Source organism: Haemophilus sp. HMSC061E01 (assembly GCF_001810345.1).
Lineage (GTDB): Bacteria > Pseudomonadota > Gammaproteobacteria > Enterobacterales > Pasteurellaceae > Haemophilus_D.
Map to the genome: position 1 here is coordinate 1 of NZ_KV800999.1, position 115,343 is coordinate 115,343.

Here is a 115,343-nt window from a genome sequence, read left to right on the forward strand (position 1 = left end):
CAGATTGTCTGATATATTGTTAAAGAGCAAAAAAATAATTGGTCGGCGAGATAGGATTTGAACCTACGACCCACTGGTCCCAAACCAGTTGCGCTACCAAGCTGCGCTACTCGCCGTCAGATTTCTCAATTAAGAGAAGATGGGGTGGCTAATGGGATTCGAACCCACGACAACTGGAATCACAATCCAGGGCTCTACCAACTGAGCTATAGCCACCATTGATTAGTTGTTCATCGCATTGACTTCTGGCGCGCTCGACAAGATTCGAACTTGCGACCTTTGGCTCCGGAGGCCAACGCTCTATCCAACTGAGCTACGAACGCGTTACTGCGTCGTTGCAGGGGCGTATATTAATGATTTCCAAATACCTTGTCTAGCACTTTTTTGAAAAAAAAATATCAAAAGATAAATTTTTGTTCAATTTGTATAGAATTTATTATGTATTCGTTTATTTTTAGTGCTAAAACGTAAAAAAGGATAGCAAATTGCTATCCTCTTTATTTCATTTATTGCTTGTTACGACGTGCGCGACGTTTCATTCTTCGTACCCATCGGGTGATTTTCCATGCTTTTGTAATTGAATAAGCATAAAGGAAGAATAATACAATAAACGCAATAAACATTGCCCATTCATTAATATAGAAGACTTCGCCTAAGATACCGATTGTGGCACAAATTGCCGCAAAGAAGGTAATTAATAAAAAGGCTTGGCGAGAGGTTAATCCAGCACGAACCATTAAGTGGTGTACGTGTAAGCGATCTGGACGGAATGGACTTTTCCCTTTGCGTAAACGGCGATAAATAATAGCCACCATATCAATTAAAGGCACTGCAATAATCCAAAGTGCGGTCACTGGATTCATCGGATGTCCTTTTCCTTGCGTACTTAAAAGTAAAATCCAAATAATAGTAAAGCCGATTAAAGTACTTCCAGCATCGCCCATGAACACTTTATATTTTGGCCCGAACGGAATCCCTAAGTTTAATAATAGATAAGGTAAAATCGCTACAATTAAGCCAAAACTCCAATATGCCATATCCATTTGTCCATCACGGAACATCAAGATACCAATAGCAGCAAATGAAACAATAGACAACCCACCTAACAATCCATCAATACCATCAATCATATTAAAGGCATTAATAATCGCGATTGTGGCAAATACGGTAATAATCAATCCGATAGAACCAAGCGTTAATTGGAATGGTCCGAGGATTTGGCCTAAATGATCTAAATAAACATTACCCAAATCGATCATTAAAATCGCAAGCACCGCTTGAATTCCTGCACGCAAGAAAGGGCTAATATCAAAGCGGTCATCTAAGATACCGATTGCGAGTAGAATAAAGATACTGAATATATAAAGATAAGGTAAACGAAGTTGATCCCACTCCATTAAATAATAGCAAAGATTTCCCATAAAAAGAGAAACACCGCCAATAAGTGGAATCGCACCTTGGTGACGCTTACGATAATTTGGTTTATCAACCAAACCAATTTTATTCGCAATTGGTCGCATCACAATCAAGGTTAAAAATGCCCCTAAGAAAGTTACAATAAGACTTAGCATAGTTTGTATCCTAAAAATTTTTTGCAAAGGATAACATAAAGAAAAATCAGCACACAAAGGTTTTTCTCAAATTCAGTTTTTTAGTACAATATGCCCACTTTTAATATAAGGATTAAAAATCATGACAAAATCAACCGCACTTTTCTCTCGTGCACAAGAAGTTATTCCTGGTGGTGTAAACTCCCCTGTTCGTGCTTTTAAAGGCGTAGGTGGCACACCCGTATTTATTCAAAAAGCCAAAGGTGCTTACATTTACGATACCGAAGGCAAACAATATATCGATTATGTGGGTTCTTGGGGGCCAATGATTTTAGGTCACAATCACCCTGCTATTTTAGATGCTGTATTAAAAGCAGCGGAGAATGGTTTAAGCTTTGGTGCGCCAACACCATCTGAAATTGATTTAGCAGAATTAGTCTGTGAAATTGTGCCATCTATTGAAATGGTTCGTATGGTGAGTTCAGGTACTGAAGCAACCATGACTGCTATTCGTCTTGCGCGTGGTTATACAAATAGAAGCAAAATCTTAAAATTTGAAGGTTGTTACCACGGTCACTCTGATTCACTTTTAGTCAAAGCAGGTTCGGGGGCGTTAACACTTGGTCAACCAAGCTCTCCAGGTGTGCCTGAAGATTTTGCAAAACACACTTTAACTGCAGAATATAACAATCTTGATTCTGTTAAAAAATTATTTGAAGAATTCCCTAACGATATCGCTTGTGTGATTATTGAACCAGTTGCAGGTAATATGAACTGTGTTCCACCAAAAGAAGGATTCTTACAAGGCATTCGTGAAATTTGTGATCAATATGGTGCACTTTTCATTATTGACGAAGTCATGACAGGTTTCCGTGTTTCACTTGCGGGTGCACAAGCTTACTATGGTGTAACACCTGATCTTACCACATTAGGTAAAGTCATTGGTGGCGGTATGCCTGTGGGTGCTGTTGGCGGTAAAAAAGTGATTATGCAACACCTCGCACCAACCGGCCCTGTTTATCAAGCAGGTACTCTTTCTGGTAACCCGATTGCAATGGCTGCTGGTTTAGCCTGTTTAACCGAATTGAAAAAAGCAGGTAACGAGCAACACCTTGCAGAATTAACCACAAAACTTTGCGATGGCTTAAAAGCATTAGCTCAAAAACACAATGTGCCATTTGTGATTAATCATGTAGGCGGCATGTTTGGTATTTTCTTCACTGACCAAAAACAAGTTACCTCTTATGCAGAAGTCATGAAATGTGATACCGAAAAATTCAAAGTGTTCTTCCATAAAATGCTCGATCAAGGCATTTATCTTGCGCCTTCTGCTTTTGAAGCAGGCTTTATGTCTTTAGCTCATACAAATGAAGACATTGAAAAAACGCTTGCTGCCGCTGATACTGCATTTGCCGCAGTGGCTTAAAATATAAAAAGTGCGGTTAATTTTAACCGCACTTTTTTTATTTCATATTACAAACGTTCATAGAGCACGGTTTCTAACAATCCCCTTTCCTCTTCAGTTAATGCGATTCCTTTTTCATTTGTCAAAATGAAGAAGTCTTCGGCTTTTTCCCCTACTGTCGTAATTTTTGCATTACAAAGATTGAGTTTTAACTCGGTAAAAATTTGACTGATTTGAGCCAATAAACCGGGTTTGTCTAAAGCAACGATTTCTAACTCCGTATGCTCTTTTTTGGTTTCTTTCAAAAAACGTACATCAGTTTTTACGGTAAAATGTTGCAACTGTCGATTATTTGCAAAAGACACAGATGGCAATTTTTCGCCTAATAAAACAGAGGTTAATACTGCTTCTAATTCTCGGCGACGTTCTGAACGAACCAACTCACCATTTAATTCTGTGATGATAAAGCTGTCGAATACATACCCATCATCGGATGTTAAAATTTGGGCATCATGAATACTGAATTTTTTCGCACCAATGGTTGAAACCACTTTATTAAATAAGTTAGCTTGATCAGGGCAATAAACGAAAATTTCAGTCCCACCGCTAGAAAAACGATTACTAATTTTAACCAGTACTTCACCATCAAATTCAGTTAATAACTCGGTATGCCATGCAATTTGTTTTGGGCTATTTCGTAAAAAATAATCATCAGGACAACGTTGCCAGAGTGCTAAGATTTTTTCTTCCGATAATTCTGGTTGATCTTCGGATAAAATTGCCAGCGCCAATTGGCGATTTTCAAGGATCTTTTCTTTATTATCTAATAATAAATTCATCCCTTGTCGGAATTGTTGCGACGTATAATCGTATAAAGAGGCAAAAAGAGAACGTTTCCAGCTATTCCACAAGGTACCGTTTGTTGCACAAATATCGGCAACCGTCAAACAAGTGAGATAATCTAAACGCACATGATTTTGTACACTTTCCGCAAAGCTCATCACAACTTCTGGATCATGAATATCTCGACGCTGTGCGGTAATTGACATGAGCAGATGTTCTTTCACCAACCAGATCATTGTTTCAATTTCTCGACGATCAAAACCATGCAAACGAGCAAAGTCAGCGATATCTTCAGCCCCTAACTCTGCATGATCCCCTCCTCGACCTTTCGCTATATCATGAAAAAGTGCGGCAACATAAAGCAAAGTGCGGTCAGAAATTTGGCTAAATATTTGATGGCAAATGGGATGGGATTCGGCTTCCTCTTCAGCTAAGAAACTTTCTAATTTCAACATCACTCGCAAGGTGTGCTCATCCACGGTGTAAATATGGAAGAGATCAAATTGCATCAAACCTTCAATTCCCTGCCATTGTGGCAAATAAGCCGTTAACACACCATATTGGTGCATTGGGAGAAATGCTCGCTGAATGGCTTTCGGTTGATTAAATAACCGAATAAATTTCTCTCTTGCTTCAGGAATATCACATAATTTCTGCGTCAAGCTTTCCAACGCAATCTGAAGTTGGCGTAATGTTGAAGAATGAATTTCAGCTTGTTCATGCTGCGTTAGATATAAAAATAGATCCAAAATACGATCTGGATAACGTAAAAACAGATCATTTTTACGTAAACACAAACTTTGATTTACTAGCTCAAAATTATCATCCAAAGGATGAATAGAAACCTCGCCATCCGTTGATAAAAAATGTTCTTTATAATGCTTAATCAGGATATCGGTTAAACGAGAAATCGTGCGTAAAGCTTGGAAAAAACGTTTCATCATTTTTTCGACACCACGGTTTCCGTCGCCTTCAAAACCAAGCATCTCGCTCACTTTGATTTGACGATCAAACAACAAACGGTTGTCATAACGTTTTAAAATCAAGTGTAAAGCGAACCGCACTTTAAATAAAAATTCTTGGCTTTCTAATAATTGTTGGTGTTCTGATGGATAAATAAAGCCACTTTTCAAAATGCCATCAAGGGTCATTTCCCCAGTGTGTCGTAATGCGATCCAATATAAAAGATGAAGATCCCGCAAACCACCTGGGCTGTATTTTAAATCGGGCTCTAAATTGTAACTGGTGTTATGATAGCGCTGATAACGTTCAATTTGCTCTTGAACTTTAGCATCAAAGAATGGTTTTACCGCCCAAAAATCTGGCTTTTTCAGTATTTCCTCTAAAGCATTAAAAAGGGATAAATCACCCGATAAATAACGAGATTCAAGCAAATTAGTGGCAATAGTAATGTCCTGTTTGCCTTCCTTTTCACATTCTTCTAAAGAACGAACACTATGCCCTACGTCAAATCCACAATCCCACAAGAACTGCACAAATTGAGCAATTTTTTCTTCCGTTTCAGACTCTCTTTCTTCTTTTGAAAGAATAAGAACATCTAGGTCAGATAAAGGAAAGATTTCTTGTCTGCCATAACCGCCTACTGCAATTAAGGTGAGATGAGCTTTATTTAATTCAAATTGCTGCCAAAGCTGTTTTAACAAATCATCACAAAATTGTGTACGGTTAGCGATCAGCTCAAAAACAGAATAATCAGCAAAATGCTGACGTTCCAATTCCTTTAAATTTTCACGCTGAATTTTGACCGCACTTGGCGTAAGTGGAGAGTCGAAATGATAAGGAAAAAGCATAGGTATTCCACAAACAAAACAATTATAAAAAAAAGCCCACTATCGTAGGCTTTTAGCTGAACTTAAAGGTTATTCATTATACGTTGAATTCGACCTTCCGCAATTTCTTCATCACGAATAGTCATCACTTCACAACCAGTTTCTGTCACAACAATTTGGTGTTCATATTGCGCTGAATGGCTACGGTCTTTGGTTTTTACCGTCCAACCATCACCCATAATGCGTACTTCTTTTTTACCCGCATTAATCATTGGCTCAATGGTGAATACCATACCCGGTTTTAAAACCACACCGCCGTCATCAGCATAATAGTGTAATACTTGCGGTTCACAGTGGAATTCAGTTCCTACACCGTGGCCACAGTACTCTCGTACTACGCTAAAGCCTTGGCTTTCAGTATATTTTTGTACCGCTTTACCAATTTCATTTAAACGAATACCCGGCTTAACCGTACGTAATCCCACATAAAGCGCTTCTTGTGCCGCTTCAACCAATTTTTGGCTACGAATATTGGTTTCACCCACAACATACATCTTAGAGTTGTCTCCGAAATAACCGTCTTTAATCACAGTCACATCAATATTGACAATATCACCACGTTTTAATTTTTTATCGTCGCTTGGAATACCATGGCAAACCACTTCATTTATAGAAATACAGGTTGCTTTAGGAAAACCATGATAATTTAAGCATGCAGGAATCACTTTTTGTACATTCACCATGTAATCGTGACAAATGCGATCCAATTCACCTGTGGTCACACCTTCTTTGACATAAGGTTCGATCATAACCAAGACATCAGACGCTAATTTACACGCTTCACGTAACTTAACAATTTCTTTTTCAGTTCTTAATGGAATGCCCATTATTTCTCCTTATTTAATTCAGATTTATTCGCATATAATAGCACTAATTCCGTGAAAAATCTTGAATGAATTAACAGGTTATTAGATAATACAAGGATTATTTTTAGGAAAGTGGGGATAGAGATATGTCAGATTTAGATATGGCCGTACCGCTAACTTTTACTGATGCGGCAGCCAATAAAGTAAAAAGTTTAATTAGCGAAGAAGAAAACAACGAATTAAAATTACGCGTTTATATTACCGGTGGCGGTTGCAGTGGTTTCCAATACGGGTTCACCTTTGACGACAAAGTCAATGAAGGCGACCTAACCATTGAAAAAGCCGGTGTGCAATTAGTGATTGACCCAATGAGTTTACAATACTTAATTGGCGGCACCGTGGATTACACTGAAGGCTTGGAAGGTTCTCGTTTTGTGGTGAACAATCCAAATGCAACCAGTACCTGTGGTTGCGGTTCGTCATTCAGCATCTAATATGGATTTTCAATTTACCCATTATCTAGGCAATGTGCATGCCAAATGTTCGATGGAACACATTGCTCTAGCCAATTGGTTTAATTCAGAAGTGCGGTCAAATCCTCAAGCGTTTTTGACCGCACTTTCTGCCTGTGAGCAGATTAAAAATAATGATGAAGTCACGCTGATTGGTTCCGAATACACGCTTTTTATCAATACCGATGAAGTGATGATTCGCGCCAACAACCTTGCAATTGAAACAGATGAAATTTTAGAAGACGACTTCCATTATTATGATGAAGAAAGTATCGCCTTCTGTGGTACAACAGACTTCATCCACTTTCTTAATGCCTATTTTGAATTTATTGCTTAACCTCATTCTCTGAAGCTAACTATTATGTCGGAAACGGAAAACACCTCATCAGAACAACAAGAAACACAAGCGCCAGATAAGCGCCGTTCTTGTAAAATCTTTTTAGCTAAAGCGACCTTTACTTTAGGGACGCTTGCCGTATTTTATGGTGGCTATTTAGACTGGCAAATTCGCTCAAAAATGGATGGCCAGATTTGGCGTTTACCGGCTGAAGTGTATAGTCGCTTAGAAAGTGTAAAACTGTCTGATAACCTTTCTTTTGACGAAGTGATTCAAATCTTATTGGATAACGAATACCGTCAAACTACTATGATTGCAGCACCGGGCGATTTTAAACTCGAAGAGGATACCATCGTATTACTTCGTCGAGCATTCCCTTATCCTGACAAGCCTGAACCTCAACGTGTATTGCGTTTACGTTTTACAGATAACAAACTTTCTCGTATTGAAGATTTAGTCAACGTCAAAGCGGTTGATGAATTCCGTCTTGCGCCTAAATTAATTGCCATGTTGGAATCAGATAATGAAGATCGCTTAGCGATTCCATTACAGCACTACCCTCGCTTACTCATTGATGCCTTATTACTCACTGAGGATCGCCGTTTTTATGATCATAACGGGATTAACCCTATCGGTATTATGCGTGCAATGATTGCTAATATTAGAGCGGGTCAAACGGTTCAAGGCGGCAGTACACTGACTCAGCAATTAGTGAAAAACTTGTTCTTATCTAGCGAACGTTCTATTACACGTAAAGCCAATGAAGCGTTGATGTCATTAGTATTAGATTGGCGATATGATAAAAACCGTATCTTAGAAACCTATCTTAACGAAATTTACCTTGGTCAAAATGGTGATATCCAAATTCACGGTTTTGCATTGGCAAGCCAATTCTATTTTGGTCGTTCTATCCGTGAAATTAGCCTTGACCAAATTGCCCTTTTAGTCGGCATGGTAAAAGGACCATCCCTTTATAATCCATGGCGAAATCCACAATATGCACTCGATCGCCGAAATGTGGTGTTAAAACTGATGCTTGATCACCAAATGATTGGGGATGAGTTGTATGAGATGTTGAGTAAACGTCCATTAGGCGTGCAAGCTAAAGGTCAAATTTCTCGTAAATACCCTGCTTTCATTCAAACATTGCAAGCCGATCTTCGCCGTCAATTAGGGGAAAATAAAACCTCTGCGCTACTTGGTGCGCGTATTTTCTCCACTATGGATTTAAAACAACAGGAACAAGCTGAAAATGCTGTGGTGAATACGGTTAATCAATTACAAATACAAACTAAAAATCCACATTTAGAAGGCGCAATGATTGTCGCGGATTATCACTCGGGTGAAATACGTGCTGTTGTCGGTGGATTACAAACAGAATATGCCGGATTTAACCGAGCCTTAATGTCAAAACGTCAAATTGGTTCTTTGGTAAAACCATCCATTTATTTGACCGCACTGATGAATCCGGAACAATTTCGTTTAAATACGCCAATTCAAAACCAGCCAATCACGATTTATGTTAAAGGTAGCCAACCTTGGCAACCTCGTAACTACGATCGCAAATACAGCGGTTCGGTGATGTTGATGGATGCCCTTGCTCGCTCGCTGAATATTCCAACGGTAAACATTGGGATGAAAGTCGGTTTAAGCAAAGTGATCGATACGCAAAAAGCCATGGGCTGGGATAATGTAGCCATTCCAAAAGTGCCTGCAACCTTGCTTGGTTCTTATAGTATTTCACCTTATGATGTGACCAAACTCTATCAAACCATTGCAAATCAAGGTGGCAAAATTGAGTTAAGTACCATTCAAAGCATTGCTGATCGCCAAGGGAATATTATTTACGAACACAATACCGTGCCGGATCAAGTGGTGCCGAGAGAGGCTGCTTATCAAACCTTATATGCGATGCAACAAACCGTAGAACGAGGTACCGCGCGTAGTTTACAAAATGATTACGCGGATCTTCGTCTTGCAGGTAAAACAGGCACCACCAATGATGCCCGTGATACTTGGTTTGTGGGGATTGATGGTAAAAATGTTAGCACCATTTGGCTAGGTCGCGATGATAACGGTGAAACTAAATTAACGGGTGCCTCTGGTGCACTACAAATCTATAAAGATTATTTAAACCGTGTGGTTATTGAAAAACTGAAACTCGGTCAACCTTCTACCATTAAATGGGTTGGCATCAATGCTTACGGCAGTTGGAGTTGTGGTAGCAGTCGGACGATCCCTGTATGGATAAATAAAGATCAAAACTTCTGCGCTTCTGCACCAACGACGAGTACGGCAACAGCTACCGCAGCGCAGACTACGCAATCGCCACAACCTGAGCAACCAGAATCCGCAAAACAAGAAAGTGTATGGGATGTGTTAGATAATAAAGCGCCTGTTGAAGAAGTTGCACCCGCTCAATAAACTCGCTTATTTTTGACCACACTTTTATATCTCCATAAAGCGCCTAACAAAGACGCTTTATTCTTTTAAGCATACAATAACCCTCTAGACATTTCCGACTCTTGTGAATTTTTTGATCTCCATCACAAAAATTAAAATTATTTATTGTCATTTCACTGATATCAAAAGATAATTATAAATAGGAATTAATTTCATTTTAGGTAATGAGGTAAATAGACGATGCTATTCCGTTCTATTCGATTTTTCTTTTTAATTTTTTCACTCGCCTTTTCTTCTTCTTCACTCTTTGCACAAGATAACTATCAACAATGGGTTGATGATATTACGGCTCGCTTAGATAAAAAGTCTCAACTGCTCCAACAAGGCAATAAAGATGACGCCCGTACTGAAGTGCAAATGGCTTATTTTGAAGTCTTTGAAAATCTAGAAGGCCCAATTCGTATCAATTTCTCCGCACAAAAAAGTTACCAAATGGAAGCGACTTTTGGCGAGATCCGTAAAATGATTGGTGAAGGCAGTTCACAAAAAGAGATTCAGGCTAAAATCGATCAACTCAAAAAAGAATTACAAGAAGTGCTGCCATCATTGGTTGAAGGTCATCAACTCAATGCTGACGGACAACATGGCGTTTATGATAATCAAGCGATTGCCCCTTATTGGCAACAAAGTTTTAAAACCATTGATGATTTAATCGCTCAAGGGATCGATGCTTATCAAAATGGTGATCTTGCCAATGCCAAAAAATTGTTCCAACAAGCACAATATGATGGCTATAAAAACTCAGAAATGGAAATGTCCATTCGCCAAAATCGCTCTGCAGAAATCTCAGCTGCGATTAACCAACAGTTTTACAACATCATTCGTTTAAGCGAACAAGCCGATCAAATCACAGAGATTGGTTATCAAAGCACTCAATTATTACAAGATATTGAAGAAAACTTGCCTAACCTGCCAACGACACGTGAAGAACAAAATGTTCAATCCAATGCAGCACAGCAAGCAACTGATAACCAACAAGAGCAAGATTGGAATAAGATTAAACAAGAGATCAACCAACGTATCCAACAAGCGATTACCCTCTATCAACAAGGTGAAAGCAAAAAAGCGATTCTTTCCGTACAAGACACCTATTTCGACGTGTTTGAAAGCACTGGAATGGAAAACAAAGTAGGTTCTCGTGATAGTAACTTTAAAGCTGAACTTGAAGGCTACTTTACTCGTCTCGTGAGTTTAATGAAAGCTGAACAAGGTGATAAGTTACAAGCTCAAGCTGATGGCCTAAACCAGAATTTAACTAAAGCGGTTGAAATGTTACAGGGCGAAGAGCAAAGCGATTGGTCTATGTTCTTATATAGCCTTTTAATCATTCTTCGTGAAGGTTTAGAAGCCTTATTAATTGTTGCGGCTATCGTGACTTACTTAATTAAAAATAATCACCAAGATAAACTGCCGGTTATTCGTCAGTCTGTTTATGTGGCGCTAATTGCCAGTGTGGTTACCGCATTTATCTTCCAACTTATCTTTGAAAACTCGGGTCAAAACCGCGAATTACTCGAAGGCTTTACGATGATTTTTGCCGTCGTCATGCTCTTTATGATGAGTTACTGGTTATTGTCGAAAGTCGAAGCACAAAACTGGAAACGTTATTTAGAAGGTAAACTGTCTACTGCTCTTACTACTGGCTCACTCATTGGCCTATGGCTTACCAGCTTCTTAGCCGTATATCGTGAAGGGGCGGAAACGGTATTGTTCTATTATGCCCTTGTAGGTGATGCGAAAAGTGCGGTCAGTTTCATCTACCTTTTCGCAGGTATCATTGTCGGCGCAATTATTCTCACCATTTGCTACTTCGTGATGCGTTATACCGTGGTGAAATTACCGCTTAAACCATTCTTTATGTTTACGGGTTCATTTATGTACTTAATGGCCTTTGTATTCGCCGGTAAATCTGTTTTAGAACTCATTGAAGGCAAACTTTTCGAGCCAACGCTGATTAGCGGTATGCCTGAAATTTCGTGGTTAGGTATTTATCCTTATATGGAAACCTTGATTCCACAAGCAATCTTACTCGTCGCAGCCGTATTTGCTCTGTTTATTATGAAATATCAAAGCAAAAAAGCCGCGTAATACCCAACAATCCTTTAGGAGAAAAACAATGAAAAAAGCACTTTTAGCAACAGCATTATTTGCGGGTATTTTCACCGCATCTACTGCTAACGCATTCCAAGAATATCCAATCGGTGAAGCGGTAACCATGAATGAAATGGAAATTGCGGCGGTTTATCTCAAACCAATCGATATGGAACCACGTGGTATGGGTTTACCTGCTGCGAAATCAGATATCCACTTAGAAGCGGACATCCACGCAGTAAAAGGTAATAAAAATGGCTTTGGTGATGGTGAATGGATGCCTTACTTAACCATCAACTATACTTTAGTAAATGCTGATACGGGTGAAAAACAAGAAGGTACCTTCATGCCAATGGTAGCGGGTGACGGTCCTCACTACGGTGCTAACGTGAAAATGATGGGCGTGGGTAACTATAAATTAACTTACCACATCGACCCACCATCAAAAGCGGGTATGCACCGTCATACCGACTCTGAAACAGGTGTTGGTCGTTGGTGGAAACCATTTGATGTTAACTATGAATTCAAATTCACTGGCATCAAATAATCTAAGGTAAATCTCATTTTACCGACTTGCCTTCCCTTGTTTGTCAGGGGAAGGCAATAGCATTTCATTTAACCTTAAAATATCGTCTGTTTTATCCTATTAAATGGTCAAACTATGAATTATTTTTTTACTTTCCTGCTTCAAGCACTTTTACCTTTTTCATTATTGCTCGGTGTTTATCACAGTAAACAATCCACTGTAAGTGCGAAAAAAATAATTTGGCTTAGCCTATTCGGTTTTATTGCCGGTATCGTACTGCGCCTTAGTTTACCTGCGGGACAAATCACCAATTTAATCGTCAATGCGGTGATATTGGTGCTCTTGACTATCTTTGCCTTATGTTTAATTTTCGGCAAAGGTCGCTTACCTGCCTTTTGGCAAACCATATTAATGCTCATCGCGGGAAGCTTCTGGGCAAAAGATCCTAATATTACTGCCCTCGTTTCTACTGATGTTATCAATACCGATTCGATCTTACATATAAGTGCGGTCATTTTTGCCTTTGTTTTTTGTCTATGCTTACAAGGCTGGATCTATTTACTTCTAAAACAAGCGGTAAAAACACAACAAAAATCAACCGCACTTTTAAAAGGTGCAATTAGCCTTCTCTTAATTAGCTTACTTGTTCCACTTATTGGCGAACTCTTATTAATTTTAATGAAACTCCAAGTGCTTGAACTCACCAAACTACGTTTAAGCTTTGTTGCGAAATCAGGCGAAATCACTCACTGGTTAAATTACATCTGTGCTGCCTTACTCTTCGTTGTACTTGCCATCTTCTACGGCAAAATTCATTTATCACGCAAGCAACAAGTTAATGCCACACAAGAACCCATTGAAAAACGCCAAAAATTAGCCGCATTGCGTACCTCCTCTCGATTACTTGGTTGGGGATATTTGGCTTTAGCGATTATTTTTACTACCCAGCTTTATTGGGAGCAAATTGCCTCTCGTCCACCACAACTTTCAGAAGCAATTCCTCTGACCTTAGATGAAAAGCAACAAGTCCATATTCCAATTGAACAAGTAAAAGACGGTAAATTACACCGTTTTGTCTGGATTGCTGATGACGGTAAAGCTGTGCGTTTCTTTGTCATTAATCGTCAACCAGATAAATTGAGTCTAGCTGCGGTATTTGATGCCTGCTTGCTTTGTGGTGACCAAGGCTATGTAATGGAAGGTAACCAAGTCGTTTGTGTAGGCTGCGGCGTACATATGTTTATTCCATCTATTGGTAAACCGGGTGGCTGTAATCCTGTTCCAATTGAAGATTGGCAACAAACTGAGACTGAAATTCTCATTAATCGAACCAGCTTAGAAGAAGGGTTAAATTTATTTAGCACGATTGTTGAAATAGATGTAAAAGATCCAATTAGTGGCGCCCAAATGAAAAACACTAAAACAGAGCACAAATATAATTACGAAGGTAAAACTTACTTCTTTGAAAGTGAGAAAAATCTTGATTTATTCCGTGATAACCCTGAAAAGTATTTAGGTAAGGGGGAATAATGCTAGCAAGAATGTTATTTCAATCTTGGCGCTTCAGCATTAAACGTAAACTGTTGGCCGTTATCACTATTTTCTTAGCGGCTGGCTTAGTCTCTGCGCTCTTGGCGGTATCCATTGATATTGGCGATAAAATGGCAAAAGAGCTCAAATCTTACGGAGCCAATATTTTAGTTGAACCTGCAAGTAATGCAGCCTTGCCTGATGAACTCAGTCATAACGCAGATTTAAGTAGCCAAGATTTTCTCGATGAAAAAGAGCTGCCGAATATTAAAGATATTTTCTGGCGAAATAATATCGTAGGTTTTGCACCGTTATTAAGTGCAGATGTAAAAGCGGAAACGCTTTCCACAAACACTCACGATAAATCAACCGCACTTGGACAAATTAATGTGTTAGGTACGTTTTTCGATCACAACATCCCTGTACCAGATGAAGATGATTACCACACAGGACAAAAAATCATTAGTCCTTATTGGCATGTGCAAGGGGAATGGGTCAACGACCTTGAAACACCAGAGGGAGAATTTATCCCTGCATTGATTGGTGAGCAATTGGCTCAACGAACTGGCCTAAAACAAGGCGATAAAATCCAGCTTCGCTATCAAACTAATGAGCTAGATAATCAAAGTGCGGTTGAAATTACCGGTATTTTATCCACGGGTGGGGCTGAAGATAATCAATTAGTCATGCCCCTCAACGCTGTGCAAAAATTACTGGGCTTAGAAGGAAAAATTCAATCAGTTAAAGTCTCTGCGCTTACCGTACCTGAAAATGACCTTTCTCGTAAAGCCCGTGCTAATACCGATGCATTGGATGCGGAAGAGTACGATCGTTGGTATTGTACGGCTTATGTCTCGTCTATTTCACACCAATTAGAAGAAGCTATTTCTGGTGCTATTGTTCGACCAATTTGGCAAGTCGCCGCATCAGAAGGTGTCGTCATTGGTAAAATCCAGTTATTGCTTGCTGTCGTGACTCTCGCGGCCTTAATCGCCGCTGCTATGGGCATAGCCTCATTAATGAGTACAGGGATCATTGAGCGTTCAAAAGAAATTGGTTTAATGAAAGCGTTAGGCGCATACCAATGGCAAATCGCGTTATTGTTTTATTGCGAAGCCATTATCAGTGCCTTAATTGGTGGTTCGCTTGGTTGTATTACTGGTTGGGGCTTAGCAAGATTTATTGGATCTGCGCTATTTGGCGTTCCGCTCAGTTTTGCTTGGATTGTAATCCCTTGCGTATTGATGCTGTCTATTTTAATTGCTGTAGTGGGTACTTGGTTCCCTGCTCATCGTATTGCCAAACTTTACCCTGTGGAGGTGCTCTATGGCCGCCAATAAAAGTATGTTTTGGCGTTTGATCTTCCAAGCATTACGCCTACGTTTACAACGAGTATTTATTATCTTCTCTGCACTGACTGTTGGTGCGTCCATTGTGACGGCAATGGCTGCGGTGTATTTCGATATTAATACCAAAATGAGCCAAGAGCTCCGTACTTTCGGGGCAAACTTTTACATCGGTGCAGCCAATGGTGGATTGATGAAAGAACGCCAATTAAAGCAAATTCTGCACAATGCACCGGATAATTTCATCACCGCTGCCAGTCCTTATTTATATGGTGTTGCGCGAAGTGATTTAGAAAAAATTGTGATTATGGGCGTGTGGTTTGAAGATATGCGTGTGCTTGCACCTTATTGGCAAATTACCGGCTCAGCCATTAATGTGAATTTTGATGATCGCAATGCCATGATTGGGAAAACCTTAGCAGAACGCCTTAATTTAGGTGTTGGAAGTAAATTAACGCTGTCTAAAAATGCGGTTGAAAAACATGAATTCACGATAAAAGGTATTGTTGAGGCAGGTGATGCCACAGACAACATGCTAATCGTGAATTTAGAGTTTGCCCAAAATTGGTTGGATAAAGAAGGATTAGCAAATAACGCCTTACTCAATGTAAAAAATGAACAAGGTAATGTCGCACAATTTGCCCAGGACATTATGCAACATCAACCTGATCTGACTGCTCGACCAATTCGAAAAGTCTCTGCTTCTGAAGGGCAGATTTTAGATAAAATCAAAGGATTGATGGGCTTAATCTCATTGGTCATTTTGATTCTCGCCACCCTTTGTGTTAACACCACATTGATTGCGATTGTTGGTGAGCGAGCAAAAGAATTTGCACTACAAAAAGCCTTAGGTGCCAAACAAAGTGACATCATTAAACAGATTAGTACCGAGATTCTGATCATTGCACTTTGTGCAATTGTCGCGGGCCTGATTTTCGGCTACATCTTGGCTCAATTACTTGGATTAACCGTATTTAAATCTTATATTGATATGCGTCTACCGGTTATTCCAATTACTATCGTCTTATCGTTATTGGTTGCCTTTATTGCGGTGATTGTACCAACCAAACGAGCTTTAAATATCCAAACCGCAAATGTATTAAAAGGGGAATAAAATGAGTGAATTTGTAATTGAAACGCAACATTTATATAAACGATTCGGGCAAGTCACCGCTTTAGAAGATATTAATATTAAAATTCGCCAAGGTGAATTTATTGCGATAATGGGTGCATCAGGTTCCGGTAAAACCACGCTGATGAATATTCTAACCGGCTTAGATACGGCTAGTGAAGGTAAAGTCATTCTAGATGGTGTCGATGCGGCACAATTGGATGAAATCGGTCGTCAGCGTTTCCGTGCAGAAAAAATTGGTCTAGTCTTCCAGCAATTCCATTTAATTCCTTATTTGACCGCACTTGAAAATGTGATGCTGGCTCAGCACTATCACAGTGTGATTGATGAAGCAGCGGCTAAAGCGGTACTCGAACAAGTAGGATTGGGTCATCGTATAGATCACCGTCCAAGCCAACTTTCTGGGGGGGAACAACAACGGGTATGTATTGCTCGCGCATTAGTGAACCAACCACCCGTTATTTTTGCCGATGAACCTACGGGTAATCTCGACGAAAAAAATGAATCGCTTGTACTGGATTTACTACAAGAATTAAATCGCCAAGGTAGAACCATTGTGATGGTGACGCACAATCCAGAATTGGGTGAGTTAACCGATCGTGTTATTTATCTCCATCACGGAAAATTTGTAAAAGAGGAAATTCATGAAAAATAAATTCGTCAAACTACTAGCCATAAGTGCGGTCATTTTTGGCAGTGTTTCTTGTAAAGACGAAGTTGCTGCGATTGGTCAAAAAGCACCAGATATCGCAGCCTATGATTTACAAGGTAAAGAAGTGAAACTTGATGATTGGAAAGGCACTCGCTTACTGACATTCTGGTCTGAAACCTGTGGGCGATGTGTTGCCGAATTAAAAGAATTCGAAAAATTGGCCGAAGCGAATCCAGATAAAGTTCAACTTATCGCCATTAATGTAGATGGCGATAAAGTGGATACCAAAGCCGTGGTCGCCAAACGTCAGCTTACGTTGCCGGTTATCAAAGACCAATTAAAAATCACAGCAGAACGTTATCAACTTATCGGTACGCCAACAAGTTTTGTGATTACACCTGAAGGTAATATTCAGGCTAAATATGAAGGCGCAATTCCCGCAGAAGATTTAGATAAATTATTTAAAGGCTAGCCAAAATGAAAAAACGAATTTACTTACTCTCTACACTTTTACCCGTTTTAGGCTTTTTATTTGCCCCTCCTGCCCTTTCTGCCGAAGCTGACTTAGTGAAAGCGGAAAAGGTATATAAACGCTCTTGTGCAACTTGTCATGGGAAACAAGGCGAAAAACCAGCAATGGGTGAGTCAAAAATTATTAATCAACTAAAACCAGAAGAAATTTCAACCGCACTTTCAGAACGAAAAGCGGGAAATATTACTGGTGCAGGAAGCCCTGCAAAACAACGTTTAAGTGAGCAAGATATTCATGATTTAAGTGAATATATTCAAACACTAAAATAGTTTTTGAATTTTTTTTAAACTAATTCTAAAATGTACGGTCTTAGAAGGGGCTTAGTTTTTATAAGCTAAGAAATTTTTTATATATCAATAAAGGATTGTTTATGAACAAATTTACTAAAATCAGTGCAACTGCATTATTTGCATTATTCTTAACTGCTTGTGATAAACCAGCAGATAAACCAGCTCCAGCGAAACCTGAAACTACTCAGCCTGCGCCAGAAGCTAAACAAGAAGCAGCAAAACCAGCTGAAGCGGCTAAACCTGCTGAAGCTACACCAGCTCAAGAACAAGCTGACTACAACAAATTACTTGAATGGAATGCAAGCCAAGCGCAAGCTCAAATGGCTGCACAACAAAAACTTCAATCTGATTTAACTGCTGCGGTTCAAGCAAAAGATGAGAAGAAAATTGAAGAAGCAATCAAAACGTTCAACAAAACTGTTGAAGATACAATTGCAAGCTTAGATAAATTAGATATTACAGCACCTTCAGTGAAAAGCATTAAAGATCAAAATAAAGAAGTACTTGCATTATCAAGTGAATTATTAGTTGATCAATTAAACTTAGCAACTAAAGCACCAACTGAAGAACAAACTAAAGCTTATCAAGCTAAAGTTGAAAAACTACAAGCTGCAGTAGCTAAATTACAAAAAGACGGTGCTGATTTAGCACAAAAATTTGCACCTGCAGCACCAGCTGCTCCAGCCGCTCCAGCTGCAAAATAATTAATCGGTTAAGATGAAAAAAACCTTACTGTAAAAAGTAAGGTTTTTTTATGAGGTAAATTTGCAATATCTTAGCACTTTAAATAATAAACTGTAGCTATTTACCTGGTTTATTATATTTACTTTCAATAGTTATATATATTTCTTCAAAGGTCTTATTCTCTTTTTCATTTCCATCATGGTAAAGATCCCAGTCAAACCCATACAATTCTGTCGGTTGGATAGTTATACATAGCCCATTACTTTCAATTTTTTTCTCCCAATCTAAAATATCACTAGAATTTATCACATTAAATTTAGATAGCTCCTCTAACACTGGAGTTAAATCTGATGGACGTCTGATAAGCACATAAATTTTATTTAGATGTAAATTGATAAATAATCCGAATCCAAAATATATATCACCATTCTTGTATTCAAAATCTGTGTTTTTAGCTTCTAGCATCATTTTTATTTTCTCTACTTTAAGTTATTCATCCTTTTGCTTTGCAACTCTTTATCACATACCTAAGTATTTAGAGTTTTTATATCGTTATTCTTGTTTTTAAAACATCCACAAATCGCTCTGTCACCCCTTCCCAACGATCTAAATATAACGCAGGCTCAATCAACTCCAATTCATTTAATAAAAATGTACTGTCAATAATCGTTCCATCTACGCGTGCATAGACAGGCATCTCTGGCAATTTATGTAAAACATGGCGAGCGGTTTCAATAATATGACGATCAACCTCAACAGGGATAATTTCAACTTTATATTGTGAATTCGCTCGCCATTCATTTTGAGGTGGCTGTCTGCGAATAGCATGACTAAATACACCATTGAAAAAAATCAAACTGGTTTCACCATTTGTAGCCACTTCAGGAATAAACGGCTGTAACACAACTTGCTCACCATACCCAGAAAGATCGGGTAATGCTTCACCTTGTGTTAGTTTTGTTACCAAATTACCACTCTGTCCTACAGCAGGTTTAATAACAAACTCTGGCCAATCTTGGCGTTCAAGTGCGATCAAAATTTCAGATGTTTTTGTTGAGCAAATAAGAGTGGGAATGACATTGATGCCCCAATTCTGCAAATCACATAGATAGCCTTTATGACTATTCCATAACATTAATTCTGCAGGATTGATGAACGCATTCTTATGCTGTTTAATCCATTGAATAAATTCATTGTAGAAATTCGCATAATCCCATGCTGCTAAAGGCAGAATAAAATGACTCTGTAATGTTTCTTGCCAAGGCAAAAATTGAGTAGGAATACCTTGATTAGAAAGTTGTGTTTGAACAGGAATAAGATTTTGAGGGACCGAAGGATACGTTTTACAAGTGGTAATCGTAAGCATAGTAAATAATAACGGATTTAAACATAAAGAAGATGCGCCAATTATTTAACTGGCGCATCGATTTCAAAGATTATTTTACTTGAGCAAAATATTTTTCAAGACGACCTTTATTCGTCATTGATTTCTTCTCAAGATCTTTCACTACTTTCTCTGCTTGTTCTTTGTTTGGTAGATTATCACCCACTTGAATCACACCATTCATATTCATTGAACGATGTACTGGGCAGGTATAAACATAAACACCTTCTTTATCTAAAGTGATTGTGAGTTCCTGATCTTCTTCAGATTGGAATTTTTGTGCGCCTTCAGGAATCGCTTTACTGTGTACAAAGTGGCTTTTATTTTCTGCACGAAATGTCACCGTATCACCTGGTTGTACTTTTAAATAACCCGGTTCAAAAACCATTGAGCCTTCACTGTTTGAATTCAACATTTTGATGTCATAATGTGCGGCTTGAGCAGCAAAACTTAATCCTAATAATGCTGCAAGTGCGATTTTTTTCATTTTCATTTCCTTCTTAAGAATGCGCTGATTTACGTTGTGGACGAACCACCGGCAAACCGGCACTACATTGTAATAATTCAACGTTTACACAATATAAACGATTAATGGTTTCTACTTGTAAAACATGATGAGCGTCGCCCACGCCTTGCACTTTACCTTCACCAAGTAAAATCAACTCATCTGAAAATTGAGCAGCAAGACTTAAATCATGTAATACCATTATAGTAATCAGATTTTTCTGTTTCGTATAGGTGTAAACTTCTTCTAATAGATTAAGCTGATGATGCATATCTAACGCACTCACCGGCTCGTCCAACATTAAAATCTGTGGCTCACGTAATAAAACCTGGGCAAACATCACCATTTGACGCTGTCCCCCACTGAGATTCAGAATATCACGATGGGCTAAATGACCAATACCTAATTGAGCCATAATGCTTGCTGCTTCAGTAAGAAGTTCATCGCTTACTCGCATCGTTAGACTATCCATTCGCCCCAAAAGGACAACTTCAAGTGCGGTCAAACTTGCATCTACTCGGCTATCTTGAGGCATATAGCCAATGGGTTTACGCCAATCGGCTAACTTCGTCTGTTCTAGCTGTTTGCCTTGATAGGTAATCATTCCTTCATGTGGTAATTCACCAAAAATGGTTTTCAGCATAGAGGATTTTCCTGTGCCGTTTGGCCCAAGTACCGTATACACTTTGCCTTCCTCAAAACGGACATTAATGTGATCCGCAACGGTGAGATCACCTCGTTTTACCGTAAGATTCTTTAATTCTAACATTATTGTCCCCACTTGTTATTTAAAATAATCCAAAAGAAGAAAGGCACCCCAATAAACGAGGTGACAATCCCCACGGGGAATAATGCGCCAGGGATAATGACTTTGGATAATACCGAAGAAAGAGATAAGAATGCTGCACCAACCAGCATGGCTCCCGGTAAGAAGAAACGTTGATCTTCACCAAGCAACATTCGAGCAACATGTGGTGCAACTAAGCCGATAAAGCCAATCACGCCCACAAAACTGATTGCTGTCGCCGTCATCATAGCGACGAGAACTAAAACCTTAATACGTAATACTTGCAAATTGATGCCAAGACTCGCCGCACGATCTTCTCCTAAACGAAGTGCGGTCAATTTCCAAAGCTCTTTTGAAAGTAATGCAACACAAATTGTAGTGACGACAATAATGATGATTAAACTTTGCCACGTCGCTTTATTTAGACTACCAAATAGCCAGAATAGAATTTGTTGCGAGACTTCCGGCGCCGAAATAAATTGCACTAATGAAAGTAAGGATTGGAAAATAAAGAGCAATGCGATCCCTACCAACACGAGCATTTCAGAGCTAAAACGACGTTTAGAGGCAAATAAGAAAAGAATCCCCGAGGCGAGCATAGTCATGACAAATGCACCAATTGGCACGGCAACTTGTACGGGTAAACCAAAACTTCCGAAAGCAATCACAATAGAGGCACCAAAACCTGCCGCAGCTGCGAGACCTAATGTATAAGGACTCGCCATAGGATTATTTAATAAAGTTTGGATCTCTGCCCCACCAACAGCCAATGTTGCCCCCACTACAAGCGCCATCAATGCCATCGGTAAACGTAAATTATGCACAATATTGTTTGTCATTTTATCGACTTCACCAATGCCGAATAAGGCGTTCACAACTTCTGACACCGATAGCATCGCAGGGCCAGTCATCACATCGAGAATAAGACTGACCACGCCAATCACTAGAAAAGATAAAATAACAAACCAGCGTTTGCGTTCAAGCTTACGCTGGTTAGCCACAATATCTGCTACAACAGAATTGTTTTTCATTGATTAGTATTTCCCTTATTTGGTTTCAGGGAAAAGATAAATCGTACCTTCCGGGGTAACCGGTAAGTAGTTTTTATAGAAGTTTAAGTAAGTTTGTTGCGGATCTAAATCTTTAAACAGATCAGGATAAGCCGCTTTAGCTACAAACTGAACAGAAGCACTATCTGATAAAGTACGAGAGTTCGCATGATAGGCTGCATAAACACGGTTGTTTTTCACTGCCGGTAATTCAGCCCATCCCGCACGATGTTTGAATGCGTTTAAACGACGTTCCGCTTCTGCTTTTTCAATACCGAAGCCCATTACCATACCGTCTTGATTTTTCTTCAATTCAGTTTCACGGCCTGTAATAATAATTGCATCCGGTTTCGCAGCTAATACTTTTTCAGCAGCTAATGTGCCCCATTTGCCAATTTCTGCAGGCGCCACGTTTTCTGCACCAACAAGGCTAATCATTGAGCCCCACATGCTAGAGAAGAACGTCATCCCTTGTTCAGCTGGACCACCACGACCAAACTCTACATACACTTTCGGTTGTTTTACTAATTTCGCATTTTTAACCGTAGTCTGGATATGTTCAACAATGTCTTTGTATTCTTTCGCAATTTTTGCTGCGCGATCTTTCTGACTGGTTAATTCGCCAATAATTTCAGTAGATTTAATGTGCTTATCTAAGGTTTGAGCATTGTAATCTAATACCACAATTGGAATGCCCGCTTCATTAATGGCGTCTAAATCAGATCCTAGCATTTCGTACTGCCAATCTGCTAAGACTAAAAGATCAGGTTTTAATGAAAGCACTTTTTCCACAGAGAATGTGCCTTCTTCTACTTCGCCCACATCATCTAATTGATTCAATTTTGGCACCGCTTTGCTGAATAATTCCCAGCTTGCTGGTGCCCAAGAAGACCATACTTTCTTAGAAAAACCGACAACGTTATCTAACGCTTTGTCACCACCAACTGCCATATAATCCTGATAATAGAAACCAAGTACCACGCGTTTTGCCGGTAAATCAACAGTGACTTCACGATCAAGTATATCTTTTACTTTTACGGGGTCAGCATTGGCAAAACCAGCAGTTAAACCAAGAATGGTCGCAATTGCTAAAGTTGAAAAACGTTTTTTCATAAGAAAAATCTCCTGAGTAAAATTAAAAAATAAATGATAATAATTATCGGTGCGAATAATACCGAAAACGATTGCTAAATTCAACTCAGGCGATTACTTATTCTTCGTAAGCTTCGTCAGTTAATGTTTTTAAGAATGCTTCTAACGCATTAATCTCTTCATCTGTAAGCGGTTTTGCTTTTAAAACATCAGGATTAATGGTTTGAGCATATTCGGCTTTCTCCCATGCTTTCCCTGTTTCAGGATTCACTTTACGATTAGGATTATTGAAACTGTCTTTAAATAGTAAAACGGTTTTTAAATCGCGGAAAACACCGTTATGCATATAAGGCGCAGTAACACCAATATTACGCAAAGTTGGCACTTTAAATTTGCCTTTTTGCTTTTCATCGCCTTTCACCATCGGATTATCCAATAACCCATTATCCACAAAATCGACAGCTAATTTATTGTGCTTAATTAATTCTTGATTACTTGGTACGCCGATATTGAAATAGCGGTAATTCGTAAAAGTTTCTTTTGCTGAATTCGCTTCACTTGATTGGTGGCAGTTACTACAATTTGTGCGTGTTTTATCGAAAAATAATGCCTTACCTTCAGATTCAAGTGCGGTCAATTCTGCTTCACCTTTTAAAGCACGATCATATTTTGAAGAGAATGGCGCAAATAATTCCTGTTTTTCGAACTCGCCAATGGCTTTTTCCATGATGGCATAAATCTTGTCGGTATCTGCCCAAATGCTTTCGCCATAAAGATCTGTAATAGGTTTGTAATAGGTCGGATCTGCTTTTAAACGTTCAACAATAGCTTTCTTATCCGGCATGCCCATTTCTACTGGGTTTACTGGTGGTCCGCCTGCTTGCTCGGCTAAATCTTTCGCACGACCATCCCAGAACTGTCCGCCTACATAATCTTGAATTTTTTTATCAAAATGAAAATCTGGTGAGAACATCGCATAAAGCGCAGTATTAGCATTACGATTACCATGAAGATGAGGATTATCCCCTTCTGAGACCATTTGGTTTGCAGAGTTTTTACGTTGATCCACAAAAGCGGAATCTGGACTATGACAGGTTGAACAGCTTTGTGTTTTATTAAAAGAAATCGATTTATCAAAAAACAACACTTCACCTAGTGCTTTATAATCCAATTCTTTTTTCGTAACTTGATCAGCCAATGCATAATTACTCTGCATCAAAGGTGCAAACAATAAAATAGAAAGCCATTTTTTTTGCATCGTTTTCTCCAAATATTCAAATTATAGATAAAAAATAATCCAACAAAGCTTTGTTGGATTATAAAAGGAAAATAATTTTCTACAAGCTGGTGGCCATCTTAATGCGATCAGCAAACATACCAATGCTCACGCCGAAGTAATTTGATTTGTTCCAATCTAAAATCGTGCGGTAGTTATTGGAAACCAAGAATGCGCGACCAACTTCTTTATCAGGGCGAACGAGCCAAAGATCAGCTTGAGAAAGCGCAGCAAGTTTATCTTGTTCTTGTTGGCTAAAGCTCGCTAAAGTGACGCCTTTAGACTGCCAGTCGCTGAGTGAACGAGCTTTGTTCTTCTCAATACCTGAAAGCGATAAATCTAATGGTTGATTTAATGTTACTTCAACGCCCCAAGGCAATTTGTTATCCCAACCTACAGTGTGGAGATAATTTGCAATTGAAGCAAACGCATCAAATTGGTTCGTCCAAATATCCTTCACGCCATCATTATTACCATCTGCCGCATAGTTTAAGAATGCGCTTGGCATAAATTGAGTTTGTCCCATTGCGCCTGCCCAAGAGCCTAACATTCTATTACGTTGAATATGATCACGTTCTAACATCTTCATTGCATTCACAAATTCTTTGCTAAATAAGGCTTCACGTCTGCCATCAAAGGCTAATGTGGCTAAAGCTGATAGTACATCATAACTACCTTGATAATAGCCAAAACTACTTTCCATACCCCATAAAGCAAGGATATATTCTTGTTGAACGCCATAGCGTTGGCTTGCTTGTTGTAATGGTGCCTGGACTTCCCAATAACGCTCTTCGGCAATGTCTACTTTGTTTTGGGTCAGTACTTTATTCAAATAATTCGTTGTACCGTTTGGATTCGGTAACTGTGGTTGATCCGCATTACGTTGGCTTCTCCCCGCTTGTGCACGATCCAAATCTACAGCCTTTTGCATATATTGAATATTATTTTGTGCATTCAATACTGACAATGATACGCCTTCAGCAGCCGCTTTGCCTTTTAAGAACTGAACATAATCATTAAAGTTATCTAAAGTTCTTGGTTTGCTATAAACAGCATTACTGCTTACTGACGGAATACTTTTCGTGGATGAGGTTGCCGTTGTTGTCGTATTACTTGAACAACCCGCCAATAAAAGTGCGGTCGATAATGCAGTCATTTTTAACGTTGAGATTAAATTCATTTCTTTTCCTTTTTTTAATGTTCAAAATATCGCATTATTTGCGTAAAAATTTGTTATAAACAGCTTTCAATAATGAGGTTGGTAATAAGCGAGAACCTGAGCGCAAGGCAAAGGTGAATAAGCCTGAAAATAAGCCTTGAATACCTAAGCGATGTTTCAATTTAAATAAACGCCATTCTGCTTTCGCTTGGTTTAAACCACGACGACGCCCTACCATGCCATTACCCACGCGGGCATAAACTAAAATGTCCGGCAAGTTTGCCACTTTTTGTCCTTGCGCCACAAGCTTAATCCACAGGTAATAATCTTCCTGTAAATCCTCATATCCACCACAATTAATAACCGCACTTTTTTGATATGCCACCGTCATGTGATTGAACGGACAACGTTTTTGGGTAAATTTAACGATATCTTGTGCTTCAGTCGGCACGTTACGATATGCCACGATGTCTTGAATATTTTCGCCAAACTCAGCAATCTGCCCACCGAAAATAATCGTATCCGGATGTTGCTCAATAAACGACACTTGTTTTGCAAAACGTTCTGGCACACAAATATCATCGGTATCCATACGAAATACCCAATCGTGCGAACAATGTTTCAAACCTTCATTAAGCGCTTTGCCTAAGCCTAAATTTTTTGGCAACTTCACTAAGTTTAAGGGTAATTTTGTTTCGAATTCAGAAACCACGGCCTCCAATTCAGGTGTGACAGCACCATCAAACACCAACACAATCTCATCTGCAGGATGGGTTTGAGCCACTAAACTTTCAAAACACTCTCTTAAATATTGTGGATTTTCCTTAATGTATAAGGACATTAAAACTGAAAATTTCATACTTCTCTATCTAATAAGTTATCTACATAAACCGTTTCAAATTAATTGCCAATTTAGGTGAAATTAAAACCACAAAGGCAATGACTAGCTGCTTAATACTTTTCGTTAATTTAAAAATCTCAAAATAGTAAAAAGCGGCTTTACGGGATAAATTCATAATATGTGGGTAAGCCAACATATATTGTGCGTTGATGGCAAAATTCTTTTCTTGCTCTGCCGTTTTCACATAATGTTCACGGATATAATCAATCGCTTTTTGCGTATTAGTCGTATCCGTTGATACGCTAGAACGCTTGGTATGGAAGGTACAATAAGTTAATGGTTCTGCCACTTTGTACGCTTTAAACGTTGGATCTTGTACAAGCTTCAGCAAGAAATCGTAGTCTTCCAATGAACGAAGTGCGGTCGATAATCCACCAATTTTTAAAAACAGATCTTTTTTTACCCCAATCATCGGCATACCACCGATTTTATTCGCCAGTAAAATTCGCTCTACGCTAATCTCTTGTGGATCAATGGGGTTAGTCACATAGCTAAAACCTTCATTGACCATTTCACATTTAGCTGGATGATACACAAAGTTAACATCGGGATGCTCGGCAATCACATCGGCTAATTTCTGACATTTATCATTTGCAAAACGATCATCGTCATCAAGAAATAACAACCATTCATTATCCGCATTTCGTACCCCAATATTACGGCTTTCTGCCGCCCCTTGATTGGTTTCGTTACGAATAACTTTAACTGCAAATGGATACGATTGTGTCACTTCAACGGGTTCTTTCGAGCAATCATCCACAATCACCACATCAAAATTATAGGTGGTTTGCTTAGTTAAACTTTCCAATAAGGCAGGAATTTCTTCTTTCCGATTATAAGAAGGCACGATGATACTAAACATCTTTCTGCTCCTGTTGTTTAAATAAAATAAGTTGTTTACCGTGAGTGCCAAAAAGCGATAAGAACATCAGCATGACAAACATAATGCCTGGGAAAGCAAAGGTATCCGCTTTGATGTTACAGAACGCTAAAATCACAAAGGCAGAAAGAATAAATTTCCAGCTGCCATCAAACCAGTTTAAGGCAACTTTGCGTACAAAATAGAATGTCACGGCAAAACACACTAAAGCATAAGACACGCCGCCATAAAGAATTTGGCGTAAGAAACCAGAGTCCGTATGCCCATAATAACGGCCAACTTCTAACTCACCTGTCATATACATACCATCGCCATAAATGAACTGCTTGAGCGTTGGCATAAAGAGGTGGTTTTTCATCAAGGTATCTGTTGACGAACTGACAAATCCTGCACCGTGTAATAAATTAATCACGGGCTCTAAAGCATGTGCCACATAAGGATTTTCAGGTAAGAAATAGGCCAGTAATAATACCAAAACAGCAAACGCAATGAGTGATGGAACATAACGCCATTTGAAATACACTAAAATGCTCACAACCGATAACAGAAGGAATGTACGCCCTGAAATTAATCCGATACATAACATTAAAAATACCAGAATACTCGGAAGCGTATTATGTTTAGCGTTGTAAGCCAGTAAGAAATGCAACAGCATTAAATAGAATAAACTCAACTGGAAAAAGGCAGTTGCGGTGATGTTATATAAACGATACTCCTGCTCCGAACCATAAAAACGTGCAGGCAACACCGCATTGGTTGAAAGCAAGAAATCAATCATAAATGATGCACCGAGTAAGCCAATCACGCCTACTGCAAACTGCACTACTACACCGAGTTGTAAATCACGCACCACCTTCAGTTGATCATTTACATTGGCATAGAAGGCATTATAAAGTCCCACGCCGAAGATAAATAAAATCAGCTCTTTCACATACATGGTGATGACAGAAAAATCTCGCGTACCATTGACTAAAAGTGGAATCACGCTAAATGCAATCAGCCCAATGATAACGACTAAACTATCCACTGGCACGGTAATACCTTGTGGTTTCTGCTTTTTAAAATACTGATAAGCCAATACAACCAATGCCGCTAAACCTGCGACGAATGACATTCGTACAACATGAAACAGCCAAGGATCGTAAAGATAAAAAAGATTAAAAAGTGCGGTCATTTTTACGTTATTTTCCTAAATTCTTTTTCACTGCTAAGATTTTTTTGAGTGGATATTTAATTAATTTCTTCACTAAATTATTAGATTTTGAACCGCGAATCGCTTCCAAATTACTCACTAATTGTGGATTTTCAATCGCCACAAGCGGTCGAACCACATTGTTATTAATCTGGAATTGGGTTTCAAATAGCAAGAAATCATCAGCAAGCCAAAACGGTTTTTCTTGTTCAAGTTGCTTTAAAAATGCACGTGCCGCTGATTTTTTGATTAAGTATGCCACCGTACCTGCGAAATAACTTTTATACGGGTAAGCCACGGTGACATCACCAATAGTTTGGCGCAAGAATGAAAAAGTGGTTGGATAATTAATTTCTAATTCCACATCATCAAATTCCGCAATTTTTGACTGCCCGATTAATACAATATCTGCATCACATTTTTCGGTTAAAAGTGCGATCGTTTTTGGTGATAAATTAGCATTAAATAACGCATCATCTTCACAGATCAATGCATAGTCATTTTCCGTCACATTTTGATCTTCTACGATCTGGCGATAAACCGCTAAATGACTTAATGTACAACCTATTTCACCTTTTGTGACGTTGCGCCCATAATGCTGTTCAAACTTCGTTGGATTGAATACTTCTGCCAATTCATCCCATTCTTTTTTCATGGTATTAATGGCTGAAAATACAACGAAATCTGCCGTATCTGGTTGAGCAAAAAACAGCTCACGACGCTGAACATCTTTATCTAGTGAAATCAAATATTTATTCATAATTATCTCAAATTTGGTTTTTGCAGTATTTTGATTACAACAAACGGAAATAGTTGCAAATTATACTAAAGAAATAGTCCTATGGCATGGCTTTTAACACAACTTTAAAAAGCCTTAAAAAAATAACCGCACTTTAAATGCTTAAAGCGCGGTCTATTTTAAACGGATTAATATGTTATTTCTTTCAATTAGAAAATTGCAGTCGCTAAACCGACTACAACACTTAAAGAAAGCACTACAGCTAACATTGCGTAACCAAAATCACTCATTTTAATTTCCCACTTGTTTAGTTAAAGATAACCCATTCTAACAATAAAGCACGTTTTTTCAAAAATTTTTTATAATTTACTTAACCTATTTGGTGACAGTCTTTATAATAGGAAAAATTCTCTAGAGGCAAAATTATGGCAACAATTAAAGATGTCGCGAAAATGGCCGGTGTTTCCACCACCACTGTTTCCCATGTAATTAATAAAACCCGTTTTGTAGCAAAAGAAACCGAAGAGGCGGTGATGCAAGCCATTAAAAGCTTGAAATACTCACCAAGTGCTGTTGCTCGGAGTTTGAAAGTCAATACGACAAAATCCATTGGGATGATTGTTACCACCAGTGAATCCCCTTATTTTGCTGAAATCATTCATGCCGTTGAAGATCATTGTTATCGTCAAGGCTATTCACTTTTTTTGTGTAATACACAAAATGATCCTGAAAAAATTAAAAACCACGTCGAAATGCTTGCCAAAAAACGTGTAGATGGTTTATTGGTCATGTGTTCTGAATACACACAACATTCGCTCGATGTACTTTCTAGTTTCTCGTCTGTGCCGATGGTGGTAATGGATTGGGGGCCAAATACAGATACCGATATCATTGAAGATAACAGTTTTACGGGCGGTTACCTTGCCACGAAACATTTAATTGATTGTGGCCATAAAGCCATTGGTCTTATTGCGGGTGAATTAGATAAAACGACTGCAAGAACCCGTTACGAGGGCTTTGTAAAAGCCATGAATGAAGCCAATCTACCGATCCATGAAAATTGGATTATGGAAGGTTTCTTCGAGCCTGAAGACGGTTACGAGTGTATGAATAAAATTCTTGCACAAGATAGTCTACCTACTGCCGTGTTCTGTTGTAATGATGTAATGGCATTAGGTGCAATTTCTGCGATTACGGAAAAAGGCTTGCGCGTGCCTGATGATATTTCGATTATCGGCTATGATAATATTCACTCATCACGTTTCTATGCACCGCCGCTCACAACGATTCACCAATCGAAGTCTCGTTTAGGTGCACAAGCGGTTAATCTTTTATTTGAGCGTATTGCCAATAAAGATAACGATAATCACGAAAAACACCGCATTGCGATCCATCCTGAACTCGTCATTCGAAAATCAGTTCGCAACCTTAAATAAACATTAAACTTTTTGACCGCACTTTGAATTTTATCTAAAAAAGTGCGGTCATTTTTTTACTTATTTTAGCCTTTTTTGATTTAATGCAAGTTTTTGACGTAGAGCATTTGATCCCGATACATATTTTTGGTTATATCTCCCCTAGTTTTATTTTTTTCTTTATCGGAGTTCATATGACTGATGAGTATCGCACTCTCCGCCATAACATTAATATGCTAGGGCGTTTTCTTGGAGAAACCATTAATGATGCACAAGGCGAAAACATTCTCACCTTAATTGAAAATGTTCGTCAATTGTCCAAACAATCTCGAGCGGGTGATAGCCAAGCACGTAAAACATTGTTAGATACCCTTTCCACCATTTCTAACGAAAACATTATTCCCGTTGCGCGTGCATTCAGCCATTTCCTTAACTTAACGAATATCGCTGAACAATACCAAACGGTCTCTCGCCAACACAAAGATTTACAATCTTCTAATCGTTCATTAAGTGCTTTATTCCAACGCTTAAAAGCATTAAATATTTCAAAAGAAGAAGTTTACAAAACCGTTGAAAACTTGCTCATTGAGCTAGTATTAACCGCACACCCAACCGAAACCACACGACGTTCGTTAATCCACAAACACGTTGAGATCAATAAATGCTTAAGCAAATTAGAACACGATGATTTAACACCGAAAGAACGCGGCATTATTGAACGTCTGTTGCTTCGTTTAATTGCTGAAGCTTGGCATACCAATGAAATCCGTACTGTTCGCCCTACCCCATTCGATGAAGCAAAATGGGGCTATGCCATGATCGAAAATAGCCTATGGCAAGGAGTACCGGAATTCTTACGTCAACTAAATGAACATGCTCGTGAATTCTTAGGCTACGATTTACCTGTGGGCTTACGTCCTGTCAGAATTTCTTCTTGGATGGGCGGTGACCGTGATGGTAACCCATTTGTTACTTCAAAAATTACGCAACAAGTGCTCTATCTTGCTCGTTGGAAAGCGGCGGATTTATTCTTAAATGACATTAAATCCCTTGCCGATGAATTATCCATGGTGAAATGCACACCAGAATTTACCGCAAAATATGGTGAACATTTAGAACCTTATCGTTTTGTGGTCAAAGCGCTTCGTGCAAAACTTATCGCGACCCTTGATTACTTTGAAGATTGCATGGCAAATCGTCCGCCACGCGTAAGCCAAGCAGATATCATCATGGAAGATAATCAACTTTGGGAACCACTCTATGATTGCTATCAATCATTGATGGCATGCGGCATGCGGATTATTGCCAATGGATCCTTATTGGATATTTTGCATCGTATTCGCTGTTTTGGGGTTACCCTTTCACAAATGGATATCCGTCAAGAAAGTACGCGTCATACAGATGCGATTGCTGAAATTACCCGTTATCTTGGTATTGGAGATTATGCACAATGGAGCGAAGCAGAAAAACAATCTTTCTTGGTGCGTGAATTAAATTCTCGCCGTCCATTAATTCCAACCCATTGGGAGCCATCTGCAGAAACCCAAGAAATTTTAGAGACTTGCAAAGTCATTGCACAACAAAAACAAGGTGTAATTGCTTGCTATATTATTTCCATGGCAAGAAGCGCCTCTGATGTTCTTGCTGTGCATTTATTATTAAAAGAAGCGGGCGTGCCTTATCACATTCCTGTCGTGCCACTCTTTGAAACCTTAGATGACTTAGATGCCTCTGAAGGTGTCATGCGTCAATTGTTTAATATTGGTTGGTATCGTGGCGTAATTAACAATCACCAAATGGTGATGATTGGTTATTCTGACTCAGCTAAAGATGCGGGAATGATGGCAGCTTCATGGGCACAATATCGTGCACAAGAAGCATTAGTCAATTTAACCGAAGAACTGGGTATTGAACTCACTTTATTCCATGGTCGTGGTGGTACAATCGGTCGTGGTGGTGCGCCTGCACATGCAGCATTACTTTCTCAACCTCCACGCTCACTCAAAAATGGTTTACGTGTGACTGAACAAGGGGAAATGATTCGCTTTAAACTTGGTTTACCCGAAGTTGCGGTTGAAACCTTTGATCTTTACGCGAGCGCGATTTTAGAAGCAAACTTACTCCCACCGCCAGAACCTAAAGCAGAATGGCGTACCGTCATGGATGAGCTTTCCGCTACTTCATGTGACATTTACCGTAGTGTTGTTCGTGGGGATAAAGACTTCGTGCCTTATTTCCGCAGTGCCACACCAGAACAAGAACTGTCTAAACTACCACTTGGCTCTCGCCCTGCAAAACGTAATCCAAATGGTGGCGTAGAAAGCTTGCGTGCCATTCCATGGATTTTTGCTTGGATGCAAAACCGCTTAATGCTACCGGCATGGCTTGGTGCGGGTGCGGCAATTCAAAAAATTGTAGATGAAGGCAAAGGTCATATTATTGAAGAAATGTGTAAAGCTTGGCCATTCTTCTCTACTCGTGTGGGGATGTTAGAAATGGTGTTCAGTAAAACCGATACTTGGCTTTCTGAACAATATGATCATAACTTAGTGAAAAAAGAACTTTGGTACTTAGGTGAAAATCTGCGTAATCAACTGAATGCAGATATTAAAACCGTGCTTTCGCTTTCTCACAAAGATGAATTAATGGCGGACTTGCCGTGGATCGCCGATTCTATTGCGTTACGTAATGTTTATACGGATCCACTCAATCTTCTTCAAGTGGAACTGCTCCGTCGTTTCCGTGAATCGCCTGAAAACCCAAGCCCTGATGTAGAACAAGCCCTGATGATTACCATCACAGGTATTGCCGCAGGTATGCGAAATACGGGCTAGTTACGGCAACTAAAAATAAGTGCGGTCAAAAACAACGATAAATTTGACCGCACTTTTTGTTTTCTGTTTCTTGCGGTATCATACGTGCAATTGACTTAATGAAGGAAAACCCAATGACAACTGATATTCAAAAACTCGATCCAGATGCAGCGATTGATCTTGCTTATGATATTTTCTTAGAGATGGCGGGCGAAAATCTCGATCCAGCAGATATTATGCTATTCAATCTGCAATTTGAAGATCGTGGTGCGGTCGAGTTTGTCGAAACGGCAGATGATTGGGAACAAGAAATTGGGGTATTAATCGATCCTGACGCTTTTGCTGAAGTTTGGGTGGGATTAGTGAATGAGAAAGATGAAATGGATGATGTGTTTGCAAAATTCTTAATTTCACACCGAGAAGAAGATCGTGAATTCCACGTTATTTGGAAAAAATAACTACCCTTCTCGCACATATCAATTCACAAACTAAAACCGGTTTAATTTAACATTAAACCGGTTTTTGCTTAACAGATTCGTGGTAAAGGTTCGTTACGCGGTAAGTCTAACAAGCGACTTTGACCGAAAAGCCCAACAGCACGAACTTTGCCATCAGTCGTTACCTCGCCGATTACGGCCGCATTTTCACCTAATGGATGGCTACGAAGTGCGGTCAGAATTTCAGCTGTTTTTTCTTTATCCGCCACAATCACCAATTTACCTTCATTAGCAAAATTTAACGCATCTAAACCGAGTAATTCGCAAATACCGCGTACTTCCTGACGAATTGGTAATACCGTTTCATCAATTTGAATCCCTACTTTCTGTGCCTGTGCAAATTCATGGAGTACCGCATTCACACCACCACGGGTTGCATCGCGCACAGCTTTCACGCCTTCAATCGGACGAATACAATCAATAAGCGGGGCAAGCACAGCACAATCACTGCGTAAGTCCGTTTGAATACCAAGATTTTCGCGTAAATTCAAAATGGTTGCACCATGATCACCCAAAGTACCACTCACGATAATCTGATCACCTGGTTGAATGCGATGTACACCCCAGTCGAGTCCGTTTGGAATCACACCAATGCCTGCCGTATTGATAAACACTTTATCTATCGCGCCTTTTTGTACTACTTTGGTATCACCTGTTACCACTTGAATACCAGCTGAATGGCAGGCTTTTGCCATAGATTGAATCAATTTTTTTAAAGTTTCTAATGGTAAGCCTTCTTCCAGAATAAACCCACAGGATAAATATTTTGGTACGGCACCACATACCGCTACATCGTTAGCTGTGCCACACACGGCGAGTTTACCAATGTCACCACCCGGGAAAAAAATCGGATCAATCACAAAACTATCGGTAGAAAATGACAGAGTCTCACCTAAAGCATTCAACTCTTGTAAAGCAATGCGAGCCTGATCTTCGCCTTGTGAAAGTATTGGGTTATCAAATGCCTCGACAAAATAATCGCGGATCAACTCTTGCATTGTGGCACCACCATTTCCGTGTGCCATTGTAATAAAATCAGTCATTGTTTTATTCCCGTCTATATTGATAATAGGCCGCACATGCCCCTTCGGAAGACACCATTAACGCACCATAAGCATTGTCTGGATTACATTTTTTAGCAAATAATGGGCAATCAGCCGGCTTGCATTTACCGATTAATACATCACCGCAGCGAGAATCAGGATCATCAGCAACTTGATGTGGCTGACATGCAAAATGCGCTTCTGCATCAAAGCATTGATAATCATCTGTCAGTTCTACGCCTGATTCTGCAATTTCGCCCAATCCACGCCATTCGCTGCTGGCTTTCAAGCGGAATACTTCACTGATTGCCTGTTGAGCCAACACATTGCCATGTTGGTGCACAATGCGTTTATACTGATTTTCCACTTCACAGCGTTGTTCAGCAATCTGTGTTACCAACATTAAAATTGCTTGTAGGATATCTAAAGGTTCAAAACCAGTGATCACAAAAGGCTTATGATAGGTGTCACATAATTCTTGGTAAGGTTCAGAACCAATTACCATGCTGACATGACCGGGCGCAATAAAGCCGTCAATTTTTACTTGTCCTTGCGACAATAAGCTGTGTAATGTCGGGATGATAGTAATATTTTGGCATACCACAAAAAAGTTTTTTACCTGTTGTTTTTTCGCTTGTTGCAAGGTAATTGCGGCACTTGGCATGGTCGTTTCAAAACCAAGTGAAAAGAACACCACTTTTTTGTCTGGATTATTCAATGCGATATTCAATGCATCAAGCGGTGAATAAACAATTCGAACATCTGCGCCCTGTGCTTTGGCTTCTAATAATGAACCTAAACGTCCGCGTACTCGCATGGCATCACCGAAAGTACAGAAAATCACTTCTGGACGACGAGCAATCTCAATACAAACATCAATTCGCCCCATCGGTAAGACACATACTGGGCAGCCTGGACCGTGAATAAACTCAATACTTTTGGGTAATAGACGATCTAGTCCAAATTTAAAAATGGTATGGGTATGTCCGCCGCAGACCTCCATTAGATATAACGGATTTTCTGGCGTAAAGTGCTGTTGTTTTTCCATTATTTTTTGTAGTCGCTGCAACAGACTTTTGGCCAGTTCAGGATCACGAAATTCATCAACAAACTGCATTTGATGCTCCTATCGTTCTTGCGCTTTTAACCAGTCTAGCCATTGCTGTAATCCTTCTCCACTTTGAGAAGACAACTGGATAACCTCAATTGTCGGATTCACTTGTTTCGCATAAGCAATACATTTTTCCACATCGAAATTCAAGTAAGGTAGTAAATCCACTTTATTTAAAATCATTAATTTAGAAGCCGCAAACATATGTGGATATTTCAGCGGTTTATCTTCACCTTCTGTCACGGATAAAATCACCACTTTGGCATGCTCACCTAAATCAAATTCTGATGGGCAGACTAGGTTTCCGACATTTTCAATAAACATCAGACTATTTTCCTGTGGCTGCAATTTCACTAATGCATTACCAATCATTTGTGCATCTAAGTGACATCCTTTACCTGTATTGACTTGAATTGCCGGCACACCGGTTTGACGAATACGATCCGCATCGTTTTCTGTTTGCTGATCCCCTTCGATCACATAACAAGGATAGTCATTTTTTAATGCATTTAACGTAGTCGTCAATAAGGTTGTTTTGCCTGAACCAGGACTTGAAACAAGATTAAGTGCCAAAATATGCTGATTGGCAAAAAAGCGACGATTCATATCGGCTAACTGATTGTTGGCACCAAGAATATCTTGCTCTACTTTCAGTAATCGTTGCTGGGTTTCTTCTTGTTGCGGCGTGTCTGGCATGCGGAAGGAGGAATGAGAAAAATTAGGTAGTTTTGTTGCATGTTGCGCATTGGAATCATGATGAACATGCGGTAATTCACCGATTCTGACTTGATCTGGATGGCCACAGCCACAGGTTGTACACATAAGTCACCTCAATAATTTTTCGTTTATTCTGTAAATACTTAGAATCTATGGTAATTCACATGCGTTAGAATACCATATTCTCTATCTTAAATATATTCTTTGAAGAGAGATAAATACATACTATCAAGTAGTTAGCGTATTTTATATTCAAAAGATCAAATTTAATTTGTCCATTTAGATATCTTTGCTATTTTACGGCAATTTCTTTCACTCTAAATTCGGTGCCACTTCGACGTTGTAAATATGCACTGTGACAATGTGGACAGCAATCTTGATAGGCTTCAATCTCAACTTCCTTTTGACATTGCCAGCACCATGCAATCGCAGGTAAATGAATAAAATGTAACTGACAGTTTTCAGCAACGGTATCTTTGCGCATAATTTCAAAGCAAAATTCTACCGCACTTTGCTCGACACAAGACAGTGCCCCAATTTCTAGCCAAATATCTGTCACTTCATGGATTTCATGCTTTTTCTGTTGTTGATCAATAATTTCCATAATATTCTGACAGAGAGACATCTCATGCATGATTTTCTCCTTAAAATAAAAAAGCAGTCTGTTCCAATTTTACTCTTTTTTGATGTTTATTTTCAGCTTTTCTATGTTTCACTGTTCGATATTTAAACATTATTTGAAAAATTTTTACTGGTACTCGTGCTAGACATCATTTTAGCGGCACAAAATTAATGCCGCTATGCTGCAATAAGGTATTCATTAAATCATTATTTTGTTCAAACTGGCTACATTTGCCTTTGAGCTGAATTAAGCGAATTCGTAAGTGAGCCAATTCATGGATCCGTTTTGACACTTCTCGAATATGTCGATCTAGCAGCTCATTGATTTCTCGTTCCTGCTCTTGAGTGGCACATTGAGGATTGAGCAACATTTTGATTTCTTTTAGTGAAATATCCAAACTGCGACAATAACAAATAAAAGAAAGTTGTTTCAAATGCTCTTCCGTATAAACACGAAAATTACCGCTCGTTCGTTTGGCTGGCTCGATTAATCCTTGTTTTTCATAGAAACGTACAGCTTCCACCGTACAGCCAACAATGTTGGCTAGTTGACCAATTTTCATTTTTTATTAAATTACACTTGACTCTGAAGTTACTTCATATTTTATACTTTATCACAGTATTCACATGTTAGAAAAGGAGAACTTCCATGAAAAAAACAGCATTGTTTATTACCGCACTATTCGGTGCTTCACTCGCTAATGCACATAATGTTTGGTTGAAGCCTGCTAAGGATGCAAAAGGGCAATATGTGGTTAAATTTGGTCATGAGGAAACCGAAACCTATCCTCAAAGCAAATTAAAAGCGGTACGCCTACTTGATGCTAAAGGCCAATTGCAAAATGCCACAGTAAACTTTAAAGAAGGCGAAGCGCACTTTGCCGCACCTGATGCTGCCATCGCATTTATTCGCTTTGATAATGGTGTTTGGTCGAAATTGCCAAGCGGTAAATATGTCGAAAAAACCAAACAGCAAGCACCTGAAGCTGTACTCAGTGTTAACCCAGTCAAATTCGGCAAAGCGATTTTACACTGGGATGCGCAAGCGAATAAATCACACAATATGGATTATGAGCTTATTCCACAAAGTGAACCGAAAGCGGGACAACCACTGGATATTCTCGTGTTAGTAAAAGGTAAACCAGTGCAAGGCATCAAAGTGGGTTTAGGCGAAGATCACCCATTCAACTTAACCAATGAAAAAGGTATTGCACAATTCACCCCTAAAGCGGGCTATAACAAAGTCTGGGCTGAATTTGACGAGCCGGTTAAAGACAATCCTGACTATAGCAAACGTAGTGTTGAATATATGCTGACTTTTGATGCGAAATAATGAAAAGAGTTGTATTTTTAACCGCACTTTTCACCTGGCTGTGCGCACCATCCGCATTGGCTCATAGTTTGCATGTTTTTGCACAATATGATGGACGCACAGTTTCTGGCAAAGCCTATTATTCCGATATGACCCCAGCGGCAGAAACCTATATGGAGATTTTGCAAGCTGGCCAGGACTCCCCTCTATTGGAAGGCAAAACAGATCGAGATGGGCTATTTGCCTATCCGATCAATACCACTGCCGAAGGTGCCATTAAAGTAGTGATAGAAGGTGAAGAAGGACATCGAGCCTCAATTGTTGCCAACAGAGTATCTGCGCAAGCCACTAATAACAATGACAATGCATTGATGTTGGTCCGCGAAGATATTTCTAAATTAAAAGACAAAATTTACCTACACGATATTATTGGTGGTATCGGTTATATTGTTGGCATTTTCGGCTTATGGGCATTGATTAGAGCCTCAAAGATGACGCGTGCGTCGCAATCTAAGGAAAGATAATATGCATTTATCGGAAGGTGTGTTGCATACACCCGTATTGCTTAGTGGTGCAGCTGTCGCATTAGTCTGCGTAATGATTGGTCTTAAACGACTCAATTCGCAGCAATTGCCGCTAACAGCATTGTTTGCTGCTGCTTTTTTTGTTGCTGGAACCATTCATGTACCGGTAGGCATTGGTAGCGTGCATCTTATCTTAAACGGCATGGCTGGTCTGTTTCTTGGCTGGGCCGTTTTCCCTGCCTTTTTAATCGCATTAGTCCTACAAGCCCTGCTCTTTTCCTTCGGTGGATTTGCTGTATTAGGCGTCAATTTATGCGTAATGGCATTACCTGCTCTTCTTGTACATTGGTTATTTGCAAAAAGACTTGAAAATGACAATTCCCGTCGAACTCAAATTACTGCAGGTATTGGTGCTGGCGTGATCGGCGTTGGCGGTTCAGCCTTGCTCGCCTCTTTAGTCTTGGCTCTAGATGGTGGTAAAGCTTACAGCGATCTGATCATGCTGCTGGTAATATCACATATTCCTGTGTTTATTATCGACAGTATCGTCAGCGTCGGGGTGGTCTTATTGTTAAACAAAATGTATCCAACAGCGCTCAGTGTGGTGAAATGAATTTTCTTGCTATTTTTCAACCGCACTTGCGATTAATTTATGTGTTTTTGTGTGGACTTATCGTCAGCACAATGACACATATTTCAATGCTTATTATCCTTAATCTGATCGTATTCAGCGGGTTACTTATTACGCTAATTCGATATCAAAAATCCCTCGCCGATTATTTTAAATATTGGTTGAAACTGAATTTCTTTACTTTGCTTGTTTGGTTGACCTTAAGTTGGAAAATCACTGAACAAGGCTTAGCATTGAATCCAATGGGTATTCAGCTCGCGCTACTCATCACGCTACGTTTCAATTTAATTTTAAGCTTAACTCGCCTCTTGTTAATTGATATGAACGAGAGCCTTTTATTGCAAGCATTGTGTCGTTTGCCATTGCCTGAAAAACTACTTCACCTATTCGTTCTGACCGTGCGTTATATTTCTGTACTTGGTGATGTACATAAAAAAATGGATATGGCGATGCGCGCACGCGGATATCAGCCAAAACTTAACGGTAGAACCTTATTCATTGCCTCACAACGTGTGGCATTATTATTAATTCATGCACTCGTTAAAGCAGAAAAAACAGAAATGGCGCTAAAAGCACGTGGCTTTCAACTGAATGATATTAAAAAAACACAGGATAAATCTTGATGAACGTCCTCGAAGTCAAACAATTACAGATCATGCGCGACCAACGCATGATTATTGATAACCTTTCTTTTGAACTCCCTGAAGGTCATCGCCTTTTTTTACAAGGTGATATTGGTTGTGGGAAATCAACCCTATTACACTGTCTATTAGGCTTTATCCCATACCAACAAGGAGAAATTAGCTGGTTCGACAACACCTGCCGCCAAGAAAAAGATTTTGTACCACTACGTGGAAAGGTCGGCATCTGTTTCCAACACGCGGGCGATCAACTTTTTGGTCCAACCGTACTTGATGATGTGGCGTTTGGTCCACTTAATCAGGGCTTGAACAGAAATGAAGCCTATCAAATTGCATTACAGCAACTAGAACGTCTGAATATTGTTAGGTTAAAAGATCGCTCAGTAAATACCTTATCTGGCGGTGAACAGAATTTTACTGCGCTAGCCGGTGTTCTGGCGATGCAGCCAAAAGTATTGCTGTTAGATGAACCAACCAATGGACTGGATGTAAAAAATATTGCCAAACTGACCGCACTTTTACGCGAATTACAGTTGCCAATGCTTATTGCCTCGCATGATTTACGCTTTAGTGAAACACTTGCGGATTCCTGTTTGTCTTTAGCCACAGATAATGATGGCTAAATGCATTCATAATGCGTAAGAAAATAATTCAATAAAAAACGGGCGAACCATTAAGTTCGCCCGTAATCTATTTATAACGCTAATCAAGCCACAAGTGCGGTTTCTTTTAAACGATTTTTTAATTTCGCGTATTCAGTTACCACATAGCGTTCAGCCCAGGCTTGGTCTTCGATTTTATCAATACGAACCGCACTGTATTTGTATTCCGGTGTTCTAGAACCCGGGTTCAAATGTTCAGCGGTTAATTCGTTACATTTACCGATCCACCATTGATAGGTCATATAACAAGCGCCTTTGTTTGTACGAGTGCTCACATCTGCACGAGAAATAACTCTACCACGAGAAGAAGCAATCCAAACCAAGTCGTTGTTTTTAATACCCAACTCTTTGGCGTCTTGATCGTTCATTTGTACGAATCCCGGTTCATCCGCAAGTGCCGCAAGTGCACGGCAGTTACCGGTCATTGAACGGCAAGAATAGTGACCAACTTCACGTACTGTAGAAAGTATCAATGGGAATTCTTCAGAGAGATCTTCCATTGGTGGTTCCCAGTCGCAAGCAAAGAACTCAGCTTTGCCGTTTGGACGGTCGAAGATTTGGCCTTTATACAAGTATGTTGTACCTTGATCTTCAGGGCCCTCATCAGTACATGGCCATTGGATATAACCCATGCCTTCCATTTTTTCGTAGGTTGCCCCTTTGTAAATTGGGCAAAGTGAACGAAGTTCATCCCAAATTTCTTTGGTATTGTTATAGTGCATTGGGTAGCCCATTGCTGTAGCAAGTTCGCTAATGATTACCCAGTCATCCTTGACATCGCCAGTTGGCTCAACGGCTTTATAGAAACGTTGGAAACCGCGGTCAGCGGCACTATACACACCTTCATGTTCAGCACAAGAAGTCGCAGGTAATAAAATATCTGCTTCTGCGGCTGTTTGAGTCATGAAGATATCTTGAACGATAAGAAGTTCAACTTTCTCGAAGGCTTTTTTAACCGCATTAATATCAGGCTCAGTTTGTAATGTATCTTCACCCATAATATAGAATGCTTTAATTTTATCTTCCATGATCGCTTTAGGTACTTCACTCAACGGCACACCTGGTTTGGTTGGAATAGATGGCACGCCCCAAGCTTTCGCAAATTTTGCATTAATTTCTGGATCAGCAAAACTTTGATAGCCTGGTAATGTGTTGAATAACGCGCCCATATCGCACGCACCCTGTACGTTGTTTTGTCCACGCACTGGGTTTACCCCAACATTTGGTTTACCTAAGTTACCGGTAAGCATTGCCAAGCTTGCTAATGCACGCACGGTTTCTACACCTTGACGGAATTGGCAAACGCCCATACCCCATAAGATAGTAGCGGTTTCCGCTTTTGCATAAGTGCGGGCAATTTCACGCAACATTTCAGGCTCAATACCTGTGATGTGTTGAGTGGATTCCGGTGTATAAGCTTTCACGGTTTCATAGAACGCATCGAAGTTTTCGGTGTGTTCATCAATAAATTTTTGATCTTGTAACCCTTCTTCCAAAATCACATTCATCATCGCATTCAAGAATGCGACGTTAGACCCGTTAGCAAGCGGTGCATAAATATCCGCAATACGGGCTGTTTCGATTTTACGAGGGTCACAAACAATGACTTTCGCCCCTTTTGCTTTGGCGTGGTTAATCCGACGCGCCACAATAGGGTGTGAAGTGGAGGCATTATAGCCAAAAATAAATACGCATTTGGTATCTTCAATCTCAACAATTGAGTTGGACATTGCGCCGTTACCGACCGATTTGAGCAGACCTGTTACAGAAGGGCCGTGTCACACGCGCGCACAACAGTCAATGTTGTTATTTCCTAATACCGCACGGGCGAATTTTTGCATCACGAAGTTCACTTCGTTACCTGGTCCACGGGAAGAACCCGTTACCATAATTGATTCGTTACCGTACTTTTCTTTGATTTCACTAAGACGTTTTGCTGTGTAAGAAATCGCTTCTTCCCAGCTCACTGGTGTGAATGGTTCGCCACGTTTGTAGCGGATCATCGGTTGAGTTAGGCGAGGAGTCAGGATTTTTGTGTCATGCACAAAATCCCAGCCATAATATCCTTTTAGGCATAACTCCCCTTCGTTTGTTTTTCCGTTTGCACCTTCAGCACCCACAATTTTGTTGTTTTCCACCAAAAGATGGATTTTACAACCTGAGGCACAATACGGACATACGGTAATTACTTTTTTAATAGCCATAGTAACGTCCTTATTTTAATACAACACGAGGTTAGAGATAGAATTAGAATAATTAATTCTGGGTATATATTACACCCAAAATCAGTTCATAGTCTTACAAAAAACATGGATTTATTGATATAAAACAGGTTTTCGTAATATTTTTAAAATATGTTTAGAAAATCCCCCTCACTTTTTCTACAAAACAGGAATCTCTTCAAGCGATCTTCCCTCTTTTAAAAAATCATACATAAATTGCACAGACTCTTTTACGCCGTCTGTCATCGGAAAGCCAAAAGAAACAAGATCCGGTTGAAGACCAACGAAGACAATTTGCTTAATATCTTGTTCCAGTTGCTCGATAAGGTAATTGAGCGGCATATTATGCGTGCTCATAAAAAACATTTCCGCAATGCTCTCTTTTTCAATGATTCGGATTTTACCCGGTGCTAATTCCATATCAGCCGCATCAAAAATCAAAAGCAGATCGGGTTTCATATCTCGCACAATATGCGCAACATTTTCGGGGGCTGAGCCGCCGTCAAGTGCGGTCCAATTTGGCAATGGATTTTCACTTAATAACTGATAGAGATAAGGACCCGCACCGTCATCCCCCATCATACTGTTGCCAACGGTTAAGATCACATTATTCGTCACGACGTTTCACCATAATATACATCACAGGTTCACGCTGAATTGATGCTAACGTATCCATGAGGATTTCGACCCACTCTTGATGTTCTGGGGTGAAATTGGCTTTGTTTTCATCCATCGCTTTCGCCAATAAATTGACATGGCTAGAATCAATCACTATTTCACCGAATCGCATTAAGCCGGAAAATTTACGTTTAGCATCCCCTTCTGGAAAGCTATCTACAAAACGTTGATAAGCATCGTAGTCACAAACCAGTAATTTTTTAAAACAATCAATTACGCCAACATGGTGACCAATCGCCAAAGAGTAATACATCACCTGTTTTGCTTGCTCTGGCACTTGTTCATCATTTTCGACGAAACGCTCGTTTAATAAATAGAAAAAGACTTTCGTTGTCATAACATTCCCATTTTTATAGGGGCAATCACTTGCCCCATCATTAATTATCCCGAAAACGGCATACTAATCGCATGCAAACGATTGACGATTTCGCTTAAACGCGGATCAGCTTCGCGTTCTAGGTATTCACCTAAACGTACACCAAATGGCACTTTATCATTTTCTGTCATCATTGCCATAAATTGGTTAGCGATGTTGCCGCCTTGACGATAACCGGCAAGACGACGTGCTTCACGTTCAAGACTAATACGCAAATCTAACGGAATGGTTGGGAAACGCAATTTAGCTTCTGCGTTAGGATCAGCTTTTTCTTGTTTACCTTTGAGTTTTTGATCAAGCAAACCAAGTGCTACTGCGAATCCATAAATGGTCGCTGCTGGAGTTGGAGGACAGCCAGGGATGTACACATCAATTGGTACAATTTGATCACTACCGCCCCAAACGCAATAAAGATCGTGGAAAATACCGCCGCCGCAACCGCAAGCACCATAAGAAATACAGATTTTAGGATCGGGCGCAGCTTGGTAAGCACGCATTGCTGGTGTGCGCATCGCACGGGTAACCGCACCGGTGAATAATAAAATGTCTGCATGACGAGGTGAAGCAACCACTTTAATACCAAAACGTTCTGCATCGAATGTTGGCGTAATGGTACTGAAAATTTCGATTTCACACCCATTACAACCGCCGCAGTCCACACGATAAACGTAAGCTGAACGTTGAATATCTTTCAGCAACGTTTGTTTCATTTTGGCAATATTTTCATCAATACTAAACGGTGTTGATATGCCATTGACCGGCATTGGAATTTGTGTGTTCATCGTCTTTCGCCTCCTGCTAAAACGTTAGGTACATCAACCGCACTTTGTTCTCGTTGTTCGAGTGCTTTTTTGAAATTCAAGCGAATCGGCTCTTTAAAGTCGATTAATTTCATCCGCATGTTGGATTCCATATTCGCGGTTTTTTCTAAGCTGTGCTGACGTTTACAAACCGGACAAGTATGCAACTCCGCCAATTTTTGTTTCACTAATTCTGGTTTATCCAAAGTTTGTTTGAATAAATCAATGGTGTAATTCAGCTCTTTATAAGAGATAAACGGTTTACCACACTCTTGACAGCTCACTGTAGAAAAGGTGGTTTCTTGGAAAAGATCCTGTTTATTGGTCACTGATAATTCAAAGTCTTGTGTTAATCGAATCGCCTTAGTTGGGCAAACCTCTTCGCAACGGCCACAGAAAATACAACGACCAAGGAATAATGACCAGGTACGTTCGCCTGTCACTGGATCCGTTCTCATGGTCAACGCATTGGCTGGACAGGCAATGGTACAAGCTGCGCAGACTATACATTGATCAGAATTGAGTTCCGGTTTTCCTCTAAAATCATCATCAACTTCATAAGGTTTGAACGGATATTTGGTGGTAACATCACCGGCTTTAAATACCGTTTTTAGTAATTTAAACATTTTCCGCCTCCCCTATTTCAATGGTGAATTTTTACGTTCGATACCGTAGCGTTCAATCTCTTTATAATCCACGGTTTTCGCTTTGCGTTTACGTACATCCACCACGGTGACACGGTCGGTACAAGAATAGCAAGGGTCAAGACTACCAATAATAAGTGGCGCATCAGACACAGTGTTGCCACGCAACATATAGCGCAAGGTTGGCCAGTTAGCATAAGTGGCAGCACGACAACGCCAACGGAAAAGTTTTTGGTTGTCGCCTAGCATTGACCAGTGAATATCCTCACCACGTGGCGCTTCCGTAATCCCTAAAGCAAAACGTCCTGGCGTATAATTGAAACCTTCTTTTAAGATTTCACCACTCGGCAAATTGTCCACCATGTAATCAATGATATTCATAGACTCAAACACTTCATTAATCCGCACTTTCACACGGGATAATACATCACCATTTGCTTCAGTGAAGAGATTGAAAGGGATATCGCCATAACCGGAGAATGGGTGTACTTTACGCACATCACGCGCAAAGCCAGAACCACGAATCATTGGACCAACCGGACTGAAGTCACGAGCGATATCTTTTGCCAAGACACCAACGCCTACCGTACGTTGTTCCATATTCGGTGTATTTAATAAAATATCGGTTAAGGTTTTGAGTTCTTCACGCATTTCACCGATAAGCTTGATACATTGCTCACGTTGATGTTTCAACATGTCGCGACGCACACCACCGATAAGGTTAATACCATAGGTTTTACGTGCACCAGTTAGCACTTCAGCCAAGGTCATGGATTTCTCACGAACACGGAAGAATTGCATAAAGCCGGTATCAAAGCCGGTAAAGTGGCTAGATAGACCTAAGTTTAATAAGTGACTGTGTAAACGTTCTACTTCTAACAAAATCGCACGGATCCATTCAGCACGTTTTGGAATTTGAATCCCCAAAGCGCTTTCTACGGAATTAGCATAGGCCACACTATGTGTGAAACCACAAATTCCACACACACGGTCAGCAAGGAAGTTAACTTGGTCGTAATCCATACGGGTTTCCGCCAATTTCTCCATACCACGGTGCACATAGAACAAACGATAGTCCGCATCAATGATATCTTCCCCATCCACGAATAAACGGAAATGTCCTGGTTCATCCGAAGTGATATGTAACGGGCCAAGTGGAACAATACGTGCTTCGCCTTTTTCGTTAATAAATTCGTATGTTTCTGTCGCGGTTGTCGGATCGGGACGTAAACGATAGTCCATTGAGTCTTTACGTAATGGATAAAGATCATCCGGCCAATCATCTGGCAACACTAAGCGACGTTGGTCAGGTAAACCAACGGCTTTCAAACCATACATATCGAATAATTCACGTTCGCCCCAAACCGCCGCTTTGACTTTTGGTGTCACAGACGGAAATTCTAAGCTCACAGGATCAACTAAGGCTTTAATGGTGATAAAAGTTTTCACTTCCCCTTCCATGGAAAGCACGTAGTACACTGCATAGTTGCCATGAATTGAACGCTCATCATTCCCGAATACCAAAGGTAACCAACCTTCATGTTGATAATAAAGGTATTCAACAACATCAGGTAACATATTGGTTTTAATGGTAAGTGTAACCTGATTTGGTGTTGACCACTCCTCATCCAAAATGGTATTTGGAAATTTTGCATTGACTGCTTCAATGTAATTTTTGCCAATCATTTTGGCTGGATCGACTGATGTATTTTTAGTTAATTCCATATATTTATCCCTCCTGTCGATCATTGCGCTAAACTTTGCCAAGGTAAAACTAACATTTCACCAAAAGACACTTGTTCAGATCCGAGTACAATTCCGACCGCACTTTTTAATAACTGCAAAATTGGTTCGGCAATATGAATACCCATAATAAACATGAATAACAGTAAAATTGCCATCGCCACGAGTGAAACTTTGTTCACATCCCCCACTTCAACATTATCCGGTTGTTTGCCTAATACAGTTTTTAATACCATTAAAGACAATCCTGCTAACACGATAGTGAGTAAAATTAAACAGAACACCATTAACCAAGTTTTACCTGCGTAAATACCGGCAACAGCAATACTGAATTCACTGACGAACACGTTAAATGGTGGGATACCACCTAGTGCTAATGCACCACCGGCAAATAATACCGCTGTCATGGGTGCCACACGCCATAAACCACGTACTTGGTTCATATCACGGGTTTTATATTTTAATAATATGTTACCTGAAGCACAGAATAACAAGGTTTTCGCTAAACTATGGTTGATAGTATGTAATAAACCCGCAAATACACCGATTGGGCCACCTAAACCAAAGGCAAAGCTAATTAACCCCATGTTTTCAATACTGGAATATGCCAATAAACGTTTGATGTCGAATTGGACGATAATAAACAACGCCGCCACTAATACAGAGAGTAAACCAAATACCAACAATAAGGTTTGCGGGTATGTAGAACCGACTGCTTTAGAAACTAAGATGTAATAACGCAATACCACCAACATGGCACAATTCAATAATACAGCAGATAGAATCGCACTCACTGGACTTGGTGCCTCACTGTGTGCATCAGACAACCAAGTATGCATTGGAAATAGACCGCATTTAGTACCAAACCCAACCAAAATAAAGGCGAAAGCAAGATACATGAGCATTGGATTCAAACCCGCTGCCTGTTGATTGATTTCTGTCCAGAAAATAGCTTGGCTTGGATCTGCTAAAAGATTTGTTCCATTAGAGAACGTTAAAATTGTGCCATACAATCCAAACGCCACCCCAACTGAACAAATAATGATGTATTTCCATGCTGCCTCAAGAGAGGTTTTTTGTTTGTATGTGCCGACCAAAAATGCAGAACTTAATGTGGTTGCTTCAATGGCTGCCCACATCAAAATCACATTATTGGTGATCACAGAAATAATCATGGTGAAGAAAAACAAATGCAAAAAGCCGTAATAATTGCAATATGTTTTCAAATCAAGATGCCCTTCACGATATTCCGTACCAATGTAGCCGATAGAATAAATACCGGCTAATGTTCCGACAATAGCGATGAGACCTAAGAAAATAGCAGATAGACTGTCGATGTAAACCCAGTTATTTAATGCACTGATTTCCCCCTGAGTTAACACGCCATTAATAATTTGTAAGGCAAATGCTAACATCAAAATCAAACCTGTAACATGAAGTGCGGTACAAATTGTCCGTGCTTTTGTCACGCCACAAGCGAAACTGGCAAGTGATATTGCTAAAGGTGCGATTAATAACGCGATTATCCATTGTTCATACATAGCGTTACCCCTTCAAACTCATAAGTTGTTTTGCATCTAATGAATGGAATGTACGATAAATTTTGTTTACCAACACCACCATTATGATGACGGCAAAAATAGCATCTGTGGCAATTCCGATTTCCACTAACTCAGGTGCTTTATTTGCCAATAAGGCTAATGTGAGATGAGAACCGTTTTCCATCAAACAATAACCGAATACTTGTTTTACGATATTGCGTTGGCTAACAATGCATACTAAACCTAATAAGAAGTGACTTAATGACACTGATAATGCTGGTTTAAGATGTGCAACCAACGGTAAATCGATTGGGACAACAACAAAGTAGCACAATGTAACTATCACTGCTGTGATCGGGATCAACCAAGCGACATTTATTCCAGCTGGAGTTTGACTTTCATCAACTTTTTTCATCGCATAGATTAAAATTGCTGGCACCAAAACCACTTTGGTAATAAATGCGCTAATTGACCACATATAAAGTTCGTGGGCTTGCATTTCATTGGCAAGATAGACAAACAGTAACACCAACACCAATGATTGCAAACTATAAAATAACGCAGCTTTTTTGGCGGTTCGAACCATAATTACGCAAAGAGAGGTAATAATGAGTAAACACGCAAGTCCATTTATCATTAACATAGATTCCTCCTTAACCTAACCAGCCAAACCTAGCCAATATGCGGCGATAAAACTGGACACCACGGACATCACCATTAATACAACTAACACAAAACGCATAGAGAATGGTATAGGTTGTGCATTGGCAACTGCTTCTGATGGTTTACCGATGACACATTGTCCGAATTTATACAACAACCACACGAATGTCGCGGTAGATTCAACTAAAGCAAGTACCATTAACCAAGTAATCCAGCCATATTCATTGCCTAATTCAAATCCGGCCGCAAATAATGGATATTTACTGAAGAATCCGTTAAATGGCGGTACCCCAGCAATAGCTAATGCTGCAACACCAAATCCTGCACCGACCACTGGCATTGTACGCATAATACCTCGTAACAATGGCATTGAGCGGGTTCCTGTTGCATAGCTTAATGAACCAGCAACCAAGAAGAATAAGCTTTTCGCGAAAGCATGGTTGAAGATATAGCTAATCGCTGCCACAAAGGCCAATTTAGAGCCTAATGCGGCAAGAGAAATCCCAATGAAAATATAAGAAAGTTGGGTAATGGTTGAATACGCCAATAAACGTTTTAAGTCAGTTTGTGGCAAGTACATTAAGAAGCCATAAATTAAGGTAATCATCGCCATGATGATGCCGACTTCACCCACAATATGTGGAATCTCACCAGCAGACATAACTGAACGAGCGAAAATATATACCCCAACTTTAACCATTGATGCAGCGTGCAAATATGCACTCACCGGTGTTGGTGCTTCCATCGCATTCGGTAACCAAATTTGCATTGGTAATTGCGCTGATTTACCCCACGCAGCAAACATCACACCAAATAGCACAATGGTTTTCGCACTCGGATCTAAATGCTCTAATGCTGTGATGGAGAATGTACCTGATTGGCTGAACAAATAGGCTGCAGCAATATATAACCCGATTGCACCAACATGGGTAATAATCAAGGCTTTCATTGCAGCGGCTTGGGCTTTTGGTGTTTGGTAATAACTGATTAATGCCCAAGAACATCCCCCAGTAATTTCGAAGAACAATAATTGTCCTGCTAAAGTTGAGGAATACACCAAACCTGCCATGGCACCAATAAAGATAAGCAAGAATGCATAAAAACGTGGTAACCCATTATGTGGGTGCTCACGGTTTTTATCGGTTAAGTATCCGCAAGAATATAAGCAGATTAAGAAACCCAAGGCCACAACGGCAAAGGCAATTAATGTACTGACTGCATCAAGAGTAACACCAAAGATCGCAGTTTTATCAAAAGCGACGATGTCATAAGTGACGCTTTGATGACCATCGGCAAACCATTGCCCAGCAACTAACATGGTTCCTAACGTAGCAAGCGCTGCAAATACAGTGGCAATTTGAGCAAAGTGTTTTTTGTTCAAACCGACAATAAACGCTCCTACGAAAGGTAAAATGATTGTAATCAGAGCTAAACGTTCCATATTTGTCCTCCTTACAACCCTGTGAAGTAAAATACAAACGCTAACACAGAAATGCCGAAGCCGACTACGGTTAAACGTCCTGTTAACATAAAGCGGGTACGAGAGAGTGTGTTTTCAAAGACACAAGCCAATACGAACACCACTAATAATTTCACGAAGAATAAAACACCGCCTAAAACGACCGCACTTAAGCTCATCTCTGTTGGGATACCAAACGGAAGCAACACGCTCACAAAGATAGATGCTACAACCATAGATTTTAAGCTTAAGCCGACTTTTAATAAGGCGAGTGCTGGACCAGAATATTCAGTCAATGGACCTTCTTGTAATTCTTGTTCCGCTTCTGCCAAGTCAAATGGAATTTTCCCCATTTCAATAAACACGGCGAAGAATGCTGCGGCGATAGCAATCACTGTCGCAATTGGATATTGCCAAGTATTTTCGGAAAGTGCATTACCGATAACCGCAAAATTGGTTGAACCGGCAATTAAAGCAATCACAAGGAATGCCAACATGAGAATAGGTTCTACCAAAACACCTAATGTGACTTCACGGCTTGCCCCTAAACTTGAGAATGTGCTGTTTGAATCCAAACCCGCAATTGAGAAAAAGAAACGGAACAAGGCGAATAAGTAAATCACGGTGATTAAATCACTGCCAGCGCCAAATGGTGCGATACGAGTAAATAAAGGCAAACTCATGGCAACCACCATCACTGTGCTAATTAGCACATAAGGCATCGCTTTAGAAACCCACCCCGCATTGTCTGGCCAAATGTTTTGACGTTTCATTAATTTTGCAATGTCACGATAATCTTGTAACACGCCAGGACCCCGACGAGATTGAATACGAGCACGGATCATACGTGAAATACCGGAAAATAACGGTGCAAGGGCAAGCAAAATCAAGGCTTGCACAATGGCAAAAACAAACATTCCGGCAGATGTTGCAATTTCTGAAGGTAACGTAATCATCTTCAACCTCCTACATCAACGCAATGGAAAGTAGTATTGCCACCAAGGCAATCACGAAGTACACACAGTACACACGGAAATCACCTTGTTGCAACCATTGAATTTTAGTTCCTAACCAAGGAATAAAACGAGCGATTGGCATCGTCATTTTTTCTTCCCAGAAAGGTTCAGCTTTTGTTGCACCTTTAATTACCGCTTGGATACCTTTATCACCTAAAGGTGCGGGATCCAACACTTCGCGCAAGGTATAAAGTGATTTGAAAATCGTACGCAACGGACGAGTGAAACTACCTGCAGAGGCCGCCATATCTTGTTCATAAGCATAACCACAAGCCCATGGATTGCCTTTTGCACGATCGGATAAACGTTGATTTTTGGTGAAGGCGTAAAAACTAAATGGCAAGAAGAAGAATGCCAATAGCATGATAGTCACCATCGGTGTTGAAAGCGCGGTATGCGGTTCAGCTTGTGCGACCACCACGCCATTTTGAGCCAACATTAGCGGTTCGCTATGAGCAAGTGCGGTCGAAATTTTCGCAATTATTGGCGTTACAACAGATGCGCCAACACCGAGCAACACACAACATAACGCTAATACCGCCATGGCAATCACCATTGGTTTTGGCACTTCACGTGCATTGGCTGCTTTTTCGCTACGCGGTGCACCACCGAAACTGATACCGTACACTTTCACGAAACAAAGTGCTGCTAACGCACCCGTTAATGCCAACATAATGATGGCAATTGGACCGGCAAGTTTTAATACGAAGTCATCACTTTGGCTTAATGTGAACAAGGATTGATAAGTAAACCATTCACTGACGAAACCATTAAATGGTGGCAATGCAGAAATCGCCATGGTACCAATTAAGAAACAGAACGCAGTGTAAGGCATAAGTTTGCCTAAGCCACCCATTAAGTCCATGTCTTTAGTATGCAAACGATACATTACAGAGCCTGCACCTAAGAATAATAAGCCTTTGAATACAGCATGGTTAAGTAAGTGGTATAACCCACCAAGTAAGCCCACGGTTGCTAATACTGGATGATGTGTCGCGATACCAATCATACCAACGCCTACACCCATCATAATGATGCCGATATTTTCTACCGTGTGATAAGCCAAGAGTTTTTTGATGTCATGTTCTGCCAAGGCATAAAGTACGCCGAGTACGGAAGATACTGCACCGAAACCAAGTACGATAACGCCATACCAAACATTGGTAGAACCGAGAAGATCAACACCTACTTTAATGATCCCGAAAATACCAATTTTTACCATCACTCCAGACATCATCGCTGAGGCATGAGAAGGTGCAGCTGGGTGAGCTTTTGGTAACCAGCTATGTAATGGAATCATCCCTGCTTTGGCACCAAAACCTAAAAATGCCAAAATAAAGGCGGTAAAGGCAAGCGGTGCCGGTAAAGTAGTTTGACGGAATGCGCTAAATTCAAAGCTACCGGCATAGCAGTAGAAAATGAAGAAGGCGATCATAATTAATACCGAACCGGCATGCGCAATAAAGAAATAAAGCAAGCCTGCATTTACGGCATTATCATCTTGTTCGGTAAGGACTAAGAAATAAGATGCCAATGACATCATTTCAAAGAATACAAGGAAGTAGAACGCATTATCGCTGGTAACTAACGCAACCATGGAAGCGATAAATAAATTCATAAAGAAGCCCATGGAACCTGCGCCTTTACCTTTATATTCTTTTACATAAGAGAAAGAATAAAGTGCGGTCACAATCACTAATAAAGAAATGACACACACCATAAACGCTGCCAATCCGTCAATACGGATGGAGAACGAGGCAAATTCAAATGGGGTTTTGAAAACATCAACGACTGTGTCGCTGCTGATCAGAACGGGGATGCAGGCAACAATACCTAACACTCCAGCAAGTACACCGGTCACGCCGGATATATTGATTGAAAGTTGTTCATTTCGTCTCACTGCGAGCGAAATAAACGCACCTACGACATAAATCAACAGGGTCGTGATGAGTAAATTGATAGGTAAACTCATAATATCACTCCATTGATTACAAGTTAAAACACACTAATTATCTTGGAATAGCAGGCGAAGAAACCATTGCCATTTCACGTTTTCTTTCGTTAGCCTGCTTGATACTCTCATCACTAATAATAAATAAGGTTTTGGTCGGACAGGTTTGTACACAAGCCGGACCATCTTCACGGAAATAGCAAAGATCGCATTTCACCGCAATGGCTTTCACGCCTGGTTGCCATGCCAGCATATTGTGTAAATCTGTATTATCTGGTGCTGTACGAATATCTCGTTTTACCGCATCGGTGAAGGAGAACCCTTCGTAATAAGTAGGTGCGTCAATCGGTGCAGAACCATGTTGGGTAATTGCACCGAATGGGCAAGCAATACCACAAAGTTTACAACCGATACAGAGACTTTCGTTAAGTTGAATGGTGTCATTAATATGTGTGATTGCATGCACTGGACACACGGTAGCACATGGCGAATCATCACAATGACGACAGAGAATTGGCACGGTTACATCATCATTACGCATGACTTGTAAGCGTGGAAAAGATTGTAATCCGAAAGCTTTATGCACTTCGCTACAAGCGGCCATACAGGTGTTGCATCCAATGCAATCCTTCGGATCACCGATTACAAAACGATTCATACATTCCCCTCCTTGTATGTAAATAACGTTTCTACAATAACCACTCTAGAAGTAAGGATACTCCTGTCGAAAAGTAAAGCTCAAGAAGTAATTCAAAAAATTGTGATTAAGATCAAAAGATTTCCATTGTTTTTCCATTACTGTGATGGACCTGTTAAATAACAGTGAAACATAATAATTTTATGTTAAAAATGTGAACAGATTTTCAACAATAGACATCATCCTATTTGAAATATCGCTATACAAATTTAAGTGGTTACGTGATAAAATTTACCCTTCGCAGTATGTTTATTGGTGCACAATAAACAATTCATCTCATAAACATTCAAACTAAGGACAGATTATGTGTTTAGGTATTCCGGGACAGATCATTCAAGTAGCTGACAGCGCATTACAGCTTGCTGTAGTCGATGTCTGCGGAGTAAAAAGAGAAGTTAATATTTCATTAATTTGTCAGGATGACCCAAAACCTCTAGTTGGCAAATGGGTTCTCGTACATGTGGGTTTTGCCATGACAATTATTGATGAAGAAGAAGCCAAACAGACTCAAGAAGCCTTAATTGCCATGAGCCAGCTAGAACACGAAGTCGGCGATTTTCTTGGTCTCAATCAAAAATAAACAGGATTGCGTTATGCAAGGGATCGAATTACGCATAAAAGGAAAAGTTCAGGGCGTGGGATTTCGCCCTTTTGTCTGGCTTCTGGCAAATCAATATGGATTAAATGGAGATGTCAATAATGATGGACAAGGCGTGTTAATTCGTTTTGTCTCTCCACCAGCAAATGCACTTGAGCAATTTTTATCCGACCTACAAAATAAACTCCCACCTCTAGCGCAAATTACTGACATTACTCAGCGCACCATAGATTGGCCTGAAGCAGCCACAGTAACAAGCTTTACTATCCGGGAAAGCGAAAACAATCAAATGGACACGCAAATTATTCCCGATGCAGCAACCTGTCCACATTGTTTAGCTGACTTATTCGATCCCAACAATCGACGTTATCACTACCCCTTTACCAATTGTACCCATTGCGGTCCGCGTTTTACCATCATCAAGGCAATTCCTTACGACCGAAAAAACACGGCGATGTCTGTTTTTCCGCTTTGCCCACAATGTGAAAAAGAATACAAAAATCCCGCTGATCGTCGTTTTCATGCTCAACCCAATGCTTGTTCGGTCTGCGGCCCTCATATCTGGTTACAAGATCGAGAACAAACGCTTGCTACTCATGAAACAGCACTAAAACAGACCGCACTTTTATTGCAACAAGGTCACATCGTCGCGGTTAAAGGTTTAGGCGGTTTTCATCTGGCCTGTGATGCGAATAATCAAAAGACGGTTGATTTATTACGTCAACGGAAACATCGTCCCACAAAACCATTAGCCATTATGGTGCCTGATCTGCCGTTTTTACAGGATTTGAGTTCTCAAGAAACAGAATTGCTAACCAGCAGTGCAGCTCCGATTGTACTGCTAGCAAAACATAAAGTACCCAATATTGCTGATAACATCGCACCTAACTTGCAAGAAATCGGTGTCATGCTTCCAAGTAATCCACTACAACATTTGTTGTTACGTGCGGTTAATCGTCCGCTAGTCATGACCTCTGCGAATGCCAGTGGGCAACCTCCTGTATTGAAAAATGAACATGCAGTGGAACAATTAGCTGATTTAGCGGATTTTTATCTTTGTCACAATCGCGATATTCTACAACGTGCTGATGATAGCCTTGTTCGCGTTGCCTTCGATGGATTAGAAACACTACGTCGTGCTCGAGGCTATGTGCCCGATGAAATACCACTTGAAACACAAAGCACAAAAAATGTGTTGGCGTTGGGTTCTGATCTGAAAAATACCTTCTGCTTACTACGTCACAATAAAGCCGTACTGAGCCAACATATTGGTGATACTGCAAATGAGCAAGTGCGGTCACAATTAAGTGAAAACCTTGCATTATTTCAGCAGATTTACCAATTTAAACCAGACATTATCGCGGTGGATGCTCACCCTGGCTATTTTTCATCTTCTATCGGGAAAAAACTTGCCGAACAGCAACAAATCCCCCCCATCGAAGTACTTCATCATCATGCTCATATTGTCAGCGTAATGGCCGAACATCATTGTAATGAACCTGTAATTGGTCTTGCACTAGACGGTATCGGCATGGGGGAAAATGGACAACTTTGGGGAGGCGAATGCCTACTCGTTGACTATCAACATAGTCAATATTTAGGTGGTCTGCCGGCTGTTGCTCTACCAGGTGGCGATCTTGCAGCTAAACAACCTTGGCGAAACTGGTTGGCTCACCTGCATCAATTTGTGCCACAGTGGCAAGAAATACTCACAAAAACTTGCACTGAACCGAATTGGCAAATATTAGTTAATGCCATTGAGCGCGGACTCAATTGTCCACCTATATCATCTGCGGGTCGTTTATTTGATGCCGTAGCTTATGCTCTCGGTATTGCACCAACCATTGTTTCTTGGGAGGGCGAAGCTGCCTGTCATTTAGAAGCACTAGCAAACACCTCGTCTTTGGTGACACAAGCACAAAGTGCGGTCAATATTCCAGTAAAAATTCCACTTATAAGCAATAAACTGGATTTGGCGTACTTTTGGCAAAGTTGGTTGAATTACCATGCGCCTGTTGAAGATAAAGCCTTTGCCTTTCATTATGCTCTCGCCCAAGGTTTTGCTGAACTTGCTGCAAACCAAGCACGCCGGCACCAATGCCGTACTATCGTGTTATCTGGTGGTGTGATGCATAACCAACTGCTACGTCGCTTATTAAAAGAACATCTGGGCGAATTCCATGTACTGAGTGCGCATAAACTACCGATGGGTGATGGCGGACTCAGTTTAGGTCAGGCTGTTATTGCCATGCACAGAAATTGATACTCCTTAATATTAAAATATAAGAAAAAGAGTTAATCGAAAAATAACGATTAACTCTTTTGTTTTTTTTGTATTTCTTTTTATAGCGGAATACTGGAAAAGAAAACTAGTAGTAACGGTGGCAGAATATTCGTGACAAATCCGAATGAAATCGCAATTGGCGTGACTTCAATACCTCCCGCTTTTTGAATAATTGGCAAGGTGCAATCTATTGCTGTCGCCCCCGTAATCCCAATTGCAGTAGAACGGAAATGACGCATAAATAATGGGATGACAAATAAACTGACAATTTCACGGGATAAGTCATTAAAAAAGGCAATACTACCCTGTACTGGTCCCCATGCATTGGTTAATACCACGCTGGATAATGAATACCACCCCATTCCAGAAGCAAACGCCAGTCCTTGTGTAATTGGCATCGCTAAAACAAAAGCGGCAATCACACCACCTAGTAACGAGGTAAACGTAAACACCATCCCCGTTTGGAAACCTCGTTTATTGAACAGAGCTTCTTTCAAGGAAATGCCGTTGTTTCTTAGCTGAATTCCTACAAAGAAAATCAATACGATCAATACATACAGATTAATTCCAGTAGGCAACATGAGATAGGATTTGAATAAGAAACCACAAAGGGTACCAATCACCACTGTGCCGGAAAGTTTGAGCGAGTCAATTAAGGAGTGCCAGCGAGAATCAATTTTACCTTGTGATTTAAGTGGCTCAGCCGGGTTAAAGCGGTCATAAAGCATCAAACCAATCAGATTGGATCCCAAAATGATCGCAGATAGTGTTACCGCAGTTGTGCCAATAATCGGCAATTTATGCTCTAAATCATCTAACTGGCCGAGTAAATAGCCCATTAAGAAAAGAATGATGTAAAGCAAAAACATCACGATATGATTAATTTTTGCAATATAGGATTTATTATTGACCTTTAATAAATAACCTAACACCATTGGTATTAAGACAATTAATAAGCCATTTATCATATCCTGCATCATACTTCTCCTTTCTTATTCCATTGAAGCTAGCATACCCCTTTTCGTCCTCTTTTTCAAAGCGCATAAAAAAAGTGCGGTCAAATCAACCGCACTTTTAATCATCTGAAAATTAAACTGATTAGCCATTTACTTGGCGACGTGCTAATACAGCATCAGATAACTGTTTTAACACGATTTCTGTATCTTCCCAACCAATACAAGCATCAGTGATACTTTGTCCGTAAGTCTGCGCTTTACCATCGACTAAATCTTGACGCCCTTCAACGATATGACTTTCTACCATGACACCAAAGATCTGTTTTGAACCACCTGAAATTTGCTGGCAAACATCTTCACAAACGTCCATTTGTTTTTTGAATTGTTTGCTACTATTTGCATGGCTAAAATCAACCATTACATGTGGAATACGACCTGATTTTTCGATCTCTGCACAAACTTTTGCAATGTCTTCCGCCTTATAGTTAGGGCCTTTATCGCCACCACGTAAAATAATGTGGCAGTCTTCATTTCCCTTTGTTGAAACAATAGCAGAATGACCAAATTTTGTTACAGATAAGAAATAATGGGAAGCTTCTGCTGCGCCCATTGCATCTAATGCCACTTTCACACCACCATTTGTGCCATTTTTAAAACCCACAGCACAAGATAAACCTGACGCTAATTCCCGGTGTACTTGAGATTCAGTTGTTCTCGCACCAATTGCACCCCAGCTCATGAAATCAGCTACATATTGTGGTGTGATCATATCTAAGAACTCACCGGCTGATGGTACGCCTAAGTTATTGATGTCAGATAATAATTTACGTGCAATACGCAAACCATCATTTAAACGATAGGTATCATTTAAATAAGGATCATTAATTAACCCTTTCCAGCCCACTGTTGTACGCGGTTTTTCAAAGTAAACGCGCATCACCACTTCAAGTGTATCTTTATATTTATCACGTAATACTTTTAAACGTTTTGCGTAATCTAATGCGGCTTTAGGATCATGAATAGAACAAGGACCAATTACCACAAGTAAACGGTCATCTTTCCTATGAATAATATTGTGTGCATGTAAACGGGTTTTATGAACTAAATCTGCAGCTTCTTGACTTGCTGGAAATTTTTCTAATAAGGCAATGGGAGGCAATACCTGATCGACTTTTTCAATTCGGGTATCATCATTTGCAACTTTTACTTCGATTTCTTCTTTCTTCGTCGCCATATGTCACTCTCTAAATCTTAAATGTTGTGCTTAAATCTAATGGCGTTACTCTACACCTATTTTTTGTACTAGTAAACTAGTTCATTTGAATTGTTACACAATTATTATGTGATTGCGTAAAATTTATACTACCTAAGCAGTAAAATAGGGCGTTATTAAACTATATTTCCGCCTTGGCTGGCAAGGTTTTTGACGTAAAAATAGGTTGTACCAGCCCTATTTAAACAGAATGATTCTTTTATCCTTCAAATTAACAAAGAGGTTTAGATAAATGCGGGCAAAAAGAACAATTTCAACATCTACCACACTTTTTAAAAATATTTTTTCAATGCCCTTGTTTTTACTGAACATCCCCCTCATTTTTTTGTCTGATTGAACACTTATTCAGTCATTTATTTTTACTTGGAGAACTCTATGAAGAAAAGAAATTTTGTATTAACCGGTATAGCATTAGGTTTAAGCGTGTTTGCAACCTCTTTATCCGCTCAAGCGGCTATTCCAAATGAAATTGTCGAACAAGGCAGCCTTGCGCCCATGTTAGAAAAAGCACAAGCAGCAGTTGTGACCCTTTCTGTTGAAGGCAAAGCAAAAGCAAACAGCCGTTCAGCATTACCTGATGATATTCCAGAAGAATTTAAATTTTTCTTTGGTGATCAATTTGGCGAACAATTTGGTGGAGATCGTGGTGCATCACGCAACTTCCGAGGTTTAGGTTCTGGCGTGATCATCAATGCAGATAAAGGCTATGTTTTAACTAACAATCACGTGGTAGATGGTGCGGATAAAATCACCGTAAAATTGCAAGACGGACGTGAGTTCAAAGCCAAACTCGTTGGAAAAGATGAACAATCAGATATTGCTTTAGTACAAATCGAAAAACCAGCAAATCTCACTGCGATCAAAATGGCTGATTCCGATAAATTACGTGTCGGTGATTTTACCGTTGCTATTGGTAACCCATTCGGTTTAGGCCAAACCGTGACATCAGGTATTGTTTCAGCACTTGGTCGTTCTACTGGTTCAGATAGCGGTGCATATGAAAACTATATCCAAACGGATGCGGCGGTAAACCGTGGTAACTCTGGTGGCGCATTATTGAACTTAAAAGGTGAATTAATTGGTATTAATACCGCGATTATTTCTCCAAGTGGTGGTAACGCCGGAATTGCCTTTGCGATTCCAAGCAACCAAGCCAATAACCTTGTGCAACAAATCTTAGAATTTGGTGAAGTACGCCGTGGTTTACTCGGTATTAAAGGTGGCGAATTAAATGCCGATTTAGCAAAAGCCTTTAATGTTAGTGCGCAACAAGGTGCATTTGTGAGTGAAGTCATTCCAAATTCTGCTGCCGAAAAAGCTGGCTTGAAAGCGGGTGATGTGATCACTGCAATGAATGGTCAGAAAATTTCAAGCTTCGCCGAAATGCGTGCAAAAATTGCAACTTCTGGTGCAGGTAAAGAAATTGAACTCACTTATTTACGTGATGGCAAAACTGACAACGTAAAAGTGACTTTACAAGCAGACGATGGCTCTCAAACGGCAAGTAAAACAGAACTTCCTGCACTAGATGGTGCAACCTTAAACAACTACGATGCAAAAGGTGTTAAAGGTGTAGAAATTAGTAAAGTACAGCCAAATTCAATGGCAGCACAACGCGGTTTAAAATCAGGTGATATCATCATCGGCATCAACCGTCAGCCAATTGAAAGCACGCAAGACTTACGCAAAGCGCTAGATGAAAAACCATCTGCTGTTGCACTCAATATCTTACGTGGCAAAAACAACTTCTACTTATTAGTGCAATAAAATAAAAAGAGCGGTTAATTTGACCGCTCTTTTTCTTTATTCAGATATCATAAACTGCTCTCTCAATTGATGAAGTTGATCACGTACAGCAGCGGCTTTTTCAAATTCGAGATCTTGAGCAAATTTATACATTTGTTGTTCCAATTTCTTAATTTGTTGTTGGAATTCTTTGGCTGATTTAGGCGCATTGTAAAGTGCGGTCGGTTCAGCTGCTGTTTTACCACGCTGTTTCGATTTGGCTTTTTGATTTGCACCTTGACCAATATCTAACAACTCGCCCACTTTCTTATTCAATGCCTGTGGAACAATGCCGTGCTCTTCATTGTATTTCATTTGTTTTTCACGACGGCGATTCGTTTCGGTAATGGCTTTTTCCATAGATTTAGTAATGCTATCAGCATACAAAATTGCTTTACCATTTAAGTTTCGAGCAGCACGGCCGATAGTTTGGATTAAAGAGCGCTCAGAACGCAAGAAACCTTCTTTATCCGCATCTAAAATCGCCACAAGAGAAACTTCAGGAATATCCAAGCCCTCACGTAGCAAGTTGATACCAACCAATACATCAAATTCGCCTAGACGTAAATCACGAATAATCTCTACACGCTCAACCGTATCAATATCAGAATGCAAATAACGCACACGAATGCCATGTTCATCTAAGTAATCCGTTAAATCTTCTGCCATTTTCTTCGTCAGCGTTGTCACTAAAACACGCTCATTTTTGTCCGCTCTTTGACGCGCTTCGGAGAGCAAATCATCCACTTGAATGGATACTGGACGAATTTCAATTTGTGGATCGAGTAAGCCCGTTGGACGTACTACCTGATCGACAATTTCACTGCCTGATTTTTCCAACTCATAAGGGCCTGGTGTTGCAGAAACGTAAATCGTCTGTGGTGCTAAACGCTCAAACTCTTCAAAGCGTAATGGACGGTTATCCAATGCAGAAGGCAAACGGAAACCATATTCCACCAAGGTTTCTTTACGAGAACGGTCTCCACGATACATCCCACCAATTTGCGGCACAGTTACGTGCGATTCATCAATAATCAAAATCGCATCAGACGGCATATAATCAAATAATGTCGGAGGCGGTTCGCCTTCATTTCTGCCTGAAAGATAGCGTGAATAGTTTTCGATACCTGAGCAATAGCCTAGCTCGTTCATCATCTCAATATCAAATTGTGTACGTTGGGTAATACGCTGCTCTTCCAGCAATTTATGTTCCTTGATGAAATATTCACGGCGTTGCACAAGCTCCGCTTTGATTTTTTCAATGGCATCTAAAATACGCTCTCTTGGCGTCACATAGTGGGTTTTCGGATACACCGTAAAACGTGGAACAGTGCCAAAACTTGTGCCCGTTAAAGGATCAAATAAACTTAAACGTTCAATTTCATCATCAAATAACTCAATTCGTACTGCTCGATCGTCAGATTCCGCAGGGAAAATATCAATCACTTCGCCACGCACACGGAATGTACCACGCTGAAAGGCTTGATCGTTTCTTGTATATTGCAATTCTGCCAACTTCGCTAAAATCTGACGTTGATCGATAATTGCACCTTGTTGTAAGTGCAACATCATCTGCAAATAGCTATCTGGATCACCCAAACCATAAATCGCTGATACGGACGCCACTACAATAGTATCTCGACGTTCTAAGAATGACTTCGTGGCAGAAAGACGCATCTGTTCAATTTGATCATTAATTGAAGCATCTTTCTCAATGAAGGTATCACTACTCGGTACGTAAGCTTCTGGCTGATAATAATCATAGTATGAGACGAAATATTCCACTGCGTTTTCAGGAAAAAACGCTTTCATTTCCGCATAAAGCTGAGCAGCGAGGGTTTTATTTGGGGCAAGTAACATCGCCGGGCGATTTAATGTCGCTATGACATTTGCAATGGTAAATGTTTTACCTGACCCCGTTACCCCTAAAAGGGTTTGATGAGCCAAACCATCCTCTAAATTTTCGACTAATTTTTCGATTGCTTGGGGTTGATCACCGGAAGGTTTAAAATCAGAATGAAGGATAAAAGGCTTAGTATTGATTTTCTCTGCCATAAGTGCGGTCAATTTTTTAGGTATTTTATAAGTGGAGCTATTTTAGCACATTTATTGCTCCAAATTGAGTGATAAAAATCCAAGTTTTACACATACTTAGGCGTGTCAAGTCTGAAACACTTCAAAATTGAAAAATATTTTATTTTTTTTGCTGGACTTTATGTAACGTATTGATATTTAAACAAATATCAACGAATGGCTAATAGATGAACAATTTGAGACAAAGCCAGTCTGCACCAGTGGTTGACCATTTTAAACAAAAACAATCCACAAAGTTATCCACAGGCTTTGTGGATAGCAAAAACGGTAAATTTTTTTGTCATTTTTTTCATTTTGAGTATTGACAAGCGACAGGTCGCTCATTAAAATGCGCGCCTATTCTTTGTGATACCAAATTTATTCCTCCTTAGTTCAGTCGGTAGAACGGTGGACTGTTAATCCATATGTCGCAGGTTCGAGTCCCGCAGGAGGAGCCAAATTTCTCTTTTGGTTTAGCTTTCGTTTGTCTCCTTTTACGAATCCTAAATTTGTAGCCAAAAGAATTTAAGCCCATCGTGTTGATGGGCTTTATTTTTATCTAATCAATGCTTATTTGATGAATTATCAGGCTAATTTAATGATGAGCGGTCATCCATTAAGTTATCACATTCCCAGCCAATATAGTCGCCTGAAAACTCCATAGCTAATTTTTCAAAGCGCTCTACCCACTCGAAGATCTCATTACTGTCTAATGAAAGCTCTTGCTCCAATTTCACCATGAAATAAGGCTGTTCATCTTCTTCCGTCTGGATGGCTTGGCTTGAATATTTCAGCGTACTAAAAGACACTTTTCCAAGCGTTAGTTCATCCATAAAGGGAAACATTTTTTCTTCTTCATCAAAATGGAAAGTATGCTCAATCAAATAAGTATCACTTAAATTACGCCCTTTGCTATTCAGCATACTCAAAATCTCTTCCGTCGCATTTAATTTCATTTCCAATGGAGAAGCCAATAAGAAATCGAAATAGGTATCCCAATTGGGATCATCCTGCACATTGATTTCTGAGACAAAATCAAGCTGCTGAAGCGTTTCTTTAAGCAAAGCATCGTGTTCACAATAAAAATGCATTTTTGCCTGATGGTTGCAAATAAAATGCCCTGCAAAGAAAACATTTGGAAGTGCGGTCAATTGTGCAAGGATTTTAAAAAGACGATTAATCAATTTTTCATATTCGTCTTCATTCGGCAAACCGTCCTCATCTCCCTGATAAGGCACGGTAAATTGCACAACTTTACTAAGATGCTTACCATGATAAACATCTAAATCTTCAATATTTGCGGTAAACACGGCAGGCATGCCATTCACTTGTGAACGGTAATTCTGCCAATTTGCCATATCCATGTTGCTTTCCTATTTAAATTCTGCCCAGATTGGTGCGTGATCGGACGGTTTTTCCATTGCACGAATATCTAATGCAATGCCAACATCAACGCAACGTTCTGCTAATTGACGATTCACTAAAATATGATCGATACGTAATCCACGGTTGTCATCGAAACCTTTTGAGCGATAATCAAACCACGAGAACTTGTCATTGACTGTTGGGTTTAATTTGCGGAACGTGTCTTCCAATCCATAATCGTATAAGCGTTGATACCATTCACGCTCTTCGGGTAAGAATGAGCATTTGCCAGTACGCAACCAACGTTTGCGGTTTTCATCACCGATACCAATATCTAAATCACTTGGACTAATATTCATATCACCCATAATTAAAACCGGATTGGCTTTATCGTGATCTTGTTCTAAATAGCGTTGAAGATCCGCGTAAAATTTTTCTTTTGCTGGAAACTTAGTTTCATGTGAACGGCTTTCGCCTTGCGGGAAATAGCCATTAATTACTGTTAACAAACCAAATGGGGTTTCTAAATCCGCCATAATAATACGTTTTTGCGCATCGTCATTATCTGTTGGAAAACCACGACGCACCGCTTTAGGTTCTTGTTTGGTTAAGAGCGCTACACCATAGTGGCCTTTTTGTCCGTGATGAAAAACGTGATAACCCAGATTTTCAGTAATCGCATAAGGAAAGTCCTCATCTGCTACTTTGATTTCTTGTAAACCAATCACATCCGGTTGGTATTTTTCAATAATTGCTTCAAGTTGATGAGGGCGAGCACGTAAACCATTAATATTAAAAGAGATAAATTTCATTTTTGTTCCTAATGTGAAAAATTGGGTCTATTATACAAAATAATTGAAATCTTAACCGCACTTTTCCTCTTGTAACAGAAGAAGTTACGCCTATTAATGTGATTACGCTTCAGTTGCACTCAAATGAATTTGCTCCTTCTTTCTCATTAAAATTTTTCCTAAAAACGCACTTTATTAATAAAACTAACTTGCTTATACTGGCGGCGTTTTTATTACTTTACTCGGATCATTTTATGAATATTTATACTTACTTGTGTTTCCTCACCACAATAGCCATTCTTATCAGTTTTATCACACGCAAACTGAACGATAATATCCAATATACCATTGCCATCACCGCCACTTCTATGGCTGGCTCGCTTTTCCTGGTGTTATTGGGATATTTCGGCTGGTTTAATTTGGATGATATCGCCACTCGCGTCATTGAACGCATTGATTTTAAAGATTTCTTATTAAATGGGATTTTAGGCTTTTTACTCTTTGCCGGCGCCTTAGGCATTAAACTTCCGGTCTTGAACAATCAAAAATGGGAAATTACCACTTTCGCTCTTTTCTCAACGCTTGCCTCCACCTTTTTTATTGGTTTTCTACTTTATGGCGTTGCCTTACTTTTCGGCTGGCATATTGATTTAATTTACTGCATCTTATTTGGTGCACTCATATCGCCTGATGACCCTATTGCCGTACTTGCCATTATTAAAAACTTAAAAGCACCAAAACGCTTATCCATGCAGGTGGAAGGCGAATCACTTTTTAATGATGGGATTGGCTTGGTGATTTTCACCACTGTTTTTGCTGTCGCATTTGGCGGTCATGAACCGACAGCAAACGGTATTCTTCATTTATTTTTTAAAGAAGCCTTAGGTGGGATTGCCTTTGGATTGGTTTTAGGTCTATTCGTCCATTATCTGATTTCAGCCACTGATGATGGTTCGTTAGAAATTCTCTTAACCTTAATCGTACCTACTGCGGGCTTTATGCTGGCTAATCTCTTACACGTCTCAGGTGCATTAGCCATGGTTGTCGCGGGGATTTTAATTGGTAACTGGACAAGATACACCGGCTTTTCTCAACAAAGCCAACGCTATTTAGATCACTTTTGGGAAATGATCGATCACTTTCTCAATTCCTTACTCTTCATCTTAATCGGTTTAGCGATTTTATTGATTCATGTGTCTTGGCAAGGGTTAATCTTAATTTTTCTTGCTATTCCGGTTTGTTTAATCTGTCGCTATGCCAGTGTTTGGCTACCATTCCAAGTCATGAAACGCTACCGTAAATACAACCCTTACACGATGAAAGTGCTCACTTGGGGCGCATTACGAGGCGGATTAGCACTCGCTATGGCGCTTTCTATTCCAAGTGGCCAATTTTATATTGAAGGATTAGAAATGGATGTTCGCGATCTTATTTTAGGTATGACGTATGCGGTTGTGGCATTTTCAATTCTCGTACAAGGCATGACAATTGAAACCTTAATTCGTAAATCAAAAGAAGCCACCATGCGTGAACGTGGCTATACAGGTATCGGATTAGCGAAATAATCAATCACGTTTATATCTTTGGCTCAGCATTTGCTGAGCCTATTTTTTGAATCTGAGACATAACACCTTCACGATGCCACCACTCCCCTTCTTTAGGAAGAGTAAACACATCAAATGCCTGACCTTTAAATTCAAATTGCAATCTTGCAGCGTGTAAATAAGTGCGGTCAATATTTTCAGTGTTTTTACCATAAAGTGCATCGCCTAAAATAGGGCTACCCAAGCTTTTCATCGCTACACGCAATTGATGAGTTTTGCCTGTTTGTGGCTTTAAGATAAATAATCGTAAATTAGGCTCACAACTTACACTTTCAAAACGAGTAATCGCGGGATTTTCTTTCGATTGGCAGAGTTTCCAGGCTCCGTTCCTGGCTTTTTGCATATCCCCTACAATCAATCCTTGTTTCTTTTTGGGTTTCTGATTGCTAAGAGCGAGATAAGTTTTTTGAATATGGTGTTCAGAAAAAAGTCGGAAAAATTCAGCCGCACTTTCGGCGTTTAATGCTAAAATGAGTAAACCTGATGTCACTTTATCTAACCGATGTACAAGCCAAACTTGTGACACGCCAAGCTGCTCAGCAAGCAAAGTGGTTAAACCAATTTCGCTTTGATCTTTATGCACGCTCAGACCACAAGGCTTGTAAATAATGATAAAATCATCAGTCTGATAAACAATGTCTAATTTCATAAGTGTGGTTAAAAATTAATGAATTTTGAACATATTATACTGGTTTATATTATTCCCGTGTTAATTTGGGTGGCGGTTATTTCTGTCACCTTGCGGTTGCTCGTCAAAAAACAAGCGGTTTCCGCTACGTTGTCATGGCTGATGATTATTTACCTCGTGCCGCTGATTGGTGTCATTGCCTATTTAATTTTTGGTGAAGTGAAACTCGGTGCTCGCCGTGCCAAAGCATTTCAGTTGTTAAAACCTAAATACATCAAATGGCTTAATCTGCTTTCAGAGCAAAAAGATGTGGTCACTCACTCTAAAGACCCACGTTATCGTGCTTTATTTAAATTAGTCCACCAACGCTTAGGCATTCCGAATATTCGAGGAAATGAATTACATATTCTCGATACCCCGGAAACCATTATTCGAAGTATCATCGGTGATATTCAACAAGCTCGCCATTCCATTAATATGGTCTTTTATATTTGGAGTAATGATGGGTTAATTAATGAGGTTAAACAAGCGTTAGAAGAAGCTGTGCAACGTGGCGTAAAAGTTTGTCTTTTACTGGATTCCGTTGGTAGTAGAGCCTTTCTTAAAAGTGTTATTTGTAAAGAAATGCGAGCGAAAGGGATTGAGATTACAGAAGCACTACACGTAAACTTATTCCGAATGTTCTTCAGCCGAATTGATTTACGCCAACACCGTAAAATTATCGTGATTGATAACCAAATTGCTTACACAGGCAGTATGAATATGGTGGACCCCAATTTCTTCAAACAAGAAAGTAATGTGGGTAATTGGGTAGATATAATGGTGCGAATTAACGGCCCTGTTTCGCCTATTTTAAACAGCTTACATGCTTGGGATTGGGAAATTGAAACCAAGGAAGAATTACCCCTTTTATTACCCAATTGTCCGATTGTGGAAATTGATGACAATGATACCCACTCCGTACAAGTTATTGCGAGTGGTCCAGCTTTCCCGGATGATTTAATTGCACAATCCCTTGCAACAGTAATTTATGCGGCAAGAGAAAACATTGTGATCACCTCACCTTATTTTGTACCAAGTGACAATATCGCTGAGGCACTACGTATTGCTGCATTCCGTGGCGTTGATATCACGCTTATTTTACCTAAAAAAAATGATTCCTTGATGGTTCATTGGGCGAGTCGGACGTTCTTTGATGATTTACTCGAGGCCGGTGTCAAAATTTATCATTTTGAAGCAGGACTTCTACACACTAAAAGTGTGTTAATCGATAATAAACTTGCACTTATTGGTACAGTAAATATGGATTTGCGTAGCTTCTTGCTTAATTTTGAAGTCACTATTGCTGTAGAAGATCGTAATTTTGCCAATGAAGTAGCAATGCTTCACGAAAATTATTTAGCGAATTCTTCCGCGCTTAATATGCAAGAATGGATCAATCGCCCTTTCTATCATCGAATCATCGAGCGATTATTTTTCTTCTTTAGTCCATTACTATAATTTTTATAACCGATACAAAAAGGGCGTATCATATGATACGCCCTCTCTTATTTCACTTATTGGTTAACGTTTTTTTACGATAAACACTAAAGCGACTAAAACAACTGCTGTTGTCACAAATCCCGCTAAACCTGATGCTGTAAAGCCTAGCACAATATAACCCACAGCACTTGCTGTCGCGACAGTTGCTGCATAAGGTAACTGTGTGGTGACGTGATCCATGTGGTTACATTTTGCCCCAGTTGATGACAGAATCGTTGTATCTGAAACGGGTGAACAGTGGTCGCCACACACCGCGCCAGCCATGACTGCAGATAGACAAGGGAGTAATAACTCCGGTGCTGAATTGGTTGCCATTGCTGCTGCGATTGGCAACATAATCCCGAATGTTCCCCAACTTGTCCCGGTTGAGAACGCCATTGCCGCACCAAGTAAAAATAAAATAACAGGTAAAAATTGAACAGGAATGCTACCACTCACTAAAGAGGATAAATATTTACCGGTTTGTGCATCACCTACCACTTTATTAATTGTCCAAGCAAAGAATAAGATTGCAATTGCACCTAACATAGATTTAATACCAGCAATCCATGCTTTTCCATATTCTTGTAAAGAAACTTGACGCTCAAGAATAATCAATAATGTTGACATCGCAACCGCACTTGAACCACCTACAACAAGTGAAATTCCTACTGTCGTATTTTCAAATGCACCTAAGATACTGAATGGTTTTCCATCTGCCGCTAAGGCCTCACTACCTGTGTGAATCATCATAAAAACAGTGACGGTAATTAAGACTAAAATTGGTAAAATTAAGTTGCGAACTTTACCTTTCACACCTTCAATGACTTCTTCTTTATAATCGCGCTCCATGGCTAATTTTTCATGACGTGCCATTGACGCAATATCAAATGAGAAATAAGCCACAAAGAATACCATCAATAATGAGAAGATCGCATAGTAGTTCATTGAACTCATAGCAACGAATGCGCCCATTGGTGTATAAGAGGTAATAGAATACGTCGCCAATAAACCAGCCACGAGGGTAATAATGTATGCACCCCAGCTTGATACCGGCATCATGACACACATTGGTGCAGCTGTAGAATCAAGAATGTACGCTAATTTTGCACGAGAAACTTTGAAACGATCAGTAACTGGACGTGCAATCGCACCTACAGCAAGACTATGGAAGTAATCATCGATAAATGTCACAAACACTAAAGATGCCGCTAATAATTTCGCACCGCGACGACCTTTAATTTTATTTTGTGCCCATTCAGCAAACGCACGGTTGCTGCCTGACACAGTTAAAAGTGCGGTTAATACGCCAAGTAAAACTAAGAAAAACACGATATTCATATTTGAATTCATGCCTTCTTCGCTACTATAAACTAATGCCACAACATTATCTTTCAAATAAATAAGTGCATTCAATGGATTGAAATCAACCAACATTAACGCACCGACAATAATCCCTGCACTGAGGGACACCAAAACCCGACGAGTTGCAATTGCTAAAATAATCGCAAGTAATGCGGGTATAATTGAATAAATAGATGAAGAATAATCGACTAGTTCCATTAAGTTATACCTAATAATTTAATGGAGACAACGGCAAGAAAAGACACAAGCATGACCAGACCGAACCGTAGCGCTCCATAGTTAATACACAAAAACTATGACAGTCACGTTCCTTTCGAAGACGTGACCAACCGAATAAGATGACGCCTATTCGATTTCGGCAATCATTCCTTTCCTTTCCCTTCAACGCTATCCACTCCAGGAAAATACTCATAATGACCGCACCTCTACTGTTGTATAGGATGGTGAGAGATTACATTAAAATGAATGAAATTACCAATAAAATCTTATACTTTCCCCTAAATCTATTTTTTAATTTAAAGTTTCTAATGAGGTTGTTAAGACTTTGTTAAGTTGTTTTATAAGCAAACGTTTGCAATAACATGGAAAAACAATCAACTTTATACAGTAAAATATGATGACATCCGACCAATTAGTTTCCGTATTTAGGCTAATTCATATTTACCAAATATATTATTTTCGCTATTATATATATCTAGAAAATAATTAAGCATTCACACATATAAAGGGGTAATAATGAACGAATTAACAAAAGGTTTAACGAACCTTCGTAGTTTACGCGCTGCTGTACGCGATTTAACACTAGAACAAGCCGAAAACTCACTTTTAAAATTACAAGCTGCTGTTGAAGAAAAACGTGCTCAAGCAGCTGAAATTGAACAAGCTGAACAAGAACGTCGCGCACGTATCGCAAAATATAAAGAATTAATTAAACAAGAAGGCATCACGGCAGAAGAATTAACGGCAATTATTGGTATTGCACCGTCTTCAATTCGTAAAAAACGTGAACCTCGCCCAGCAAAATACAAATATACTGATGAAACGGGTCAAGAAAGAACATGGACTGGTCAAGGCCGTACACCTCGTGTGATTCAAAAGGCCTTAGATAAAGGTGCCTCTTTAGCTTCTTTCGAAATCTAATTTCATTATCAACTATGTAGAACCCATTTTTATGGGTTCTCTTTTTTTATTTATCTTGCAAAATATTCATTATGTTAGAAAAGAAAATATTACTAACCGACTGTCCTGATGATAAAGGCTTAATCGCCAAAATCACCAATATTTGTTACAAACATCAATTAAATATCCTTCATAATAATGAGTTCGTTGATTTCGAAACAAAGCATTTCTTTATGCGTACCGAATTGGAAGGCATTTTTAACGAAGAAACCTTATTAGCTGACTTAAATTATAGTTTGCCAGCGGGGACAAATTGCCGCCTAATCAGCGCTAAACGTAAACGTATCGTAATTTTAGTGACCAAAGAAGCGCACTGCATAGGTGATATTTTAATGAAAAATTACTACGGTGCGTTAGACGTAGAAATTGCGGCTGTAATTGGCAATCACGATAATTTACGTGAATTAGTTGAACGCTTCGATATTCCATTCCATTGTGTCAGTCATGAAGGGCTCACTCGTGTGGAACACGATAAATTGCTCGCTGAAAAAATTGATGAATATGCGCCTGATTACATTGTATTAGCAAAATATATGCGTGTATTAAATCCAGAATTCGTCGCTCGTTATCCAAATCGTGTGATTAATATTCACCATTCATTCTTACCCGCATTTATTGGGGCAAAACCTTATCAACAAGCCTATGAACGCGGTGTGAAAATTATTGGTGCTACGGCTCACTTTATTAATAATGAATTAGATCAAGGTCCGATCATTATGCAAAACGTGATTAACGTGGATCACACTTACTCTGCCGATGCCATGATGCGTGCAGGCCGAGATGTGGAAAAAACAGTATTAAGTCGTGCGCTTGATCTTGCCTTACATGATCGTATTTTTGTGTATAAAAATAAAACGGTGGTCTTGTAATGAAAGCAATCACTTTAGAGCCAATTTCTCGCATTGAAGGTGAGATCAACTTACCTGGCTCGAAAAGTTTATCAAACCGTGCATTATTATTAGCCGCATTAGCTAAAGGCACCACAACGGTCACTAACTTGTTAGACAGTGATGACATTCGTCATATGCTAAACGCCCTTAAAGCTTTAGGTGTAAATTACCAGCTTTCTGAAGACAAAACTTGCTGTGAAGTTGAAGGCTTAGGTGGCGCATTTCAGGTTGAAAATGGCTTGTCACTGTTTCTAGGCAATGCTGGTACAGCCATGCGTCCTTTAACGGCTGCGCTTTGTTTAAAAGGCGATACAGAAGGCGAAGTTATTTTGACTGGTGAGCCCCGTATGAAAGAGCGTCCAATCAAACATTTAGTGGATGCGCTTCTTCAAGCAGGTGCCAATGTTCGTTATTTAGAAAATGACGGTTACCCACCGCTTGCGATTCGTAATCAAGGGATTAAAGGTGGCATGATTAAAATTGACGGTTCTATTTCTTCTCAATTTTTGACCGCACTTTTAATGGCTGCACCTCTTGCTGAAGGCGATTTAGATATCCATATTGTGGGTGATTTAGTTTCAAAACCTTATATTGATATCACCCTCGCGATGATGAAAGATTTTGGTATTTCAGTTGAAAATCAACATTATCAAGTATTTAAGGTGAAAGGTAACCAATCCTATTTGTCACCAGGTAAATACATGGTAGAAGGTGATGCTTCATCCGCCTCTTATTTCCTTGCCGCCGCTGCGATTAAAGGCAACGTAAAAGTGACGGGAATTGGCAAACATTCCATTCAAGGCGACCGCCTATTTGCTGATGTGCTAGAAAAAATGGGAGCTAAAATCACTTGGGGTGAAGATTTTATTCAAGCAGAACAAGCTGAGCTCCATGGCATTGATATGGATATGAACCACATTCCTGATGCAGCCATGACAATAGCGACAACCGCTTTATTTGCAAAGGGTGAAACCGTTATTCGCAACATTTATAACTGGCGTGTGAAAGAGACCGATCGCCTTTCAGCTATGGCTGCTGAGCTACGAAAAGTCGGTGCAGAAGTTGAAGAAGGCGAGGATTTTATTCGCATTCAACCGCTTGCCCTTTCTCAATTTAAACATGCCGAAATTGAGACCTATAACGATCACCGAATGGCAATGTGCTTTGCGTTGATTGCATTATCGGATACCCCCGTCACGATTTTAGATCCAACATGTACGGCTAAAACCTTCCCAACATTCTTCGATGAATTTGAGAAATTAAGTGTTCGAAGCTAAAAACAAATAAAAAAAGCACCGAGTATTCGGTGCTTTTGCTCATTACTTCTGAATGGAAGATAAAAATTCTTTTCGAGTTTCGCGATCTTCTAAAAAGACCCCGCCATAGGCTGATGTCACGGTATAACTATGGGTATCTTTTACTCCACGAGCTTTCACACAGAAATGTGTTGCTTTCACATAAACGGCCACATCATCAGTTTCTAAAATGGTTTGAAATGCCGTTAAAAGCTGTTCGGTTAAACGCTCTTGCACTTGTGGGCGTTGCGCAAAAAACGCCACAATGCGATTGATTTTAGACAAGCCAATCACCCAATCTTTTGGATAATAGGCGACGGCAACATTACCATCAATTGTCACAAAATGATGTTCGCAAGTACTGGTCAAGGTGATGTCATTCACCTGCACCATTTCGCTCACTTTCATTTGGTTTTTGATTTTCGTCATTTTCGGGAAATTGGAATAGTCCATTCCACTGAAAATTTCATCAATAAACATTTTAGCTAAACGATTTGGCGTTTCTTCTAAGCTATCATCACGTAGATCTAACCCAATCAATTTCATCACTTCACGCATATGCGAAGCAATCGCCGCACGGCGCTCATCTTTACATTGAGTCGGATCAATCATTGGTGTTTCGATGCCTTTGGCTACCAAGGCGCGGCGGACACTTTCCGCATCAGGTGAAATAGCGTTCATTCACTTTCCATTTATAAAAAAATAATGCGTCATTCTAGCAAAAGATGAATTATTCGTAAAATGCGAAAAATCACCCTAATTTATTAATTTCCTTCATATTGTATTTCGGGCTACAATATATCCACTTTTATTTTGCTCAACCCAAAGGATTGATTATGTTGCCACTTGAAGATGCCTTGGCGCAAATGCTCAACCAACTTCCCTTCCCAACAAAAACTGAAACACTGGCTTTAACTGAAGCCACTGATCGTGTCTGTGCGGAAAATGTGATTTCTCCGATTAACGTGCCTTCTTTTGATAACTCCGCGATGGATGGCTATGCAGTTCGTTTAGCCGATTTACAGCAATCCATGACGCTTTCTGTCGCAGGAAAATCCTTTGCGGGTAATCCATTTCAAGGGGAATGGGTAGCACAAAGTGCGGTCAGAATTATGACGGGTGCGATGATTCCTGAAGGTGCTGATGCGGTGGTGATGCAAGAAGATGTCACTGTCAATGAAGATGGTTCTGTTACCTTTTCTGCCTTGCCTAAAGCCAATCAAAATATTCGCCGCATTGGTGAAGATGTGAAAAAAGGTGATGTGGTATTACATCAAGGGGATGAGTTAAATGCTGTTTCTTTACCTTTACTTGCATCATTAGGCATCGCTGAAGTGAAGGCTTTCCCACGATTAAAAGTAGCCGTGCTTTCAACCGGCGATGAATTAGTGCCTGTTGGCAAACCATTAGAAGCGGGACAAATCTACGACACCAACCGTTTCACCGTGAAGTTAATGCTAGAAAAATTAAATTGTGATGTGCTTGATTTCGGTATTCTGCCGGATAACCAAGCGGAATTTGAAGCGGCTTTTGTGAAAGCACAAGCGCAAGCAGATCTGGTTATCACAAGCGGTGGCGTTTCAGTGGGTGAAGCTGACTTCACGAAAACTGTGTTAGAAAAAGTAGGCCAAGTGAATTTCTGGAAAATAGCAATGAAACCTGGCAAACCATTTGCATTTGGTAAATTAGAAAATGCTTGGTTCTGCGGTTTACCTGGCAATCCGGTTTCTGCATTAGTGACATTCTATCAATTGGTTCAACCGGCTATTGCCAAATTAAGCGGTAAAAAACACCCGAAAAAACAACCGCACTTTCAAGCGATTGCCCAAACTAATTTGAAAAAAGCGCCTGGTCGTTTAGATTTCCAACGTGGTTTCTATCAAATTAATGAAAATGGTCAACTTGAAGTGCACCCTGTTGGTTTCCAAGGCTCGCATTTATTCAGCTCTTTTGTGAAAAGTAACTGTTTTATTCGCCTCGAAAAAGATCGTGGCAATGTCGCTGCGGGTGAAATCGTCACCATTGAACCGTTTAATCACCTATTGGGGCAATAATGGCTGAATTAAGCTACGAAGAAGAACTGCGCTATAACCGCCAAATCATCTTAAAAGCGGTTGATTTTGACGGACAAGAAAAACTCAAAGACAGCCGCATGTTAATTGTCGGTCTGGGCGGTTTAGGTTGTGCGGCAAGTCAATATCTTGCCGCCGCTGGCGTGGGTTATTTAACCTTGTTGGATTTCGACACCGTATCGCTTTCTAATTTGCAACGTCAGGTATTGCATACCGATAGTCGATTAAATATGCCTAAAGTGGAATCGGCAAAAATTGCCTTACAGCAAATTAATCCACACGTCGAAATTGAAACCATCAATGCACAACTTTCCGAAGAAAAACTCGCGGAAATCATACCGCACTTTGATGTGATATTAGATTGTACCGATAACGTGGATATTCGTAACGCACTCGATCGTAGTTGTGAGAAAGCGAAGATCCCGCTAATTTCAGGTGCGGCAATTCGTTTAGAAGGACAAGTTTCTGTCTTTACTTACGAACCCAATACTCCAACCTATCGCCAACTTAGCCAACTTTTTGGGCAAAATGTTTTAAGTTGTGTAGAAGCAGGCGTACTGGCGCCAATTGTGGGTGTTGTTGGCTCTATTCAAGCCTTAGAAGCCATCAAAGTGCGGTTAAAAATCGGTTCAAATTTATGTGGACGTTTATTGCTAATTGATGGATTAACCATGCGTGTCCGAGAAATAAAATTACCTGTCTAATAGTTGGACAGACCACAAGTCTGTCCTTCTCTCAAAATTACCCACAAATAATTATCCTTCCCCTCGTGCATTGCCCAAAAACAAATGCTATTATCTTGTTCGACAATTCATTTGTCTTATATCGCAAGTTTTGTGTATAGGAAAATGGTAGACACTTCAAAAATCTCTTCATTTTATACCACACTTGCAAATCATCATTTCATCAGTTTAAGGATTAACTCTCTCATGAAAGAGATTTTGCAACAATTTAAACAAAATTATTTGATTAAATACTGGAATCCTGTCGCGGCAGTCATTGCTGCGGGGATTATTTCAGCTTATTACTTTGGGGTAACCGGCACTTATTGGGCGGTTACGGGGGAATTTACCCGTTGGGGCGGTCATGCTTTGCAATCGCTAGGTGTCGATGTGTCCAACTGGAGCTATTATAAAATTATCGGCATGCAAGGTACGATCTTCACCCGTATTGATGGCGTGATGATTTTAGGTATGTTCGCGGGATGTATTTCTGCTGCGCTTTGGGCAAACAACGTAAAATGGCGTAATCAACCACACAAACGTCGTATTGTTCAAGCCCTCATTGGTGGTGCATTAGCCGGTTTGGGGCACGCTTAGCAATGGGCTGTAACCTTGCCTCTCTCTTCACGGGTATTCCTCAATTTTCGGTTCATGCTTGGTTCTTCACTATTGCCACTGCCATTGGTACTTACGCAGGGGTAAAAGTCACCTTACTTCCAATGTTCCGCGTGAAATTAGAATTGAAAAAAGGCGCGGCAAAATTACAAGAAACGGATCCTAAACAGGCAAATCGTCGTTTTTGGATTGGTATGGCCGTCTTTTTTGCTTACCTAATCGCTTCACTTTATGTGATGACAAGCTCTATCAAACTCGGTTTCGCGATGCTTTGTGGTTTAGCTTTCGGCTTATTAATTGAACGTGCTCAAATCTGCTTTACTTCCGCTTTCCGTGATTTATGGGTAACGGGTCGTGCTTATATGGCAAAAGCCATCATCTTCGGTATTATCGTGGGTACGCTTGGCGTATTCAGCTACATTCAATTAGGCGTACCAGCCAAAATCATGTGGGCGGGTCCAAATGCAATTATCGGTGGTTTATTATTTGGTTTCGGTATTGTGTTAGCTGGCGGGTGTGAAACCGGCTGGATGTACCGTTCAATGGAAGGTCAAGTTCACTTTATGTGGGTAGGCGTGGGTAATGTTGTTGGTTCAACCTATTTAGCCTACGCATGGGACGATCTTGCGCCTGTACTTGCGTTAGATTACGAAAAACTTAACTTATTGAAATCCTTTGGCCCAGTTGGCGGTTTATTAGTGAATTACGGCTTGCTTATTCTCTGCTTAATCGCTGTCGTTTGGTGGGAACGCCACTTCTTGAAAAAAGCCAAAGCAAAAATTGCGGCAGCGAATCCACAAGCTTGTGGTTGCTAATTAAATATTAACGAATTCATTCAAAAAAGAGGACATTATTATGGCATTTACCGTTGTTCAAAAATTAGATAAAGATCCAAAAGACATCACCCCAGATTACACGTTAGATACGCTAGGTGAGCCTTGCCCGTATCCAGCAATCGTGATGCTCGAAACCATGCCACAATTACAAAAAGGCGAAATTTTAGAGCTCTTAAGTGACTGCGCCCAATCTATCAACAACATTCCTGTTGATACTAAAAACCACGGTTACACACTATTAAGCGTAGAACAAGATGGCACCAAATTACGCTATTTGATTCAACGTTAATGTAAAAAAGTGCGGTCAATTTTGACCGCACTTTTTTTATAAAATTTTGGTATGCTATGCTAAATACAAACACATCTTAATAATTAATTTTTAAGCTAAGTGATTTTACTTTTAAACTGATTAGTCAATCTATTAAAAAGCCTTCATTATTAACTATTTTATCTACAAGATACGTCACACTCTCATCATCTTGTCTATCAAACTCATAAATGAAGTTATATAAAAAATTACTTAATGGGTAATTATATTTATATACCAATAGCGATAAATCATTTTGAATCTTGAATAAGCTATAAATAGGACTACTATCTTGGGTATTTCTTACTTCAATTATAAATTTTTGAATCTCTTCCTCATATTCAAATAAAATTCTATCAATCTGAATTCTAGAATTAGAAAAAACATCTAATAATTCAATTAAAACATCATGTTTCATACTCATATCATTTCTTACACTATTATTAAGATTTTTATACTCTGGTCATAACACTAAAAACCGCACTTTAATCTCTCAAAGTGCGGTCAGTTTTACTTCAGTTTTTTGCTTATTTGTTTAATGCAGTAAGAATGTCATCAACACGTTCTTTTGCATCACCAAAGAGCATTTGAGTATTTTCTTTGAAGAATAATGGGTTTTGAACGCCTGCGTAACCTACCGCCATAGAGCGTTTGAATACGATAACGTTTTGAGCTTTCCATACTTCTAACACCGGCATACCTGCGATTGGGCTGTTTGGATCTTCCATTGCAGCAGGGTTTACGGTGTCGTTTGCACCGATAACCAATACCACATCGGTATCTGCGAAATCATCATTGATTTCATCCATTTCAAGCACGATGTCATAAGGTACTTTTGCTTCCGCCAAAAGCACGTTCATATGACCCGGTAAACGACCTGCAACAGGGTGAATACCAAAACGCACGTTAATGCCACGTTCACGCAATTTCGCTGTAATTTCAGCCACTGGATATTGCGCTTGTGCTACCGCCATACCGTATCCTGGTGTGATGATCACAGAGTTTGCATTTTTGAGTAATTCAGCCACTTCTTCTGCCGTTGTCTCACGGTGCTCACCTTGTTCTTCATCAGAAGACACTTGAACATCATTACCAAAACCACCTGCGATAACGCTGATAAATGAGCGGTTCATCGCTTTACACATAATGTAAGAAAGAATCGCACCAGAAGAACCCACTAATGCACCGGTAACGATAAGCAAGTCATTGCTTAACATGAAACCCGCTGCAGCTGCTGCCCAACCAGAATAAGAGTTAAGCATTGAAACCACAACCGGCATATCCGCACCACCGATAGATGCCACTAAATGCCAGCCGAATGCAAGGGCAATCGCGGTCATGAGTAACACTGGGAAGATATTATCTGGGTTGTTCAAGAATGCCACCATCAAGAAAGCAGAAACCACTAATGCCGCTAAATTTAATTTATGGCGATGTGGCAACATTAATGCTTTTGAATTGATTTTGCCGCTTAATTTACCGAATGCGACGATAGAACCCGTGAATGTTACAGCACCGATGAAGATCCCTAAGAATACTTCAACGTTATGGATATTCATTAACACAGGATCAGTTTCGTGTGTTAAGCCGTAGCTGTTAAAGCCTACGAGCACTGCGGCTAAACCCACAAAGCTGTGAAGAATCGCAACAAGTTCAGGCATTTCAGTCATTTCAACTTTTAATGCACGTTGAACACCAATCACGCCACCGATGATCATCGCAATGATGATCCATAATGTGCCTTCTGATTGCGGGCCGAAAATGGTTGCAACAAGGGCAATTGTCATACCGACAATACCATACCAACAACCGGCTTTTGCCGTTTCATGTTTAGAAAGACCGGCTAAGCTCATAATGAAAAGTAATGCAGCGATAATATAGGCTGCTTGTACTAAACCTTCAGACATCGTCTTCTCCTTAACCTTTTCTAAACATCGCCAACATACGTTGGGTTACACGGAAACCACCAAAGATGTTGATGCTTGCCACCAAGATTGCCACAAAGGCTAATACATCAATAAAGAAGTTGCCTGTTGGTTGTCTAATTTGCAGTAATGCACCCACAATGATAATACCTGAAATCGCATTGGTTACCGCCATAAGTGGGGTGTGTAAAGCGTGGCTGACGTTCCAAACCACGTAGTAACCAACTACACAAGCCAATACGAATACGGTGAAGTGAGAAAGGAATGCCGCTGGCGCCACAGATGCAAGCCAGAGGAATAACACACCTACACCCGCCATCACACCGTATTTGATGCGAGGATCTGCTGGTTTTTCTTCCTCTTTTTTAACCGCACTTTGTGCCGCTTTCGCTTCTTGTTTTGGCTGTGCTGACACTTGGATTTGTGCTGGTGGAATTTCTTCCCCATCACGTACCACAGTCACACCGCGTAATACCACATCGTCAAAATCGATATTGATCTTGCCGTCTTTTTCTTTACAAAGTAGTTTTAATAAATTAACTAAGTTTGTACCGTAAAGTTGGGAAGATTGTGTTGGTAAACGACTTGGGAAATCGGTATAACCAATGATTTTCACTTGGTTTTCAGTGGTGACAACTTTACCTGCTTCAGTGTAAGCACAGTTACCGCCTGTTGCAGCCGCTAAGTCCACCACCACAGAACCTGGTTTCATGGAATCAACCATTTCTTTCGTAATTAAGCGAGGGGCTGGTTTACCTGGAATCGCTGCAGTGGTAATAATGATATCCACTTCTTTGGCTTGTTCCGCATAAAGCTCCATCGCGCGACGGTTAAATTCTTCTGACATCACTTTCGCGTAACCATCGCCGCTACCGCCTTCTTCTTTGAAATCAATTTCTAAGAAAGACGCGCCCATACTTTGTACTTGTTCTTTTACTTCTGGACGAGAGTCAAAAGCACGTACAATCGCACCAAGGCTATTAGCTGCACCAATCGCAGCAAGACCAGCTACACCCGCACCAATGACTAACACTTTTGCTGGTGGCACTTTACCTGCTGCAGTAATTTGTCCAGTGAAGAAACTACCAAATTCATGAGCGGCTTCAATCACCGCACGATAACCAGAAATATTCGCCATAGAGCTTAATGCATCAAGCGCTTGCGCACGGGAAATACGAGGCACAGAATCCATCGCTAATACATTAATTTTTTTCGACGTGAGTTTTTTCATTAAATCCGGATTTTGTGCGCGCCAAATGAAGCTCACAAGTGTTGCACCTTCCTTCATTTGATCAATTTCTGCATCCGTTGGTGGATTCACTTTAAAAATTATATCCGAATGCCACACTTCTGAACTTGAGCCAATTTTTGCGCCGGCGTCGATAAATGCTTGGTCTTCAAAACTTGCTTTAAATCCCGCATTGTGTTCTACGATGACGTCAAAGCCCAGTTTTAAGATCTGCTGAACCGTTTTTGGCGTCGCCGCCACACGATTTTCGCTCTCAAGCAGTTCTCTAGGTACACCAATTAACATAAATGTTTCCCTCTGGTTGATGAAATTTCAGACAAACTCACGCCTGTCCCTGTCTCTTAAATGACAAAAAGTCATGCAACGATAAATGTATCACTTATTATGGTTATTTGGGGAATTTTTTTAACTGGTTTTACAAGATATTGTGATAGGGATCATAAAAGAATCGAGAGAAATGTGTAGTGTGTTTAACTTTTAGCCTAACGAAATAATGATTCATCAGAAACTAATTAATCAAAAATAGATGAAAAACTGACCGCACTTAGAAAGAAGATAATAAAAAGCCCGATATGATTTATCGGGCTATATGATTAATTTGTTCCACCAACGGTGATTTCATCAATTTTCAAGGCGGGTTGCCCAACACCGACCGGTACACTTTGGCCATCTTTGCCACAAACACCGATACCAAGATCTAAGTCGGTTTCATCCGCGACCATAGAGACTTTTTGCATCACATCAATACCGCTACCAATCAACGTTGCACCTTTAACGGGTTTGGTGATTTTGCCTTTTTCAATAAGATAAGCTTCAGATGTCGAGAACACAAATTTACCTGAGGTGATATCCACTTGCCCACCACCGAAGTGCGGTGCATAAATACCGCGATCCACAGAAGCGATTAAATCGTCAAATTTGCTTTGGCCCGCCAACATATAGGTATTTGTCATTCGCGGCATTGGCAAATGCGTATAAGATTCACGACGACCATTTCCTGTCGGTTTCACGCCCATTAATCGTGCATTGAGTTTATCTTGCATATAGCCTTGCAAAATCCCATCCTTGATCAAAACGTTACATTGACTTGGCACACCTTCATCATCAATGGTTAAAGAACCTCGGCGATTTTGTAATGTGCCATCATCCACAATTGTACATAACGGCGACGTCACTAACTCACCAATTTTACCCGTAAATAGGGAGCTTTCTTTACGGTTGAAATCCCCTTCTAAACCGTGTCCCACCGCTTCATGAAGCAATACGCCAGGCCAGCCTGCCCCTAAAACCACAGGCATTAATCCTGCTGGTGCCGCAACCGCACTTAAATTCACAAGGGCTTGACGAACCGCTTCTTTTGCAAAATTAACGGCACGAATATCCCCATGTACCACTTCAAAGAACCAATCTAAGCCAAAGCGTCCACCTGAACCACAACTGCCCCGCTCACGTTTACCATCTTCTTCCACGAGAACAGAAATGGATAAGCGCACAAGCGGGCGAATATCTGCAGCAAGAGTGCCATCTGTTGCGACTACTAACACTTCTTCATAAATTGAACTTAATGCTGCAGAGACATGCGTAACACGAGGATCTTCAGCTCGCGCTGTACGATCCACGAGGTGTAATAGCTCGATCTTTTTTTCTTTACTTAAACTTTCCAACGGATTAATCGCCGCATAACGCTGAACCGTATTCACCGCATTAAATGCTTGAGGCGAGATTAAATTGCCTTCTTTAATTTGTGCAATACCTTTTACAGCTTCAGCACATTGTTGTAATGACGCTAAGTTAATTTGATCGGAATACGCAAAGCCTGTTTTCTCGCCAGAAACTGCGCGCACACCAACACCGCGATCAATATGAAAGCCACCTTCTTTAATAATGCTATCTTCTAATACCCAGCTTTCATCTTGGCTTAATTGAAAATAAAGATCCGCATAATCAATATGACGATTCGACATCACATCAAAAATATTAAGCAATGATTGATGAGATAAATTGCTTGGTGCAAGTAAGGTATCTGAAACCTGTTTTAACATTTGTTCTCCGGAATTAATCAAATTCTGTTTTCATCCCTCTTACTAAAGAGGGCTATTTCTTAAAAATTAGTCTAAATTATCTAATCCAAATTGGTACAAAGCATTTTTCTTATAACCATAAAGTTCTGCCACAATCGCCGCAGCCTTTTTTAAAGGGAGCTCTTTGGCAATTAAGGTAAGTGCTTTAATTGCTTGTGGTGAAAATTCTTCGGTATCTTCTGATTTGGGTTTGCCTTCCACGATTAACACCATCTCACCTTTCGTGCGATTCGGATCTTCACTTAACCATTGACGAAGATCTCTTAATTTATCTCCTGCAATAGTTTCCCATGTTTTCGTAATTTCACGTGCAAGTACTACATAGCGTTCACCACCTAATACATCTTGCATATCGGCAAGGGTATCTAAAATGCGGTGTGTTGATTCATAGAAGATTAAAGTGCGGTCTTCTTCCGCAACGTTTTCTAACTTATCCTTACGCGCCTTGGTTTTCGCAGGTAAAAAACCTTCAAAGCAAAAACGGTCAGATGCGATGCCCGATGCACATAATGCCGTAATTGCCGCACAAGCACCGGGTAATGGCACCACTTTAATGCCTGCCTCACGACATTGACGCACTAAATGAAAACCTGGATCGCTAATTAAAGGCGTTCCCGCATCAGAAATTAATGCGATATTGGCGCCTTGTTTTAACTTTTCGACCAACACATGGGCTTTTTCTTGTTCATTGTGATCATGTAAGGCGAAAAAAGGCTTTTTGATACCATAATGACTGAGCAATAAACCACTGTGACGCGTGTCTTCCGCGGCAATTAAATCTACTTGTGAAAAGGTCTCTAAAGCACGTTGTGTAATATCTTGTAAATTCCCGATTGGCGTGGCGACAATATATAAAATTCCGGTTAAATCATTCATTTTTGTTTGCTTTTACATTGTGAGATAAGTAAGATCGCCCATTATTGATTTATTCATTATGGAGCGAATATGTCTATTCTATTACAAGGCGGTCGTTTTAAAAAACGTTTAATGCCGATTTTATTGTCTGTTGCGTTAGCAGGTTGTTCCAACTTATTTGGCAGCAGCTTTACCCAAACATTACAACGTGATGCCAATGCAAGTTCTGAATTTTATATGAACAAATTAGGGCAAACACAGGATAAAGAAGATCAACAAACATACAAACTCTTAGCCGCTCGTGTATTAATTTCTGAAAATAAAGTACCCCAAGCGGAAGAGCTATTAACGGAGTTAGTTGACTTAAACGAAGCACAACAATTAGATCGCACGTTAATTGAAGCGCGCATCGCCGCAGCAAAAGGCAATAATGATGTTGCTGAAGGTAAATTGCGTGCACTCGATCTGACTAAATTAAGTCCATCACAAAAATCTCGTTATTACGAAACCTTTGCTCAAACAGCTGAAAATCGTAAAGACGTGATTGAAGCGGTGAAAGCGCGTATCAAAATGGATGAAAACTTAACAGACATGCAACGTCGTAAAGATAATGTTGATAAAACGTGGTCGTTACTCCGTTCTGCAAATACTGCTGTTATCAATAATGCCTCAGATGAAGGTAGCGTGGCATTAGGCGGTTGGCTCACCTTGATTAAAGCTTATAACGACAACATCCGTCAGCCAGTACAATTAAGCCAAGCGTTACAAAGTTGGAAATCCGCTTATCCAAACCACGTTGCGGCAACCTTTTTCCCTAAAGAGCTAGAAAGCTTGTTGAATTTCCAACAAACGAATTTAGCTCAAATTGGTTTAGTCTTACCTTTAAGCGGCGATGGCCAAATTTTAGGTACAACTATCCAATCAGGTTTCAATGATGCAAAAGGTGACTCAACCATTCCAGTACAAGTATTTGACTCCTCTACGACACCAATTAACGAAATTATCGCACAAGCAAAAGCATCAGGTATTAAAGCATTAGTGGGTCCATTACTTAAACAAAACGTCGATGCCATCATTGCGAATCCTAGCGCAGTACAAGGCATGGATGTGCTCACATTAAATGCGACAGCAAATACTCAAGCAATTAACCAAGTCTGTTATTACGGTTTATCTCCAGAAGATGAAGCAGAGTCTGCGGCGAACAAAATGTGGAAAGATGGTATTCGCAATCCAATCGTTGCAATGCCGCAAAATGATTTAGGGCAACGTGTTGGTAATGCTTTCAACGTACGTTGGCAACGTTTAGCAGGTACAGATGCGAATATTCGCTACTACAACTTACCGGCTGATATTACCTACTTCTTCCAAGGTGCACCGCAAGATACAAGTGCACTTTATGTCATCTCTTCACCAGATGAATTGGCTGAAATTAAAGGTTATTTAGATACCAGCAATCCGAATGTCCGTATCTATGCAAGCTCTCGTTCTAATGCGGCAAGTAATACACCAGAATACTATGCGAAAATGAATGGCGTTCAATTTAGTGATATTCCATTCTTTAAACAAAGCGATTCTTCACAATATCAAAAAGTGGCTGGCTCAACCGGTGGTGAATTCCAATTAATGCGTTTATATGCAATGGGTTCTGATGCATGGTTGCTCATCAATCACTTTAATGAATTACGCCAAGTACCAGGTTATACCTTAAGCGGTTTAACCGGTCAGCTTAGCGCGGATTCAAACTGTGATGTGGATCGCGATATGACATGGTATCAAGTACAAGATGGTAACGTGGTAGCGGTTGCGAACTAATCCATGTTTTCATTAAAACGTCAACAAGGGGCGGGCTTTGAACATCAAGCCCGCCTTTTCTTAGAGGCTAAGGGGCTTAAATTCATCGCGGCGAATCAACATTTCAAATGCGGTGAATTAGATCTCATTATGCAAGACGGACAAACTATTGTATTTGTTGAAGTTCGTCAACGATCCAGCTCAGCATTTGGATCTGCTGTTGAAAGTGTGGATTGGCAAAAGCAACAAAAATGGCTAAATGCCGCAAATTTATGGCTTGCCAAACGTAACCTAAGCCTTGAAGATGCGGATTGTCGTTTTGATCTTATCGCCTTTGGAAAAACCGCCAGTGATATCCAATGGATTCCTAATTTTCTCGATTAACCTTTTCCGATTATGTTACAAAAAGTTAAAGATATTTATAGCGAAAGTATTCAGATTCAAATCTCTGCTTCGAGTCTATTATCAGAAAACATTGCCACCGCCACACAAATGGTGATGCAATGTTTATTAAGTGGTCATAAAGTGATTGCCTGTGGTGTCGCTCGTTCTTACGCGAATGCGCAATTCTTAGTGTCAAATTTGCTTAATCGTTATGATTTTGAGCGCCCTAGCCTGCCATCCGTACATCTTAGCCTTGAAAGTGCGGTCGGTTCTTCACTGGTTTTTGATCAACCTATCGATCAGCTTTATCAACATCAATTTAACGCTATCGCTAAACCTGGCGATTTATTAATTGCCTTTGCGCCGCTTGGTACAGAAAAAGCGGTGCTGAATACGATTGCGAATGCCGTCAATAAAGAAATTCAGGTCATAGCCTTAACCGGTGCAAACAATGATGCGATTCAAGGTGTGTTAGCTGAAGCGGATTTAGAAATCTCTATTCCGGCGACGAAAGAAGCGCGCATTTTGGAAAATCATTTATTCGTCATTAATGCACTGTGTGAGCTTGTTGATAGCACGCTTTTCCCAAGAGCTTGACATTAAAGGCTTTTCCAACCAAACTATTTCTAAAATTAATTGACTAATTAATTAACTCACTCATTTATAAAAAGGAGATTAATGATGAAATTAACCCCATTTAAAAAACTCGCCTTCGTACTTGGTGCATCTATTATGTTACAAGGCTGTGTGGCTGCTGTACTTGGTGGCGCGGCTGCAGGTGCTAAAGTTGCAACAGATCCTCGCACAATGGGTACGCAAGTCGATGATGAAACCCTAGAAGTAAAAGTTGAAAATGCATTAGATAAAGATGCACAAATTAAATCAGAAGGTCGTGTACATGCCGTTTCTTATAGTGGCCGTGTATTATTAATTGGTCAAGTGCCAAGTGAAGGCGTGAAAGAAACCGCAACCAGTCTTGCAAAAGGCGTGGAGGGTGTGAATGACGTCTATAATGAATTACGTGTGGGCAATAAAATTAACTTTGGTCAAATTACCAAAGACAGTTGGATTACCACACAAATTAAATCGAAACTCTTCGTTGGCGATAATGTAAAAGCAACAGATGTGAAAGTGATCACCGAAAATGGTGAAGTATTCTTACTCGGAAACGTCACTCAATCACAAGGTGACTCAGCAGCAGAAATTGCAAGTAAAGTTACCGGTGTTCAAAAAGTCGTCAAAGTATTTAAATACTTGAATTAATTAAATTTTTAAGCTTTAAAGTGCGGTCAAAAATCATCTCGTTTTTGACCGCACTTTTTTCTTTACAAAGATTTACAAAAAAGATCCTGCCTAAAAAAACATCACTTGAAAGATAAGTCATTTATTTTAAATGACTTATCTTTTGTCAATAATATAAGTAAAAAATTTACTGCTTGAATTCAATTTTAAAACACTCTATCTTGTGCACCGTCATTTTCCACAACACTATATCTTGTGTTTTATTAAATTCATTTCTCTAGTAGGTTTATCTCCCATGAACAAAGGATTAATGGTTACAAAGCGCGATGGTACGCTTGAACAAATCAATTTAGACAAAATTCACCGTGTGATTACTTGGGCGGCTGAAGGCTTGGAAAACGTCTCTGTTTCTCAAGTTGAATTGCGTTCTCATATTCAATTTTATGAAGGCATTCGCACGTCTGATATTCACGAAACGATTATTAAAGCAGCAGCAGACCTAATCAGCAAAGATACCCCTGATTATCAATATCTTGCTGCACGCCTTGCCGTTTTCCATTTACGTAAAAAAGCGTATGGCCATTTTGATCCACCTCGTTTATACGATCATGTAAAAAAATTAGTGCGTATGGGCAAATACGATCCTGCACTTTTAGCCGACTATACTCGTGAAGAATGGGATGAAATGGATGGGTTTATTGATCACTGGCGTGATATGACCTTTTCTTATGCCGCAGTAAAACAATTAGAAGGGAAATACTTAGTTCAAAACCGTGTAACCGGTGAGATTTATGAATCTGCACAATTCCTTTATTTATTAGTTGCAGCGAGCTTATTCTCAAAATATCCACAAGAAACCCGTTTGGATTACATTCGTCGTTTCTACGATGCAACCTCAACCTTTAAGATTTCTTTACCAACGCCTATTATGGCGGGGGTTCGTACACCTACGCGTCAATTCAGCTCTTGCGTATTGATTGAATGTGGTGACAGCTTAGACTCTATCAATGCTACCTCTGCAGCAATCGTGAAATACGTTTCACAACGTGCAGGTATCGGGGTGAATGCAGGTGCAATTCGTGCGTTAGGTAGCCCGATTCGTGGTGGTGAAGCATTCCACACTGGCTGTATTCCATTCTATAAACACTTCCAAAGTGCCGTCAAATCTTGTTCTCAAGGTGGCGTACGTGGTGGTGCAGCGACAGTTTACTACCCGATTTGGCACTTAGAAGTTGAAAGCTTATTAGTATTGAAAAATAACCGTGGTGTGGAAGATAACCGTGTTCGTCACATGGACTACGGCGTACAGTTAAATAAATTAATGTATCAACGCTTAATTAAAGGCGCAGACATTACTTTATTCAGCCCTTCAGATGTACCTGGACTTTATGAAGCGTTCTTTGCTGATCAAGATAAATTTGAAGAGCTTTACGTGAAATACGAACAGGATCCAAATATCCGCAAACGTTCTGTAAAAGCCGTTGAGTTATTCTCTTTATTGATGCAAGAACGTGCATCAACCGGTCGTATTTATATCCAAAACGTGGATCACTGTAATACTCACTCACCGTTTGATCCGCTTGTTGCACCGGTACGTCAATCTAACTTATGTTTAGAAATTGCATTGCCAACTAAACCATTACAACATTTCCATGATGAAAATGGTGAAATTGCGCTTTGTACACTTTCAGCGTTTAACTTGGGTAAATTAGAGAATTTAGATGAGTTAGAGAACCTAGCCGATCTTGCAGTACGTGCATTAGATGCATTACTTGATTACCAAGACTACCCTGTTCCTGCGGCGAAACGTTCTTCATTAGGCCGTCGTTCACTTGGTATCGGTGTGATTAACTATGCGTATTATTTAGCGAAAAATGGTGTACGTTATTCTGATGGTTCAGCGAACGATTTAACTCACCGTACGTTTGAAGCGATTCAATACTATCTATTAAAAGCTTCTATGAACTTAGCAAAAGAATTAGGTGCATGCGAATACTTCAATGAAACCAATTATGCGAAAGGTATTTTACCAATCGATACTTATAAGAACGATATCGATAGCTTAACGCAAGAACCATTGCATTATGATTGGGAAACGCTACGTCACGAAATCAAAGAGTTTGGTTTACGTAACTCGACCTTAACCGCATTAATGCCATCAGAAACCTCTTCACAGATTTCTAACGCAACAAATGGTATCGAACCACCACGTGGTCATGTAAGTATTAAAGCGTCAAAAGATGGTATCTTAAAACAAGTCGTACCAGATTATGAAAACTTAAGCGACAACTACGAATTACTTTGGGATATTCCAAGCAATGATGGTTACTTACACTTAGTAGGCATTATGCAAAAATTCGTGGATCAAGCAATCTCTGCAAATACCAACTACGATCCGAAACGTTTTGAAGATGGTAAAGTGCCAATGAAAGTGTTGTTAAAAGATCTTTTAACCGCTTACAAATACGGCTTAAAAACCCTCTACTATCAAAACACTCGTGATGGTGCTGAAGACAGCCAAGAAGATTTAGATGATGGCTGTGCAGGCGGTGCTTGTAAGATTTAATTAATTTTGTGATCCTACTATTACTGTAGGATATGTAAATTAATTAGATCTACTACCTCCAGTAATATGTGGGATAGTTTATTCATCCTTAATCAAAAGGAAAAACTATTATGATGAATAATAATCATCAGAAACCACATTGTGAAAATAACACTTATGTTATTAATAAGTACTATATCCGGGGGAATTCTGTCGTAATAAATAGTGCAGAAAAAGGTAGGGTTATAGAAAAACAAGGTATTTTAAAACACCGTATACTCGCCTTAGTTATTACTATAGCTTCTTCTGTGATTAAGTATTTTTTATAGGATAAACAAAAATGGCATACACCACTTTCTCACAAACTAAAAACGACCAGTTAAAAGAGCCTATGTTCTTTGGTCAAAACGTTAACGTTGCGCGTTACGATCAACAAAAATATGAGACGTTTGAAAAGCTCATTGAAAAACAACTTTCTTTCTTCTGGCGTCCAGAAGAAGTGGATGTGTCTCAAGACCGTATCGACTATGCCGCGTTACCTGAGCATGAAAAACACATTTTCATCAGTAACTTAAAATATCAAACCTTATTAGATTCTATTCAAGGCCGTAGCCCGAACGTGGCATTATTACCGTTAGTGTCGATTCCTGAATTAGAAACTTGGATTGAAACTTGGACATTCTCTGAAACCATCCACTCTCGTTCTTACACACACATCATTCGTAACATTGTGAACGATCCCTCTATCGTGTTTGATGACATCGTGACGAACGAAGAAATCATCAAACGTGCACGTGACATTTCTTCTTATTACGATGATTTAATCCGTGATAGCCAACTTTACAGCCTGTACGGTGAAGGTACTTACACGGTAGATGGTAAAGAATGTGTGGTGACATTACGCAACTTGAAAAAACAACTTTACCTTTGCTTGATGAGTGTGAACGCACTTGAAGCGATTCGTTTCTACGTATCCTTTGCTTGTTCCTTTGCCTTTGCTGAGCGTCAATTAATGGAAGGTAATGCGAAAATCATTAAATTTATCGCACGTGATGAAGCATTACACTTAACCGGTACGCAACATATTTTAAATATTATGGCTGCAGGTCAAGACGATCCTGAAATGGCTGAAATTGCAGAAGAATGTAAACAAGAAGCCTATGATTTATTCTTAGCAGCAGCGGAACAAGAAAAAGAATGGGCAGATTACTTATTCAAAGACGGTTCAATGATTGGTTTGAACAAAGACATTTTGGTGCAATACGTGGAATATATAACCAATATCCGTATGCAAGCGGTCGGTCTTCCATTGCCATTTGGTGCGCGTTCTAACCCAATCCCATGGATTAACGCATGGCTTGTTTCTGACAACGTACAAGTAGCGCCACAAGAAGTCGAAGTGAGTTCTTATCTTGTTGGTCAAATTGACTCTAAAGTAGATACCAATGATTTCGGCGATTTCGATCTTTAATTAATCATTCTACGTAAAGAGCGGTCAGTATTTTCAGCGTTTAAAACCTTTGAAAAATTGACCGCTCTTTTTGTTTGTATGAATATCAAGACATGATGATAAACGCATTGATTAAAAAAATAGCACAATTTTGCTTTCCTGCATTTATCACCAACACTTTCCCTATAAAACAGATGACTTCATTAAAAAAGGCTTAACAAAAAACAATGCTATGGGTAGAATAGAAGAAACCTGTTTATTTTCAATAAATCACATTCTAATTACAAACTAGCGAGGTAAAGGATATGTCAGAACAAGAAGTGAAAGAATTAGATCTCAATGGCGAAATGCTCGTTCGCCGTGAAAAATTAGCCGCATTACGTAAAAAAGGTAATGCGTTCCCGAATCAATTCCGTCGTGACGCCCTTGCTCAAGATTTACATGATAAGTACGAAGCCGAAGATGGTGAAGTATTAAAAGAAAAAGCCATTGAAGTTGCCGTTGCAGGTCGTATTATGACCCGTCGCGCAATGGGTAAAGCCACCTTTATTACCTTGCAAGATATGAGTGGCAAAATTCAATTATATGTTGCTCGTGATAATCTTCCTGAAGGCGTTTATGCAGAAGATGTAGGTAGCTGGGATTTAGGCGATATTATTGGGGTGAAAGGCACACTTTTCAAAACCAAAACCAATGAATTAACCATTAAAACAACGGAAGTACAACTTTTAACCAAAGCACTTCGTCCATTACCAAACAAATTCCATGGTTTAACTGACATGGAAGCACGTTATCGTCAACGTTACTTAGATTTAATTTCTAATGAAGAATCTCGCCGCACATTTATTATTCGTTCAAAAGTGATTGCGGGTATTCGTGAATTCTTTATTTCTAAAGGTTTCATGGAAGTTGAAACCCCAATGCTACAAGTGATTCCAGGCGGTGCATCTGCTCGCCCATTTATCACTCACCACAATGCATTAGACGTTGATATGTATCTTCGTATTGCGCCAGAACTTTACTTAAAACGTTTAGTAGTTGGTGGTTTTGAACGTGTATTTGAATTAAACCGTAACTTCCGTAATGAAGGGGTTTCTGTTCGTCATAACCCTGAATTCACTATGCTTGAATACTACCAAGCTTATGCGGATTATCACGATTTAATGGATAACACCGAAGAATTATTGCGCAAACTCGCGATTGATATTCTTGGTACCACCATTGTTAAATACGGTGATTTAGAATTTGACTTCGGCAAACCATTTGAGCGTATTACATTGCATGATGCAACTATTAAATATGGTGCTGATAAAGGTATCGTAAAAGAAGATCTTTATGATTTCGATCGTGCAAAAGCAACAGCTGAACGCTTAGGTATCGAAGTACAAAAATCTTGGGGCTTAGGCTCTATCGTAAATGCGATCTTTGAAGAAGTGGCTGAACATCACTTAATTCAACCAACTTTCTTAATGGCACATCCAGCAGAGATTTCACCACTTGCACGTCGTAATGATGAAAATCCTGAAGTAACAGACCGTTTTGAATTATTCATCGGTGGACGTGAAATTGGTAACGGCTTCTCAGAATTAAACGATGCCGAAGACCAAAATGAACGTTTTGATGCACAAGTGGCTGCAAAAGAAGCGGGTGATGATGAAGCGATGTTTAAAGATGATGACTTCGTTGTTGCACTTGAACACGGTTTACCACCAACAGCAGGTGAAGGTTTAGGTATCGACCGCTTAGCAATGCTTTACGCTAACGCCCCATCTATCCGTGATGTGATCCTATTCCCGGCAATGCGTCAAAAATAATTAAGTTGAAATAACATAAAAGGAAGTCTACGGACTTCCTTTTTTATTGTTTAAAAGTGCGGTCATTTTTAACCGCGCTTTCATGAAAAAAAAGAGATAACCATCTTCATGATTATCTCTTTTACATTCCAATTTGAAATTATTTACCCCAAACTTCTTCCACGATACTACGGATAAAGTCGAGTTTCTTCCATTGTTGTTCTTCAGTCAGGATATTCCCCTCTTCCGTTGAAGCAAAACCACACTGTGGGCTTAAGCAAAGTTGATTGATATCCACATATTGTGCTGCTTCTTTAATGCGGGCAATAATTTCATCACGGTTTTCTAACTCACCCGATTTAGAGGTGATTAATCCTAACACTACTTGTTGATTTTTAATAAAGCGTAAAGGCTTGAAATCTCCTGCACGATCACTGTCGTACTCCAAGAAGAAACCGTCCACATTACAGTGGCCAAATAAGGTTTCTGCGATAGGCTCATAACCACCAGCGGAGAACCAAGTTGAACGGAAATTACCACGACAAATATGCATTGTAATCGCTAAATCAGCCGGTTTTACTGCCACAATTTTATTTAACATATATACATAATCTTTGGCAATTTGATCTAAATCTAAACCACGTTCAGTATAGGTTTTACGCTTATCTTCCGCACAGAATTCGCCCCAACTTGTATCATCCAACTGTAAGTTACGGCAGCCTAATTTATAGAAGATATTCATTGCATTAATATAAGCATCAGCAATATCATCTAATAACAATTGATTGTTATCTTTATAACGTTCAATCGGCTGATAATCTGTGGCACGTACGGTACAAATTAAATGAAGCATAGACGGAGAAGGAATTGTTAATTTAACTTCAGTCTCCCCTGCCATTTTTTGTAATGAGCGATAATGTTCAACAAACGGATGGCTCTCTGAAAAACCAATTTTATCCACAATTTTTAATGTTTTTGGACGTACATTATCATGTTTAAATTGTACTGAAAATTTTTCGGCATCCACTTCTTTCACGCCATCTAATGCGGCTAAGAAATCTAAATGCCAAAAAGTACGACGAAATTCACCATCAGTCACCGCATGTAATCCGACATTTTTTTGATGCTCTACCAATTTTGCAATTTCTGCATCTTCAACTTGCGTTAAATCAGCACAAGAAATATCACCACAACTGCATTGATGACGAGCTTGTTTTAAAGTCTCTGGACGTAAAAAACTACCAACAATATCAAAACGATATGGCGCAGAAGTACGAATAGTGGCATTGGGAAAAAGTTTACTCATTTTGCTTTCCTATATTTAATTAATTTTAAGATAGACTGAGTGTAACAAAATTAACGTCTTCATTAAAGATTTAGACGTCTAGATGGATGTGAATTTTATTGTGATTTTATATGAATGGAATTGATATAAAATTTAAAAGAAAAAGTGCAGTCATTTTTAACCGCACTTTAAGTCTATAAACTATTACAATACTTTCAATGCCTTATGGTATTATTTCGGTTGTTCTAATAAAATCCTTGCGGCTTCACGCAGTTTATCCACTTCAAATTTAAGCCAATAGAATGATGTCCCGATATTAAGTACATCATTTCTCATCTGTCTTTCCAATAATTTTTTGAACTCAATCCTTTTCTAATAAATACACATTGTCAAGGTTTTGTATCAAAAATAAAATGTGACAAAGATCTCATTCTTTACATTTTGATCTCAATCAAAAGTGCTAAATAACATATAATAAAAGGGTCTATTATTTATTTAACAATTATAAAAAAGGAATAAACATGAAAACATTGAGTGAATTTATTGTTGAACGCCAAGCGGAGTACCCAAATGCAAAAGGGGAACTTAGTGGTATTTTGTCTTCTATTCGTTTACTAGCAAAAATCATTCATCGTGATATCAACAAAGCGGGTTTAACCAATATTCTTGGTCAGTCTGGTGTCGAAAACGTGCAAGGTGAAAGCCAAATGAAATTGGATTTATTCGCCCATAACACAATGAGCGCAGCACTCATGTCACGTGAAGAAGTGGCGGGTTTTGCTTCTGAGGAAGAAGAAAGCTTTATCGCTTTTGATACTGAACGCGCTCGTAATGCCAAATATATTATTTTAACCGACCCACTTGATGGCTCATCCAATATTGATGTGAACGTTTCGGTTGGGACAATCTTCTCTATTTACCGTCGTGTATCCCCTATTGGCTCACCTGTTACCTTAGAAGATTTTATGCAACCAGGTAATAAACAAGTCGCGGCGGGTTACATCGTGTATGGTTCTTCTACCATGTTGGTTTATACCACTGGTCACGGTGTGAATGGTTTCACTTATGATCCGTCTATCGGTACATTCTGTCTTTCTCATGAAAATATGCAAATGCCAAAAGAGGGCAAAATTTATTCCATCAATGAAGGACAATATCTCAAATTCCCACAAGGGGTAAAAAAATACATTAAATACTGCCAAGAGGAAGATAAAGCAACTAACCGTCCTTATGCTTCACGCTATATCGGGTCATTAGTGGCTGACTTCCATCGTAACTTATTAAAAGGCGGTATCTATATTTACCCAAGTGCAACTAACTATCCAAATGGTAAACTTCGTTTGCTTTATGAAGGCAATCCGATTGCATTCTTAGCAGAACAAGCGGGGGGTATTGCCTCTGATGGTTACAATCGAATTTTAGATATTCAACCAACAGCGCTTCACCAACGTATACCACTTTTCGTCGGTTCTGCAGAAATGGTGAAAAAAGCAGAAGAAATGATGAGAGAATTTAAAGAAGATTAAATTCCTAAAGTGCGGTCAGTTTTGACCGCACTTTTTTAGCTAACAAAAAGGCGAACTTTATATGTTCGCCTTTTTCATTTTTTGTATTAATTAATCTCGTTTTCTTGCAAGTAGCCACCAAATAATCGCCATAAACAAGAGGCTTGGCATTAATGCGCCTAAAAAAGCTGGCGCATTAAATACCACACTCATTTGTCCAAAAATTTCATTGACGACATAGAACAAGAATCCAAAGCAAATCCCCGTTACGATTCTCGCTCCTGCAGTGACACTACGCAATGAACCAAAGATGAAAGACAATGCAAGCATCATCATTACCCCCACAGAAACCGGCTGTAAAATCTTACGCCAATAGGTTAATTCAAAACGACGAGAGTCCTGTCCTGTTTGTTTTAAGAACGCAATATATTCATACAAACCGGAAATGGATAATGATGTTGGACGTAATGAAACTGCGCCTAATTTATCTGGCGTTAAGCTCGTCGCCCAATCTTCTGTTAAACGGTTTGTCGTGGTAATTTGCTCTTTTGATACCGCTGAATTATTGACTTGACGTAACTGCCATTGATTATTTTCTGCAGAATATTGTGCTTGATTCGCATGCTTCAAATGAGTGAGATTACGTTGGTCATCAAAAGTATAAATATAAATATCTTCTAATTTCGCATCATCTTTAATTCGACGCACATAAACGAAATTATTACCGTCTTTTGCCCATACACCATTTTTCACCGAAAGCATTGAACCACCGGAAAGTGCACGAGTACGCATATCACGGGCAAACTGTTCAGTTTGTGGAATCCCCCACTCACCAATAATCATGGTAAAAAGCACCAGTGGAAGTGCCGTTTTCATGACGGCTAATCCAATTTTAAAGCGAGAAAAACCTGCAGATTGCATGACCACCAATTCACTTCGGCTGGCTAAATTACCTAACGCAATTAAGGCTCCTAACAAGGCTGCCATTGGGAAAAAAGTTTCTACATCTTTTGGCATCGTTAAACCTGTATAAGCCACGGCTTGCCAAATATCATAAGAGCCTTTACCTACGCTACGAAATTGCTCTACAAATTTGATAATTGCCGAAAGACCAACTAACGTAAATAGTGTGGCAAAAATTGCCCCTAAGATGCTTTTACCGATATAACGATCAAGAGTATTCATCAACATTGTTATTATCCTTTTCTGAATACACGACGGAGTTTATGCATAGCGGTGCTATCCCAACTATTCAGCACAATTCCTAAAATTAAAAAGGCGATATTTACCAACGGCATTAACAAACCTGCATCAAGCTTACCTGCGCCACCCGCAGATTTAAATGAGCTTTGTAATAAGAAGTAAATTAAATAAAGCAATAATGCCGGTAAGATTTTCGCAAAACGGCCTTGGCGAGGATTTACTTTACTCATTGGTACAGCAATAAGCGCCATTAAAGGCACCGCTAAAATTAAAGTAATACGCCAATGCAATTCTGCTTTGGCTGCGGGACTTTTATCTTTTAATAATTGTTCAAAAGATAATTCAGCCGCTTCATCGCTTTCTGTATTTGTCTCTTGATGACCTAAATACGCTTGGTAATCATCAAAATGTGTAATACGGAAATCAGGAAGCACGGATGTGCCTTCTACACGCAAGGTATTTTGTAAATTCAGCACTTGATCGCCATTTGGTAACGCTTTTAACTCACCTTTTTCAGCGGTAACCACTGATGGCTTCGTTTGGCCTTTGGCTTTCATTTGGAAAAGATAAACATCACTGATTTGATTACCATTGATCTTATCAATGAATAAAACGAAATTATTGTTACTTGTGGACATGAATTGCCCCGAAGTCAACGCGCCCATGGTGGGATTTGCTTTAGCATCTTCGACAATCGCCGCTTGCTTTTGAATGGCCCATGGTGAAAGCCATAAAGCGTTGTAAGCAGCCAAGCCAGCAGTGAACAAAGAAAGAATTAACGCCACACGAACAAGAATACGTTGTCCCACACCACAAGCACGCATTACCGTAATTTCACTTTCTGCGTAGAGACGACCAAAAGTTAGCAAAATGGCGATAAACAAACATAATGGCAACATTAATTGCGCCATTGTTGGCATCCCTAATCCGAGTAAAGAGAACACAAGATCGGCAGGCACTTTACCATTTGCCGCTGAACCAAGCACGCGAACAAGTTGTTGGCTGAAGAAAATTAAAAGCAAAATAAACAAAATCGCAATTTGGCTTTTAAAGACTTCTTTTGTTAAATATCGGGTTAATATCATTCTTTTTTCTAACTAAAAAACACGGGAAACTGGCTAATTTAGATGGCGTATGATACCTTATTTTCACTGATTTAAATAGCAAATTAGCAACATAAGGAAATAACATGAAATATCAAGCAAACTCAACCGCACTTTCTCAATCAACCGATTGCCTTATCATCGGCATTTATGAGAACAACGAATTTACAAAAAGTTTCAATGAAATCGATCAAATCACACAAGGTTACCTCAGCCAATTAGCTCAAAGCCAAGATCTTTCAGGCAAAATTGGTCAAGCGACTCTGCTTCATTCGTTACCAAATCTTGCCGCTAAACGCGTGTTAGTCGCGGGTTGTGGCAAAAAAGGCGAAACGACTGAGCGCCAATTTAAACAAATCATCCAGCGTGTTACCCAAACATTAAAAGAGTTAAATATTCAGCAAGCAGTGAATAATTTAACGGATGTGGAAATTAAAGATCGCGATCTATTTTGGAATGTGCGTTTTACCGTTGAAACCATCGAACATAGTCTTTATCAATTCGACGAATTTAAAAGTAAAAAAGCGGATGCTATCTCACTTCAAGAAATCATTTTTAATACCGATGACGCACAAGCTAAGCAAGCCATCGCAGAAGCACAAGCCATTGCAAATGGTGTAAAAGCTGCGCGTAATATCGCGAATATGCCGCCCAATATTTGTACCCCGGCTTATTTAGCTGAACAAGCTAAAAAATTAGCTGAAACATCAACCGTACTTTCCCTCGATGTGATTGATGAAGAAGACATGACAAAACTTGGCATGAATGCGTATTTAGCCGTATCTCGCGGTTCACAAAACCCAGCTTATATGTCTATTTTACATTTCAACAATGCGCCTGATAAAAACGCAAAACCAATCGTGTTAGTGGGTAAAGGTTTAACCTTTGATGCGGGCGGAATTTCTTTAAAACCTGCCGCAGATATGGATGAAATGAAATACGATATGTGCGGTGCAGCGTCTGTCTTTGGTACGATGAAAGCTATTGCTGAATTAAATCTGCCATTAAATGTCATCGGCGTATTAGCCGGTTGTGAAAACTTACCTGATGGCAATGCCTATCGTCCAGGTGATATTCTTACCACAATGAATGGTTTAACCGTAGAAGTATTAAATACTGACGCTGAAGGACGTTTAGTACTTTGTGATGCGCTCACCTATGTAGAACGTTTTGAACCGCAATATGTGATTGATGTCGCAACCCTAACAGGTGCTTGCGTGGTGGCGTTAGGCCAACATAACAGTGGCTTAGTTTCAACTGATGATGCCTTGGCTGAACAGTTATTACAAGCCGCACAACAAACTACTGATAAAGCTTGGCGTTTACCGTTGAGTGAAGAATATCAAGAGCAATTAAAATCTCCATTTGCTGATTTAGCCAATATTGGGGGGCGCTGGGGCGGCGCGATTACTGCAGGCGCATTCCTCTCCAACTTTACGAAAAAATATACTTGGGCGCATTTAGATATTGCGGGGACAGCTTGGCTTCAAGGCGCCAATAAAGGTGCAACGGGTCGTCCGGTGTCTTTATTAACGCAATTCTTAATTAACCAAACTAAATAATTAATACCTAGGGCTAACGTAACGTTAGCCCTAAAATTTCCCAAAAACCTGACCGCACTTTATTCTAATTCGAATTCCATCAGTAATGGATTATGATCTGATGAAGTGACCACTTCTGATGTTGCACTGACCACCTTTACGCCTCGCGTAAAAATATAATCCAGTGGATACCCTAAAAATCTAACCCGCTCATCTTGAGAGAGCACCACAGAATCTAAGCCGTATTTTTGTATCAAATTATTGACTAAATTCAGACGACGTTCATTCCACGCATTAAAATCACCAGACATGATGATAGGACCTTGATGATTTTCAACAAAGGAAAATAGCTGCTCTAACTGGGTTTGATAAGTGGAAATGCCCCATTCAAAATTAATTAAATGCACATTAATAAGTAGCAAACTATTGCCTTTTTCTAATGGAAAACTCATCACACTTGCCACTTTGGGAATTTGTATTAATGGTTCAGCTACGCCACCACCGCAATACCATTCTGGCTGTGTTTGGGTAAATGTTTTTACACCTGATAAGAGATCTTTAAAAGAAAAAGAGGACACAAAAAGTGCGGTCGAAAATGTACTTAAATTTTGATACTGCGTCGCCTCTTGTAATAACACAAAATCCGCTTGTTTAGAAAGTCGCGCTAAATCTTCTTGCCAACCTTTATCTTGCCCTTTATGTACATTCCAAGTTATCAAATTAAAACGAGAACTGGCTAATTTAGGCACTGAATAATCAGCCTTGTCACATTGCATATTTAACTTGTTTTTAAAAGGAATATAACTCACTTTTTGTGACGTTTTTAGTTGAATAAATGTATGGTCAAAAATCGTTAAATTCGTAAGAAAATATCCAACACCTAAAACCACTAACACTAAGCCAATAGCCAAAAATCGATAGATTCGCTTCATGATTATCCCCTCTCTATGCTCGAATAATAACACCTCATCAAAGCAATGCAACTTTCACTTTAATACGCATCAATACCTACCTACAACACGGTAACTTTAACTTTTAGCTTTGATTTAAATCATACTTTGCTAAAAAATCCGTTGCATTTTTCTTTTATTATCTTAGTATTTCACTCAACTTTTAACTCTACCTAATCAATAAGGAGATTCATTATGTCTTTTGGAGATAAAAAATTAAGTGAAATCGCTGTCAGCGTACCCGGCTCAACTTCTCTACTTCGTGAATACGATTTGGATTTCTGCTGTGGTGGTTCCGATACACTTGCAAATGCAGCGGCAGAAAAAGGATTAAATTTAGCAGAAATTGAAACACGTTTAACCGAGCTTCAAAATAGCAAAGCAGAAAACCCTGAAGAATATTGGGTTAATGCAACTTATCCTGAAATTATCGATCATATTTTAGTTCGCTACCATCAACGTCACCGTGAACAACTTCAAGAATTAATCGTCTTAGCGGATCGTGTAGAAAGTGTTCATGGCGATCGTGAAGATTGTCCAATGGGTGTGGCTGCTGAATTACGCAATGTCTATGAAGATTTGAGCAACCATATGATGAAAGAAGAGCATGTGCTTTTCCCAATGATCAAAGCCGGTAACTATATGATGGCGCAAATGCCAATTCGCATGATGGAAATGGAACATGCAGAACACGGCGAACATTTAGATGTATTGAAATCATTAACAAATAATATGACGCCTCCAGCAGATGCTTGCAATACATGGCGTGCGCTTTATAGTGGCATCCAAGAGTTTGCTGATGATTTAATGATGCATATTCACCGCGAAAATAATATCTTATTCCCACGTGTTATTGCTGAAAATCACTAAATTCAAATCATATAAAAAAGGGCGAAATCATTCGCCCTTTAAAATTAGCCTAAAACTGACCGCACTTTACTTCTCTTCACTGCCTTTATATAAACGGTTTTTATACAAATAGCTGCCAAGTAAAGCATGTGCCAAGGCTTCTTTTTTCATTTCTTCCGGCACTTCTTTTTCAGTTAATGTGTCTTTTTCCTTATCGTAAACATAACCTTTTGCTTTGCTATTTGGTGTTTGGATAACGACATCATGATTACCTTTCATTAACGCTTGCGTTTGATCGAATTGCATAAAGGCACGATCTGGATTCACATCTTTCGTTAAATCAAAGCCAATCATCGGATAATTACCACTTACACCCGCAATAGAAAGCAAGGTTGTCGGCATATCAATTTGACTCACTAAACGACTATCTCGGCGTGGCTCTACATGATCCCCTAAAATTAATGCCGGAATATGGAAATGCTTAATTGGCACTAAGCTTGCGCCAGCTGCACGGGAATCATGGTCTGCAATCACCAAGAACACGGTATCTTTCCAATAATTAGATTGTTTCGCTAATTTGAAGAAATAACCAATGGCATAATCCGCATATTTTGCGCTGTTATTACGGGTTGCTTTTGGTTGTTCGTAAAGCTCAATTTTACCATCCGGAAATTCAAAAGGATCGTGATTGCTCGAACTGAACACTAAGCTAAAGAATGGTTTTCCTTCATTCTGTAATTGGGTAAAGGTTTCGTTCGCTTTATCAAATAAATCCTCATCACTCACGCCCCAAGTCGCGGTAAATTTCGGATTTTGATAATCCTTTTGATCGATAATATTTTGGAAACCGTTACCATAGAAGAAGCTTGCCATGTTATCAAAGTGTTTTTCACCGCCATAAATAAAAGACGTGTTATAACCTTGTTTAGCAAGTAAATCTGCAATGGTAAAGAAACCACTTTGACTGTTATTTAATTTCACCACTGCACGTGCTGGAGTGGGTGTGAAACCTGCTGTAGTAGCTTCAATACCACGTACAGAACGCGTACCTGTCGCATAGAGATTTTCAAATAACCAACCTTCTTTGGCTAATTTATCAAATTCAGGCGAAAGTGGTTTTCCGCCTAATGTACCGACAAATTGCGCGCCAAAACTTTCTTCCAAAATAATGACAATATTTTTCGGTTTACCTTGGTAAGTAGCTTGGTTTTTCGTTAAGGTTGGAATCTTCTCTGAAATATAATCACTTTCAGGACGACCACGGCTTGCTTTGACAATACGCAACATTTCATCGGTATCCATTTTGCCATAGGCTTCAGAAGAAGCTCCTTCATCTTTAAATTGTTGGGCGGCATAAAGAACTGAATAGCCAGAATTCAACACAAGCGAATTCACTAAACCATCGGAAGAGAAAGCCACCATCGCAGGGTTAACACCGCGGTGTTGGAAACTAGAACGCGCCCCTAAAAAAGCAACTGCAATCACAAGCAATGCGACAACAGGACGCCATTTCCAGCTCATCGGACGTAAATTTTTCACTGCATAACCAGATAGCTTCCAATAACAGAAGAAAGCCGTAACGGTAAAAATAAGGCTAAAAATGACCGCAGTTAAATGGCCTTCCATCAACATTGAAAAGACTTCTTTCGGATAAATTAGATATTCGATAAACAGACGGTTTGGACGGAAATCATAGGTTTCGATAAATGCCGGTGTAGCCAATTCCATAAACAGAATAAACACACTGCCAAGGGTAAGCCAGATACGTAAAATCATTTTCCAAATACGGCTATTATGAAATAACACCGTAAATAATGCTGGCACACCAAATAAATAACACAAAGCCACGATGTCCATACGCAAGCCTTGTAAGAATAATTGTCCCCAGCCCGCTACCGCAGAAACACGGTCTGCCTGCCAAATCGCAAGCCCAAGACGAGACAAGGTGAAAATGATCAGATTAATGATAACGAAGAGAAAAATCGGATATAAAGGAGAACGTGTTTGTTTCATTTTGACACTCATAAGTCCTGAAGGTATCGCTACCCTTTGATTAATTTAAAGCACGTGAATGTGCCATTCCTTCTATAGACAGATAAAAAAACACAAAGTGCGGTTAAAAACATCATCATTTTTGACCGCACTTTGGAAGAGAAAGATTAAGCTGAAACTAATGCTTTTAATTGTTTTTCATAAGCTGCCCAATCTGTAATTGGACGTGTTGCCACACCTGTTTCCATCGCTTTTTTCGCTACCGCAGAAGACACAGTAAACAATAAGCGTGGATCAAATGGTGTTGGAATCACATAATCAGGTCCAAAAGATAACGCACCATAATTAGCAATAATTTCTAACGGAACTGGTTCTTTCGCAAGACTTGCAATTGCATGAGAAGCCGCTAATTTCATTTCCTCATTAATCGCTGTTGCCCCCACATCTAAAGCACCACGGAATAAGAATGGGAAACAAAGCACATTATTAACTTGGTTTGGAAAGTCTGAACGACCAGTACAAACAATCGCATCCGGACGTACTGCTTTCGCTTCATCTGGGGTAATTTCAGGTACAGGGTTAGCTAATGCAAGAATCAATGGATTTTCCGCCATGGTTTTCACCATTTCAGCTTTTAATGCACCTGCTTTAGAGCAACCTAAGAACACATCGGCCCCCTTAACGGCATCCGCTAATGTGCGCCAACCATTATCTTCAATCGCGTAGAATTGTTTGGTTTCATCCATATTATCGCCACGGCCTTTGAAAATCACACCTTTAGAGTCACACATGGTGATATTTTCTTTTTTGAAACCTAATGCACGAAGCAAGTTAGTACAAGCAATAGCAGAAGCACCTGCGCCATTTACTACTAAGCGAACATCTGCGATATTTTTTCCAATAATTTCTAAACCATTTAATGCAGCCGCACCGACGATAATGGCTGTACCGTGTTGGTCATCATGGAATACTGGAATTCCCATACGTTCACGCAACGCTTTTTCGATGTGGAAACATTCCGGTGCCTTGATATCTTCAAGGTTAATGCCACCAAACGTTGGCTCTAGTGAAGCGATGATATCGATTAATTTATCTGGATCATGTTCATTGATTTCAATGTCGAATACATTGATGCCGGCAAATTTTTTGAACAATACCCCTTTCCCTTCCATAACTGGTTTTGAGGCGAGTGCACCAATATTTCCTAAACCTAATACCGCTGTACCATTTGAAATCACGGCAACTAAGTTAGCGCGAGCGGTATAACGGCTTGCAGCAGAAGGATCTTTTTCAATTTCTAAGCAAGGCTCTGCAACACCGGGAGAATAAGCAAGAGCTAAATCATGTTGGGTTTCTAGCGATTTGGTTGGGGTGACCGCAATTTTTCCCGGAATTGGGAATTCATGAAAATCTAATGCGGCTTGGCGTAATTGTTCGCTCATATAAAAATACTCCATTTTCACTTAGGCTAAATAAAATTTGCGCCATTATACTCTCTTTTTTAGAGAAATTTGTGATATACCGCAAAAATTTTACAAAATGATTACAAAATATGAGTGAAATCGACCGCACTTTTTGTCTTTTCTTCACATTTTTGGCCAAAAACGTTACTATGTCGCCAAAAAACATACAGGATTTAAATAATGAGCTTGTTTTCTAAATTTAGAAGTGCCATCAATAAATTACAACGGAAAGCGATTAACAAAACCTTCCAAAAACGGTTAACCAACCAAGGCATGTCAGTGATTTCTGCAAACTGTGTCGGTGCATTTATTTTGCACGACCTCAATCAGCCTTTTAATTCTCCGTTTGTTAACCTTTATTTAGACCCTAGCGATTTTGTTCGCTATCTACAGAACATCACATTCTATCAAGCACAACCGCTTCAATTTATACAAACAGAAAAACCGTACCCAGTTGGTCTATTAGGTGATCTTAAAGTGCACTTTATGCACTACCACTCCGAACAAGAGGCTCGGGAAAAGTGGGAAGCACGCTCACAGCGTTTAGATCTCGATAATTTGTTTATTATGATGACAGATAAAGATGGTGGAAAAGGTGCAAAATATGAAGACTTGCAAGCCTTCGATAGCTTACCTTATCCAAACAAAGTCGTCTTTACCCACAAGCCATATCCCGAATTAAAATCCGCTTTCTACATTAAAGGCTTTGAAAACGAAGGAGAAGTGGGCGATTTATTTACTTTTTCCGGTTGGAATGGCGAAAAATATTATGATCAGTTTGATTACGTCAGCTGGTTCAATCAAAAATAAGAGTTTACAATGCGATTAGATAAATTTATTGCCGAGAATACAGGTTTAACCCGTTCACAAGCTACTAAAGCCATTCGCCAAAGTGCGGTCAAAATTAATGGTGAAATTGTGAAAAATGGTGCGACTAAAGTTAGCCAAGAAGATGAAATTTATTTTGAAGATGAATGGTTGCCTTGGGTGGAAGAAGGTCAATATTTTATGTTGCATAAGCCTCAAGGCTACGTTTGCTCTAATGATGACGGTGACTACCCTACTATTTATCAATTCTTTGAACCGCCACTTTCTGGTAAGTTACACAGTGCTGGTCGATTAGATGTGGATACCACAGGCCTCGTGCTATTAACGGATGATGGTCAATGGTCGCATCGTATTACTTCACCAAAACATCAATGCGAAAAAATCTATTTAGTCACTTTAGCCGATCCAGTTGAAAACCATTATGCTTCAGCCTGTGAAGAAGGCATTCTGCTACGTGGTGAAAAAGAACCAACTAAGCCGGCGAAATTAGAAGTATTAGATGATTACAACGTGAATCTGACTATCTCTGAAGGGCGCTATCATCAGGTGAAACGAATGTTTGCTGCACTGGGCAATAAAGTCGTTGCGCTACACCGTTGGAGAATAGGTAACGTTGAATTAGATGAAAGCTTAGAAGAAGGCGAATTTCGTCCACTCACTCAGGAAGAAATCGACAATTTAGTGAAATAATATGAGCCAAAATATTAAACCTACCTTTATCTTTATCGCCACGCTCGGCATCCTCTCGATGCTACCGCCTTTGGGTGTGGATATGTATATTCCGTCCTTTTTAAATATTGCTGAAGACTTAAATATCAACTCCGAGCAAGTTCAGCACACGCTGACATTCTTTGCTTACGGCATGGCAGCAGGGCAATTATTCTGGGGACCATTTGGTGATAGTTTTGGTCGCAAACCGATTATTTTATTAGGTGTCATTATTGGTGCCATTACAGCCATTATTTTAACCGGTATTCACTCTATAGGCAGTTTCACTGCACTGCGTTTCATTCAAGGTTTCTTTGGTGCAGCCCCCGTTGTGCTTTCTGGGGCGTTATTACGGGATTTATTTAGCAAGGATCAACTCTCTCGAGTCATGTCCACCATCACGCTTGTCTTTATGATTGCGCCGCTTGTTGCACCTGTGATTGGCGGATATATTGTGAAGTATTTCCACTGGCACATGATTTTTTATGTGATTGGTACGATGGGATTTCTTGCGGCATTACTCGTCTTTTTCATTATTCCTGAAACCCATAAACAAGAAAATCGTATTCCTCTTCGCCTAAATATCATTGCCCGTAACTTCATGATGCTTTCAAAACAAAAAGAAGTGTTAGGTTATATGGCGGCCGCCTCTTTTGGATTTGGCGGTTTATTTGCTTTCGTCACTGCAGGGTCTATTGTCTATATCGGTATTTATGGCATCCCTGTCGACGAATTCGGTTATTTCTTTATGATCAATATTGCCATCATGACAACGGCCTCTTACCTCAATGGGAAATTTGTATTGAAATTAGGTGCTGAAACCATGTTACGAATTGGTATTGCAGTACAATTCATATCAGGAATTTGGTTATTTTTAACCGCACTTTTTGATTTCGGTTTTTGGCCAATGGCAATTGGCGTAGCCTTTTTTGTTGGACAAAATCCATTAATATCATCCAATGCAACAGCCTCTATTCTAGAGAAATTCCCAACGATGGCGGGTACCGCCAACTCATTAATGGGAAGTGTACGTTTTGGTGTAGGTGCGGTGATGGGTTCCTTGGTAGCGAGCTTTAAAATGGAAACCGCGGCACCAATGCTCTATACAATGACAGCTTGCGTGGTCATTTCAGCCCTCTCTTATTACTTCCTGACTTATCGAAATGAACGATAAAGTGCGGTCAATTTTAAAATCAATTTAAAACAATAAAGGCGGGACTCCCCGCCTTTGTCATATTCCATCAAAATTTATTTCCAAATTCGATGATCTAATACTCGTTTTTTAATTTCAGGATAAAGGTCTATTTTAAATTCGGGCTCTTTTCCTTCTTTTAATTGGCGTTGATAATCCTTCATTAACTTCCACACAATCGGGGAAAGTAAAACGATCGCGACTAAGTTAATAATTGCCATCACAGCCATCACAGTATCCGCAAAATTCCACACAACATTACCTGATTTTACCGAACCGAAATAAACGAAGAATAATACCGATAAACGGAATGCCCATACAAACCAAGGTTTATTTTTAATAAAGCGAATGTTACTTTCTGCGTAAGCATAGTTACCGATAATAGAGGAATAAGCGAAAAGCAATAAAATGAAAGCTAAGAAGTGTACGCCAAACTCCCCAACATGATAACGCAATGCGTTTTGCGTTAAGGAAATACTTTTCAGTGTTTCACTGCCATAGTTATCAGAAAGCAGAATAATTACTGCCGTACAAGTACAAACGATCATGGTATCTACAAACACACCAAGCATTTGTACTAAACCTTGACTAACTGGATGTTTTACATGAGCGGCAGCCGCTGCATTTGGTGCAGAGCCCATCCCCGCTTCATTAGAGAATAATCCACGTTTAATCCCCATCATCATGGCTTTGGAGACTAAAGCACCAAACATACCACCTGCAGCTGATTGGAAAGTAAAAGCACTTTTATAAATATTGGCGATTACCGTCGGAATCATATCAATATGCATACCTAAGATAATTACCGCCATGATTAAATAAAAGAGTGCCATCATCGGTACTACGCTACTAGAAATGGTCGCAATACGTTTTACACCACCAAAAATAATTGCAGCAGTTAATACCACTAAAAACAGACCTACATATTCACCTTGCCAATCCCAAGCATTTTTAGTTGCTTCTACGATTGAGTTTGCTTGAACCGAATTAAATGCAAAACCAAAAGTAAAAATAAGTGATACCGCAAACGCTACCGCTAAGCAACGTGATTTTAAACCTTGTGTAATATAGTAAGCGGGGCCACCACGGAAAGAACCATCTTTATCTTGAATTTTGAATACCTGTGCTAAAGTCGATTCAGCAAAAGCACTCGACATCCCAATAAATGCCGTTACCCACATCCAGAATACTGCCCCTTCTCCACCAAGTGCAATGGCTGTTGCCACACCACTGATATTACCTACGCCAACTCGACTAGCGAGCCCAGTTGCAAACGCTTGGAATGGCGTTAAAGAATTTCCCTCTGCTGCACGTCCAAACCACATTTCACGTATACTTGTAGGGAAAAGACGTAACTGCACTAACCCTGTAGTAATGGTAAAAAATAGACCGACACCTAATAAAATAACAATGGTGATATTCCATAATGGCTCGTCAAAATGCTCGATAACCCATGTCAATCCTTGTTCAATCCAGTTCCCAAATTCTGTCAACATAAAAACCTCACTTAAAAAACCCATATCCTGATTGTAAATAGACAAAAGAAAAAATCCAGTTTTCTTAAAGAAAAACTGGATTCCCATCCTATAATATAAAATTTATTCAAATTTTCGCTGTATTTTTAGATTAAATCTATTCACAGTTTAAAAATAACGCGGCTGCTCCACGAACACCACCGGAATCACCATGTTTTGCTTTTTTGATTGGTGGTACTTTTGCACTACGCATTAAATGAGCAGGCAATGCTTTTGGTAACGCTTCATAAAGATAATCAAAATTCGATAAACCACCGCCGAGCACAATCATATGCGGATCAAATGCAGTGATAATATTTCCGATAGAAATAGCCGCTAATTCAACAAAAATACGAACAAAATCAACCGCACTTTCCTCTTTCGCATAAAAGCGATCAATAATTTCTTTGGCTGATAACTCTTCCCCTTTTAAATCACGGTACAACATTTCAAAGCCGCGACCGGAAATATACGTATCTAAACAGGCCTGATTGCCACAACCACATTGATAAATAGGTGCTTTATCCCAGCCCAATAATTTTAAGGCATGATAATTTAATTGAAGATGACCTAACTCCCCTGCCATCCCGACTTGTCCTGAGTGAATTTTGCCATTAATTACAAAACCACCACCAAAGCCCGTCCCCAAAATAAGCCCTAATACAGAAGGATATTGGGTATTTTCGTCATCACAGGCTTCAGAGAGAGCAAAACAATTTGCATCATTTTCTGCCCGCACTTCACGATCTAAAACTCGTTCAAGATCGGCTAAAATTGGCTTATTATCTGCAACACGAATATTCGTCACTTCAGCAAGCCCAGTTGTTAAATTAACAAATCCAGGCAAACCTAAACCTACTGTGCCTTTTTCACCAAAGTGGGCATCAGCACGTTCTACTAGCGTTTTGATCGCTTGTAACCAATCTTGATAATCTGTTTGTGGCGTTGGCACGCGCTCGGTATAAAGTTTTTCTAATTTTTCATTAAAAGCAGCCAATTCAATCTTTGTGCCACCGATATCAATACCGTAATACATATTGTCTCCTTAAAAGAGCGGTCAAAATTATTGAAATTTATAGGTTGTATTTTCCTTGAAATCAAAATGAAAATCCATGACAAAAATCATATTTTCTACAAGCAATAAAAAAGACCGACTTTATCACTAAAACCGGTCTTTGATGTTATTTATTGTTAAACAAACCTTTCTTCTGTAAGAAACCAAAAATAATTAAATGAACAATCCACGCCGAAATTATCGCCACAAATAAATCGATAGGATAATGCATTCCAAGGCGCACACGACTAATTAACATTAATACGCCCCAAATGGTCATGGCACCAATCAGTAATTCCGCTTTAAAAGAACGTTTCCCTAATAATTGGCTAAATCCAACGGCTAACATTAGCCAAGTGGCGGCAAAAATAGAATGTCCTGATGGGAAAGAATAACCCGTTTCATCTTCATAATGCGCTTTTAACCAGGCTGGTGTATCGGCTTGTGTAGAATAAAATTTATCCACTAATTTTGCACGCTCTGAACGATCTTGCTGATAAAAAGCATCCGTCGTACTTTCTGTTTTTTCTGCTAAATAGACAGTGAAAGGACGCGGCTCGGCAAAAACCGTTTTTAAACCTGTTTTAATTACTTGTGTGGATAATACGGACAAGCCCATTACAATCACGCCCATAATCCATTGTTTACGATTTTCAAAAAGAAAACGGAAAAGTAAAGCAAACACACCACAGGTAATTAAAGCATAAGGCACACTACCTGTTTCGGTTAAAAGATAAAGCCAATAATCCCATTCCATTAATTGGTTGTTTCCATGCCAATGATAAGCAAAACCCCAAACAAAAAATGGTACAAGACAAAGGAATAACGTATATAATGACAGCCTTTTAAACATTGTTGCCTCTTGATAATAAAAATAAAGTGCATATTTTAGCAGAATAAAGTTGAAAAAAGGATAAGTTATGTCAAAAATCCAACTGGTTGCTCAAGCCAATTTGCCTACCGAATATGGCATATTTAAAATGGTCGGATTTGAATTTCCCGATACAAAAAAAGAACATGTTGCTTTAGTAATGGGTGATATTTCAAACCAAGACGAGCCTGTGCTCGCCCGCATTCATTCTGAATGTCTAACAGGCGATGCATTACACAGTTTAAAATGCGATTGTGGTTTCCAACTAGCAGCGGCATTACGTCAAATTAGCGAAGCGGGTCGTGGTGTTTTAATCTATCATCGTGAAGAAGGCCGTGGCATTGGGTTAATTAACAAAATTCGAGCTTATTCCTTACAAGATCAAGGCATGGATACTATTGAAGCCAATCTTGCATTAGGTTTTAAAGCCGATGAGCGTAACTTTAATGTGTGTGCCGATATGTTTGAATTATTAGGTGTAAAACAAGTTCGCTTGATGACAAACAACCCGCAAAAAGTTGAAACCATGAAAAAAGCGGGCATTAATATCGTAGAACGAGTACCGTTGAATGTGGGTGAAAATCGTTACAACACGAAATATCTTGATACCAAAGCGAAAAAAATGGGCCACTATATTGTGCATAATAATGAAGAGCATTTAATGACTTGCCCACATTGCCAAGAAGAAGTGATTTAAATAAAAAAGCCATACAACTGTATGGCTTTTCTTTTATCAAAACAATTATTGATTAACGCCCCAATGACGAGTATCTTTATCAAATTTCATGCCTGAATGGGAGCCTTCTGAACCATTAAAATAAACGTCTTTATTTGCGCAAGCTGAAATTACTAATGCACCAAGAACAATAAGAATTAATTTTTTCATTGTGTTTACCTTTTTTAAAACTAAGTTGCCCAAATTGTATCACAATTCTCTCCGTATTTTCCTGCTTAAATTAGTCCTTTTCTTGCAAAATTTATCTTTGACTTCTACAATACCGCCTCATTTTTAACTTGTAGTTCGCAAACCTCCTACATAAAAAAACTAGGTATCCTATGAATATTTCAAATCCTAATCACAATCGTAAAGCCCTCGTAATCTTCTCTGGTGGACAAGATTCCACAACCTGTTTAATTCAAGCTATTGCCGAATATGGCGTAGAAAATGTCGAAACCGTCACCTTTCAATATGGTCAACGCCATGCTATTGAATTAGAAAAAGCCCGTTGGATCGCCAAAGATCTCGGCGTAAAACAAACGTTGATTGATACGTCTGTCATCAAATCCATTACCCATAATGCCCTAATGGATGCAAATGCAGATATTGAACAAAAAGACGGTGAATTACCGAACACCTTTGTGGATGGCCGCAATGCGCTCTTCTTATTGTATGCCGCGATTTACGCAAAAGGCCAAGATATTAATGACATTATCACGGGCGTATGTGAAACAGATTTCAGTGGCTATCCCGATTGTCGCGATGTGTTTATCAAATCCATGAATGTCACCCTTAATTTAGCCATGGATTATCCGTTCAATTTAAAAACACCGTTAATGTATCTTACCAAAGCACAAACTTGGGCATTAGCTGATGAATTAGGTGCGTTAGATTATATTCGCCATCACACTCATACTTGTTACGAAGGTGTTGAAGGTGGCTGCGGGGAATGCCCAAGCTGCAAATTGAGAGATAAAGGCTTGCTGGAATATTTAGCCACAAAAGTAAAAGCTTAGTATCGAGATAATTTAACCCATAACAGATTTAATAGGTTCAAATGAATCCAAAGTGCGGTCAAAATTCACGTCAAATTTTGACCGCACTTTTACTTGATATAGTATCCTTATCTTTTCTCATCTTTGATTTTATAAACGCGTCATTTTTTGATAAAATCACGCCAATTTTTTATAAATAAGTAACTAATTTTAAAAATGACTACAAATTATTCCGCTCAAGAAATTACGGTTCTGAAAGATCTCGAACCGGTGCAAATTCGCCCCGGCATGTACACGGACACGACTCGTCCAAATCATCTTGCTCAAGAAGTTATCGATAACAGTGTGGACGAAGCCCTTGCGGGTTTTGCCACCAAAGTTGAAGTAATTTTACATGCTGATCAATCGCTTGAAGTTATTGATAATGGCCGTGGAATGCCAGTGGATATTCACCCAACTGAAGGAGTTTCTGGTGTCGAAGTGATCTTAACTAAACTTCACGCTGGCGGTAAATTCTCGAATAAAAACTATGAATTTGCCGGTGGTTTACACGGGGTGGGAATTTCTGTCGTCAATGCCCTTTCTGAACGCGTTGATATTCAAGTTAAACGTAACGGCGAAGTATATAAAATTGCTTTTGAAAATGGCGTAAAAGTAGAAGAATTAGAAGTCATCGGAACTTGTGGCAGACGTACAACCGGTACCACCGTTCACTTCAAACCAAACCCAAAATATTTTGATAGCAAGAATTTTTCTGTCAGCCGTTTACGCCACTTATTGCGTGCGAAAGCCGTGCTTTGTTCAGGCT

The 115,343-nt window shown here is 39.6% G+C and carries 104 protein-coding genes, 4 tRNA genes, 1 pseudogene and 2 riboswitches (1 of these 111 running past the window's edge); of the genes and pseudogenes, 51 read left to right on the forward strand and 58 right to left on the reverse strand.

The window, feature by feature from the left end; translation table 11 throughout:
- Positions 1-39: 39 nt before the first annotated feature.
- From HMPREF2732_RS02110 to wecA, 4 genes are all read right to left on the reverse strand, one after another.
- Positions 40-116 (reverse strand) — tRNA-Pro (locus tag HMPREF2732_RS02110).
- 24 nt (positions 117-140) lie between these two features.
- Positions 141-216 (reverse strand) — tRNA-His (locus HMPREF2732_RS02115).
- 30 nt (positions 217-246) lie between these two features.
- Positions 247-323: transfer RNA gene (locus tag HMPREF2732_RS02120), tRNA-Arg, on the reverse strand.
- Positions 324-506: 183 nt separating this feature from the next.
- The gene (wecA, locus tag HMPREF2732_RS02125; protein ID WP_049365564.1) at positions 507-1,571 is read right to left on the reverse strand and encodes a UDP-N-acetylglucosamine--undecaprenyl-phosphate N-acetylglucosaminephosphotransferase; all 1,065 of its coding nucleotides are present in this window, start codon (positions 1,569-1,571) and stop codon (positions 507-509) included.
- Positions 1,572-1,692: 121 nt separating this feature from the next.
- Between wecA and hemL the strand changes: the two genes are divergently transcribed.
- Entirely contained in the window at positions 1,693-2,976 is a 1,284-nt protein-coding gene (gene hemL / locus HMPREF2732_RS02130) for a glutamate-1-semialdehyde 2,1-aminomutase (RefSeq protein WP_070590696.1), read from the forward strand.
- 47 nt (positions 2,977-3,023) lie between these two features.
- Here the strand turns inward: hemL and glnD are convergent, their stop codons facing one another.
- A complete protein-coding gene (gene glnD, locus HMPREF2732_RS02135) occupies positions 3,024-5,609 on the reverse strand; it encodes a bifunctional uridylyltransferase/uridylyl-removing protein GlnD (protein ID WP_070590700.1) in 2,586 nt (861 codons plus the stop codon).
- Between the two features lie 62 nt (positions 5,610-5,671).
- Positions 5,672-6,475 (reverse strand): type I methionyl aminopeptidase, encoded by an 804-nt coding sequence (map, locus tag HMPREF2732_RS02140; RefSeq protein WP_070590703.1) that lies wholly within the window; start codon positions 6,473-6,475, stop codon positions 5,672-5,674.
- 125 nt (positions 6,476-6,600) lie between these two features.
- Between map and erpA the strand changes: the two genes are divergently transcribed.
- From erpA to HMPREF2732_RS02200, 12 genes are all read left to right on the forward strand, one after another.
- Positions 6,601-6,948 (forward strand): iron-sulfur cluster insertion protein ErpA, encoded by a 348-nt coding sequence (erpA, locus tag HMPREF2732_RS02145; protein ID WP_005696219.1) that lies wholly within the window; start codon positions 6,601-6,603, stop codon positions 6,946-6,948.
- Between the two features lies 1 nt (position 6,949).
- Positions 6,950-7,303 carry a YacL family protein gene (locus HMPREF2732_RS02150; RefSeq protein ID WP_032822421.1) on the forward strand — a complete coding sequence of 118 codons (354 nt, stop codon included), beginning with the start codon at positions 6,950-6,952 and terminating at the stop codon, positions 7,301-7,303.
- 24 nt (positions 7,304-7,327) lie between these two features.
- Positions 7,328-9,727 (forward strand): penicillin-binding protein 1B, encoded by a 2,400-nt coding sequence (mrcB, locus tag HMPREF2732_RS02155; RefSeq protein ID WP_070590706.1) that lies wholly within the window; start codon positions 7,328-7,330, stop codon positions 9,725-9,727.
- A 219-nt stretch (positions 9,728-9,946) separates the two neighbouring features.
- A complete protein-coding gene (locus HMPREF2732_RS02160) occupies positions 9,947-11,854 on the forward strand; it encodes an FTR1 family iron permease (RefSeq protein WP_070590711.1) in 1,908 nt (635 codons plus the stop codon).
- A gap of 28 nt (positions 11,855-11,882) precedes the next feature.
- Positions 11,883-12,404, forward strand: coding sequence for an iron transporter (locus HMPREF2732_RS02165; RefSeq protein WP_070590714.1), 522 nt, complete (start codon positions 11,883-11,885; stop codon positions 12,402-12,404).
- A gap of 114 nt (positions 12,405-12,518) precedes the next feature.
- Positions 12,519-13,913: a Fe-S-containing protein gene (locus tag HMPREF2732_RS02170; RefSeq protein WP_070590717.1), complete on the forward strand. Its 1,395-nt coding sequence runs from the start codon at positions 12,519-12,521 to the stop codon at positions 13,911-13,913.
- A complete protein-coding gene (locus tag HMPREF2732_RS02175) occupies positions 13,913-15,253 on the forward strand; it encodes an ABC transporter permease (RefSeq protein ID WP_070590720.1) in 1,341 nt (446 codons plus the stop codon). Before HMPREF2732_RS02170 ends, HMPREF2732_RS02175 begins: the two co-directional genes overlap by 1 nt.
- Positions 15,240-16,373: an ABC transporter permease gene (locus HMPREF2732_RS02180; RefSeq protein WP_070590724.1), complete on the forward strand. Its 1,134-nt coding sequence runs from the start codon at positions 15,240-15,242 to the stop codon at positions 16,371-16,373. Before HMPREF2732_RS02175 ends, HMPREF2732_RS02180 begins: the two co-directional genes overlap by 14 nt.
- 1 nt (position 16,374) lies before the next feature.
- The gene (locus HMPREF2732_RS02185) at positions 16,375-17,046 is read left to right on the forward strand and encodes an ABC transporter ATP-binding protein (protein ID WP_070590727.1); all 672 of its coding nucleotides are present in this window, start codon (positions 16,375-16,377) and stop codon (positions 17,044-17,046) included.
- Positions 17,036-17,515 (forward strand): TlpA family protein disulfide reductase, encoded by a 480-nt coding sequence (locus HMPREF2732_RS02190; RefSeq protein ID WP_070590733.1) that lies wholly within the window; start codon positions 17,036-17,038, stop codon positions 17,513-17,515. The genes HMPREF2732_RS02185 and HMPREF2732_RS02190 overlap by 11 nt, the downstream gene beginning before the upstream one ends.
- A 5-nt stretch (positions 17,516-17,520) precedes the next feature.
- Positions 17,521-17,844 carry a c-type cytochrome gene (locus HMPREF2732_RS02195; protein WP_070590736.1) on the forward strand — a complete coding sequence of 108 codons (324 nt, stop codon included), beginning with the start codon at positions 17,521-17,523 and terminating at the stop codon, positions 17,842-17,844.
- Positions 17,845-17,945: 101 nt separating this feature from the next.
- Entirely contained in the window at positions 17,946-18,569 is a 624-nt protein-coding gene (locus HMPREF2732_RS02200; RefSeq protein ID WP_070590741.1) for a lipoprotein HlpB, read from the forward strand.
- 97 nt (positions 18,570-18,666) lie between these two features.
- On the opposite strand, the gene HMPREF2732_RS02205 is transcribed toward HMPREF2732_RS02200, so the two are convergent.
- From HMPREF2732_RS02205 to HMPREF2732_RS02260, 12 genes are all read right to left on the reverse strand, one after another.
- Entirely contained in the window at positions 18,667-19,017 is a 351-nt protein-coding gene (locus HMPREF2732_RS02205) for a stage III sporulation protein AF (RefSeq protein WP_070590744.1), read from the reverse strand.
- Positions 19,018-19,093: 76 nt separating this feature from the next.
- Positions 19,094-19,915, reverse strand: a complete 822-nt coding sequence (locus HMPREF2732_RS02210; protein ID WP_070590747.1) for an ATP-grasp domain-containing protein — start codon at positions 19,913-19,915, stop codon at positions 19,094-19,096.
- A gap of 70 nt (positions 19,916-19,985) precedes the next feature.
- Positions 19,986-20,420 carry a pseudoazurin gene (locus tag HMPREF2732_RS02215; RefSeq protein ID WP_049373308.1) on the reverse strand — a complete coding sequence of 145 codons (435 nt, stop codon included), beginning with the start codon at positions 20,418-20,420 and terminating at the stop codon, positions 19,986-19,988.
- A 13-nt stretch (positions 20,421-20,433) separates the two neighbouring features.
- Entirely contained in the window at positions 20,434-21,207 is a 774-nt protein-coding gene (locus HMPREF2732_RS02220; RefSeq protein WP_049367980.1) for an ABC transporter ATP-binding protein, read from the reverse strand.
- Positions 21,207-22,256, reverse strand: a complete 1,050-nt coding sequence (locus tag HMPREF2732_RS02225; RefSeq protein WP_070590750.1) for a FecCD family ABC transporter permease — start codon at positions 22,254-22,256, stop codon at positions 21,207-21,209. Before HMPREF2732_RS02225 ends, HMPREF2732_RS02220 begins: the two co-directional genes overlap by 1 nt.
- Before the next feature lie 15 nt (positions 22,257-22,271).
- Complete coding sequence (locus HMPREF2732_RS02230; protein ID WP_070590754.1) at positions 22,272-23,387, reverse strand: ABC transporter substrate-binding protein; 1,116 nt, start codon at positions 23,385-23,387, stop codon at positions 22,272-22,274.
- Between the two features lie 97 nt (positions 23,388-23,484).
- Positions 23,485-24,624, reverse strand: a complete 1,140-nt coding sequence (locus tag HMPREF2732_RS02235) for a cytochrome-c peroxidase (RefSeq protein WP_070590760.1) — start codon at positions 24,622-24,624, stop codon at positions 23,485-23,487.
- Between the two features lie 79 nt (positions 24,625-24,703).
- A complete protein-coding gene (locus HMPREF2732_RS02240) occupies positions 24,704-25,822 on the reverse strand; it encodes a lytic murein transglycosylase (protein ID WP_070590763.1) in 1,119 nt (372 codons plus the stop codon).
- Positions 25,823-25,856: 34 nt separating this feature from the next.
- On the reverse strand, positions 25,857-26,660 hold the full coding sequence (locus tag HMPREF2732_RS02245) for a glycosyltransferase family 2 protein (RefSeq protein WP_049369304.1): 804 nt from the start codon (positions 26,658-26,660) through the stop codon (positions 25,857-25,859).
- Positions 26,661-26,682: 22 nt separating this feature from the next.
- Positions 26,683-27,564, reverse strand: a complete 882-nt coding sequence (locus HMPREF2732_RS02250) for a glycosyltransferase family 2 protein (RefSeq protein WP_049369305.1) — start codon at positions 27,562-27,564, stop codon at positions 26,683-26,685.
- Positions 27,557-28,756 (reverse strand): hypothetical protein, encoded by a 1,200-nt coding sequence (locus HMPREF2732_RS02255; protein ID WP_049369307.1) that lies wholly within the window; start codon positions 28,754-28,756, stop codon positions 27,557-27,559. Before HMPREF2732_RS02255 ends, HMPREF2732_RS02250 begins: the two co-directional genes overlap by 8 nt.
- Before the next feature lie 7 nt (positions 28,757-28,763).
- Positions 28,764-29,534: a glycosyltransferase family 25 protein gene (locus tag HMPREF2732_RS02260; RefSeq protein ID WP_049369308.1), complete on the reverse strand. Its 771-nt coding sequence runs from the start codon at positions 29,532-29,534 to the stop codon at positions 28,764-28,766.
- Between the two features lie 404 nt (positions 29,535-29,938).
- On the opposite strand from HMPREF2732_RS02260, the gene purR reads away from it, so the two are divergent.
- The 3 genes from purR to HMPREF2732_RS02275 all read left to right on the forward strand — a co-directional run bounded on the left by purR (position 29,939) and on the right by HMPREF2732_RS02275 (position 34,199).
- A complete protein-coding gene (gene purR, locus HMPREF2732_RS02265) occupies positions 29,939-30,949 on the forward strand; it encodes an HTH-type transcriptional repressor PurR (RefSeq protein WP_049369309.1) in 1,011 nt (336 codons plus the stop codon).
- Between the two features lie 173 nt (positions 30,950-31,122).
- On the forward strand, positions 31,123-33,762 hold the full coding sequence (gene ppc / locus HMPREF2732_RS02270; RefSeq protein WP_049369311.1) for a phosphoenolpyruvate carboxylase: 2,640 nt from the start codon (positions 31,123-31,125) through the stop codon (positions 33,760-33,762).
- A gap of 113 nt (positions 33,763-33,875) precedes the next feature.
- Positions 33,876-34,199, forward strand: a complete 324-nt coding sequence (locus tag HMPREF2732_RS02275; RefSeq protein WP_049357433.1) for an HI1450 family dsDNA-mimic protein — start codon at positions 33,876-33,878, stop codon at positions 34,197-34,199.
- 68 nt (positions 34,200-34,267) lie between these two features.
- Here the strand turns inward: HMPREF2732_RS02275 and hypE are convergent, their stop codons facing one another.
- From hypE to HMPREF2732_RS02300, 5 genes are all read right to left on the reverse strand, one after another.
- Positions 34,268-35,281 (reverse strand): hydrogenase expression/formation protein HypE, encoded by a 1,014-nt coding sequence (gene hypE, locus HMPREF2732_RS02280; RefSeq protein WP_070590766.1) that lies wholly within the window; start codon positions 35,279-35,281, stop codon positions 34,268-34,270.
- Between the two features lie 4 nt (positions 35,282-35,285).
- On the reverse strand, positions 35,286-36,398 hold the full coding sequence (gene hypD, locus HMPREF2732_RS02285; protein WP_049369315.1) for a hydrogenase formation protein HypD: 1,113 nt from the start codon (positions 36,396-36,398) through the stop codon (positions 35,286-35,288).
- A gap of 9 nt (positions 36,399-36,407) precedes the next feature.
- Positions 36,408-37,214 (reverse strand): hydrogenase nickel incorporation protein HypB, encoded by an 807-nt coding sequence (hypB, locus tag HMPREF2732_RS02290; RefSeq protein ID WP_070590768.1) that lies wholly within the window; start codon positions 37,212-37,214, stop codon positions 36,408-36,410.
- A 187-nt stretch (positions 37,215-37,401) separates the two neighbouring features.
- Positions 37,402-37,743, reverse strand: coding sequence for a hydrogenase maturation nickel metallochaperone HypA (hypA, locus tag HMPREF2732_RS02295; protein WP_070590771.1), 342 nt, complete (start codon positions 37,741-37,743; stop codon positions 37,402-37,404).
- Positions 37,744-37,879: 136 nt separating this feature from the next.
- Positions 37,880-38,293 (reverse strand): MerR family transcriptional regulator, encoded by a 414-nt coding sequence (locus tag HMPREF2732_RS02300; protein ID WP_005697590.1) that lies wholly within the window; start codon positions 38,291-38,293, stop codon positions 37,880-37,882.
- Positions 38,294-38,379: 86 nt separating this feature from the next.
- On the opposite strand from HMPREF2732_RS02300, the gene HMPREF2732_RS02305 reads away from it, so the two are divergent.
- From HMPREF2732_RS02305 to HMPREF2732_RS02325, 5 genes are read left to right on the forward strand one after another with little or no spacing between them, the layout of a single operon-like run.
- Positions 38,380-39,063: a DUF4198 domain-containing protein gene (locus HMPREF2732_RS02305; protein WP_070590774.1), complete on the forward strand. Its 684-nt coding sequence runs from the start codon at positions 38,380-38,382 to the stop codon at positions 39,061-39,063.
- Entirely contained in the window at positions 39,063-39,566 is a 504-nt protein-coding gene (locus HMPREF2732_RS02310) for a hypothetical protein (RefSeq protein ID WP_070590776.1), read from the forward strand. The genes HMPREF2732_RS02305 and HMPREF2732_RS02310 overlap by 1 nt, the downstream gene beginning before the upstream one ends.
- A gap of 1 nt (position 39,567) precedes the next feature.
- Complete coding sequence (gene cbiM / locus HMPREF2732_RS02315) at positions 39,568-40,179, forward strand: cobalt transporter CbiM (RefSeq protein ID WP_070590778.1); 612 nt, start codon at positions 39,568-39,570, stop codon at positions 40,177-40,179.
- On the forward strand, positions 40,176-40,820 hold the full coding sequence (locus tag HMPREF2732_RS02320) for an energy-coupling factor transporter transmembrane component T family protein (protein WP_070590779.1): 645 nt from the start codon (positions 40,176-40,178) through the stop codon (positions 40,818-40,820). Before cbiM ends, HMPREF2732_RS02320 begins: the two co-directional genes overlap by 4 nt.
- Positions 40,820-41,461, forward strand: coding sequence for an energy-coupling factor ABC transporter ATP-binding protein (locus tag HMPREF2732_RS02325; RefSeq protein ID WP_070590783.1), 642 nt, complete (start codon positions 40,820-40,822; stop codon positions 41,459-41,461). The genes HMPREF2732_RS02320 and HMPREF2732_RS02325 overlap by 1 nt, the downstream gene beginning before the upstream one ends.
- 83 nt (positions 41,462-41,544) lie before the next feature.
- Here the strand turns inward: HMPREF2732_RS02325 and fdhF are convergent, their stop codons facing one another.
- From fdhF to HMPREF2732_RS02390, 12 genes are all read right to left on the reverse strand, one after another.
- Positions 41,545-43,698 (reverse strand): formate dehydrogenase subunit alpha, encoded by a 2,154-nt coding sequence (gene fdhF, locus HMPREF2732_RS02330; protein ID WP_083304336.1) that lies wholly within the window; start codon positions 43,696-43,698, stop codon positions 41,545-41,547.
- A gap of 183 nt (positions 43,699-43,881) precedes the next feature.
- Complete coding sequence (gene hycI, locus HMPREF2732_RS02340; RefSeq protein ID WP_083304333.1) at positions 43,882-44,340, reverse strand: hydrogenase maturation peptidase HycI; 459 nt, start codon at positions 44,338-44,340, stop codon at positions 43,882-43,884.
- Entirely contained in the window at positions 44,330-44,737 is a 408-nt protein-coding gene (locus HMPREF2732_RS02345) for a formate hydrogenlyase maturation HycH family protein (RefSeq protein ID WP_070590789.1), read from the reverse strand. The genes hycI and HMPREF2732_RS02345 overlap by 11 nt, the downstream gene beginning before the upstream one ends.
- A 44-nt stretch (positions 44,738-44,781) precedes the next feature.
- Positions 44,782-45,558, reverse strand: coding sequence for an NADH-quinone oxidoreductase subunit B family protein (locus HMPREF2732_RS02350; protein WP_070590791.1), 777 nt, complete (start codon positions 45,556-45,558; stop codon positions 44,782-44,784).
- The gene (locus tag HMPREF2732_RS02355; protein ID WP_070590795.1) at positions 45,555-46,202 is read right to left on the reverse strand and encodes a formate hydrogenlyase complex iron-sulfur subunit; all 648 of its coding nucleotides are present in this window, start codon (positions 46,200-46,202) and stop codon (positions 45,555-45,557) included. Before HMPREF2732_RS02355 ends, HMPREF2732_RS02350 begins: the two co-directional genes overlap by 4 nt.
- Positions 46,203-46,214: 12 nt before the next feature.
- Complete coding sequence (locus HMPREF2732_RS02360; RefSeq protein WP_049365604.1) at positions 46,215-47,945, reverse strand: hydrogenase large subunit; 1,731 nt, start codon at positions 47,943-47,945, stop codon at positions 46,215-46,217.
- 20 nt (positions 47,946-47,965) lie between these two features.
- A complete protein-coding gene (locus HMPREF2732_RS02365) occupies positions 47,966-49,504 on the reverse strand; it encodes a hydrogenase 4 subunit F (RefSeq protein ID WP_049373261.1) in 1,539 nt (512 codons plus the stop codon).
- 4 nt (positions 49,505-49,508) lie between these two features.
- Complete coding sequence (hyfE, locus tag HMPREF2732_RS02370) at positions 49,509-50,147, reverse strand: hydrogenase 4 membrane subunit (RefSeq protein ID WP_005697594.1); 639 nt, start codon at positions 50,145-50,147, stop codon at positions 49,509-49,511.
- A gap of 15 nt (positions 50,148-50,162) precedes the next feature.
- Complete coding sequence (locus HMPREF2732_RS02375) at positions 50,163-51,608, reverse strand: hydrogenase 4 subunit D (protein WP_070590797.1); 1,446 nt, start codon at positions 51,606-51,608, stop codon at positions 50,163-50,165.
- A gap of 11 nt (positions 51,609-51,619) precedes the next feature.
- Positions 51,620-52,582 (reverse strand): respiratory chain complex I subunit 1 family protein, encoded by a 963-nt coding sequence (locus tag HMPREF2732_RS02380; protein ID WP_049357464.1) that lies wholly within the window; start codon positions 52,580-52,582, stop codon positions 51,620-51,622.
- Positions 52,583-52,592: 10 nt separating this feature from the next.
- Positions 52,593-54,614 (reverse strand): hydrogenase 4 subunit B, encoded by a 2,022-nt coding sequence (hyfB, locus tag HMPREF2732_RS02385; RefSeq protein ID WP_049373257.1) that lies wholly within the window; start codon positions 54,612-54,614, stop codon positions 52,593-52,595.
- A gap of 37 nt (positions 54,615-54,651) precedes the next feature.
- Positions 54,652-55,251 (reverse strand): 4Fe-4S dicluster domain-containing protein, encoded by a 600-nt coding sequence (locus tag HMPREF2732_RS02390; protein WP_014065505.1) that lies wholly within the window; start codon positions 55,249-55,251, stop codon positions 54,652-54,654.
- A gap of 343 nt (positions 55,252-55,594) precedes the next feature.
- On the opposite strand from HMPREF2732_RS02390, the gene hybG reads away from it, so the two are divergent.
- On the forward strand, positions 55,595-55,870 hold the full coding sequence (gene hybG / locus HMPREF2732_RS02395; RefSeq protein WP_005696275.1) for a hydrogenase maturation factor HybG: 276 nt from the start codon (positions 55,595-55,597) through the stop codon (positions 55,868-55,870).
- A 13-nt stretch (positions 55,871-55,883) separates the two neighbouring features.
- Positions 55,884-58,151, forward strand: a complete 2,268-nt coding sequence (gene hypF / locus HMPREF2732_RS02400; RefSeq protein ID WP_070590799.1) for a carbamoyltransferase HypF — start codon at positions 55,884-55,886, stop codon at positions 58,149-58,151.
- Between the two features lie 80 nt (positions 58,152-58,231).
- Here the strand turns inward: hypF and HMPREF2732_RS09750 are convergent, their stop codons facing one another.
- Together HMPREF2732_RS09750 and aroG are read right to left on the reverse strand one after the other, a co-directional pair.
- Positions 58,232-59,149 (reverse strand): LysO family transporter, encoded by a 918-nt coding sequence (locus HMPREF2732_RS09750; RefSeq protein WP_186821524.1) that lies wholly within the window; start codon positions 59,147-59,149, stop codon positions 58,232-58,234.
- A 121-nt stretch (positions 59,150-59,270) separates the two neighbouring features.
- The gene (gene aroG, locus HMPREF2732_RS02410) at positions 59,271-60,362 is read right to left on the reverse strand and encodes a 3-deoxy-7-phosphoheptulonate synthase AroG (RefSeq protein WP_070590801.1); all 1,092 of its coding nucleotides are present in this window, start codon (positions 60,360-60,362) and stop codon (positions 59,271-59,273) included.
- Between the two features lie 414 nt (positions 60,363-60,776).
- Here aroG and HMPREF2732_RS02415 point away from each other — a divergent pair, with 414 nt between their 5' ends.
- A complete protein-coding gene (locus HMPREF2732_RS02415) occupies positions 60,777-62,168 on the forward strand; it encodes a DegQ family serine endoprotease (RefSeq protein ID WP_070590803.1) in 1,392 nt (463 codons plus the stop codon).
- Between the two features lie 36 nt (positions 62,169-62,204).
- Here HMPREF2732_RS02415 and uvrB read toward each other — a convergent pair whose 3' ends face one another.
- Complete coding sequence (uvrB, locus tag HMPREF2732_RS02420) at positions 62,205-64,241, reverse strand: excinuclease ABC subunit UvrB (RefSeq protein ID WP_070590806.1); 2,037 nt, start codon at positions 64,239-64,241, stop codon at positions 62,205-62,207.
- 400 nt (positions 64,242-64,641) lie between these two features.
- Between uvrB and HMPREF2732_RS02425 the strand changes: the two genes are divergently transcribed.
- Positions 64,642-64,717 (forward strand) — tRNA-Asn (locus HMPREF2732_RS02425).
- Between the two features lie 132 nt (positions 64,718-64,849).
- On the opposite strand, the gene HMPREF2732_RS02430 is transcribed toward HMPREF2732_RS02425, so the two are convergent.
- Both HMPREF2732_RS02430 and xthA read right to left on the reverse strand, forming a co-directional pair.
- Positions 64,850-65,623: a TIGR01619 family protein gene (locus tag HMPREF2732_RS02430; protein WP_049365825.1), complete on the reverse strand. Its 774-nt coding sequence runs from the start codon at positions 65,621-65,623 to the stop codon at positions 64,850-64,852.
- 9 nt (positions 65,624-65,632) lie between these two features.
- Positions 65,633-66,436, reverse strand: a complete 804-nt coding sequence (gene xthA, locus HMPREF2732_RS02435) for an exodeoxyribonuclease III (protein WP_070590808.1) — start codon at positions 66,434-66,436, stop codon at positions 65,633-65,635.
- 233 nt (positions 66,437-66,669) lie between these two features.
- On the opposite strand from xthA, the gene HMPREF2732_RS02440 reads away from it, so the two are divergent.
- Positions 66,670-67,980 (forward strand): cation:proton antiporter, encoded by a 1,311-nt coding sequence (locus tag HMPREF2732_RS02440; protein WP_070590810.1) that lies wholly within the window; start codon positions 66,670-66,672, stop codon positions 67,978-67,980.
- Positions 67,981-67,990: 10 nt separating this feature from the next.
- On the opposite strand, the gene HMPREF2732_RS02445 is transcribed toward HMPREF2732_RS02440, so the two are convergent.
- A complete protein-coding gene (locus HMPREF2732_RS02445; protein ID WP_070590812.1) occupies positions 67,991-68,668 on the reverse strand; it encodes a TIGR01621 family pseudouridine synthase in 678 nt (225 codons plus the stop codon).
- An 18-nt stretch (positions 68,669-68,686) separates the two neighbouring features.
- Between HMPREF2732_RS02445 and cls the strand changes: the two genes are divergently transcribed.
- Entirely contained in the window at positions 68,687-70,147 is a 1,461-nt protein-coding gene (cls, locus tag HMPREF2732_RS02450) for a cardiolipin synthase (RefSeq protein WP_070590815.1), read from the forward strand.
- Positions 70,148-70,210: 63 nt separating this feature from the next.
- On the opposite strand, the gene HMPREF2732_RS02455 is transcribed toward cls, so the two are convergent.
- Positions 70,211-71,731: a Na+/H+ antiporter NhaC family protein gene (locus HMPREF2732_RS02455; RefSeq protein WP_070590819.1), complete on the reverse strand. Its 1,521-nt coding sequence runs from the start codon at positions 71,729-71,731 to the stop codon at positions 70,211-70,213.
- A gap of 60 nt (positions 71,732-71,791) precedes the next feature.
- Positions 71,792-71,969, reverse strand: a riboswitch (Lysine riboswitch).
- Between the two features lie 299 nt (positions 71,970-72,268).
- Between HMPREF2732_RS02455 and HMPREF2732_RS02460 the strand changes: the two genes are divergently transcribed.
- The 3 genes from HMPREF2732_RS02460 to aroA all read left to right on the forward strand — a co-directional run bounded on the left by HMPREF2732_RS02460 (position 72,269) and on the right by aroA (position 74,879).
- Positions 72,269-72,673 carry an H-NS family histone-like protein gene (locus HMPREF2732_RS02460; protein WP_070590822.1) on the forward strand — a complete coding sequence of 135 codons (405 nt, stop codon included), beginning with the start codon at positions 72,269-72,271 and terminating at the stop codon, positions 72,671-72,673.
- A 71-nt stretch (positions 72,674-72,744) separates the two neighbouring features.
- On the forward strand, positions 72,745-73,581 hold the full coding sequence (gene purU, locus HMPREF2732_RS02465; protein WP_070590825.1) for a formyltetrahydrofolate deformylase: 837 nt from the start codon (positions 72,745-72,747) through the stop codon (positions 73,579-73,581).
- Positions 73,581-74,879, forward strand: a complete 1,299-nt coding sequence (aroA, locus tag HMPREF2732_RS02470; protein WP_070590827.1) for a 3-phosphoshikimate 1-carboxyvinyltransferase — start codon at positions 73,581-73,583, stop codon at positions 74,877-74,879. The genes purU and aroA overlap by 1 nt, the downstream gene beginning before the upstream one ends.
- A 42-nt stretch (positions 74,880-74,921) precedes the next feature.
- On the opposite strand, the gene folE is transcribed toward aroA, so the two are convergent.
- The gene (folE, locus tag HMPREF2732_RS02475; protein ID WP_070590828.1) at positions 74,922-75,578 is read right to left on the reverse strand and encodes a GTP cyclohydrolase I FolE; all 657 of its coding nucleotides are present in this window, start codon (positions 75,576-75,578) and stop codon (positions 74,922-74,924) included.
- Positions 75,579-75,733: 155 nt separating this feature from the next.
- On the opposite strand from folE, the gene moeA reads away from it, so the two are divergent.
- The 4 genes and pseudogenes from moeA (at position 75,734) to yedF (ending at position 79,431) form a co-directional block, all read left to right on the forward strand.
- Positions 75,734-76,951 carry a molybdopterin molybdotransferase MoeA gene (gene moeA, locus HMPREF2732_RS02480; RefSeq protein ID WP_070590830.1) on the forward strand — a complete coding sequence of 406 codons (1,218 nt, stop codon included), beginning with the start codon at positions 75,734-75,736 and terminating at the stop codon, positions 76,949-76,951.
- A complete protein-coding gene (gene moeB / locus HMPREF2732_RS02485; protein ID WP_049384212.1) occupies positions 76,951-77,673 on the forward strand; it encodes a molybdopterin-synthase adenylyltransferase MoeB in 723 nt (240 codons plus the stop codon). Before moeA ends, moeB begins: the two co-directional genes overlap by 1 nt.
- Positions 77,674-77,898: 225 nt before the next feature.
- Positions 77,899-79,121, forward strand: a pseudogene (gene yedE / locus HMPREF2732_RS02490) (selenium metabolism membrane protein YedE/FdhT).
- A 40-nt stretch (positions 79,122-79,161) separates the two neighbouring features.
- Positions 79,162-79,431, forward strand: coding sequence for a sulfurtransferase-like selenium metabolism protein YedF (gene yedF / locus HMPREF2732_RS02495; protein ID WP_005696304.1), 270 nt, complete (start codon positions 79,162-79,164; stop codon positions 79,429-79,431).
- A gap of 124 nt (positions 79,432-79,555) precedes the next feature.
- On the opposite strand, the gene HMPREF2732_RS02500 is transcribed toward yedF, so the two are convergent.
- From HMPREF2732_RS02500 to rsmI, 5 genes are all read right to left on the reverse strand, one after another.
- On the reverse strand, positions 79,556-79,867 hold the full coding sequence (locus HMPREF2732_RS02500) for a hypothetical protein (RefSeq protein ID WP_148129031.1): 312 nt from the start codon (positions 79,865-79,867) through the stop codon (positions 79,556-79,558).
- Between the two features lie 109 nt (positions 79,868-79,976).
- Entirely contained in the window at positions 79,977-81,356 is a 1,380-nt protein-coding gene (gene pntB, locus HMPREF2732_RS02505) for a Re/Si-specific NAD(P)(+) transhydrogenase subunit beta (RefSeq protein ID WP_049373374.1), read from the reverse strand.
- 10 nt (positions 81,357-81,366) lie between these two features.
- Positions 81,367-82,908 (reverse strand): Re/Si-specific NAD(P)(+) transhydrogenase subunit alpha, encoded by a 1,542-nt coding sequence (gene pntA, locus HMPREF2732_RS02510; RefSeq protein WP_049373373.1) that lies wholly within the window; start codon positions 82,906-82,908, stop codon positions 81,367-81,369.
- Positions 82,909-83,216: 308 nt separating this feature from the next.
- Positions 83,217-84,665, reverse strand: coding sequence for a metalloprotease TldD (tldD, locus tag HMPREF2732_RS02515; protein WP_070590833.1), 1,449 nt, complete (start codon positions 84,663-84,665; stop codon positions 83,217-83,219).
- Positions 84,666-84,731: 66 nt separating this feature from the next.
- Complete coding sequence (gene rsmI, locus HMPREF2732_RS02520) at positions 84,732-85,580, reverse strand: 16S rRNA (cytidine(1402)-2'-O)-methyltransferase (RefSeq protein ID WP_070590835.1); 849 nt, start codon at positions 85,578-85,580, stop codon at positions 84,732-84,734.
- A 69-nt stretch (positions 85,581-85,649) separates the two neighbouring features.
- Between rsmI and HMPREF2732_RS02525 the strand changes: the two genes are divergently transcribed.
- The 8 genes from HMPREF2732_RS02525 (at position 85,650) to lysS (ending at position 94,785) form a co-directional block, all read left to right on the forward strand.
- Positions 85,650-87,371 (forward strand): penicillin-binding protein activator, encoded by a 1,722-nt coding sequence (locus HMPREF2732_RS02525; RefSeq protein ID WP_070590836.1) that lies wholly within the window; start codon positions 85,650-85,652, stop codon positions 87,369-87,371.
- A 3-nt stretch (positions 87,372-87,374) separates the two neighbouring features.
- Positions 87,375-87,734, forward strand: a complete 360-nt coding sequence (locus tag HMPREF2732_RS02530; protein WP_049365807.1) for a YraN family protein — start codon at positions 87,375-87,377, stop codon at positions 87,732-87,734.
- Positions 87,735-87,746: 12 nt separating this feature from the next.
- The gene (locus HMPREF2732_RS02535) at positions 87,747-88,331 is read left to right on the forward strand and encodes a D-sedoheptulose-7-phosphate isomerase (RefSeq protein WP_049365806.1); all 585 of its coding nucleotides are present in this window, start codon (positions 87,747-87,749) and stop codon (positions 88,329-88,331) included.
- 84 nt (positions 88,332-88,415) lie between these two features.
- Positions 88,416-88,997 (forward strand): division/outer membrane stress-associated lipid-binding lipoprotein, encoded by a 582-nt coding sequence (gene dolP / locus HMPREF2732_RS02540; RefSeq protein ID WP_070590838.1) that lies wholly within the window; start codon positions 88,416-88,418, stop codon positions 88,995-88,997.
- A 274-nt stretch (positions 88,998-89,271) separates the two neighbouring features.
- The gene (gene nrdA / locus HMPREF2732_RS02545; RefSeq protein ID WP_070590842.1) at positions 89,272-91,542 is read left to right on the forward strand and encodes a class 1a ribonucleoside-diphosphate reductase subunit alpha; all 2,271 of its coding nucleotides are present in this window, start codon (positions 89,272-89,274) and stop codon (positions 91,540-91,542) included.
- Positions 91,543-91,652: 110 nt separating this feature from the next.
- Entirely contained in the window at positions 91,653-91,850 is a 198-nt protein-coding gene (locus HMPREF2732_RS02550; RefSeq protein WP_070590844.1) for a hypothetical protein, read from the forward strand.
- Positions 91,851-91,861: 11 nt separating this feature from the next.
- A complete protein-coding gene (gene nrdB / locus HMPREF2732_RS02555) occupies positions 91,862-92,992 on the forward strand; it encodes a class Ia ribonucleoside-diphosphate reductase subunit beta (protein ID WP_014065539.1) in 1,131 nt (376 codons plus the stop codon).
- 284 nt (positions 92,993-93,276) lie between these two features.
- Positions 93,277-94,785 carry a lysine--tRNA ligase gene (gene lysS / locus HMPREF2732_RS02560; RefSeq protein WP_070590846.1) on the forward strand — a complete coding sequence of 503 codons (1,509 nt, stop codon included), beginning with the start codon at positions 93,277-93,279 and terminating at the stop codon, positions 94,783-94,785.
- Between the two features lie 139 nt (positions 94,786-94,924).
- Here the strand turns inward: lysS and HMPREF2732_RS02565 are convergent, their stop codons facing one another.
- The gene (locus HMPREF2732_RS02565) at positions 94,925-96,070 is read right to left on the reverse strand and encodes a 5-methyltetrahydropteroyltriglutamate--homocysteine S-methyltransferase (protein ID WP_070590849.1); all 1,146 of its coding nucleotides are present in this window, start codon (positions 96,068-96,070) and stop codon (positions 94,925-94,927) included.
- A 500-nt stretch (positions 96,071-96,570) separates the two neighbouring features.
- Here HMPREF2732_RS02565 and fbp point away from each other — a divergent pair, with 500 nt between their 5' ends.
- Complete coding sequence (gene fbp / locus HMPREF2732_RS02570) at positions 96,571-97,575, forward strand: class 1 fructose-bisphosphatase (RefSeq protein ID WP_049367726.1); 1,005 nt, start codon at positions 96,571-96,573, stop codon at positions 97,573-97,575.
- Positions 97,576-97,665: 90 nt separating this feature from the next.
- On the opposite strand, the gene lptG is transcribed toward fbp, so the two are convergent.
- Together lptG and lptF are read right to left on the reverse strand one after the other, a co-directional pair.
- Positions 97,666-98,739 carry an LPS export ABC transporter permease LptG gene (gene lptG, locus HMPREF2732_RS02575; protein WP_178161082.1) on the reverse strand — a complete coding sequence of 358 codons (1,074 nt, stop codon included), beginning with the start codon at positions 98,737-98,739 and terminating at the stop codon, positions 97,666-97,668.
- Between the two features lie 11 nt (positions 98,740-98,750).
- The gene (lptF, locus tag HMPREF2732_RS02580; protein WP_070590851.1) at positions 98,751-99,842 is read right to left on the reverse strand and encodes an LPS export ABC transporter permease LptF; all 1,092 of its coding nucleotides are present in this window, start codon (positions 99,840-99,842) and stop codon (positions 98,751-98,753) included.
- A gap of 104 nt (positions 99,843-99,946) precedes the next feature.
- Between lptF and HMPREF2732_RS02585 the strand changes: the two genes are divergently transcribed.
- Entirely contained in the window at positions 99,947-101,422 is a 1,476-nt protein-coding gene (locus HMPREF2732_RS02585; RefSeq protein ID WP_070590854.1) for a leucyl aminopeptidase, read from the forward strand.
- Positions 101,423-101,481: 59 nt separating this feature from the next.
- Here HMPREF2732_RS02585 and HMPREF2732_RS02590 read toward each other — a convergent pair whose 3' ends face one another.
- Positions 101,482-102,333, reverse strand: a complete 852-nt coding sequence (locus HMPREF2732_RS02590) for an endonuclease/exonuclease/phosphatase family protein (RefSeq protein ID WP_049368860.1) — start codon at positions 102,331-102,333, stop codon at positions 101,482-101,484.
- Positions 102,334-102,546: 213 nt separating this feature from the next.
- Between HMPREF2732_RS02590 and ytfE the strand changes: the two genes are divergently transcribed.
- Positions 102,547-103,221 (forward strand): iron-sulfur cluster repair protein YtfE, encoded by a 675-nt coding sequence (ytfE, locus tag HMPREF2732_RS02595; RefSeq protein ID WP_049373358.1) that lies wholly within the window; start codon positions 102,547-102,549, stop codon positions 103,219-103,221.
- 66 nt (positions 103,222-103,287) lie between these two features.
- Here ytfE and HMPREF2732_RS02600 read toward each other — a convergent pair whose 3' ends face one another.
- Together HMPREF2732_RS02600 and HMPREF2732_RS02605 are read right to left on the reverse strand one after the other, a co-directional pair.
- Positions 103,288-105,213, reverse strand: coding sequence for an LTA synthase family protein (locus HMPREF2732_RS02600; protein ID WP_070590857.1), 1,926 nt, complete (start codon positions 105,211-105,213; stop codon positions 103,288-103,290).
- 146 nt (positions 105,214-105,359) lie between these two features.
- Entirely contained in the window at positions 105,360-106,634 is a 1,275-nt protein-coding gene (locus HMPREF2732_RS02605; protein WP_070590860.1) for a malic enzyme-like NAD(P)-binding protein, read from the reverse strand.
- A 201-nt stretch (positions 106,635-106,835) separates the two neighbouring features.
- On the opposite strand from HMPREF2732_RS02605, the gene HMPREF2732_RS02610 reads away from it, so the two are divergent.
- From HMPREF2732_RS02610 to HMPREF2732_RS02620, 3 genes are read left to right on the forward strand one after another with little or no spacing between them, the layout of a single operon-like run.
- The gene (locus HMPREF2732_RS02610) at positions 106,836-107,465 is read left to right on the forward strand and encodes a DUF1919 domain-containing protein (protein WP_070590862.1); all 630 of its coding nucleotides are present in this window, start codon (positions 106,836-106,838) and stop codon (positions 107,463-107,465) included.
- Positions 107,466-107,474: 9 nt separating this feature from the next.
- Positions 107,475-108,173: a 16S rRNA pseudouridine(516) synthase RsuA gene (gene rsuA / locus HMPREF2732_RS02615; protein ID WP_070590864.1), complete on the forward strand. Its 699-nt coding sequence runs from the start codon at positions 107,475-107,477 to the stop codon at positions 108,171-108,173.
- Between the two features lies 1 nt (position 108,174).
- Positions 108,175-109,365 carry a Bcr/CflA family multidrug efflux MFS transporter gene (locus HMPREF2732_RS02620; RefSeq protein ID WP_041918277.1) on the forward strand — a complete coding sequence of 397 codons (1,191 nt, stop codon included), beginning with the start codon at positions 108,175-108,177 and terminating at the stop codon, positions 109,363-109,365.
- A gap of 74 nt (positions 109,366-109,439) precedes the next feature.
- Here HMPREF2732_RS02620 and HMPREF2732_RS02625 read toward each other — a convergent pair whose 3' ends face one another.
- The 3 genes from HMPREF2732_RS02625 to HMPREF2732_RS02635 form a co-directional block, all read right to left on the reverse strand.
- Positions 109,440-110,879 carry an alanine/glycine:cation symporter family protein gene (locus HMPREF2732_RS02625; protein WP_070590891.1) on the reverse strand — a complete coding sequence of 480 codons (1,440 nt, stop codon included), beginning with the start codon at positions 110,877-110,879 and terminating at the stop codon, positions 109,440-109,442.
- Positions 110,880-111,015: 136 nt separating this feature from the next.
- Positions 111,016-111,933 carry an N-acetylglucosamine kinase gene (gene nagK / locus HMPREF2732_RS02630; protein WP_070590866.1) on the reverse strand — a complete coding sequence of 306 codons (918 nt, stop codon included), beginning with the start codon at positions 111,931-111,933 and terminating at the stop codon, positions 111,016-111,018.
- Between the two features lie 145 nt (positions 111,934-112,078).
- Positions 112,079-112,804 (reverse strand): phosphatase PAP2 family protein, encoded by a 726-nt coding sequence (locus HMPREF2732_RS02635; protein ID WP_070590868.1) that lies wholly within the window; start codon positions 112,802-112,804, stop codon positions 112,079-112,081.
- A gap of 67 nt (positions 112,805-112,871) precedes the next feature.
- Here HMPREF2732_RS02635 and ribA point away from each other — a divergent pair, with 67 nt between their 5' ends.
- Positions 112,872-113,519 carry a GTP cyclohydrolase II gene (ribA, locus tag HMPREF2732_RS02640; RefSeq protein WP_005696347.1) on the forward strand — a complete coding sequence of 216 codons (648 nt, stop codon included), beginning with the start codon at positions 112,872-112,874 and terminating at the stop codon, positions 113,517-113,519.
- Positions 113,520-113,564: 45 nt separating this feature from the next.
- Here the strand turns inward: ribA and HMPREF2732_RS02645 are convergent, their stop codons facing one another.
- Positions 113,565-113,708, reverse strand: a complete 144-nt coding sequence (locus HMPREF2732_RS02645) for a hypothetical protein (protein WP_070590871.1) — start codon at positions 113,706-113,708, stop codon at positions 113,565-113,567.
- A 124-nt stretch (positions 113,709-113,832) separates the two neighbouring features.
- A riboswitch (PreQ1 riboswitch) is annotated at positions 113,833-113,877 on the forward strand.
- A 1-nt stretch (position 113,878) separates the two neighbouring features.
- Between HMPREF2732_RS02645 and queC the strand changes: the two genes are divergently transcribed.
- Positions 113,879-114,556 carry a 7-cyano-7-deazaguanine synthase QueC gene (gene queC / locus HMPREF2732_RS02650; protein WP_049383981.1) on the forward strand — a complete coding sequence of 226 codons (678 nt, stop codon included), beginning with the start codon at positions 113,879-113,881 and terminating at the stop codon, positions 114,554-114,556.
- Between the two features lie 195 nt (positions 114,557-114,751).
- A protein-coding gene (parE, locus tag HMPREF2732_RS02655) for a DNA topoisomerase IV subunit B (RefSeq protein ID WP_070590873.1) crosses the window boundary here: on the forward strand, positions 114,752-115,343 show its beginning. It continues 1,307 nt past the right edge of the window; 592 of the gene's 1,899 nt are visible here — the first part of the coding sequence; it begins with the start codon at positions 114,752-114,754; its stop codon lies off the right edge, out of view.

Bases quoted from the DNA above. Each gene is read 5' to 3' on its own strand.
- wecA (WP_049365564.1), bottom strand. From the start codon at position 1,571: ATGCTAAGTCTTATTGTAACTTTCTTAGGGGCATTTTTAACCTTGATT.
- hemL (WP_070590696.1), top strand. From the start codon at position 1,693: ATGACAAAATCAACCGCACTTTTCTCTCGTGCACAAGAAGTTATTCCT.
- glnD (WP_070590700.1), bottom strand. From the start codon at position 5,609: ATGCTTTTTCCTTATCATTTCGACTCTCCACTTACGCCAAGTGCGGTC.
- map (WP_070590703.1), bottom strand. From the start codon at position 6,475: ATGGGCATTCCATTAAGAACTGAAAAAGAAATTGTTAAGTTACGTGAA.
- erpA (WP_005696219.1), top strand. From the start codon at position 6,601: ATGTCAGATTTAGATATGGCCGTACCGCTAACTTTTACTGATGCGGCA.
- HMPREF2732_RS02150 (WP_032822421.1), top strand. From the start codon at position 6,950: ATGGATTTTCAATTTACCCATTATCTAGGCAATGTGCATGCCAAATGT.
- mrcB (WP_070590706.1), top strand. From the start codon at position 7,328: ATGTCGGAAACGGAAAACACCTCATCAGAACAACAAGAAACACAAGCG.
- HMPREF2732_RS02160 (WP_070590711.1), top strand. From the start codon at position 9,947: ATGCTATTCCGTTCTATTCGATTTTTCTTTTTAATTTTTTCACTCGCC.
- HMPREF2732_RS02165 (WP_070590714.1), top strand. From the start codon at position 11,883: ATGAAAAAAGCACTTTTAGCAACAGCATTATTTGCGGGTATTTTCACC.
- HMPREF2732_RS02170 (WP_070590717.1), top strand. From the start codon at position 12,519: ATGAATTATTTTTTTACTTTCCTGCTTCAAGCACTTTTACCTTTTTCA.
- HMPREF2732_RS02175 (WP_070590720.1), top strand. From the start codon at position 13,913: ATGCTAGCAAGAATGTTATTTCAATCTTGGCGCTTCAGCATTAAACGT.
- HMPREF2732_RS02180 (WP_070590724.1), top strand. From the start codon at position 15,240: ATGGCCGCCAATAAAAGTATGTTTTGGCGTTTGATCTTCCAAGCATTA.
- HMPREF2732_RS02185 (WP_070590727.1), top strand. From the start codon at position 16,375: ATGAGTGAATTTGTAATTGAAACGCAACATTTATATAAACGATTCGGG.
- HMPREF2732_RS02190 (WP_070590733.1), top strand. From the start codon at position 17,036: ATGAAAAATAAATTCGTCAAACTACTAGCCATAAGTGCGGTCATTTTT.
- HMPREF2732_RS02195 (WP_070590736.1), top strand. From the start codon at position 17,521: ATGAAAAAACGAATTTACTTACTCTCTACACTTTTACCCGTTTTAGGC.
- HMPREF2732_RS02200 (WP_070590741.1), top strand. From the start codon at position 17,946: ATGAACAAATTTACTAAAATCAGTGCAACTGCATTATTTGCATTATTC.
- HMPREF2732_RS02205 (WP_070590744.1), bottom strand. From the start codon at position 19,017: ATGATGCTAGAAGCTAAAAACACAGATTTTGAATACAAGAATGGTGAT.
- HMPREF2732_RS02210 (WP_070590747.1), bottom strand. From the start codon at position 19,915: ATGCTTACGATTACCACTTGTAAAACGTATCCTTCGGTCCCTCAAAAT.
- HMPREF2732_RS02215 (WP_049373308.1), bottom strand. From the start codon at position 20,420: ATGAAAAAAATCGCACTTGCAGCATTATTAGGATTAAGTTTTGCTGCT.
- HMPREF2732_RS02220 (WP_049367980.1), bottom strand. From the start codon at position 21,207: ATGTTAGAATTAAAGAATCTTACGGTAAAACGAGGTGATCTCACCGTT.
- HMPREF2732_RS02225 (WP_070590750.1), bottom strand. From the start codon at position 22,256: ATGAAAAACAATTCTGTTGTAGCAGATATTGTGGCTAACCAGCGTAAG.
- HMPREF2732_RS02230 (WP_070590754.1), bottom strand. From the start codon at position 23,387: ATGAAAAAACGTTTTTCAACTTTAGCAATTGCGACCATTCTTGGTTTA.
- HMPREF2732_RS02235 (WP_070590760.1), bottom strand. From the start codon at position 24,624: ATGCAAAAAAAATGGCTTTCTATTTTATTGTTTGCACCTTTGATGCAG.
- HMPREF2732_RS02240 (WP_070590763.1), bottom strand. From the start codon at position 25,822: ATGAATTTAATCTCAACGTTAAAAATGACTGCATTATCGACCGCACTT.
- HMPREF2732_RS02245 (WP_049369304.1), bottom strand. From the start codon at position 26,660: ATGAAATTTTCAGTTTTAATGTCCTTATACATTAAGGAAAATCCACAA.
- HMPREF2732_RS02250 (WP_049369305.1), bottom strand. From the start codon at position 27,564: ATGTTTAGTATCATCGTGCCTTCTTATAATCGGAAAGAAGAAATTCCT.
- HMPREF2732_RS02255 (WP_049369307.1), bottom strand. From the start codon at position 28,756: ATGACCGCACTTTTTAATCTTTTTTATCTTTACGATCCTTGGCTGTTT.
- HMPREF2732_RS02260 (WP_049369308.1), bottom strand. From the start codon at position 29,534: ATGAATAAATATTTGATTTCACTAGATAAAGATGTTCAGCGTCGTGAG.
- purR (WP_049369309.1), top strand. From the start codon at position 29,939: ATGGCAACAATTAAAGATGTCGCGAAAATGGCCGGTGTTTCCACCACC.
- ppc (WP_049369311.1), top strand. From the start codon at position 31,123: ATGACTGATGAGTATCGCACTCTCCGCCATAACATTAATATGCTAGGG.
- HMPREF2732_RS02275 (WP_049357433.1), top strand. From the start codon at position 33,876: ATGACAACTGATATTCAAAAACTCGATCCAGATGCAGCGATTGATCTT.
- hypE (WP_070590766.1), bottom strand. From the start codon at position 35,281: ATGACTGATTTTATTACAATGGCACACGGAAATGGTGGTGCCACAATG.
- hypD (WP_049369315.1), bottom strand. From the start codon at position 36,398: ATGCAGTTTGTTGATGAATTTCGTGATCCTGAACTGGCCAAAAGTCTG.
- hypB (WP_070590768.1), bottom strand. From the start codon at position 37,214: ATGTGTACAACCTGTGGCTGTGGCCATCCAGATCAAGTCAGAATCGGT.
- hypA (WP_070590771.1), bottom strand. From the start codon at position 37,743: ATGCATGAGATGTCTCTCTGTCAGAATATTATGGAAATTATTGATCAA.
- HMPREF2732_RS02300 (WP_005697590.1), bottom strand. From the start codon at position 38,293: ATGAAAATTGGTCAACTAGCCAACATTGTTGGCTGTACGGTGGAAGCT.
- HMPREF2732_RS02305 (WP_070590774.1), top strand. From the start codon at position 38,380: ATGAAAAAAACAGCATTGTTTATTACCGCACTATTCGGTGCTTCACTC.
- HMPREF2732_RS02310 (WP_070590776.1), top strand. From the start codon at position 39,063: ATGAAAAGAGTTGTATTTTTAACCGCACTTTTCACCTGGCTGTGCGCA.
- cbiM (WP_070590778.1), top strand. From the start codon at position 39,568: ATGCATTTATCGGAAGGTGTGTTGCATACACCCGTATTGCTTAGTGGT.
- HMPREF2732_RS02320 (WP_070590779.1), top strand. From the start codon at position 40,176: ATGAATTTTCTTGCTATTTTTCAACCGCACTTGCGATTAATTTATGTG.
- HMPREF2732_RS02325 (WP_070590783.1), top strand. From the start codon at position 40,820: ATGAACGTCCTCGAAGTCAAACAATTACAGATCATGCGCGACCAACGC.
- HMPREF2732_RS02345 (WP_070590789.1), bottom strand. From the start codon at position 44,737: ATGACAACGAAAGTCTTTTTCTATTTATTAAACGAGCGTTTCGTCGAA.
- HMPREF2732_RS02350 (WP_070590791.1), bottom strand. From the start codon at position 45,558: ATGAACACACAAATTCCAATGCCGGTCAATGGCATATCAACACCGTTT.
- HMPREF2732_RS02355 (WP_070590795.1), bottom strand. From the start codon at position 46,202: ATGTTTAAATTACTAAAAACGGTATTTAAAGCCGGTGATGTTACCACC.
- HMPREF2732_RS02360 (WP_049365604.1), bottom strand. From the start codon at position 47,945: ATGGAATTAACTAAAAATACATCAGTCGATCCAGCCAAAATGATTGGC.
- HMPREF2732_RS02365 (WP_049373261.1), bottom strand. From the start codon at position 49,504: ATGTATGAACAATGGATAATCGCGTTATTAATCGCACCTTTAGCAATA.
- hyfE (WP_005697594.1), bottom strand. From the start codon at position 50,147: ATGTTAATGATAAATGGACTTGCGTGTTTACTCATTATTACCTCTCTT.
- HMPREF2732_RS02375 (WP_070590797.1), bottom strand. From the start codon at position 51,608: ATGGAACGTTTAGCTCTGATTACAATCATTTTACCTTTCGTAGGAGCG.
- HMPREF2732_RS02380 (WP_049357464.1), bottom strand. From the start codon at position 52,582: ATGATTACGTTACCTTCAGAAATTGCAACATCTGCCGGAATGTTTGTT.
- hyfB (WP_049373257.1), bottom strand. From the start codon at position 54,614: ATGAGTTTACCTATCAATTTACTCATCACGACCCTGTTGATTTATGTC.
- HMPREF2732_RS02390 (WP_014065505.1), bottom strand. From the start codon at position 55,251: ATGAATCGTTTTGTAATCGGTGATCCGAAGGATTGCATTGGATGCAAC.
- hybG (WP_005696275.1), top strand. From the start codon at position 55,595: ATGTGTTTAGGTATTCCGGGACAGATCATTCAAGTAGCTGACAGCGCA.
- hypF (WP_070590799.1), top strand. From the start codon at position 55,884: ATGCAAGGGATCGAATTACGCATAAAAGGAAAAGTTCAGGGCGTGGGA.
- HMPREF2732_RS09750 (WP_186821524.1), bottom strand. From the start codon at position 59,149: ATGCAGGATATGATAAATGGCTTATTAATTGTCTTAATACCAATGGTG.
- aroG (WP_070590801.1), bottom strand. From the start codon at position 60,362: ATGGCGACGAAGAAAGAAGAAATCGAAGTAAAAGTTGCAAATGATGAT.
- HMPREF2732_RS02415 (WP_070590803.1), top strand. From the start codon at position 60,777: ATGAAGAAAAGAAATTTTGTATTAACCGGTATAGCATTAGGTTTAAGC.
- uvrB (WP_070590806.1), bottom strand. From the start codon at position 64,241: ATGGCAGAGAAAATCAATACTAAGCCTTTTATCCTTCATTCTGATTTT.
- HMPREF2732_RS02430 (WP_049365825.1), bottom strand. From the start codon at position 65,623: ATGGATATGGCAAATTGGCAGAATTACCGTTCACAAGTGAATGGCATG.
- xthA (WP_070590808.1), bottom strand. From the start codon at position 66,436: ATGAAATTTATCTCTTTTAATATTAATGGTTTACGTGCTCGCCCTCAT.
- HMPREF2732_RS02440 (WP_070590810.1), top strand. From the start codon at position 66,670: ATGAATATTTATACTTACTTGTGTTTCCTCACCACAATAGCCATTCTT.
- HMPREF2732_RS02445 (WP_070590812.1), bottom strand. From the start codon at position 68,668: ATGAAATTAGACATTGTTTATCAGACTGATGATTTTATCATTATTTAC.
- cls (WP_070590815.1), top strand. From the start codon at position 68,687: ATGAATTTTGAACATATTATACTGGTTTATATTATTCCCGTGTTAATT.
- HMPREF2732_RS02455 (WP_070590819.1), bottom strand. From the start codon at position 71,731: ATGGAACTAGTCGATTATTCTTCATCTATTTATTCAATTATACCCGCA.
- HMPREF2732_RS02460 (WP_070590822.1), top strand. From the start codon at position 72,269: ATGAACGAATTAACAAAAGGTTTAACGAACCTTCGTAGTTTACGCGCT.
- purU (WP_070590825.1), top strand. From the start codon at position 72,745: ATGTTAGAAAAGAAAATATTACTAACCGACTGTCCTGATGATAAAGGC.
- aroA (WP_070590827.1), top strand. From the start codon at position 73,581: ATGAAAGCAATCACTTTAGAGCCAATTTCTCGCATTGAAGGTGAGATC.
- folE (WP_070590828.1), bottom strand. From the start codon at position 75,578: ATGAACGCTATTTCACCTGATGCGGAAAGTGTCCGCCGCGCCTTGGTA.
- moeA (WP_070590830.1), top strand. From the start codon at position 75,734: ATGTTGCCACTTGAAGATGCCTTGGCGCAAATGCTCAACCAACTTCCC.
- moeB (WP_049384212.1), top strand. From the start codon at position 76,951: ATGGCTGAATTAAGCTACGAAGAAGAACTGCGCTATAACCGCCAAATC.
- yedF (WP_005696304.1), top strand. From the start codon at position 79,162: ATGGCATTTACCGTTGTTCAAAAATTAGATAAAGATCCAAAAGACATC.
- HMPREF2732_RS02500 (WP_148129031.1), bottom strand. From the start codon at position 79,867: ATGAAACATGATGTTTTAATTGAATTATTAGATGTTTTTTCTAATTCT.
- pntB (WP_049373374.1), bottom strand. From the start codon at position 81,356: ATGTCTGAAGGTTTAGTACAAGCAGCCTATATTATCGCTGCATTACTT.
- pntA (WP_049373373.1), bottom strand. From the start codon at position 82,908: ATGTTAATTGGTGTACCTAGAGAACTGCTTGAGAGCGAAAATCGTGTG.
- tldD (WP_070590833.1), bottom strand. From the start codon at position 84,665: ATGTTAAAACAGGTTTCAGATACCTTACTTGCACCAAGCAATTTATCT.
- rsmI (WP_070590835.1), bottom strand. From the start codon at position 85,580: ATGAATGATTTAACCGGAATTTTATATATTGTCGCCACGCCAATCGGG.
- HMPREF2732_RS02525 (WP_070590836.1), top strand. From the start codon at position 85,650: ATGTCTATTCTATTACAAGGCGGTCGTTTTAAAAAACGTTTAATGCCG.
- HMPREF2732_RS02530 (WP_049365807.1), top strand. From the start codon at position 87,375: ATGTTTTCATTAAAACGTCAACAAGGGGCGGGCTTTGAACATCAAGCC.
- HMPREF2732_RS02535 (WP_049365806.1), top strand. From the start codon at position 87,747: ATGTTACAAAAAGTTAAAGATATTTATAGCGAAAGTATTCAGATTCAA.
- dolP (WP_070590838.1), top strand. From the start codon at position 88,416: ATGAAATTAACCCCATTTAAAAAACTCGCCTTCGTACTTGGTGCATCT.
- nrdA (WP_070590842.1), top strand. From the start codon at position 89,272: ATGAACAAAGGATTAATGGTTACAAAGCGCGATGGTACGCTTGAACAA.
- HMPREF2732_RS02550 (WP_070590844.1), top strand. From the start codon at position 91,653: ATGATGAATAATAATCATCAGAAACCACATTGTGAAAATAACACTTAT.
- nrdB (WP_014065539.1), top strand. From the start codon at position 91,862: ATGGCATACACCACTTTCTCACAAACTAAAAACGACCAGTTAAAAGAG.
- lysS (WP_070590846.1), top strand. From the start codon at position 93,277: ATGTCAGAACAAGAAGTGAAAGAATTAGATCTCAATGGCGAAATGCTC.
- HMPREF2732_RS02565 (WP_070590849.1), bottom strand. From the start codon at position 96,070: ATGAGTAAACTTTTTCCCAATGCCACTATTCGTACTTCTGCGCCATAT.
- fbp (WP_049367726.1), top strand. From the start codon at position 96,571: ATGAAAACATTGAGTGAATTTATTGTTGAACGCCAAGCGGAGTACCCA.
- lptG (WP_178161082.1), bottom strand. From the start codon at position 98,739: ATGAATACTCTTGATCGTTATATCGGTAAAAGCATCTTAGGGGCAATT.
- lptF (WP_070590851.1), bottom strand. From the start codon at position 99,842: ATGATATTAACCCGATATTTAACAAAAGAAGTCTTTAAAAGCCAAATT.
- HMPREF2732_RS02585 (WP_070590854.1), top strand. From the start codon at position 99,947: ATGAAATATCAAGCAAACTCAACCGCACTTTCTCAATCAACCGATTGC.
- HMPREF2732_RS02590 (WP_049368860.1), bottom strand. From the start codon at position 102,333: ATGAAGCGAATCTATCGATTTTTGGCTATTGGCTTAGTGTTAGTGGTT.
- ytfE (WP_049373358.1), top strand. From the start codon at position 102,547: ATGTCTTTTGGAGATAAAAAATTAAGTGAAATCGCTGTCAGCGTACCC.
- HMPREF2732_RS02600 (WP_070590857.1), bottom strand. From the start codon at position 105,213: ATGAAACAAACACGTTCTCCTTTATATCCGATTTTTCTCTTCGTTATC.
- HMPREF2732_RS02605 (WP_070590860.1), bottom strand. From the start codon at position 106,634: ATGAGCGAACAATTACGCCAAGCCGCATTAGATTTTCATGAATTCCCA.
- HMPREF2732_RS02610 (WP_070590862.1), top strand. From the start codon at position 106,836: ATGAGCTTGTTTTCTAAATTTAGAAGTGCCATCAATAAATTACAACGG.
- rsuA (WP_070590864.1), top strand. From the start codon at position 107,475: ATGCGATTAGATAAATTTATTGCCGAGAATACAGGTTTAACCCGTTCA.
- HMPREF2732_RS02620 (WP_041918277.1), top strand. From the start codon at position 108,175: ATGAGCCAAAATATTAAACCTACCTTTATCTTTATCGCCACGCTCGGC.
- HMPREF2732_RS02625 (WP_070590891.1), bottom strand. From the start codon at position 110,879: ATGTTGACAGAATTTGGGAACTGGATTGAACAAGGATTGACATGGGTT.
- nagK (WP_070590866.1), bottom strand. From the start codon at position 111,933: ATGTATTACGGTATTGATATCGGTGGCACAAAGATTGAATTGGCTGCT.
- HMPREF2732_RS02635 (WP_070590868.1), bottom strand. From the start codon at position 112,804: ATGTTTAAAAGGCTGTCATTATATACGTTATTCCTTTGTCTTGTACCA.
- ribA (WP_005696347.1), top strand. From the start codon at position 112,872: ATGTCAAAAATCCAACTGGTTGCTCAAGCCAATTTGCCTACCGAATAT.
- HMPREF2732_RS02645 (WP_070590871.1), bottom strand. From the start codon at position 113,708: ATGAAAAAATTAATTCTTATTGTTCTTGGTGCATTAGTAATTTCAGCT.
- queC (WP_049383981.1), top strand. From the start codon at position 113,879: ATGAATATTTCAAATCCTAATCACAATCGTAAAGCCCTCGTAATCTTC.